Genomic DNA, 115,343 nt, shown 5'->3' on the forward strand with positions numbered 1-115,343 from the left:
CTTTCTGACTGCGGCAAGGCCACATCCAGTTGGCTGAGAGGCTGATGCTGTCCATGCCATCTGCCAATGGAGCCCATACGATATTAGTCAATGACTCTGCTACAGAGAGTACTGAACCTGCCTTAGGATCGGCAAGACCAGCCTGAGGAGCATGACCCATTGCTGTTACGATACCCTTCTCGCCACGATAGTCGAGTGCTACGACACCACAGTCTGAGAGTGGCAACTGAATCTGACCCTGGCACTGCTGACGGGCAATCTTACCTGTTACGGAACGGTCTACCTTGTTGGTCAACCAGTCCTTACAAGCCACAGCCTCCATCTGGAGAACACGCTGCAAGTACTCGTCGAGGTTATCAGCAGAATAAGTTACATCTTCATATTTACGCTCTACGGTCTCATCTACCATCACAGTCTTAGGAGTATGACCGAACATCTGAGCTACATCGAGGTCGAATGGCTTCACGCCGTCAGCCTGCTTGAAGCTGAAGTGAGCATCGCCAGTAGTCTCACCAACCACGTACATTGGAGCACGCTCACGGTCGGCAATCTTTTGAACCTCGCTGATATACTTCTCGTCGATGAGCAAGCCCATGCGCTCCTGGCTCTCGTTTGCGATGATTTCCTTGGCGCTCAAAGTCTTGTCGCCGATAGGCAACTTAGACATGTCGATTTCGCCACCGCACTCTTCTACCAACTCAGAGAGACAGTTCAAGTGACCGGCTGAACCGTGGTCGTGGATGCTGACTACTGGGTTCTCATCGTTCTCAACGAGTGCACGAACCAGGTTATAGGCACGCTTCTGCATCTCAGGGTTGGCACGCTGAACAGCGTTCAACTCGATACCGTTGCTGTAACGGCCTGTATCTACAGAAGAAACAGAACCACCACCAAGACCGATGCGATAGTTATCACCACCTACTACTACAACCTTGTTGCCCTTCTGTGGCTCACCCTTCTTGTAGTCACGCTTCTTGCCGTAGCCTACACCACCAGCAAGCATGATTACCTTATCGTATGCATACTTCTCACCATTCTCCTCGTGCTCGAATGTAAGCACAGAACCGGTGATGAGAGGCTGACCGAACTTGTTACCGAAGTCTGATGCACCGTTGGAAGCCTTGATCAGAATCTGCTCAGGAGTCTGATAGAGCCACTTACGTACTGGCATGATATCTTCCCAGTCGCGCTCAACATCACTCTTGCCGTTGTCATCCTTCAGGCGAGGATAAGCAGTCATGTAGCAGGCTGTACCTGCGATAGGCCATGAACCAACACCACCACCCATACGGTCGCGGATTTCACCACCCGTACCGGTAGCAGCACCATTGAAAGGCTCTACAGTAGTAGGGAAGTTGTGAGTCTCAGCCTTCAGAGAGATAACACTCTCGATATCCTTCACCTGGAAGAAATCGCTGGTAGTCTGATCGGCTGGAGCAAACTGCTCGATAACAGGACCCTGAGAGAAAGCCACGTTGTCCTTGTAAGCAGAGAGAATCTTGTTAGGATTCTCGTTGGTGGTCTTCTTGATCATGTTGAAGAGAGAAGACTCCATCTCCTTACCGTCGATGATAAACTGGCCGCCGAAAATCTTGTGGCGGCAGTGCTCTGAGTTGATCTGTGCGAAACCGAAGATTTCGCTGTCGGTGAGAGGACGTCCGTTCTCTTTCTCCAGCTTGTGGAGATAAGCCATTTCGTCCTCACTGAGGGCAAGACCCTCTTCCTCGTTATACTTCTCGAGGTCGTCGACGTACTTGATAGGTTCTGGCTGGTGGTTCACGGTGAACACATCCTGTCCGATACCGTTGTACATACGCTGGAGCATAGGGTCGTGCTCAGCGTCTTCGCTATCTACAGGGAAGTACTCCTCGATACGCGAAATGCCGTTAAGACTCATGTTCTGAGTAATCTCAACGGCATTCGTACTCCAAGGAGTAATCATTTCACGGCGTGGACCGACATAGAAGCCCTGCAACTGCTGGGCGTCCTCTAAAGTCGCGTCACCATAAAGCCAACAAAGTTCATTGATTTCGTCCTGAGATGGTTTGTGGTCAATCTCGGTCGCAATCACACTCTTAGATGGAGTTCTAAAAAAAAGAATCATACTTGCTTTCTTTTATATTATTAATGTATTTATTTCTTTTCGAGTGCAAAGATAGTGCAATTTCAAGACACTACAAAATAAAACACTGTTTTTTATGTTTTTTTTGTTGAGATTTGAGCTATTCTTACCTTGAGAGGCTACATTTGACGGTTTAGCTATCAGAAAAGTGCTTTCTGTAGCCTTTTTTGGTTAAAAAGGTGATAAATAAAGATTTAGAGGTTAAAAATGTCTAAATGCGTTTGACAAATGTTGTTTATTCGAGTCTTATCTGTAACTTTGCAAGTGAAAGAAGTAAATCAGCTTCTGGATGTCCTAAAATGCAGGTACTTCCGGATAACGGATGAAAGCCGGGAGAACTCTAATATAATAGAAGGTAGAAAGCGACGTTAAGATATACTATAATCAATAATAACAAGAAAATTTAAATTAGTAAGAATATGAAACAGACAAAGTTAATGGTAATGGCAATGATGGCTGTAGCTCTGATGGCTACAAGCTGTGCAAGTAAGAAGGATCTTCAGAATTGCCAGAATGAGAATAAGGAATTGTCAAGCAACTATCAGGCTACCAAGGAAAAACTGGCAGCTACAGAGGCTAGTCTGGCAGCAGCCCAGGAGCAGCTTGCTACTGCAAAGAGCGATTACGCTAAGTTGCAGAGTTCACTTGACAAGAGTTTGAACAATGCAAGCCAGAACAACGTGAGCATTGAGAAACTCGTTGACCAGATCAACGAGAGTAACCAGTATATCCGTCACCTGGTTGAGGTAAAGAGCAAGAGCGATTCGCTCAACATGGTTCTTACCAACAACCTGACCCGCTCTTTGAGCAAGGAAGAGATGAAGGAGGTTGATGTTCAGGTTCTGAAGGGTGTAGTTTACATTTCTCTGGCTGACAATATGCTCTATCAGAGTGGTAGCTATGAGGTGAACAGCCGTGCTCAGGAAACATTGAGCAAGATTGCTAAGATCATCACAGACTATAAGGATTACGATGTGCTCGTAGAGGGTAATACCGATAACGTACCAGTAAGCACGACAAGTGCCAAGATGAAGAATATCCGCAACAACTGGGACCTCTCTGCTCTCCGTGCAGCTTCTGTTGTTCAGTACTTGCAGGATCACTTCGGCGTAAATCCTAAGCGTCTTACAGCTGGTGGCCGTGGTGAGTACAACCCTGTAACAACTAACGATACAGAGGTAGGCAAGCAGCGCAACCGCCGCACTCAGATTATCATCACTCCTAAGCTCGACCAGTTCATGGACTTGATCGACAAGGCTCCAGAGGAGAAGTAAAAAGGCTATTTAAAGGTAAAAAGGTGAAAGGGTAAAAAAGTAAAAAGGTAAATAATTAGAGGCATCAATGAGTTTTCGGGCTCATTGATGCCTTTTTAGGTATAAATATACAGATTTTATGATTTAAGTACGTAAAAAAGTGCTTTTTGTTATCATTTTGCTAGAATTATTCTTAATTTCCTTTCTTTTCCTAATTATTTTTATTAATTTTGCAGGCAAAATATCAAGGGTACACTTGGCTGCCCTGATCATTGTACATTGTAAATTATTAATTATACATTATATTGTGTTATGGAAAAGATTAAGATGACAACTCCATTGGTAGAGATGGACGGTGATGAGATGACAAGAATTCTCTGGAAGATGATTAAGGACGAACTCATTCTTCCTTTCGTTGATTTGAAGTCTGAGTATTATGATCTCGGTCTGCCTTATCGCGACCAAACCAACGACCAGGTAACCATCGACTCTGCTGAGGCGGCTAAGAAATATGGTGTGGCTGTGAAGTGTGCTACTATCACTCCTAATGCACAACGTATGGACGAGTATAAACTCCACAAAATGTGGAAGAGCCCTAATGGAACTATCCGTAGCATCATGGACGGTACCGTATTCCGTGCTCCTATCACCATCCCGAGCATCCACCCTTGTGTAAAGAACTGGGAGAAGCCTATTACCATTGCCCGTCATGCTTACGGCGATGTATACAAGAGCGTGGAACTTCGTGCTGATGAGCCAGGTACAGCCAAACTCGTATTCGAGGGTAAGAGCGGCAAGAAGCAGGAAATTGAAATTCATTCTTTCGATGGTGCTGGCGTTATCCAGGGCATGCACAATACTGATAAGAGTATCCGCAGCTTTGCTCACAGCTGCTTCAAGTTTGCCATTGATACCAAGCAGGATCTCTGGTTTGCTACCAAGGATACTATCTCTAAGACTTATGATGCCCAGTTCCGCAAGATCTTTGAGGAAGTATATGAGAGCGACTATAAAGAGAAGTTTGCAGAACTCGGTATCGAGTATTTCTATACATTGATTGATGATGCAGTGGCTCGTGTTATCCGCAGCAAGGGCGGCTTTATCTGGGCTTGCAAGAACTATGACGGTGATGTGATGAGTGATATGCTCAGTACAGCCTTCGGTTCTCTGGCGATGATGACTTCCGTATTGGTTTCTCCTGACGGCAAGTATGAGTATGAGGCAGCTCATGGTACTGTGACCCGTCACTACTATCGCTACCTGAAGGGTGAAGATACATCTACCAACCCAATGGCTACCATCTTTGCATGGAGCGGTGCGTTGAGAAAGCGTGGCGAACTGGATGGCATCAAGGAACTTCAGAACTTTGGCGACCAGCTGGAGGCTGCATGTTTCGATACATTGAACGATGGTATCGCTACCAAGGATCTCGTAAACCTGATGGAAGGTGTTGAGGCTAAGGCTGTAAACTCTGCCGGCTTTATCGCTGCCATCCGCGAACGTCTGGAAAAGCGATTGGCATAAAAACAATAAGACCTGGGGTGATTCACCTCAGGTCTTATTGTTTTAGTTATTTTTAGTTTAAATCTTGATTCTTTTTCTTGCGTTTACGCAAAGCGTCTGAATAAACCTTAAACAAATCTATGTTCAGCAACTGACAGATATGGTAAAGCATACCCGTATCTATAGTGGCTCTGCCGTATACCTTATATATATTAGTACGATGGCAGCCTAGTTTTTCAGCAAGCCATACTGTGGTCTTGCCTTGCTTGTTTAATTCCTCTTTGATGATTTCACCGATTGAGGGAATTGCATTTACTTTATCTTTCATACTCTTTCAGTTGTGTTATATGCTCACTTATAGTTATATCGGGTGCAAAAATAACATTTCTGTTTCTAACTAGCAAAGAAACATGTAGCGAATTTGGAACACTAAGTTAAAATGTGTAACAAAATCCCCATTTTTTTATGTTTTTTTTCTCTAAAGAACTAAATGTCATGAAATTGTAACTAAATGTAACGCTTATTACGAAAGAAAAATCGTAATTTTGCAGCGGTATTTTAAATAACATGAAATATGGAAGAGAATATGAAAAGAATACTTGTTGTTGATGATGAGCAAGACTTGTGTGAGATTCTGAAATTCAATCTCGAAACAGAAGGATATGAGGTAGAGACTGCCAATTCTGCAGAAGAGGCTTTGGAGATGAACATCGCTTCGTTCGACCTGCTGCTACTGGACGTCATGATGGGAGGAATGAGCGGTTTCCAGCTGGCTAAGCAGTTGAAGGGCAATCCGATGACAGCCAATGTTCCGATTATCTTCCTTACAGCCCGAGATACGGAAAACGATACGGTGACAGGATTCAATATTGGTGCCGATGATTATATCTCGAAACCTTTCTCTATACGAGAGGTGATGGTCAGAGTGCGTGCCGTCTTGCGCCGTACCGCTGAACAGGCTGGCGATGCTGATGAACCGAAGACCATCAACTATCAGGGACTGCAGTTGAATCTGGACAAGAAGACGGTGAGCATTGATGGTGAGGCTATCCCTTTCACCAAGACCGAGTTCGAACTCCTGCGTCTTTTCCTCGAAGAGCGTGGCAAGGTGTTCTCCCGTCAGGAGCTTATCGACCGGGTATGGCCTAAGGATGTGATGGTGCTCGACCGCACGGTGGATGTCAACATCACCCGTATGAGAAAGAAGATTGGTAAGTTTGCCAAGTGCATTGTTACCCGTCTGGGGTTCGGTTATTATTTTGATGCGTAATTAAAATGTTTAAGTTAAATAGTGTAGGTAGAAAGTTGTACTTCAGTGTACTGGCGGTGTTCCTTGTGTTTGCCGTCAGTTTTATCGTGTTCCAGCAGGCACGTGAGAAGCAGTATAAAATAGGTACGCTTACTATCAAGCTGGAAAATTATAATGAACTGCTGGCAGAAGATCTGGCGCTCTCTCCTGGTGAAGGAATTATTCTGCAGGATAGCCTTCACAATAAGGATGTAACTGTGGCTCATGAGAAGTTGCAGGCTTTTGTACGTGAACATGAAAGCAAGGATCTTCGTGTTACGCTGGTGCGCCCGAACGGTAAGGTGATTTATGACAACATGAGTTCCGACTATGATCATTTTGCCAACCATGCCAAGCGTGAGGAAATAGTAGAGGCCTTGAAAAACAGGATAGGCTCAAGCGTGGAGCGACAGTCTAAAACCCTGAAGCATGATTATTTCTATGTGGCTTCTTATTTTCCGGAAAGCAAGCTCATCATCCGTACGGCACTACCTTATAATAATGATTTGGCAAAATCGCTGCAGGCTGACCAGCATTTCATCTGGTTTGCCATTGTAGCCGTCATTCTGCTTACCATCGTGCTCTACCGTTTTACGGACCGTCTGGCTAAGAATGTTTCCAAACTGAGCATTTTTGCTTATAAGGCAGACCATAACGAGAGTCTGGAGGTGGAAGATCTCGCCAAGTTCCCTAACGATGAGTTGGGCGAGATTGCTGAGCGCATCATCAAGATGTATAAGCGCATACAGACCACCCGACGTGAACAGGATGTACTGAAGCGTCAGCTTACCCAGAATATCGCTCACGAATTGAAGACTCCTGTAGCAAGTATTCAGGGTTATCTGGAAACGATACTCGACAATCCGCATATCAACGAAGAGATGAAGTCGCAGTTTCTGCAGCGCTGTTATGCCCAGAGCGAGCGTCTCACCTCTCTGCTCCGCGACATCTCTACCCTGAACCGGTTGGATGACGGTTCGGATATGATAGATTTCGAGGCGGTAGACATTACGCAGATGGTGAGTGAAATAGCCCGTGAGACGGCGCTGGAAAGAGAGTCGCACAAGATGACTTTCGAGAATCTTCTTCCCGACCAGCATATTATTGTGAAGGGTAATCGCAGTCTGCTCTATAGTGTGTTCCGCAATCTTACCGACAATGCCATAGCTTATGCCGGCGAAGGACGTAAGATAACGTTGAGTGCCAAGGAGCAGGGCAACAAGTGGCATTTCATCTTCTGTGATAACGGTCAGGGAGTTCCTGCCGAGCATCTCCCCCGTCTTTTCGAGCGTTTCTATCGGGTAGATAAGGGACGCAGCCGCAAGATGGGTGGCACCGGTTTGGGTCTTGCTATCGTCAAGAATGCTGTTCTCCTACATGGCGGAACCATCCGGGTGAGCAATCAGCTGGAAGGCGGCTTGAAGTTTGAATTTACGCTTAAGAAATAAAAATGTTTTTTGAATAAAATATCTAAGCGGCAAATATAAATAATCAAGTGGCTGATAAAGGTACTTCAATAGTAAATATAGGTAAAGAAAGGCAAGACTTCTGAGAAACTTCTGAATGGGGTTTTACAGAAGCCTTGCCTTTTTTTGTGTTTTAAAACATTTTTGTTTTCTTTTCGTAAACTTTGCTTAAATCTATTGTTTCTGACTTTTTTCTATTAAAAGTGTAGACTATATTTCTAAATGTAGACGAAAATCAAGAAAAACTAACTTTTTTCTATAAAAATATCGATAGAGTTTGCATTAATTCAATATTTTTTCTTATCTTTGCACCCGTAAAGTAATGAGAGATATTTAAAAAGTGTAAGAAGAGAAAAAATAATAATTTAAAGTTATAAGAGTTGTTTAATTTTTAAGAGAGGATTTTATGGAAAAAAGATTGCTTTTCTTGTTAGTCAACCTCTTCCTTTTATGTGGGGGGGGGCATTGGCTCAAACGAAAGTAACAGGTACCGTAGTTTCTCAGGAAGATGGTGAACCTGTCATCGGTGCATCTGTCGTAGTCGCCGGAGCGGCACGTACAGGTACCGTCACCGATATTGACGGTCACTTCTCTTTGGAGGTACCTGCTGGTAAGAAACTTGTAGTTAGCTACATCGGTATGCAGAGCCAGACCTTGACTCCAGCCGCCAAGATGACTATCCGCCTGAAGGCAGATAGCAAGAGTTTGGGCGAGGTGGTTGTAACGGGTATGCAGAAGATGGATAAGCGTTTGTTTACTGGTGCTACTACAAAAATTTCTGGCGACAAGACAAAGTTGGATGGTGTCGCAGACATCAGTCGTGCCTTGGAAGGTAAAGCGGCCGGTGTGTCTGTGCAGAACGTCTCAGGTACTTTCGGTACAGCTCCAAAGATTCGTGTGCGTGGTGCTACTTCAATTTATGGTAGCTCAAAACCTCTTTGGGTGGTAGATGGTGTTATCATGGAGGACGTAACTGAGGTTGATGCTGATGATTTGTCTTCTGGTAACGCTGAGACCCTTATATCTTCAGCCATAGCAGGTCTGAATGCTGATGATATTGAAAGTTTCCAGATTTTGAAGGATGGTTCTGCTCCCTCTATTTATGGTGCACGTGCCATGGCTGGTGTCATCGTTGTTACAACCAAGAAAGGTAAAGCAGGTACAAACCGTATCAACTATACTGGTGAATTCACCATGCGTTTGAAGCCAAGCTACCGCAATTTCAATATCATGAATTCTCAGGATCAGATGGGTGTATATCGTGAGATGTACAACGATGGTTATTTCTCTTTTGAAAAGAGTTATCGTGCTTCTAACAGTGGTGTCTTTGGCAAGATGTATCACCTGATGAATACATATGATTCGAAGACGGGAACTTTTGGATTGCCTAATACTGAGGAGGCGATGAATAGCTATCTCCAGAAGGCTGAGTACCAAAATACCGACTGGTTTGACTTACTCTTCAGTAATAGTATCTCCCAGAATCATTCCGTCAGCATGTCTACTGGTACCGATAAGGCTCAGTATTATACATCTTTCAGTGTGATGAACGATCCAGGATGGTCTAAGCAGAGCAAGGTACAGCGTTATACAGCCAATGTAAATGCTCTTTACAATATTTCGAAGAAATTGTCTTTCAATGCCATAGCTAATGCTTCCTATCGTAAGCAGCGCGCTCCTGGTACTACTTCACAGTCTGTAAATAATGTGACAGGTGAGGTGTCTCGTGATTTTGATATCAACCCATATTCTTATGCGTTGAACACTTCTCGTACCATGGATCCTAATGAACTCTATGTGCGTAACTATGCTCCGTTCAATATTTTCCGTGAATTGGAAAACAACTATTTGAGTTTGGATGTGGTTGACATGAAATTCCAGGGCGAATTGAAATATAAGCCAATCTCTAAAGTAGAACTCGCAGTATTGGGCGCTTACAAGTATTCTACAACGACCAATGCCGCTACCATTACAGACCAGAGTAATCAGGCTTGGGCCTATCGTGCGATGGATGATGCTACGATGCGCGATGCAAACCCATGGCTGTATACCGATCCAGACAAGGCAAACTCTTTGCCATTCTCTGTATTGGAAAAGGGTGGTTTTTATCGTGAGACCAAATATAAGATGAATAGCTGGGACTTCCGTGCCACAGCTAGCTATAATGATGTATACAACAAAGACCATATCGTGAACTTATTCGGTGGTCTGGAAATCAATTCACTCGACCGTAGCCGTTCTTATTTTAATGGCGTTGGCATGCAGTATGATATGGGTTATCTCCCTGCTTTCAACTATAACTTCTTCAAGCAGTTGGAGGAGGAGAATGGTCAATATTATAGTTTGGATAATTCATATCAGCGTGAGGCTTCTTTCTTTGGTACTGCCACCTATTCTTATAAGGGTCGCTACACAATTAATGGTACCATTCGTTATGAGGGTTCCAATAAGTTGGGTAAGAGTCGCTCAGCTCGTTGGTTGCCTACTTGGAACGTGTCTGGAGCATGGAATGCTCATGAGGAGAGTTGGTTTACTAAGTTAAATCCTGTTCTTTCTCATCTTACATTAAAAGCATCATATTCATTGACAGCTGATCGAGGTCCTGCTTCCGTTTCTAACTCGTTGGTAGTGATACAGAGTTACAACCCTTGGCGTCCGTTTGCCGGTGACAAGGAGACTGGACTTGAGATTTATCGCTTGGGTAATGATGATTTGACCTATGAAAAGAAGCATGAGTTGAACCTCGGTTTGGATATGGGCTTTTTGAATAACCGCATTAATGTGACTTTCGATTGGTATCGCCGCAACAATTATGATTTGATTGGTCCTAAGCGTACCATGGGTATTGGTGGTGAGATCTATAAATATGCCAATGTGGCAAGTATGCGTTCACATGGTGAGGAGTTGACTATTTCCACTCGCAACATTGAGACCAAGGATTTTAAATGGAGTACCGACTTCATTTTCTCTCACTCAAAGAATACTGTAACCGACTTGGATTCACGTGCTAACATCATGCAGATGATTACAGGTACCGGTTTCACAATGAATGGCTATCCTGTTCGCTCTTTGTTCTCTATTGATTTCAAGGGATTGAACAAAAAAGGTCTGCCTATCGTTGTGAATCAGAATGGCGAGGAGACAAGCTATGGTGGCGATCTCTACTTCCAGTCAACTACAACAGATTACTTGAAGTATGAAGGTCCAACAGACCCAACCATTAACGGCAGTTTCGGAAACACCTTCTCTTATAAGGGTTTTAAACTGAATGTGTTCATTACATACGCTGCAGGAAATAAAGTACGTCTTGATCCAGCTTTCAGTTCTTCATACTCAGACATGACTGCCATGCCAAAGGAATTTATAAATCGTTGGACTCAAGCCGGTGATGAAGCTTATACGGATGTGCCAGTCATAGCAGACCAGCGCATGAAGCAGAATGACAATTATATTGGTTATCTTTATAATGCATATAACTATTCTACGGCTCGCGTAGCTAAGGGTGATTTCATTCGCATGAAGGAGATTTCTTTGGCTTATGATTTCCCAGGCAAGTGGATTCAGGCCCTTCGCTTGAACAGCGTAAATTTGAAACTTCAGGCTACTAACTTGTTCTTGATTTATTCAGACAAGAAGTTGCACGGACAGGATCCTGAGTTTTTTAACACTGGTGGTGTGGCAACCCCAATGCCACGTCAGTTTACATTGACATTAAGAGTAGGACTTTAAAGAAAGAGAGATAATTATGAAAAAGAATAAATTATATATAGCATCGGTGGCTTTTGCGGCATTGTCATTGGTCACATCATGCGACAGCTTCCTGGACAAGTTGCCAGATGATCGTGCCGAGGTAAATACCGAGGAAAAGGTGACCTCTCTGCTTGTGTCTGCTTACCCAACTGCAAGCAGCAATCTGATATTGGAATGGAGCTCAGATAATTATGCAGACAATGGAAAGCAGTATAGTACCAATCAGGATATAGAGCAGGTTTATCGTTTTCAGCCAATTACAGCTCAAACCAATGATTCCCCAAAGAGTTTGTGGAATGGTTATTATTCTGCAATTGCAGCAGCCAATCAGGCTTTGGCTTCCATCGATGAGATGGGTAATCCAGCATCGCTAAAGGCGCAGAGAGCTGAGGCTTTGCTCTGTCGTGCCTATAGCATGTATCGTCTTGCTACAACTTTCTGTATGACTTATAATCCAGATAATGCAGAGAAGTGCATGGGACTTCCTTATCCAACAAAGCCTGAGACAACTGTAAACCCTGATTATAAGCGTGGTACACTGAAGCAACTTTATGAGCAGATTGATGCAGATATTGAGGCGGCCTTGCCTGATGTGAGCGATGATATCTATACCCAGCCTAAGTATCATTTCAATCAGAAGGCTGCGTATGCTTTTGCTGCTCGTTTCAACCTGTACTATATGAACTATGACAAAGTGATAAAATATGCTGACAAGGTGCTTGGAGCAAATCCAGCCTCTTTGTTGCGCAACTATGTGCCTTTTATGTCTTTGTCTAATTCAGAGGATATGGAGAATCGGTATATTTCTTCATCAGAGAATGCCAATCTCTTGTTGATGACGGCATTTAGTCGAATTGGTAGAAATATCAGTGGTAATGAAGCGCGTTTTTGTCACAATCAAAATGTAGGTCAGTATGAAACGATTTGGGCTAAGATGCCATGGGGAAGTGGATCCAGAAACAATACTCTCTACCAGTCAAACTTGTTGTTTGGCAATTCCCGTATTCTTATCTTCCCAAAGATGTTTGAACATTTTGAATTTGCTGATAAGGTGGCTCAAACTGGATATCTTCATATTGTAGATGCTGTGTTCACTACTGATGAAACCCTTCTTTGTCGTGCTGAGGCTTATGCCATGAAGAAGGAGTATGATAATGCGGTGAAAGATATCAATACTTGGATTGTGTCGCATACTATGACTGCGAATGGTACGGCAAAACGCCCAACAATGACAGTTGAAAGTATCAAGACTTTTATCGAAAGCTTGCCGTATGCACCTGTTACACCAAAATCCAATTTGGAGCATAGCATTCGTAAGACATTCCATCCACAGGGATTCACGGTTGAGGCTGGTACCCAAGAGGATATTTTGCAATTCATCTTACAGATGCGTCGACTGGAGACCCTGTATCAAGGTCTTCGTTTCCTTGACATCAAGCGCTATGGCATTGAGTTCAGCCATGATGTTGACGAAGAGTCTCCTATTGTATTCAAGGCTGGTGACTTGCGAGGAGCGATTCAATTGCCAGATGATGTAATTGAGGCAGGATTACCTGCAAATCCAAGAGAAGAGTCTAACAAATAAAAAATGAGTAAACTATGAAATATATAAAATTATTCATACTGATAGCGTCAGTCTCTCTGTTTGCTGCCTGCTCAGACGATAGTCTTGATTCTAAGAGTATTTTCGATACGCAGAATAAGGAAGAGCAGAATGACTTTGACAAGTGGCTCAAAACCAACTATGTGGATACCTATAATATCCGCTTTAACTATCGATATAGTGACAAGGAGACGAACAACAATTATAATCTTGCACCTGCCGATTTTAATAAGTCTAAGGCATTGGCTATTATGGTCAAGCATATTTGGCTGGATGCTTATAAGGAAGTGATGGGCGATCAGTTTATGAAGACCTATTCTCCTCGTGTGATGCAGTTGGTTGGCTCAGCAGCTTATGATTCTCAGTCTTCTATTGTGATGGGTACTGCTGAGGGTGGCTTGAAAGTAACTTTGTATAATGTAAATATTATCGATGTTGATAATCCAGTCATAGATTCAGAAAATCCTTTCGTTGACAAGAAAAAAGGTACATACGATCTGAATTACTGGTTCTTCCATACAATGAATCATGAGTTCTGTCATATTCTGACTCAGAAAAAGAATTATTCTACTGAGTTCCAGACAGTTTCTGCCGGCAAGTATCAGACTTCAGGTTGGGTGAATGTAGAGGATAAAGAAGCTCCATCCATGGGATTTGTATCCGGTTATGCCAGCGGTGAGTATAATGAGGACTTTGCTGAGATTTTTGCCCAATATGTAACCCATTCAGAAGCAGCATGGCAAAAAATACTGCGTGCAGGTATTGTATACGAAACAGATGAAAATGGCGATTATGTGCTTGATGCAAACGGCAATCCTATAGTGAAGGATGCAAGTGGCTATAAAGCTATTATTCAGAAATTTAACATTCTCAAGGAATATTTTGCCAACACTTGGGGCATGGATATTACCAAGCTTCGTGAAGTTATCTTGCGTCGTACGGCAGAAGTAAAGGCAATGGATTTAAAAACATTAAAGTAAGACGGATATGAAAAAAATATATAACATATTATTTACGCTGATTGCGGTCTTGGCTTTCACATCTTGTTCTAACGACATAGATGAAGTGTTCGACAAACCTTCTGCGGAGCGAGTGAATGATGCAATAGCAGAGTATAAGACGGTTCTTACTTCTGCAGAGAATGGATGGCTGATGAAATATTATCCTAAGGCTAATACCAAGTATGGTGGATATAATCTGTTGTTGAAGTTTGGAACAGATGGAAATGTTACTGCCATGAGCGATGCTTTGGGTGCAGACACGAAAGCCACATCACATTATAAATTGGAGCAGAGTGCTAGTATCGTTCTGTCTTTTGATGAGTACAATAAGGTGATTCATTTCTTCTCCGATCCAGCTAACCCTGATGGTATTGGTGATAATGGTAAGGGTATGGAAGGTGACTTGGAGTTCCGGGTGCTTACCGCCACTGCTGATTCTGTAGTCATGCTTGGCAAGAAGCGTGGTACAAAAATAGTGATGACTCCTATGGCGAAGGATGCCGATTGGACTGAGACCATTAATCAGATAGATGATTTGGAGAAGGAGATGCAGTTTCCTAAATATACTTGCGAGGTAAATGATGTCAAGTATGTAGCTACATCAAGCTATCGTACCATTACTTTCACTAGTTCTAATGCCGAGGAAGGCTCTACAACGGAACCTTATATTGTTACAGACAAGGGCATTGAATTTTATGAGCCAATAACTCTTAATGGCGTTACTATCAAAGGCTTCAACTATAAAGGGGGCGATAACTATGAGTTTGAATCCACAGATGCCGCTGTAAAGATGTTGGGCGTTGTTCCTCCTATCAGTGAGCAGGTTATCAGTGGAGACTGGTTCTTCTCTGTAGCTAATATGGGTAGCTATACTCAGGCGTATTGGAATGCTGGTAACGAGGAGGTTTCTAAGCATTATTCTCCTTGCCATTTTGCTGCTTTTACCACTTCTGCGTTTGATGGCTATGCAGGACATTGGGGAATCTTTTTCAATGTGGCAGGCTATGCTTCGTTCATAGACATTACTCCTACTATCGTTGACGATGATCATATCTCATTTGCTTGTCCTGGCAAGTTTGGTGCGAATGGTCAGTATTTCTATAGTTGGGGTCAGAGGTATATGATTTATGCACTGACTGGTGATGAGGGAACTCATGCTGCCAACGTGGCCAAGACTTATAAAGTTGAGTTGATAAAGGGTACAACGAAACAGCCTTCTTCTATAAAGTTGACTGATGAGAGTAATCCAAATAACTGGTTTGTCTTGACAACTAGTATGCCAGAATCTCTTTTTTAGAGTTCATCCATCATGAAATAAAACTATATACATAATGTTTTATAGAGTTCTTTGTGAAAAGAATACATAAAATCTCTCGTCAGGGGGCGTGCTCATTTAAGCACGCCCCTTATTTATTGTTGCAGTATAAACTGTATTCCGGAATATTTTAATTTCAATATAAAAGACCAAAACTCCATAGTGGTAATATGTCACCGTTAGCATATTCTATATCGTCACGCACAATATAAGCGTTTTCTACATCCTTCACCTGCTTATGACTCTTTTTGGCACCCCCAATCTCAAATGTATACTTTCCTATTGTAAAATCGGAAATCTTAGATGATGTAACATCCTGATTGACTCTGGTTTGGTTGTAGAAGAATGTCTCTCTCACATTACCAATATTAGAATTATTGCCTGAAAGTGCATATATGATATTCGGATTATCGAGATAAACTTTCTCTGTCTTTCCCAATCCTCTCATTCCGCCTGTTTCGTCACGTAACTGACCAATCATTCCCGCTTTTTCCATGTATAGTAGATAGGTAGGAATATCATTGCGGCTCACTTTAATTTCGTTTGCCAATCCTGTAGCTTCTGGCTTATAGGGCACATTACCTGCTATGATAGATAACATGCGGCGGAGTTTTTTGCCTGTTGCTGGCGACATGTTGGCATATTGTGGAATATCTACTTCCATCGTAAGACGTATTACCTGCTGTAGTCTTTGCTGGAAGAAGCCTTCCTTGGAAAATGGATAGTATCCTTCTTTCAGATATTTATTGAAGAGCGGAATAGGGTGGAGCACCTCTTTTATTTCAATATTTCCCCTCAGAATATCATCTAATGACATGACAGGTGTCTTGATACCTTCGAACATTTCCAGATATTCCCTAAAAGACATACCCTGCATCTCATATAATACGACTCTTCTGCTCAAATCTGCCTCTCCATCTAAAATATCAAGCATAGAAGATCCTGTGAAGAAAATTTTGAGTTCAGGGTGGGAGTCGTAGATTTGCTTCAATTCCCTCGACCATGAATCATATTTATGTACTTCATCTATATAAAGCGTTTCACCTCCTTCACGTACAAATTGGTCGGCTGTATCAATTAGTGTGTGGGTTGTGAAATAGCTATGATCTGCTGATATATAGAGACTTTTTGCCTGAGTATCAGCATCCATTTCTTTAAGATGTTGAAGAATCAAAGTTGATTTCCCTACTCCTCTAGGTCCCATGAGTCCAACGAACCTCGCTTGCCAAGGAAGCTTGTCATACATATAGCGCTTAAAGTCCAGACTTACTAGACGCAGCTGTTCTTTCATGTAGTTTACGAGTGTAATATCCATATTTCACCATTTTTATGCATCTTTTAAGATGCTGTTTTTTGTAGTATATGCACCTTGGAAGGTGCACATTTATGCGCAATATGCACCTTCCAAGGTGCAAATATATGTTTTTTCTTTCAAAACTCCAAACTTTTTGCTTATTTATTTTTGCTAAAAGTGTCCTTTACTCTTATTTCTAATAATTGCCAGAGATTTTTATCAGTATGTAGCGATAATAGCCTTGTTATGGAAGAATATTTTGCCGAGGAATAAGTTGGCTGTTAACCGGAAATAGTGTACTGGCGAATGAAGAACAGCTGACTAGCCGTACGCTCGCTAGTTGGCTGTTCTACTGCAACAGTCAGCGTAAATGCCTGTAAAAATGTTGTAAGTAAGGGATAAGAAAATACTCTTCACTCTTCACCTTTCCTTCGGAATCCCCAGTGTTTATGGGCGTTTCGAGGGGTGAAGAGTTCTTGGACACTCTTCACTCACTCTTCACCACTCTTCACCCTGGCTGGTTCGGCGGAGGATGTGTCATAAGTTTATGATTCATCCTCTTCTTGTTGTTGGAAGAGTTAGGATATGTTGTTGGAAGAGTTAGGATATGTTGTTGGAAGAGTTAGAATATGTTGTTGGAAGAGTTAGAATATGTTGTTGGAAGAGCCAGTATCTTCGGTCGCACAACAGCTGTTGTGCGCTTGCATAACAGCTGATATGCGCATGCACAACAGGTGATGTGCATGCGATGGTCAACTGTTATGCGCCAAACTATTATCCAGACTTATGGCGCACCCTCCTCAGGGACGCCTGGAGGTCTTGCATCTCTCCTTAACACCTAGCGGTCTTGCGCTGCAATTTACGCCTGTTGGTCTTTGGAATCGGTGAAGAGTGGTGAAGAGTGGGTGAAGAGTTGCTGCAAACTCTTCACCCCTCGGAATGCCGATAAATACAGGGGTTTCCGAAGGAAAGGTGAAGAGTGAAGAGTAAAAGCGTGTTCGCTTGCAGATAAAAAATGGGGCGCAAGCTGTTTCCTGAAAAGGAATCGCTTGCGCCCCTGATATTATTGCTTATGAGTAAATGAGCACCCTAAGATTAGAACTTGTAGATAGCACCAAATGAAATGTTGCTCGCATCTACGTTAAGTCCGAATGTTGACCAGTTGTCACCATGGTCAGGAGAATAACCTCTGTAACCGAGGAAACCTACCTTTGTGATGAAGTTTACGTGGTCTGAAAGCTTAACAGCCAAACCTGGCTTGATGCCTACCTCGTAAGAATCGCCACCGCCCTTGCTGACGCTGCCGTAACCGATTGTACCCTCAACGAAGAGGTTAACCAACTTGGTTTCTACGGCTGTGTAACGTACGTAAGGAGCTACAATGAATGTTGTTGCTTCTGGTACTGCTCTGAGTTCGCAAACATCGCCCTTCTTGATACCAATCTCGAGACCTGCTTCCCATTTGTTGTTGAACTGGTAACCAATCTCAGGCATCAAGGCGTAAGCTGTCTTGCTGTCACCATCACCGATCTTGTTGCTGGAAATACCAGCTGTACCACCGATGTAAACCTGTGCGCTAGCGCAAACTGAAACGAGAGCCATAGCAAGGCTCAACATAATCTTCTTCATAATCAATCTTTTCTTTTAATTATTACTTTCTTTTATCACTCTAATCAGGTAGCTTTTCAGCCCCTTTATTTATGATAGCAAAGCACATCCCAGACATGCCCTGCACTCTCTAATTCGGCGCAAAGATATAGGAAATAACTTAAAACTCAAAACTATTTATCAGTTTTTCTTGCAAAACAAGCCGTATTGTTGATGTAAATCAAGAAAAGTAGGCATGCAGAATGTATCTAAAGCTATTTCTGCTGCAAAACTACGATTTTTTAGTGAAACCGCCAAATAATATGAGGGAATATTTGGGCAAACCAACTTTTTTCTCTATCTTTGCATGAACAAACAGTTTGAATCTTATTTTATAAATATCATAAATGAATCAATTTACAAAGCTGATAGCAGCCCAGCTCAATCTGAAGGAGCAGGCTGTAGAAAATACTCTGGCGCTGCTCGAAGAGGGCTGCACCATTCCGTTTATCTCGCGATACCGCAAGGAGAAAACCGGTAATATGGACGAGGTAAACATTGAAGCCATCGCACAGGCTAACGAGAAACTCTCTGAGATGGCGAAGAGAAAAGAGACTATCCTCAAAACCATCGAGGAACAGGGAAAACTCTCGGATGAACTGAAAAAACGTATCGAACAGTGCTGGGATGCCACCGAACTGGAAGATATCTATCTTCCTTATAAGCCTAAGCGCCGCACCCGTGCACAGATAGCACGTGAGGCAGGCTTGGAGCCTCTGGCACAACTGCTCCTCTTCCAGCGTGAGCGCAATCCGGAACAGGCTGCCAGGAAGTTTGTGGGCGATAAGGTGAAGGATGTGGAGGCTGCACTTCAGGGAGCCAAGGACATCATCGCCGAAACCGTAAGCGAAAATGAGCAGAGCCGCAATCAGATTCGCGGTGAGTTCAGACGCGGTGCCATCATCACTTCTAAGGTGGTAGCTAAGAAGAAGGATGAGGAAGAGGCGCAGCGCTTCTCCGACTATTTCGATTTCTCAGAACCATTGAAGAAATGTTCTTCGCACCGACTGCTGGCTATGCGTAGAGGCGAGGCGGCAGGATTCTTGCGTGTCAGCATCTCGGCTGATGATGAGCAGTGTCAGGATAAACTGAAGCGCCACTATGTACATGGTTTCGGTGAGTGCCAGACGCTGGTGGGTGAAGCGGTGGATGATGCCTTTAAGCGACTGCTGAAGCCTAGCATTGAAACCGAATTTGCTGCGCTCAGCAAGCAGAAGGCGGATGAGGAGGCTATTGTGGTCTTCGCCGAAAACCTGCGCCAGCTTCTGTTGGCGGCTCCTCTCGGACAGAAACGCGTGATGGCGGTTGACCCGGGTTTTGCCAATGGTTGCAAGACTTGCTGTCTCGATGCGCAGGGCAATCTGATTCATCATGAAATTGTTTATCCTCATCCTCCCCGCAACAGGAAGAGCGAGGCTACGGCTGCCATCCAGCGCATGGTAAAGATGTATCAGGTGGAGGCAATGGCTGTAGGTAACGGTACGGCAAGCCGCGAAACCAGCGACTGGCTGCATAGCATCGATTTCGTTCATCCGGTAGATATCTATGTGGTGAGCGAGGATGGTGCTTCTATCTATTCGGCTTCGAAGATTGCAAGAGATGAGTTCCCGGATGAGGATGTTACCGTGCGTGGTGCTGTGAGCATCGGACGAAGACTGATGGATCCGCTTGCTGAGTTGGTGAAGATTGATCCGAAGAGCATCGGTGTGGGACAGTATCAGCATGATGTGGATCAGACTCAGTTGAAGAAGAGTCTGGATACGGTGGTGATGAGTTGCGTGAACTCGGTGGGTGTCAACCTGAATACCGCATCGCAGCATCTGCTGACTTATGTGAGCGGTTTGGGACCTACGCTTGCCAAGAATATCGTGGAATATCGCCGCGAGAATGGAGCCTTCGCTTCCCGTGCCCAGTTGAAGAAGGTGCCACGTCTGGGTCCTTCGGCCTTTGAGCAGTGTGCCGGCTTCCTCCGCATTCCAGGCGCTAAGAATCCTTTGGATAACAGTGCCGTTCATCCGGAGCGCTATGCGCTGGTAGAGCAGATGGCGAAAGATCAGGGCGTAACGGTGAAGCAGCTGGTAGAAGACAAGGCGCTGCAGAAGAAGATTGATATCAGAAAATATGTGAGTGCCGAGGTGGGTATGCCTACTTTGACCGATATCATGGCTGAGCTTGACAAGCCGGGCTTGGATCCTCGTGGTGAGGTGGAGAAGTTTGAGTTTGATGCCAGCATTAAGGAGATAGAGGATTTGCAGGTGGGCATGGTTGTGCCGGGCATTGTTACCAACATTACCAAGTTTGGTGCCTTTGTAGATATAGGTGTCCACAACGATGGTCTGGTTCATGTATCTCAGATGTCAAACCGTTACATTCAGGATCCTTCTGAGGTGGTAAAACTTCATGAACATGTGATGGTGAGAGTGGCAGAAGTAGATTTGAAGCGCAAGCGCATCGCCTTGTCGATGAAGGGCGTGAAATAAAAAGGAAATTCAGAATGAATCAGAATAATAATGGTGATACTCTCTTGGCAGGGGGCATCACCAGAGATAGTATAGAGTCGGCATATTGCTTTATTCATCAGAAGCTCAGGGTTTTTGAATTTTCCACCAATCCTACGCAGCGTGATGATATAGAGTATGCCATCGCCCAGTATGTAGAGGGCATGAATCCGCAGCTCTATCTTCTTCTTTCGCAAGGCAGAACAGAATTCCTTCTAGACCATGTGAATTTTGAAAAAGATATGCGCGAGGCACAGGAAAAACTGGAAGGGATGATGTAGGTATCTCTCTGCTTGAGGAGAAGGATCTGACAAAAAGGTGTAAAAAGACAGGTAGTTATATTAAAAGAAAATGCTAAATAGTTATATATTAACTACTTAGCATTTTTTTTGTGCGCCTGATAGGACTCGAACCTACACGGCCTGAACCACTAGATCCTAAGTCTAGCGCGTCTACCAATTTCGCCACAAGCGCATTCTTGGGTGCAAAGATACAATAATAATTTGAATAAAAAGAATAAAAATGAAAAAAATGATGGTTTTACTTGCTTTTTACGAGAAATAATGGTAATTTTGCAAACAGATACCATTTTGGCTTTACTTTGCAAAAATGAAGGCAGAATGGTAAGGACAGATAAAAACTATAATAACAGGAATATGAAAAAAGTATGGGTTATGATGCTGGCTACATTGATGGTTTCTTCCACGATGATGGCTGGAAATGTGAAGAAATCAACTACTTATTTCATGGCACAGATTGATGGTTGCGAACCTTTCAAAGTGGGCTTTAATGCCGAACGCGATTCGGTTGTAACCCTGGCTACGGCTTTACCAAAGGGGGTGCATCATGCTAAGGTGATAAGAATATTACCGTTTCGATTTCAGTTTCCAGAAAGGAGATTTAGGTTATGGCACCAGCTGGCATCCTAGTATGTTGCAGCATCGGAAGATGGCAGCAGAATTGCTTCCGTTCCTGAGAAAACTGATGAATTGGAATTAAATGAGACAGTATGTTTCCAAAACAAAATTATATGATAACAATGAATACAAAGAATCTATTATTGTTGGCATCTCTTACATTGGCGATGCCTCTGACAGCACAGACTCCGCAAGAGGATTTCAAGCGGGATATTACGCTTTCGGGTAGTAACTATGTAGCTTATCGTGGTCCGCAGAAGCAGTTGACTGCGGCGCCTAAGGGTTATAAGCCATTCTATCTGAGCCATTATGGTCGGCATGGTTCCCGCTATATGATTGGCAAGCAGGCTTATGATGTGCCTTATTTCTCTCTGCTCAAAGCGAAGCAGGAGGGAAAACTGACAGCTAAGGGCGAGGAAACGCTGGCTAAGGTGAAGATGATTCGTGAGGAGGCGAAGGGGCGCGATGGCGAACTGACTCCGCTCGGAGCTCTCCAGCATCAGGGTATTACCAGAAGAATGATGGAGCGATTCCCTGAGATTTTTGCCGGTAATACGAATATTGAGGCTCGAAGTACTTTGGTAATCCGATGCATCCTCTCTATGGAGAACGGTTTGCAGCAGATGCTTCGCATGAATCCGAAACTTCATATCTTTCATGATGCCAGCGAGCATGATATGTATTATATGAACCAGGGCGACAGATACCTGGATAGCTTGAAGAACAGCGTGGGTATCAAGGTGGCACAGCAGGAATTTGCACAGAAGCACGTTAGCTATAGCCGTGTGATGCAGGAACTGTTCAACGACCCTGCCTGGGTGAAGCAGAATATCAACCAGAGTGACCTGAACAGAAGACTCTATGAGATGGCAAGCTCAATCCAAGGCACGGAACTGAGAGGCAAGGTTTCGCTCTATGACCTCTTTACGGAGGAGGAACTGTATCAGAACTGGCTGAATGCCAACATCTGGTGGCAGATGGCTTATGGCAACTCGCCTTATACGGGCAATGTGCAGCCATTCTCCCAGCGCAATCTCTTGAGGAATATCATCCAGAAGGCAGATAGTTGCATCGCTCTTCCGCATCCGGGAGCTACATTGAGATATGGACACGATACGATGGTTACTCCGCTTACCTGTTTGCTGGATTTGAATGGATATGGCGAAGAGATTAAGGATCCGGAGAAGATTGCTTCTCAATGGTGGGATTATAAGATTACTCCGATGGCTACGAACCTGCAGTTTGTTTTTTATAGAAACAAGGCGAATGATGTGCTGGTGAAGGTGCTTTTGAATGAAGATGAGGCTACTTTGCCTATCAAGAGCGATGTGGCACCTTATTACCATTGGAATGACTTTAAGGAATACTGCCTGAAAAAGCTGGCGGGGTATAAAAGGTAAAAATTAAGGCTACTGACTGCTGGGGGACAGGCGATGGAATCGCCTGGAACGGGGGCAGGAGGGGGACTGGCTTCTTTTTTGCTGAACGCGAAAAGCTGAAACGCGAAACGCAAATGGCTAGATAATAAAAAAAGGGGCTTAAGCTTTTTGGACTTAAGCTCCTTTTTTATGATGGGCGCTTTCCTTGCGCTTTCTTTTGTACTTTCTTTGCGCTTTTTATTGCTTCGATAACCAGTCTTTATCCTTCTGGTCTTCTTCGAAATCTTTTTCAGAGAAGAGATTGGTCTGACCAGTCAGTTCGTCAATCACCTGTTGCTCGCTTTTGCCAGCATCCGGATCTAGGTTTTCACCTTCGTTCTCTGAGTCAGAACCATCCTGTTCCTCATCATTATCCTCAGAAGGAGGTTCTGGGAATCGGGTTGGTTCCAGTTCTTCTATGCTGTCAATCTTGAATGTCGTGAGGCGCTTACCCTTTGCCTTGAAACTCTTCTGCGCAATGAACTGCTCGGCATCGATTTCTTCGGCAGGACGGATGGCATCCACACCGCCATAAGTAACCTTGATGCGTGGATAAACCGTATCGGTAAGCAAGATGAGCTTGCAGTTAGGGTTCTCTCCCATGAAATTCTGATGGCGCTTGGTGGCATCCATCGTGAATCGCTTGATGTATGGATATCCCTGATTGTCGGCATCGTAAAGGATAGCCGTCCAGATCTTGTGCTCATCCCATTTCTCTAAGCGGATGATGTTGTCCTCGTAGTGGTTGTTGACATCGAAATTGGTGATGTAGAATTCACCATTGTCGAGTACAACCAAGATTGAATCATCATCATTGAATTCGCCCAGGAAGCGGCCGTTCTCATCGTAGTTGATGCGGTTTACGTCTGGGTCGAACCAAACCTTTCTGCCTCCTAACGTGCTGTGGCCGTGACTCTTCAGACCGATACGGCGAATAGGGCGCTTGGTCAGGAGATTACCTTTGGCAGCACGTCCCTTGATCAGAATGTCTGAGAAATCCTTCTCCAGGAAGATGCTCTGGCGCTTCTTCGTCAGGTCGGGCTCCATCGTACACTTGATGATTTCTGCCTCTCCATTCGGATTGGCGGTGAAGTAGATGACGCGGCTGCCAGGTGTACCCTGGGTGATGTCATACAACTTGTCGCGGGTCATGGCGGTTACATTGAATCGCTTAATGAAGTAATCGCCTTGCTTGCCGTCGCGGTAAACACAGTTATAGATGGTGCGCTTGTCGTTCTTCTTGAATACCTGTACATGGAGGATATTCTTGCCAACGAATATTTTGTCGGCTACCCTGGTGACTTTAAACTTACCATCCTTATAAAAGATGATGATGTCATCGAGGTCGGAGCAGTTGCATACGAATTCATCCTTCTTCAAACCTGTACCAACGAAGCCTTCCTGACGGTTGATATAGAGTTTCTGGTTAGCCTCTACCACCTTAGTCACCTCAATGGTATCGAAGTTTCTGATTTCTGTTTTGCGAGGATGGTTCTTTCCATACTTGCCCTTGAGATATTCAAACCAGTTGATGGTTACATCGGTCATGTGAGCCAGGTCGTTCTCAATCTCAGCAAGTTCAGCCTTAATCTTCATCAGCAGTTCGTCTGCCTTATCCTTATTATATTTAAGGATTCGCTGCATCTTGATTTCCAGGAGTTTGAGAATGTCCTCACGGGTAATTTCCCGATGGAAGGCATATTCTACCATACCCTTACCGTCTACTTCGGCAGTAAAGAGTTTGTCCTTGAATGGTTCGAGTTTTGAATCGATGAAAGCAACAACCTCATCCTGACTCTTACTCTGCTCAAACTTTCGCTCCTTGTAAATGCGTTCCTCGATGAAAATCCGTTCGAGAGAAGAGAAGAAGAGCTGCTCCTCCAATTCACCCTTTCTGATCATCAGTTCCTTGCGCAGCAATCCCATTGTGCGGTCTACGCTGTGGCGCAATACATCGCTGATAGTGAGGAATACAGGCTTGTTGTCTTCGATGACACAGCAGTTGGGCGAGATGTTGATTTCGCAATCGCTGAAAGCGTAGAGTGCATCCATCGTCTTGTCTGATGAGGTACCCGGAGCAAGATGCACAAGAATCTCAACATTTGCCGAAGTAACATCGTCTACCTTGCGTGCCTTAATCTTACCCTTTTCTACCGCTTTGGTGATAGAATCGATGAGGCTGCCTGTAGTCTTACTGAATGGTATCTCGCTGATAACGAGTGTCTTGTTGTCGAGCTTGTCTATCTTGGCTCTTACCTTCAATGCACCACCTCGCTGTCCATCATTGTATTTACTTACATCGATGGCACCGCCTGTAGGGAAGTCGGGATAGAGTTGGAATGGCTCGCCCTTGAGATAGTGGACGGCAGCATCGCAAATCTCATTGAAATTATGTGGCAAAACCTTACTGCTCAATCCCACGGCAATACCCTCGGCACCTTGTGCCAGGAGCAGCGGGAATTTGGCAGGGAGCGTGATAGGCTCCTTGTTTCTGCCATCATAAGAGAGTTGCCAGTCGGTAGTTTTAGGATTGAAAACCACGTCGAGAGCAAACTTAGAGAGGCGTGCCTCGATATATCGGGGAGCAGCGGCACGGTCGCCCGTAAGAATGTTTCCCCAGTTACCCTGCGTATCGATGAGCAGGTCTTTCTGTCCCATCTGTACCAAAGCATCTCCGATAGACGCATCACCGTGAGGGTGAAACTGCATGGTATGTCCCACGATATTGGCAACCTTGTTGTATCTTCCGTCGTCCATGCGCTTCATAGAGTGGAGGATGCGTCGCTGTACCGGTTTTAAACCATCCTCAATATGAGGAACGGCACGCTCGAGGATCACATACGATGCATAGTCGAGGAACCAGTTCTGATACATTCCGCTGAGGTGATGTACAGCAGAAGCATCGAATCGGTTCACCGGCTTATAATCGGAATGTTCTTCGGTCGAAATCTCCTCGTTGGCATCTTCTGCAGCATCCTGTTCAGATTCTGCAGAAGAATTTTCCAAATTTGGCGATTTTTCCTCTTCAAGACCGTTTTTATCTTTAATTTCGTCGCTCATATATAGCTTTTAATACTTATTTTATTAATTTATGGCAAAAATACAACAATTTTTCGAGAAAAAAGAGTATCTTTGCCGAAAATTTGAAAAAAATAAGATTTAATCATGGCACAGGAAGATGTTTTTAAGAAAATTGTAAGCCATTGCAAGGAATATGGCTTCGTGTTCCCAAGTAGTGAAATTTATGATGGCTTGGCTGCCGTTTATGACTATGGTCAGAATGGTGTTGAGCTCAAAAACAATATTAAGCAGTACTGGTGGCAGAGTATGGTCTTGTTGCACGAGAACATTGTTGGTCTCGATGCTGCTATCTTCATGCACCCTACTGTATGGAAGGCATCTGGACACGTAGATGCTTTCAATGACCCATTGATTGATAACCGCGATTCAAAGAAGCGTTATCGTGCCGATGTGCTCATCGAGGATCACATGGCTAAGTATGAGGAGAAGATTGCCAAGGAGATTGCCAAGGCTAAGAAGCGTTTCGGCGATAGCTTTGATGAGGCTCAGTTCCGTGCAACTAATCCTCGCGTTCTGGAGAACCAGAAGAAGTTTGATGACCTCCATGCCCGCTATACTGAGGCTATGCAGGGTCCTAACCTGGAGATGCTGAAGCAGATTATCGAGGATGAGGGTATTGTTTGCCCTATCAGCGGTACCAAGAACTGGACTGATGTTCGTCAGTTCAACTTGATGTTCTCTACCCAGATGGGTGCTGCCAGCGATGCTACAAGCAAGGTATATCTCCGTCCTGAGACAGCTCAGGGTATCTTCGTAGATTACCTGAGTGTTCAGAAGACCGGCCGTATGAAGTTGCCATTTGGTATCTGCCAGATTGGTAAGGCTTTCCGTAACGAGGTTGTCGCCCGCCAGTTTGTATTCCGTATGCGTGAGTTCGAGCAGATGGAGATGCAGTTCTTCTGCCAGCCTGGTACTGAGATGAAGTGGTTTGAATATTGGAAGAAGGTTCGTCTGGCTTGGCACGAGGCTCTCGGTATGGGTAATGAGAACTATCGTTACCACGATCACGAGAAGCTGGCTCACTATGCCAATGCTGCTACCGACATCGAGTTCAAAATGCCATTCGGCTTCAAGGAGGTAGAGGGTATCCACAGCCGTACCAATTTCGACCTTTCTCAGCACGAGAAGTACAGCGGCCGTTCTATCAAGTACTTCGATCCAGAGAAGAACGAGAGCTATGTACCTTACGATGTAGAGACATCTATCGGTGTAGACCGTATGTTCCTCAGCGTAATGTGCCACTCTTACTGCGAGGAGAAGCTGGAGAATGGCGAGACACGTGTCGTTTTGCGTTTGCCAGAGGCATTGGCACCAGTGAAGTGTGCTGTGTTCCCATTGGATAAGAAGTATGGTTTGCCAGAGTTGGCTCACGAAATCGTTGACGAGCTGAAGTTCCACTTCAATACTCACTATGGCGATCCTAAGGATTCTATCGGTAAGCGTTATCGCCGTCAGGATGCTATCGGTACTCCATTCTGTATCACCGTAGACCACAATACTCCAAACGATCATAAGGTAACTCTGCGTTATCGTGATACCATGGAGCAGGAGCGCGTAGCTATCTCAGATCTTCGCAGCATCATTGAGGAGCGCGTAAGCATCACTAGCGTATTGAAGAAGCTTGGCAAGGAAATCAAGAACTTCTAATTAATCAAATACATTTAGATGAATCTTAAGAGTTTGAAATATTTCTTCTTCCTCATGATGGCAGTGATCACACTGTCATCATGTAGCGAAGATGATGCCACCACCGACGAGTATGCCAACTGGCAGGAGCGTAACGACAAGGCGTTCGCTGACACGCTGGCGTATGCCAAGAAACAGATTGCCGCTGGCAGTACCGAGTGGAAGGTGATACCCAACTATAGCCTTGCCAACCAGAAGCCAATCAATGGCAGCCAGGTGGTGCTCAAGTACAAGGACACCGACTATATCGTAGTGCATGTGCTCAACAAGGGCAATGGCAACGGGTCGCCCCTCTATACCGACTCCATCCAGGTGAGCTATCGTGGCAGGTTGATACCTACCGATTCTTATGCCACAGGTTATGTCTTTGACCAATCGTTCACCGGAACGTATGACGAGACGACGGCATTGCCTATAAAGGCAAAGACCGATAAGGCCTCAAGTCAAAGCTCTGGCGGGTGGATAGATGGTTTTACCACAGCGTTGATGGCGATGCACCCTGGCGACCATTGGCAGGTGTTCATGCCAGCCGACTTGGCTTATGGCTCCTCGGGGAATGGTAGTGTTCCTGCCTATTCAATGCTCCGTTTTGAGATGGTGCTCAAGAGTTATAAGAGAGCTTCTGGCAAGAAGTGGATTACTGAATAATAAGAATAAAGATTTAGAGAAAAGTATGTGCATATGTTTGAAATGATATATGCACATATTTTTTTGTATGAGCGATATACGAGAAATTAATTTATGCTTTATAGCAAGAAGACAGATTATTTGATGGAGTCGATTCGCCTGGGTAGGGAGATGGATCGGCGCGAGAAACTCAATCTTATTGTAGGGTTGAGTATACCTTCTATGTTGGCTCAGATTTCTACGGTGATGATGTTCTTCATCGATGCTTCGATGGTGGGTCATCTGGGAGCAGAGGCTTCTGCCAGTATCGGATTGATTGAGTCAACTACCTGGCTTATTGGTAGTTTACTCAGTGCAGCGGCTACTGGCTTTTCTGTACAGGTGGCTCATTTCATCGGAGCTAATGATTTTGCAAATGCCCGTCAGGTGTTTCGTCATGCGATGATTTGCGGTGTGGCGTTCAGCGTTTTTGTTTCTCTTCTCTGTGTCGGCATTCATGGTTATCTGCCTTATTGGCTGGGTGGAGGTGCTGATATAGCCACCAATTCCTCTCGCTATTTTCTGATATATGGCCTGGTACTGCCATTCGTTTTCCTTTATCATATATCCGAAATGATGCTGAAATCTGCGGGCAATATGCATACGCCTAGTGTGATGGCAGTATTGATTTGCATCTGCGATGTAATATTCAATTACCTGTTTATCTATATCCTGAAGTTGGGTGTTGTGGGGGCTGCCTTAGGAACGGCGATGGCTTATGTCTGCATCTCTCTGCCTAATCTTTATCTTGCAGGTTTCAAGAATAAGATACTGAATCTCCGTCAGGACCATATCCGTTTCCGTTGGGTCAGGTCGTATGTTCATAATGCCTGTAAAATCAGCATTCCGATAGCCATACAGAACATATTGATGAGTGGGGCGCAGATAGTGAGTACCATGATTGTGGCACCTCTTGGCAATATAGCCATTGCTTCCCATTCTTTTGCTATTACGGCAGAGAGTCTTTGCTATATGCCGGGTTATGGAATTGGTGATGCGGCTACTACTCTGGTGGGACAGACGCATGGAGCAGGGCGAGTAGGGTTGTGCAAGAATTTTGCCTATATGACAGTAGGACTGGGAATGGCTGTGATGGCTGTGATGGGAGTGGTGATGTATGTCTTTGCTCCTGAGATGATTGGCGTTCTTTCTCCGGTAGAAAGCATCCGTGAGATGGGTACCGTCTGTTTGCGCATCGAGGCTTTTGCTGAACCATTCTTTGCAGCTAGCATCGTAACCTATTGTGTTTGTGTAGGAGCGGGCGATACCAGGAAACCGGCGATGATCAATCTCGGTACCATGTGGCTGGTGCGCCTCACTCTGGCTTATGCGCTTTCCAAGAGCTATGGCTTGGAAGGAGTATGGATAGCAATGGCTACAGAACTCACATTCAGGGGAATCCTCTTCCTTATCCGCCTCTTCAGAGGTTCATGGATGAAGAGTTTTCATGTAGGTTAGGATTGGTTTTCTGCCTCCAATGTTAGTTTTAGGTTAAGATTTGCATACATCGCGAAGATATTTTCTAAAATGTTTGCAAATCTTTTTTATTTTTCTTAATTTTGCATCGCAGACAGTAACCATGTTACTGGTTTTGTCGTTATATATAGGTGAACTTGTTAAGAAGCATGATATATATATATATAAAAGGTATATAGAAAGAATGATATAGAAAACAATAAATATATAAATAATTAAAATCAGATGAAACTAAGAAAGATTTTTGCAGCAGTTTTGCTGTTCCTTTCTGCAGGTACAGCGATGGCACAGCAGATGCCAGCTATTCCGGTAGACAAGAATGTGAAGATAGGTCGTCTTGATAATGGATTGACTTACTACATTCGTCACAACAGTTATCCTGAGCATGTAGCCAGTTTCTACATCGCTCAGAAAGTGGGTTCTATCAATGAGAATGATGATCAGCGCGGTTTGGCTCACCTCTTGGAGCACCTTGCCTTCAATGGTACCGACCATTTCAAGGGCAACTCTCTGCAGGACTATCTGCAGAGCATCGGTGTACAGTATGGCCGTAATCTCAACGCCTATACAGCAGTAGAGAAGACTGTTTATTACTTCACAGATGTTCCTACTACCCGTACTACAGCCGTAGACTCCTGTATGCTTATCCTCAAGGATTGGAGCAACGGTATCTCTCTTACCAAGGAAGCCATCAATGACGAGCGCGATGTGGTACACAATGAGTACCGTATGCGTATCGTAGGTCAGCAGCGCATGATAGAGCGTTCACTTCCTAAGCTCTATCAGGGCGAAAAGTATGGCTACCGTTTCCCTATCGGTTTGATGAGCGTTATCGATGGTTGTAAGCCAGAAACTCTCCGTGCTTACTACCGTAAATGGTATCGTCCAGACAATCAGGCTATTATCATTGTGGGTGATGTAGATGTAAATCATATCGAAGCTAAGATTAAGGAACTCTTCTCAGGTATCAAGGTACCTAAGAATGCCGCTAAGATAGAGAAGGTAGAAGTATCTGATAATGATTCAGCCATCTATGTTATCGACAAGGATAAGGAGCAGCAGGTTGATCTCTTCCAGATTTATATGAAGCACAATGCTGTGCCTGATTCTCTGAAGAGCAACATGAGCTATCTCCTGAAGGGATACATGGATAACGTGATTTCTTCTATGATTGCTGCCCGTTTTGCAGAGAAGGCATTGGAGCCAGACTGTCCATATCTCCAGGCAAATGCCGGTGATGGTTCATACCTGATTTCAAGCACTAAGGATGCTTTCACCCTTACCGGTGTTGCTAAGCCAGGAAAGATTAAGGAGGCTTATGCTGCTGTTCTCCGCGAGGCACAGCGTATGCATGAGTTCGGTTTCACTGCTACTGAGTATCAGCGTGCCAAGGATGAATTCATGAGCCAGGTTGACAAGGCGCTTGCCAACAAGGATAAGATGAAAAACGAGCAGTTTACCACCCAGTATGTGGATAACTTCACTTCTAACGAGCCTATTCCGTCAGTAGAAGAGGAGAGTCAGATCTGGAAGATGGTAGTTCCAAACTTGCCTCTTGAGGTTATCAACAGCTATGCCAAGCAGTTGGTTTGCCAGAGCGATACTAACCTTGTATCATTGGTTATGATGCGCGAGCAGGCTGGTGCCGTTTATCCTACAGAGCAGGAACTTGCTGCCATTGTAAAGCAGGTACGTGCTGAGAAGCTCGAGGCTTATGTGGATAATGTTAAGCAGGAACCTCTCATAGCTCAGGCTCCTAAGGCTGGTAAGATTAAGAAGACTGTTGAGAACAAAAAGTTGGGCTTCAAGGAGTTGACTCTTTCTAATGGCGCTAAGGTGGTATTGAAGAAGACCGATTTCAAGGACAATGAGATTGCTTTCGCAGCTTCAGCCAATGTGGGTTATTCTACTTTCGGCAAGGAAGACTTCCTGAATGCTGCATTCGCAGCAGATGTGCTCGATGCTAGTGGTCTTGGCGATTTCTCAAGCAATGAGCTTGATAAGGCTTTGGCTGGTAAGCAGGCTGGCGTTTCGTTCAGCTTGAGTCCTTTTAATCATGGTTTGAAGGGTAATTCTACTCCTAAGGACATCGAAACCCTGATGCAGCTCATCTATCTCAAGATGACCGCAGTAAGCAAGGACCAGAAAAGCTTCGACAATATGAAGAGTATGATGGCTACTGTTCTTGCCAACAAGAGCAACAACCCAAGCCTCGTATATCAGGATTCTGTTCAGAGCACCCTCTATTTGGGTAGCAAACTTGCCCGTGTGCCAGAGGCAAGCGATATAAAGAATATCAACTACGACCGTATCCTGGAGATTGGTAAGCAGTTCTACGGCAATGCCAAGGACTTCACCTTCTATTTCGTAGGTAACTATGATGAGAAGACTCTCCTCCCACTCATCGAGCAGTATATCGCCAGTCTGCCAAACAATGGCTTCAAGCTTAAAAACAAGCAGATTCCTTATGCTAAGGGTAAGGTAAGCAATGTCTTTACCAAAGCAATGGAGAATCCACAGAACCAGGCAACAGAGATCTGGTATACCAAGGCTCCATTCACCTTGAAGAATTATGTTCTTGCTGATGTTTCTGCCCGTTTGCTGGAGATGAAGTATTTGCGTACTATCCGTGAGGAACTCAGCGCTGCTTATCATGCAGGAGCAAACTATGGTTTGCTTCGCGATTATGATAACAAGGCTGCCATCTCTATTTCAGCCGTGGCTCAATTGAACCCAGAGAAGTCGGATATCGCTATTCCTTACTTCTTCAAGGGTATGGACGAGACTGTAGCCCAGCCAAATGCAGAAGACCTTCAGAAGGTAAAGGAGATTCTCCTGAAGCAGGCTGCTGTTAGCGAAAAAACCAATGGTTATTGGCTTGGTGCGTTGAGCACATACGAGCGTATGGGTGTTGATACTCATAGCGATTACAAGGAGATGGTGAAGAATCTGAAGGCATCTGAGATTTCAGACTTCCTGAAGAATGTCATCCTGAAGAGTGGTAATCACTTCGAGATTATCATGAAGGCAGTGAAGAACGAGAAGTAAATCTCGGACTTGATATAATAAACGAAAAAATCCCGTTGTACAAGCCAGATGGCTGACAACAGGATTTTTACGTTTTTTTTCTTTTCCCAAAATTTTTGAAACTCATCATTTAAGAGTCGTTTCGAAAAATCTCTCTTTAAAAAGAAAGGATGCGTCCTTATATTGTATAAGAGCATCATCTTTCCTCCTTTACGTCATGTTTCTGAAGAGTATTAACCTCTTCTCTTTGCCTTAGAGGCAAGAGCCTCGCGGCGATCCTGAAGAATCTGTTGGCATCTATCGATAGCCTGATTCTGATTTTCTGAATTTACCTTAATTAAATCATTCATAACCTATTGATATTTGTTAACCGCTTGCAAAGATAGGGGTTTCTACCTATTTCTAGGTATAAAATGCATGAAAATGCGTGTTTTGTTCGTTATTTTTTGATGTATGTCAAAAAAAAGTGCAAACGTTTGAACAGTTTCCCCTCCTTTAGGCCGATAATTATCATTTCCTGAACGATTTTTTCATAATCTTTTAAACGAATTGTCATAGTATTCGTCTATAATAACGTAGAAAGAGCAGAAATGATGAGTTTTTAGGGAGATTCATACCGCGAAATAGGGATTTTTCTTATCGTATTCCCGATTTTTTTGCGAACTTTGCACCCAAAAGAACAATAGGAAGTATTGGGTATATATAAATAAGAGTGATAAAAATAAATATATAGAAAGCAATGAAAAAGGTATTTCTTTTGGCTGCCCTCGTGCTCGCATGCACAGCTGGCAGCAACGCAAGCGCTATGAACGAGGCAGCGCTCAATGCCTCAATGTCTGAAATGATGCCGGTTAAGAAAACGGCTAAGAAGACTACAAAGAAGACTACGACCAAGAAGACTTCTACAAAGAAAACAACTTCTGCTGCATCTAACACAACAGCTACAACTGCTGCAACAACCAGCAATGCCGCTACTTCTACCAGTACAACCAGCAATGCAGGCTCAGCCGTTGCAGGTATCTTGGGTGCTGTATTGGGCGGAAACTCTAACAGCAGCAGTTCTGCAGGTAGCAGCATTATCAATGGCATTCTGAATAATGTAATCGGTTCAGGTACCTTCCGCAAGCAGGATCTCTGTGCCCATACCTGGAAGTACAGCAAGCCGGGATGCGCCTTTACCTCTGAGAATCTCCTGGCAAAGGCTGGCGGTGAGATTGCTGCCAACAAGGTAGAGGAGAAGTTGGGTGAGTATTACAGCAAGTTTGGCTTCAGCGACTCAAATACCTATTTCACCTTCAAAACTGATGGAACTTTCGCTGCCAAGATAGATGGCAAGTCATGGCAGGGCAATTATACTTTTGATGAGAAGACTCATGCCATTCAGATGAAGGGCTTGCTCTTGAGTATGTCGGGCTATGCTACGAAGACTACCAACGGCATCAGCCTGCTCTTCGACCAGACAAAGTTGCTCAACCTCATCAAGACCATCGGTTCCTTCAAGGGTAATTCTACGCTCAGCGCTATCGGTACTATCGCCAATAATTACGATGGTATGCGTGTAGGTTTCGAGATGACTAAGTAATTTGAAGGAAATCCATAACTGAGCCTTCTGTTGAAGTGGGCTCAGTCAATAGAAATCGCCCTGTAAGAAGTAAAGCATCTTTCAAGCTATGCTTTGCTCTTTACAGGGCGATTTTTCTTGTTTATTTCACGTTCAGTTTCAATGTCTTTACATCCTTGCTGTTGGTTCCTATCATAATCTGGAAGTCGCCTGGTTCTATCACGTGCTTCAGATCTGCGTTGTAGAACTTGAGCATATCTGGGGTGATATCAAAGCTTACCTCCTTGCTTTCACCTACTGCCAGATGGATGCGCTGGAAACCTTTCAGTTCCTTTACAGGGCGGGAGATGCTGGCTACCATGTCACGGATGTAGAGCTGCACAATCTCGTCGGCATCGCGGGAGCCATTGTTCTTAACGGTGACGCTAGCTGTAATCTTCTTGCCATCCTGCCATTCGGTAGCCTCCTCATTGCTGATGCCGGCCTCCTGGCTGCTCAGGCGGAAGTTGCTGTATGAAAAGTAGGTGTAGCTCAAACCGTAACCGAAAGGATAGAGCGGACCATTGCTTACATCCAGACAGTTGCTGGCAAACTTGGCAAACTTCTCATTATCGTCTGCTACAGGGCGTCCGGTGTTCTGATGGTTGTAGTAGAGAGGCTCCTGACCGGTAGTCTTAGGCATCGAAGTGGTGAGCTTGCCCGATGGCGATTTGTCGCCAAAGATGACATCGCAGAGTGCATCGCCCATCTCTGAGCCTCCAAACCATACATTCATGATGGCTGATACATGGGCTTTCTCCCAAGTAAGGACCGTAGGACGGCCCGCAAAGTTGAGGAGCACTACAGGCTTGCCCGTCTTCAGAAGTTCGGCAAGCAGTTCGCGCTGTACGTCCGGCATCTCCAGGTTGGTACGGCTACCGCATTCGCCGCTCATCTCGGCACTTTCGCCCATAGCACATACTATCACGTCGGCCTCTTTAGCAATCTTCAGCGCTTCAGCCTTCATTTCAGCCTCGTTGCCCCAGTTGATCGGTTTACCGGATTCGCCGTTTTGCTGCAGTTCCTGATTGCGCCAGATATTGCTTCCCTGGGCATATAATAAGGTGGCTTTTCCGGCAAGAGCATGCTCCATCGCTTCCTTGATGGTGGTATATTTAGATGGTACCTGAGCAACACTCCATGTACCGGCTATGTTGTTTCGGGTGTCGGCAAGCGGACCTATCAGGGCTATCTTTCCTTCCTTCTTCAGTGGCAGAATATTGCCTTCGTTCTTCAGGAGCACGAAGGTCTCTGCTGCTACATCGCGGGCTGCCTGACGGTTCTCTGCGGTATAAATCTCGCTCTTGCTGCGCTTGGTGTTGCAGTAGCGGTAAGGGTCGCTGAACAGGCCCAGTTTATATTTCGCTTCCAGAATGCGGCGGCAGGCGATGTTCACATCCTCCTCGCTCACCTTTCCTTCTGCTATGCTCTTTGCCAGATGCTTTACGAAGGCGTTGGAACACATATCCATGTCGGTACCCGCCTTCAGTGCCTGTTCTGAAGCCTCCTGGATGTCTTTTGCCGTTCCGTGCTGCAGAATCTCGGCGATAGAAGCGTAATCGGTAACCACGAAACCGTTGAATCCCCACTGCTTTCTCAAGACATCGGTCATCATCCATTTGTTGGCTGTAGCAGGTATGTAGTCGATGAGATTGAATGAAGACATCACGCTGCCTACGCCAGCCTTCACCACAGCCTCGTAAGGTGGCAGATACTGGTTCATCATGCGTACGCGGCTCATATCTACCGTGTTATATTCCTTTCCGCTCTCAACGCCTCCGTACAGGGCAAAATGTTTCAGACAGGCCATGATGCGGTTGGCTCTCAGAATCTCTTCTGTGCGCATATCCACGCCCTGGTAGCCCTGAGTCATCGCTGCTCCCATCACGCCGCTCAGATAAGGATCCTCGCCATTTCCTTCGCTGATTCGTCCCCAGCGGGCATCGAGTGCGATGTCTACCATAGGAGAGAATGTCCAGTTGATGCCGTCGGCACTTGCTTCCTTGGCCGATACTTCGCCTACCTTCTTCATCGCCTCGGTATCCCATGAGCAGGAAAGGGCGAGAGGGATAGGGAACATCGTTTCGTAACCATGAATCACGTCCATACCTACGAGCAGCGGGATGCCCAGACGGCTGTTCTTGATGGCGATTTCCTGCAGGGCCTTGATCTTGTCGAGGCCTTTGATGTTGAAAACTCCGCCCATGTTGCCCTGGGCGATATCGCTGCCTACCTGAGTATCGAGTGCGCCTCCGGTGGTGATGTCGCCAGCTACCATCAGGTTCAGCTGGCCAATCTTTTCCTGTAGCGTCATCTTAGCCATCAGTTGGTCGATATACTCCTTCATGGGTAGAATCTTGCCTTTCTTGGTTGTGGCAGTTACTTTTTTCTTAGGGGCTGCGGTATGGGCGAAAGCAGGTGCTGCCATAGAACCAGCCAAAAGAAATGTGAGTGATAAAAGTGCTGTTCTCATTGTTTATTATGTTAATTGTTATTTTTGATGCTTATCTTCTATTAAGACCTTGCAAAGATAATAAAAAAGATGATACGATGCGCGATACGAATGTTAAAATGTGGATGAAATTTTCTTTTTCAGGAAGAGATGTATCTGATAATGAGATGGATAAGAAAAATGCCGGAAACATAAAAAGTGGATGCGGTATAGGCGAAAAATGCGAAGAAATCTACATTTCTTCTATATCAGATTTTGTCGTTTCCGATTTTTTTATTACTTTTGCACATGAAACCTCATGAAAATAAATCAATCTTAAACGGAATCAAGTTGATGTATCGCGTAAATGAATTATGGGGAAAGGCATTCTTCTTCCTGCTCTTTGTCTTGATGCCTCTTTCTCTTGCAGCAAAAACAACAGATAATATTGAGCAGCTTTTTCAGAGTCTGGACAACGCTATTGCCCATTCGGCTGATTATGTGAAGGTACGTGAAGTCCGAATTCGCGATTGGGAGCAGAAACTGAAGACCGCCAGGCGCCTAAGCAGTAAGTATGATGCCTGCTTTGCGCTCTTTGAGGAATACCGCTCCTACAAGAACGACATGGCGCAGAAATACATCAACCAGTGTATGGAACTTGCCTTCAGAATGGGCGATAAAAAGAAGGTGGGAAATGCCAAGGCGCTGCTTGCTTTCCAGGAATCTACCACGGGCGATTATGCCGAATCGTACGACCTGCTGAAGTCTGTCAATATCGCTGATCTTGATGCTGAGGGCAAACGCAACTACCTCTGGGCTTGCCAGCATCTGTATGGCGAGATGGCATATTATTCCAACGTTCCCTCTTTGAAGAAATATTATACCGGCAAGCGTAATGACTATCAGGCTGCAATAGACAGCACTTTCAGTCATGATGATGACCTTTATCTGCAGATGCAGGAGGTGAGGGCACGCGATGCAGGCAATATGAAGGAGGCTTTGCGATTGAGCGATAAGCGGCTGGGGATGACGAAACCGGGCACCCATCAGTATGCCATCGTACAGTTTTATCGCGGCTTGACCTACAATCAGTTTGGTGATAAAGAACAGTTCCTCCGCTGCCTCTTGCGTTCTGCTATCTGCGATGTCCAGTTGGCTGTGATGGACCAGGGGTCTCTCTGGGAAGTTGCCAATCTTCTCAACGCCGACCCGGGCGAGCAGAAGCGCTCTCATGAGTATATCAAGTTTGCCTGGCAGTCGGCTACCATTTTCAATACACCTAGCCGCAGCCGCCAGATCATGCCTGTGCTCACGCAGATTGAGGAGGGCTATCAGAAAGAACTTTCAGCGAGCAACCAGCATCTGCGGCTCATGGTAGCGTTTTCTGTCCTGCTTCTCTTTGTGGTTATGCTCTTGCTCTACTATGTCAACAAGCAGCGCAAGCGCATTGCTGCGGCCCATCATAAGCTGAAGGAAACCAACCATGCCTTGCAGTTGGCAAATGAGCGTCTTAACGAGATGAACCAGTCGCTCAACGAGATGAACCATTCTCTCAACGAGAGTAACAAGATGAAGGAAGTATATATTGGTCGATTCCTGCGCCTTTGTGCCATCTATGTCGACAAGATAGAGACCATGCGCAAGCGAGTAGTGAAACAGGTGAAGGCAAGAGAACTCAACAAGTTGCTGGAGCAGATGCAGGCTGGCGAGGCCTACATGGGCGAGCTGTATGAGTATTTCGATTCCGCCTTCCTGAAGCTCTTCCCTGACTTTGTTGAGGAGTTCAATGCTCTCTTGAAGCCTGAAGAGCGTATCTTGCTCGAAGATGACAGCCGTCTTTCTACCACCCTCCGTATCTTTGCCCTTATCCGTCTGGGCATCGAGGACAGTTCTAAGATTGCCGAGTTCCTTCACTATTCTGTGAACACTATCTATAATTATCGCGCCAAAATCAAGAATAGTGCCATCTGTGACAGGGAAGAGTTCGAGCAGCGTGTGAAGCAGATTGGCATGAAATAAGCCTTTGTTTGTGTATCCCTGTTTCTGCGAACTTGTGACGGATGAGGAACGAGAGAAATCGCATAAAAGTTTGGTGCTGTAATACACAGCACCAAGTGGGTTAACTACCGATAACCAAGATATTGATATTTCATATATCCCAGTTTTTTGCGAGTTTGTCGATTTCTTCCGTCCGCTCAATTTTCAGTATCTGATTATTCTTTTTAAAAGAGCTCGAAGGCTTTCTTGAGCTTCAGGTTATCGGCTGCATTACCAACAAGAGCCTCAAACTTTCCGGCTTCAGCCTTCCAGGATGAAGATGCCTCATCGTAGAAACTGAGGGCCTCTTTGCTGATGGTGATGCTGATATCCTTGCTCTCACCTGGCTGGAGATAAACCTTCTGGAATCCCTTCAGCTCCTTCTGAGGGCGGTCTACCGATGCCTTGACATCGTGGATGTAGAGCTGAACCGTCTCGGCTCCGGCACGCTTACCTGTATTCTTTACGTTTACGGTAAAGGTGATTGTGCCGTCCTGCTTCATCTGTATCTTGTCGCTGCGCAGATTAGAGATGGCAAACTGGGTGTAGCTCAAGCCGTGACCGAATGCAAAGGTAGGCTTGATACGCTCCTTATCGGTCCAGCGGTAACCTACATAGATGCCTTCCTTATATTCCTCATCAATGATGTTGCCCTTCGTGCTGGCTCCACCTTCCTGACGCCAGGTTCCCGGATAGGTATTGAGTGCATGAGCACCTGTTTCCTTCAGCGAGTTGACCCATGTAAACGGCAATTTGCCGCTAGGGTTTGCATCGCCTGTAAGGATGCTTGCAAGGGCTTCGCCGCTCTCCGAACCGATGAACCAGCCCTGTACGATGCCGGCTACCTTAGCCTTCCAAGGCATAGCTACCGCATTGCCCGAGATGTTGACATAAACGAAGTTTCTGTTTGCCTTAGCCAAAGCCTCGATCAGCTTATCCTGATGGTATGGCAATTCGTAATGCTTGCGGTCGTGACCCTCGCAGTCCTGGAAGTCGCTCTTGTTCAGACCACCAAACATGATGACATAGTCGGCAGTCTTGGCTTTCTCTACGGCTTCGGCTATCAGTTCAGCCTCGCTGCGCTTGTCTTCCAGGTTCTGGCCGGTTGTAACGCCATTGTAGTTGCCCGTTACATCGCCCACATATCCGCGGGCATAATCTACCTCGATGCCGTCCTTCCCCAAGCGTGTCTTCAGACCATCGAGAGGCGAAATCTCGCGCTGTACCTTGAGCGAAGAAGAGCCTCCGCCTACGGTCATCATCTTGATGGCATTCTCGCCTACTACCAGTATGCGCTTAGCCTTCTGGGTGTTGATAGGGAGCACATTGTTCCTGTTCTGGAGCAATACGATGCCTTCCTCAGCAATCTGTCTGGCTGCTGCATAATGGCTCTCTGAGCAGAGGAAACCATGAGGGCGGTTCGGATTCATCGTGGTGCGATAGAAGAGGCGCAATACGCGGCGCACCTTATCGTCCAGCTCCTTCTGGGTGAACTTGCCTTCCTGTATGGCCTTCATGTAAGGCATGGAGAGATAATAGTTGTCGTAGGCATTGGTAGCGCCCATCGTAAGACCGTCTGTCCAGGTGCCGAACTCCATATCCAGCCCGTTCTTTACAGACTGCTCCAGGTCGTGGGCACCGCCCCAGTCGCTCACCACGACACCATCATACTTCCAGTCGCCCTTCAGAATCTTGTTCAGGGTCCACTGGTTGTGGCAGTTGTGCTCATTCTTATATAGGTTGTAGGCTCCCATGATGCCCCATGTCTTGCCCTTCTCAACAGCCGCCTTGAAAGCAGGGAGATAGATTTCGTGGAGGGCACGGTCGCTGACGATTACGTTGACCTGATGGCGGTATTCCTCGTCGTTGTTCAGGCAATAGTGCTTTACGCAGGCTGATACGCCCTTAGACTGCAATCCCTGGATATACGGCACAACCATGATGCTTGCCAGGAACGGATCTTCGCCCATATACTCGAAGTTACGACCGTTGAGAGGCGTGCGATAGATATTGACGCCAGGGCCCAGAATCATGTCCTTGCCGCGATACAGGGCTTCTTCGCCCAATGCTTCGCCATAGATGCGGCTCATCTGCGGATTCCATGATGCGGCAAGACAGGTGAGGGCAGGGAAGGCTACACAGGAGTCGTTGGTCTGACCAGCCTGTTCCCACTCATCCCACAATACGTCAGGACGCACTCCGTGAGGTCCGTCATCCGTCCAGAAGTCAGGGAATCCCAAGCGTGGTACACCGGCTGATGAAAACTTGCTCTGAGCATGGATGATGCGTATCTTCTCTGCCAGCGTCATGCGGGAGATGGCATCATCGATGCGCTGCTCTACCGGCTTGGTCTGGTCGAGATAGACTGGCAATCGTCTGGTAGTCTGCTGTGCCTGAGATGGAGCGATGGCTGCAACCGACAGGACACATGATAAAATGAACTGTTTCATAAGTAATATTTATTATGGTTTGTTTATTTCTTGCAGTTGTTTGTTTTGCACACCGCCTCTCACGTTTTTTTTGTGCGTTTAGGCGTATATGCTCATTCATCTGCAAAATTACTAAATAAATAATGAAAAAATGATGTGTGATAAGTGAAAAGTGGATGAACGTAAAAATAGAACTTTTGTAAACCGCTGATAGTTAGGAAAATAAATGTGTTGTGGTGCGAATGAAAAGTGGCAGAGTGTGAACACTGAAATATGCTGATGTAACTTTTTAAGGATGTTTCAGCCTCATTTTCTTTATTTTAATCCATCCACTTTCATGCAGTTGTTAAAAACTGCTAAGTATCTGAAAATTAATAATATAGATTATTTTAGAAAAGTTTCTGTTCCACTTATCTGTTGAAGGCGCTAGGAATTATCAAAAAATCATATTATATTTGCAAACGAAAACACGGCTTAACGCATTTTAGGAAATGCACAGCCGCACAGTCTTAAACATTATTATAATAGAGTGAACTAACAAACAGATATTTTTCTAAACTAATAATCGAATATGAAAACAAAAAGTCTATTGCTGGCGACTGCATTATTGATGTCGACGTCAGCGCTCGCACAGAAAAACACCTTCAAGGGTGTCGTGTTGGATGACCTGGGTGAACCCGTTATCGGAGCCACCGTACAGGTTAAAGGCGTCAAGGGTGCCGGTGCAATTACCGACCTTGATGGTAACTTTGTCATCGATGCAGATGCTAACCAGACCTTGGTTATCACCTACATTGGCTACAAGGATGCAGAGATTCGTCCTTCAGCCAACATGAAGATTACTCTGAAACAAGACGACAAGGCTTTGGACGAAGTGGTTGTTGTTGGTTACGGTGTTCAGAAGAAGAGCGTGGTAACTGCAGCTATCGCTAAAGTGAGCACCGAAGATTTGGCTGGCAAGAGCCCAGTGCGTGTTGATAACGCACTGAAGGGTCTGGCTGCCGGTGTCAACGTAACCTCTTCTTCAGGTCAGCCTGGTGCATCTCCTAAGGTTCGTATTCGTGGTACAGGTACTATCAGCAATTCAGATCCTCTCTACATCGTAGACGGCATGCCTATCGAGGGTGGTCTCGACTATCTCAACCCTAGTGATATCGAGAGTATCGAGGTGTTGAAGGATGCTGCTTCGGGTGCTATCTATGGTGCCCGTGCTGCCAACGGTGTAATTCTCGTAACCACCAAGAAGGGTAAGATAGGAAAGGCACAGATCAACTATAACTTCTCTTACGGTTGGCAAAGCGCATGGAAGAAGCGTGATGTGACAAGCGCCACTGACTACGCCATCCTTCAGAACGAGCGTGCAGTGAATGGTGGTCAGGCTCCTATCTTTGCTGATCCATACAAACTGACTGACTCTAATGGCAATCCTATCAATGGATTTGGTACTGATTGGCAGGACTTGGTATTCAACGACAATGCCCCTGTACAGAACCATGAGGTAAGCATCAGTGGTGCATCCGATAAGATCAACTACTACCTCTCCATGGGCTACTACAAGCAGGAAGGTATCGTAGGTGGTAACTACGGACAGAGCAACTATGAGCGTCTCTCTATGCGTAGCAACAACATTTATAATGTATTGGATGCCAGCAAGGATCGCAACTTCCTCAACAAGCTCGATGTAACCGTCAACATGGCTTACACCCGTGTAAAGAGTACAGGTATCGATGCTAATAGTAATGGCTCAGTATTGGGTAGTGCCCTCTATCTTGCTCCAATATTGGCTCCTACGGTAACCAATAGCAATGTGGCGAAGAAGTATTATAATACCTACGAGGATCCTAATACATACGATGCAGATGGTAATATTACAGGTACTCGTGATACTTACGAGCTTCTTCGTGATGCCAATGGCAACTATTATACCATCCCAGGTATGGGAGGTACCTATCAGGAGATGAACAACCCTCTTGCCATGATGGCGCGCCCAGCAGCTAAGAACTGGTCACATAAGTTTGTGCCTAAGTTCTCTATCGACCTCCAGCTCTGGGATAACTTGAAGTATCATTTCACTTATAGTGCAGACCTCAGCTTCTGGGGTTCAGATAGCTACACCGCATCCAAGTATTACCTCTCTGGTAACGTCAAGGCTGAGCATACCCAGGCTTACAAGAGTTCTGACAAGGGTATCAACTGGCAGGTGGAGAATACTTTGACATACGATAAGACTATTGGCAAGCATAGTTTTGCTGTTGTCTTAGGTCAGAGTGCAATGAAGAATAAGAGTGATTATCTGAACGGCAGCCGTTGGAATCTTGTGAATGTAAACAAGCCTTCTATCGACTATGCTACTGGTAAATATAGCCAGACCATCGTGAAGGATGCTAAAGGTAACATCATCTCTGTAGGTGCTCCAACCATTGAACATGATGTATCAGGTGGCAATAATGTAGTGCATGCTATATCTTCTCTCTTCGGTCGATTGAGCTATAACTATGATGAGAAGTACATGCTTCAGGCTACAATCCGCCGAGATGGTTCAAGCCGTTTCGGACCATCTCATAAATATGGTACCTTCCCATCTGCCTCTATCGGATGGAATATTATGAACGAGAAATTCATGGAAAGTACTCGCGATTGGTTGAGCAACTTGAAGTTCCGTGCCAGCTGGGGTAAGAATGGTAATGATAACATCGGTGACTTCCGTTATACCGTATTGACCGCTATGGGCAACAACGTGCTCTTCGGAAAGAATGCAGTCAAGTTTAATGGTTCTAAGGCGAATGCCACAGCCAATGAAGACTTGAAGTGGGAGGAGAGTGAGCAGACTGATATCGGTTTCGACTTCGGTTTCTTCGGCAGTGCGCTGACATTCTCAGCTGACTATTATGTAAAGAAGACCAACGGTATGTTGATTACTATGCCTATCCCAAGCTACGTAGGTGAGACCAAGCCAATCGGTAACGTGGGTGACATGAAGAACTCAGGTCTTGAGTTTGAGCTCGGCTATAAGTGGCACATCTCTGATGCTCGCTTCAATGCCAAGGCTAATGTTACCTATCTGCACAATGAGTTGACCAACCTCGGTAATGATACAGGTTACATCGACCTCGATGGCTTCCTGGGTATCTCTGGTGGTGGCACTCGTGGATCTAACGGTCAGCCTTTCCCATACTTCTATGGTTATAAGACAGCTGGTGTGTTCCAGAATATGGCAGAGGTTAATGCTTATACCAATACAGATGGAAATTTGATTATGCCAGATGCCAAGCCAGGTGATGTACGCTTTGTTGATGTCAATGGTGATGGTAAAATCGATCCAGATGACCGCACCAACATCGGTAATGGTACACCTTCATGGACCTTCGGTTTCAACTTCAATGCTGAGTGGAAGGGTTTCGATCTCAACCTCTTCTTGCAGGGTGTAACAGGTAATAAGGTATTTGATGCTACCTATCGTACAGATGTGTTCTCTGGCAACTTCCCTACTTGGATGCTCGGCAGATGGACTGGTGAGGGTACCTCCAATAAGTATCCTATCCTGAAGAATGGCGATGCTACCAATTGGCAGGTTTCTGACCTCTATCTTTGCGATGGCTCTTACTTGAGATTGAAGAACATCTCTTTGGGTTACACCTTGCCAAAGCAGCTTACACAGAAGTTGTCTATCAGTCACTTGCGTTTCTACGTGATGGCAGAGAACCTGATTACCTGGACCAAGTATTGGGGCTTCGACCCTGAAATCTCATCAGGTGGAACTTCTCTCGGTGTAGACTATGGTGTATATCCACAGGCTCGCACCTACACCATCGGCGTAAACCTTTCATTCTAAAATAAGAACCTTTAAAATAAAGACTATTATGAAGACAATAAAATATATAGCTTTAGGAGTGTTGGCAACCAGTATGACACTGGCAAACACATCTTGCAGCGACAGCTTCCTAGAGGTGGAGAACCCATCAGGTGAAAACCTCGAAGAATATTATACCACAGATGCCCATATCAATGAGGCTCTGAATGCGGCTTACGATCCTATCCACTGGCCAGACTGGGGATTGGGACAGTATAATGCTCTCAATATCGATGCCGAGATAATGGGCGATAACTTCTGGGTAGGCGGTTCTAACAAAACCGATCAACAGCACTGGCACATGCTTGCCAACTATGAGGCAAATGCCAGCAATACCCTTAGCTCACTTTGGACAGTGGACTACTCAGGCATCAAGCGTTGTAATGACCTCTTGAAATATTTGGGCTGGGCAGAGGCTAATCTCACTGCTGCCAACAGGGCATCTTATGAGATGCAGGGTAGAGCCCTCCGTGTATATTTCTACAATAACTTGTGGCACTACTTCGGCAATATTCCTTTCTATCTGGAGAACTTGTCTGCTCCTTACACAGCCCCACAGCTCAAGGCTGATGAAGTATATGACAAATTGATAGTAGAGCTTGAGGCTGTAATTGACTCCAAGGTCCTGCCAATGCGTTGGGATGATGCCAACTGTGGAAGAATGTCGCAGGCCATGTGCTATATGATGTATGCCGAGATGGTGATGTATCAGAATGACAAGACTCGCTATCCTAAGGCTCTCCAGTATATGCAGGAGCTCATCGCCGACAAGAGTGACTATGATATAGTAGACGATTACGCCTCTATTTGGAAAGAGAGCGGCGAATGGTGCAAGGAGAGCATCTGGGAAGTAAACTATGAGGATGGTAACAACGAGCGTGGTTGGAATTCACCATTGGCTATTGGTGGTACAATATTGCCTACCTTGATTTCTCCAAACTCTTGGCCTGGTGGCGATGGTTGGAACCAAGGCGGTGACGGTTGGGGATTCCTACCTGTTCGTACCGAAACCTATGCTCTGTTTGCTGACAACGACAAGCGCCGTGATGCTACTGTATGGGACTGTCGTGGCGTGAAATATACCAAACGTTATGAGGATACTGGTCTTTGGCTGGCCAAGTATCGTCCGTTCACAGAGAACAATGCTGACGCAGGTTTCGATAATAACCTTAACTATAATAACAATCTCCGTGTATATCGCTTGGCTGAGGCTTACCTCAATGCTGCAGAGCTTTTGTTGGAGACAGGTGGCGATGCTAATCAGGCTAAGGATTATGTGAATAAGATTCGCAACCGTGCAGGAATCGCAGAGCTTGGAGCCGTAACTCTGGATGATGTTATCAATGAGCGCCGCTTGGAGTTTGTAGGTGAGGGTAAGCGTTACTTCGACCTCGTTCGCACAGGCAAGGCTGCTACCGTGTTGGTACCAGACAGCTACGGTTATCGCACCAACTCCTGGACAGAATCCAAGAAGTATATTCCTATCGCACAGGCTGAGCTTGACTCTGATCCTGCTTTGGTACAAAATAATTATTAACGTTAAGAATCCAACAATATGAAAAAGATATTTCGAAATATGGCTTATGCACTGCTCGGTGGACTGATGCTCGGTGCATGTTCAGCAGAAGAATTCTCTGGTGCCAATGGCGAATTGCCTGATATTGTCAATTATGCAGACAAGTTTAATGTTGCTGTTGATCAGGAAACGAATACCGCTAAGTTCTCTTTCGAGGGTGCCAGTGGCGTTACACCGGTTTGGGTAATAGATGGAGCTTATTCTTCAGAATTCAATCTCTCTAAGTACTATCGCAAGAAGGGAACATATAATGTGGAGTGCTTCGTGAAAAACCGTAATGGTATCAGCAAGGAATCTGTTCAGAAGCAGTTTTCTGTCGAAAAGACAAAGATGAATGGTTTCGCAGGTTTCGTAGAGGATAGTGAGTTTAATCTCTTCAAGAGAATTACCTTCCCTGAAAAACCTTCTGCTGGCTATTATGCTCCAGGATGGAGCCAAATTGCTGACCCGGTTTGTAGTTACAGCAAGGGATGCTATACATTGAAGCTCCCTGAGGCAACTACCGAACGTTGGCAAGCTCAGGTTCCTTTCACCAACTTAGGTATCTCTACTTCTGCCGACAAGCACTACGATTTCTCTGTCATCTTGACATCAAACTTGGGTCATGGTGGTGTGAAGGTTAAGCTCTGCCAAACAGACGATGATGATGCTATCTTGATGGATAAAGACATAAAGTTGGAGGCAGGTGAACCAAAATGTCTCTTCGGCTCTGACCTCGACGGTGTGGACATCTCAAACTTGAAGATTGTCTTCGATTTTGGTGGCAACAAAGCTGGCGATGAAATCATGATAGAGAGCCTGGTATTGAAAGATCATGCCAACGATGACGGAACGGAAGTACCAGAGGAAATCAAGGTGCCTTTCGATTACAATACAGCAGGAAATCTTTGGAAGGCTGTGGATGAGGCTCAATCGTTTGTAAATACCAATTGGTTTGGCGATGCAGGTTGGGGAGCTATAGATTGTTCTCCGGTTATCACCCATAAGGGCAGTAAGCATACAATTGTTATCCCAGTTGAAACTCCAGCTGAACAATGGCATGCACAGTGGGCATTAACAGAGGCTCCTATATCTATTAAGATGGGCCAGAAGGTGGATTTCTCTTGCAAGGTTACTACTACAGCTAAGTTGCCTTTAGCAACATTTAAGTTGTGTGACACAGGTAATGATGACAGCTATTTGTTTGCTGATATGTATCAGAACGTTAATGGTGAATATGTGGTTCGTTATGACGATGCGACTATCCAAGGTAGTAAGGCAGGTGATATGGAGAAAGTGAAGCTTGTTATGGACTTCGCTGGCGCGCCTGTTGATGCAGAAATAACTGTCAGCGATATCGTTTTGATTGTGAAATAGGCTTTAGGTTTTATAGGTTTATATAGAATTATACAGGAGCTGCTCCTATAAATAAGTAAGTAGGAGTGGCTCCCTTTCTAAATTTTAAATGACATGAAATTCTTGAAAATATTTTCCTTCCTTCTCTCGCTTATGCTGCTTTCTTGCAGCAGCTCTTCTGACGGCGATGGAGAGGTGACGATATCCTGCTCTCCTACGAGCATCGATGTTCCGGCTAAGGGCGGTACTTATAAAATCATGGTTGTGGCTTCTGAAGGAGGCTGGGAAGCGAGAGCATCCTTCCCTGGAGAAGGTCCTACGGCAAATGTATACCCTTGGTTTAAAGTGAGTGCCAGCGGTAATAACAAAGCTATGGGTATGGTAACTGTAGATGTGGAAGAGAATAAATCGTCTGTAGCTCTTGACGGAAGTGTCGAGATTTCATTAGAGGATAAGAAGGTATCGGTGCCAGTGCATCAGGCTGGAAAACAGGTTACTCCTATTGAAGGGGGCGAAATGGTGATTCCGGAAGGTTACGAACTGGTTTGGAATGATGAGTTTAATGAAGGCTCAGAGTTGAATAGTACCGACTGGCGTCATGAGGTGCAGAAGTCGGGCTGGGTGAATCATGAACTTCAGAATTATGTGAATGGCTCTGCTGATGGCAAACGCGTAACAGAAATTGCAGATAACCGGCTTTACATCAACTGTTTCAAGGGCAGCGACGACAAGATATATTCGGGTCGCGTATATGCTCACGAAACCCAGGGCTGGCTTTACGGTATCTTCGAAGCGCGCATCAAATTGCCTAAGGGTAAGGGCACATGGCCTGCTTTCTGGATGATGCCTTGCAACAATGATTTCGGAGCAAATCCTTGGCCTAAATGTGGCGAGATTGATATTATGGAAGAGGTTGGCGTTAATCCTAACTATACTTCTTCGTCGCTCCATACTGAGAAGTTTAATCACGTGATGGGAACCCAGATTACTAAGGAACGCCAAACTGCGGGTGCTGAAGACGGTTTCCACGTTTATCGCCTGGAGTGGACTCCTGATTATATCAAGACCTACGTGGATGGTAAGGAACTGCTCAATTTCAACAACGACGGTAAAAATGATGTGGGTTCGTGGCCTTTCAATAAACCATTCTATGTTATCCTCAACCTGGCTTGGGGCGGTGACTGGGGCGGCATGAAGGGTGTTGACGAAAGCGCCCTCCCAGTTCAGATGGAAGTGGATTATGTGAGAGTATTCCAGAAAAAATAAGGCTTGATTTTTTTAACTATATAAATAATAAGATCTTAGGAGAAGTAGTATCTGCACTTACTCCTAAGACTTTTTCTTTTGTTCTAATTTCGCTCTTTTTATTGTCTTTTTCTGCTTTTCTTGCTTACAATTTGCTCATTTCGAATAAAAGTTATAATTTTGCAGTTGAATTTCAAAAATCAGGAAAATAGAATGAAACAGAATAATAGTAATTTATTATATCATCTTGTGGCTTTTATCACTGTAGCCATCTGGGGAACCACCTTTGTATCTACCAAGGTACTGATGCTGAACGGGCTTTCACCAGCACAGATCTTTACGCTCCGTTTCAGTATTGCATACATCCTGATGCTGATGGTGAATCATAAGAAGATGTTTGCTGACAGCTGGAAGGATGAGTTTAAGCTGGCTATGCTGGGTATAACCGGCGGTTCGCTCTATTTCCTGAGCGAGAACGAGGCGATGAATTATACCACAACGACCAATACTTCGCTCATCGTATGCTCCTGTCCGCTCTTTGCTACCTTGCTGGTTCGTCTGGTTTATCGCCATTCTTCGCGTATCAACATGATACAGCTGTTGGGCTCTCTGCTTGCTTTTGTAGGTATGATTATCGTGGTGCTGAATGGCAGATTCGTGCTGCATCTGTCGCCTGTAGGCGATGCCTTGGCGTTTACGGCATGTATGTGCTGGGCAGTCTATTCGCTCCTGATGAAATCGGTATCGGGCGATTATGGCGCTGCTTTTATCACCCGCAAGGTATTCTTCTACGGTGTGCTTACCATCTTGCCTTATTATCTTATTATCCCTGGGTGGCCGGCATGGGATGTGTTTATGAAGCCTCAGGTGGTGGGTAATCTCTTGTTCCTGGGCTGTTTGGCCTCCATGATATGTTTCCTTACCTGGAACTGGTGTATCTCTAAGTTGGGTGCCGTGAAAGCTACCAACTGGGTTTATTTCAACCCTATCACCACTATGATTTTCGCCTCTCTGGTATTAGACGAAAAGATTACTCCTTACTTCCTGGCAGGTGCCTGCTGCATTCTGGCAGGTATGTATATCGCGGATAGAAAGACGAAGGCGGAATAAAAAATGACGAAGCATAGCTGTAGTTAGAACTAGCCAATGCTAAGAGCATCATGATGCTCTTTACCATTTTGCTTTTCATTTTTTCCATATTGATTTGTCTTTTTGTGTAATACGAATGAATAGTTGTTATTACTTATATAATATTTATTCAGGTTTTTATTAGGCGTTCCGCCGGATTTACCGTCCGGCGGAGCGTTATGGAGATTTCTTATTCCTCGATGACTGAAACCTGCATAGAAACATCCTCTTTTGGGCGATCGCCACGCAATGTTTCGCAGTTCTGAATCTTTTCTACCACGTCAAGTCCTTCCTCCACTTCACCGAAAACGGTGTATTGGTTATCGAGGAAAGGAGTTCCGCCTACTTCGGTGTAAGCCTTCTGCTGCTCCTCGGTAAACTTAGGATAACCCTGCTCCTTGCAGCGTTTCTTGGTTTCATCCACCAGTTCGTCCTGGAGTTTCATCAGGCCTTCACGGTCGCGGTTGCGGCGGAAGTTCATAATCTCATCATGATGCTCCTTGGCAAGCTGGTTGAAGATGTTCTGCTCCATCTGCATGCCCATCTGCTTCTCCATCTGCTTCAGTTCATTCTGCTTGTAGGTCTTACCCCAAACGATATAAAACTGGCTTCCGCTGCTCTCGCGTTCTGGGTTTACCTCGTCGCCAAGACGGGCTGCGCTCAAGGCACCACGCTTGTGGAAGAGCTGTGGATAAACGAATTCGGCAGGGATGGTATAGTCAGGACCACCTGTGCCCAGCATCTTGCCTTTAGAAGCGCCTTTGCTGTCTGGATCGCCGCCTTGAATCATAAAATCCTTGATGACACGGTGGAAGAGAGTGCCATCGAAATATCCCTCCTTTGCCAACTTCAAGAAGTTGTCACGATGCTGAGGTGTCTCGTCGTAGAGGCGTACCTTGATGTCGCCCTCTGATGTCTTTATCAATACTTTAGCCATAATAATTTATAATCAGTATATTTTATTAATCGGTATATGTCGTAATCAGTATGTTTTTACCTTTTTACTTTTTTACCTTTTTACTTTTCGTAATACTCATTCCACTCCTTCATAGCCTCCTGCCAGTCGGTCTGTTCACCGCTGGCTACGGCTTCCTTCTGTTTCTCTGCCTCATCGCGAGCCTTATCTCGGGCACGTTTTGCCTTCATTGCCTCGATGGTGGCATCGTCGAGAATCTGGATGGCGCCACGCTTGATGGCATCCTGCAGTTCTTCTTCGCCGAAAGCCTTGCCAGGCTCATTGAAGTCAGAGATATTGAATTCATAATCCACGCGAAGGTCGTGGCGTATCATTTTCTGTTGTAAACGGTTGCCTGCGTTCTTGAGGCGCAGCAACTTGCCGATTTCCTTGATTTCTCCTGCTGAGTATTTGTTTCTTCCCATTAATATGATTTGATATTATTATTTTTGCGTGCAAAATTAAGCATAATCCTCGATAAAACCAAGAAAAGTTTCAAGGAATTCACAAAAGAATCCCTTTCTCCCTTTACTTTCTTGCCCTTTTACCTTTTTACTTTTTTACCCTTTTACCTTTAAATCATTTCCATGCCTTCTTCTGGTTCAGTTCTATCAGGCGGTCGAATTCAAAGTCGGCTTTGATTTTATCCAATATTCTCTTTACGATGATATTCATCACGCTTCCTTTGCTGTAGTTGGCTGAGCACATGAAGTTTACCCGTCCCTCCTTGACAAGCTGGCAGGCAGTCTTCTGTTTATCCTCGTTATCATATACAGCAATCGAGTGGCCGCCATGTTCCTTTACCATCTTCATGCAAGGCACATCGGTTTCTCCATCTCCGAAGTATATCATTCGGGGGAAAGGGATAGGTCGCTTCTCGTCGGGGATATACTGGTTCACTCTTCTGTTGTCGCTCACCTGTTTGATACCTTTGTTGATTTTGAAGAGGAATTGCGTTTTGGTAGTATAGTCTACGGCTACGGCTGGCCAATAGGCGATTCCCTCCTTGTTGTAGAGAAAGGAGCAGGCGTAGATGTTCTCAAATTCGTGGGCGATAGGTGTGCCCTCTATCATCTCCTTCAGTCCCGAGGAGTTGATGTAGTGCTTTACGTCCAGTCCGATACTGTTGCCATATTCATTCACGAGCGAAAACCATTGTTTTACGCCGCGGAACAGTTCTACATCCTTGCCGAATTTCTGAAAAGATTCCCGGGTGAGCGAGATATTGTTCTTCTTGGCTTCGTCGAGCATCAGATACATATAGGTCAAAATGCCGTTGGCATCCTTACCCTCTGCAAACTTTCTGTTTTTCTCCCAGAACTCGTCTTTTGTCTTGCCTGTAGCCTGTATGAATCCAAACTCCTGCATGTTACCAGGCGACAGTGTGCCGTCGAAATCATAAACCAGCGCTACCTGTGGTCTCTTCTTTGTCATATCCCGTTCTCCTTTCTTTTATATTTACCCTAAACTATCTATCTATTTCGGGCGATGTTCTTTCTCCCTTAATTTGCAAATATACATAATTTTCAGCGAATTAGCAAACTATTGGGATATAAAAAATCATAATGAAACAAAAAAGGCGTACAAAACTCATTTCTGAGCATTGTACGCCTTTATTATAATATTAATCTGTATTACTTAACCTCTTCGAAGTCAGCGTCTTGTACGTCCTGAGCGCCGTCATTGCCGCCCTGTGCCTGCTGACCGCCCTGAGCCCCCTGAGGACCTGCCTGCTGGCCGCCCTGATACATCTGCTGAGAAGCAGCCTGCATTACGGTGTTCAAGTTGTTGATAGCTGAATCGATAGCTGCAGCATCACCAGCCTTGTGAGCATCCTTCAACTGCTGCAATGCCTGCTCGATACCTGGCTTCTTGTCAGCTGGAATCTTATCACCGTTATCCTTCAGGAAGTTCTCGGTGGTGAAGATCATGCTGTCAGCCTGGTTCATCTTGTCAATCTTCTCGCGCTCAGCCTTATCAGCAGCAGCGTTCTGCTCTGCCTCAGCCTTCATGCGGTTGATCTCGTCCTCGCTCAAGCCAGATGAAGCCTCGATGCGGATGCTCTGCTCCTTACCGGTAGCCTTATCCTTAGCTGATACGTTCAAGATACCGTTGGCATCGATATCGAAGGTAACCTCAATCTGAGGAACACCACGGCGAGCTGGAGCGATACCTGTCAGGTTGAACTGGCCGATACTCTTGTTCTGAGCTGCCATTGGACGCTCACCCTGCAATACGTGGATGGTAACCTCTGTCTGGTTATCAGCTGCTGTAGAGAATACCTCGCTCTTCTTGCAAGGGATAGTTGTATTGGCATCGATGAGCTTAGTCATCACACCACCCATAGTCTCGATACCGAGAGTCAATGGAGTAACGTCGAGCAATACGATGTCACCAACACCTTCTTCCTTGTTCAGGATGGCACCCTGGATAGCTGCACCTACTGCAACAACCTCATCTGGGTTAACACCCTTAGAAGGCTCCTTGCCGAAGTAGTTCTTAACCAAGGTCTGAACGGCTGGGATACGGCTAGAACCACCAACCAGGATAACCTCGTCGATATCTGATGTAGAGAGCTTAGCGTCACGAACGGCATTCTGGCAAGGTACCAAGCAAGCCTGAATCAGGTTGTGAGCCAACTGCTCGAACTGTGCACGGGTCAAAGTCTTAACCAAGTGCTTTGGCATACCGTCAACGGCTGTGATGTATGGCAAGTTGATTTCGGTAGATGTAGAGCTTGACAACTCAATCTTAGCCTTCTCAGCTGCCTCCTTTAAACGCTGCATAGCCATAGGGTCCTTGCGGAGATCTACGCCTTCTTCAGCCTTGAAGCCATCAGCCAACCAGTTGATGATTACCTGGTCGAAGTCATCACCACCCAGGTGAGTATCACCATTGGTAGAAAGTACCTCGAATACGCCGCCACCGAACTCCAGGATAGAGATATCGAATGTACCACCACCCAAGTCGAATACGGCAATCTTCATATCCTTGTTAGCCTTGTCTACACCGTAAGCCAAAGCTGCGGCTGTAGGCTCATTTACGATACGCTGAACGTTCAAACCTGCAATCTGACCAGCCTCCTTTGTAGCCTGACGCTGTGAGTCAGAGAAGTAAGCAGGAACTGTGATGACAGCATCTGTAACCTCCTGTCCGAGATAATCCTCTGCAGTCTTCTTCATCTTCTGGAGAACCATTGCAGAAATCTCCTGTGGAGTATATTTACGACCCTCGATTTCAACACGTGGATAACCACCCTCGTTTACTACTGTGTAAGGCATTGCCTCAGCCTCTTTCTGGCTCTGAGCGTATGTCTCACCCATGAAACGCTTGATAGAATATACTGTGTTCTTAGGGTTTGTGATGGCCTGACGCTTAGCAGGATCACCTACCTTGCGGTCACCATCCTTAACGAAACCTACTACTGATGGAGTAGTACGCTTACCTTCACTGTTAGCGATTACAACTGGTTCGCTACCTTCGAAAACGGCAACACAACTGTTTGTGGTACCCAAGTCAATTCCAATTACTTTTCCCATAATTATATCTTTTTTTATTTTTATCGTTATTAATATGTTATTTATCTCATGAACTGCTAGCTAATGGAAGTCTGCCGAAGATATGCATCTGTCGGGAACCTCTCTATTCAGCGTTCACGCTTTTCGTCATAACAAAGCATGTGCCAAGGGATTGTAAAATTTAAAGTGGCTGACAAGGTGTCAGATAATGCTGACAAAATAAAAGGAATCAAGATATGGGAGGCGATAAAATGTCGCATTCTCCCTATCTTGATTCCTGTAATATGATTGAGAAATCTTTCTTTTCAGATAAAGCTCCTATACATAATAAGGTGTGAAACCTTATCTGGCTTTATTTCTGTTCCTTAGCAGCAAGTGCTTCGCGAACCTTAGCTTCCAGTTCATCGAGAAGTTCTGGGTTATCCTTGAGCAATGCCTTGCAGGCATCGGCACCCTGTCCGAGTTTAGAACCGCCATAGCTATACCAGCTGCCGCTCTTTTCGATGATATCGTTGGCTACAGCCAGACCGAATACCTCGCCGGCCCGGCTGATGCCTTCGCCAAACATGATGTCGAACTCTGCCTTGCGGAAAGGAGGAGCCACCTTGTTCTTTACTACCTTCACGCGAACCAGATTACCTACTACCTCATCGCCGTCCTTGATGGCTGTTGCCTTGCGGATATCCAAACGCACTGATGCATAGAACTTCAATGCATTACCACCGGTGGTTGTCTCTGGGTTACCGAACATTACACCAATCTTTTCGCGCAACTGGTTGATGAAGATGCAGGTAGTGTTGGTCTTGCTGATGGTAGAAGTGAGCTTGCGGAGAGCCTGACTCATCAATCGAGCCTGAAGACCTACCACATTGTCACCCATATCGCCTTCGATTTCCTTCTTAGGAGTCAAGGCGGCAACAGAGTCAACAACTACGATGTCTACAGCAGCAGAACTGATCAGCTGGTCTGCAATCTGCAATGCCTGCTCACCATTATCTGGTTGTGAAATCCACAAGTTATCAACATCAACGCCCAATTTAGCCGCATAGAAACGGTCGAAAGCGTGCTCTGCATCAATGAAAGCAGCGATACCGCCAGCCTTCTGAGCCTCTGCGATGGCATGGATAGCCAATGTTGTCTTACCAGAAGATTCCGGACCGTAAATTTCGATGATACGTCCCTTAGGATAACCGCCTACGCCCAGTGCATTGTCGAGAGCGATACTGCCTGTAGGGATAACTTCGATATTCTCAACGTGCTCATCGCCGAGTTTCATGATAGAGCCCTTACCGAAGTCCTTTTCTATCTTAGCCATGGCTGCCTGAAGAGCTTTCAGCTTGCCTTCATTGGGATTCAATTTTCCCTCTTGCATTTCTTTTGCCATATTCTTATTTTATTTAAAGTTTAGTCGATTTCCAAATCGCCATCAAACACCTCGTGCCATGGCAATCCCTGCTTGTTCAACTGCTCCATGAATGGATCTGGGTCGAACTCCTCTACGTTCCATACGCCTGGCTTCTTCCAGATGCCCTTGAGGAACATCATTGCACCAATCATGGCTGGCACACCGGTGGTGTAGCTTACGCCCTGCATACCGGTTTCGTTGTAAGCCTCCTGGTGCTTGCAGTTGTTATAAACGTAGTAGGTGCGCTCCTTGCCATCCTTCTTACCGCGGATGCGGCAACCGATAGATGTTTCGCCGTCATAGTTCTCGCCGAGATCCTGTGGGTTAGGCAATACGGCTTTGAGGAACTGCAGAGGAACAATCTTCACCTTGGCAGTCTTGCCTGAACCGTCTGCCAAAGGAGCCTCGTATTCGATTTCGTCGATGCGGCTCATGCCGAGGTTCTGGATGCAGTCGAGGTAGGTGAGATACTGTTGACCGAAGGTCATCCAGAAGCGTGCCTCCTTGATGGTGGGGTAGTTCTTCACCAGACTCTCCAACTCCTCGTGGTGCATCAGATAGCTCTCGCGAGGGCCGATGTTAGGGTAGGTGAGAGGCTTGTGGATAGAGAGTGGGTCGGTTTCAATCCATTCGCCATCCTTATACCAGAGTCCCTTCTGGGTAATCTCGCGGATATTGATTTCTGGGTTGAAGTTGGTTGCGAAAGCCTTGTGATGGTTTCCGGCGTTGCAATCCACGATGTCGAGCACCTCAATCTCATCGAAGTGATGCTTGGCTGCATAAGCGGTAAAGATGCCTGATACACCTGGGTCGAAACCGCAGCCGAGGATAGCGCAGAGACCAGCCTGTTCGAACTTATCCTTGTATGCCCACTGCCATGAGTACTCGAAGTGAGCCTCGTCCTTAGGCTCATAGTTAGCGGTATCCATGTAGTTGCAGCCGCAAGCCAGACAGGCATCCATGATAGTGAGATCCTGGTAAGGCAAAGCTAGGTTGATGACAAGCTCAGGCTTGTAGCTATTGAAGAGAGCCTTCAACTGCTCAACGTCGTCGGCATCCACCTCAGCTGTCTGAATATCCATCTTGTAGCCCTTGGCATGGATATCCTTAACCAGCTTATCGCATTTTTCCTTGCGACGGCTAGCAATCATAAACTCGGTGAAAACGTCCTGGTTCTGGACGATCTTGAAGGCAGCCACGGTAGCCACGCCACCTGCGCCAATCATAAGTACTCTACTCATTTTTTATCTTTAATGTTAAGTGTTTAATGTTTACTTTATCTCATTTGCCGAAATCCCCAGGGCATTCATGAGCGAATAACCGAGAATCTCCTGTCTGAAGTTGCCGCCTGGCATGGGCTGCATGGCAAAGAGGGTGATGCGCTTGTCATCGTCATCTACCTTGCGGAGTATCTCGCGGAGTCGGTCGTAAGCATCTCCATCCTCAGAATTTGGGATTACCATCACTCGCTTCACCTCCTTGGCGTTGCATACGGTGCGTGCCACATCTATGAGGAAGTCATCCTTGCCTACCATCTTCTCCTCTGTAGGATAAGAAGAGATGATGAACTCTCCGAGCTTATCATCCTTGAAAGCCTGAGCGTTCAGATCCTTCTCATAGTTGGCAGGGCGGAAGTTCTTCATCGCCATCGACTGCTTGTCGTGGATAAGCACAACCTGTGTCTCGTGCTCGCCCTCTCTCAGACCTCCGTCAAGGGCAATGCAGACTGCCCATTGTGCCATATCGGCTGGTTGGATGCGACGGTTAATCATTCGTTCGAAGTTGACTATCAGGTCGAATGCCACTCGGTCGATATAGTCGGCGTCAGCGATGATTACATTCTCGCTCCATTTTATATTGTTTGTATCTAATGTATTCATTGGTGCAAAAATTAAGCAAACGAGCATGATGAAAGCTTGCTTTCAAATTGTCGAATGCAGATTATTTCTGCAAATTTACGAATAAATTTCGTAATTAAGGCATTTTGGAAATATAAAATAATAAAAAAGATAGTATTTTCATCGTTTCTTCATTTGATGGAATACTATCTTCAGTATTTTATGTGATAATCCGGGCTCTTCTTCTTTCCATTCTCCGGTCTTCTTTCTCGGCAATCCGGGCTCTTCTTCTTTCTGTTCTCCGAAGTCTTTTATGCGATAATCTTCGCCAGATAATGTCCGGCAAGAACGGCGATAAGTCCCAGCGCCAGACTTCCGAAGAGATAGAGCATCATATAGACATAATTCTCTTCCTTCATCAGTCCTGCCCCCTCGTTCATAAAGGTAGAGAAGGTAGTGAATCCTCCGCAGAATCCCGTGGTGAGCAGCAGTTTGGCAGATGGCGACATCCATCCCCCTTCCCGCCAGTTCAATCCCGAGAGGAACCCAATGATGAGGCATCCCGCCACATTCACCGCCATCGTTCCGAACGGAAAGGCAATCACCGTGCAGGATTGTACCAACTTTGAAATCCAATATCTCATGCCGCCCCCGAAGAAGCTGCCAATGCTTACTATCAATATTTCTTTCATCTCCTTATATAATATATGTATAATAATTTGGTGCAAAAGTACGGGTTTTATTTCTACTGACAAAAATATTTTTGGAAAAAAGATAATCCTTTTCTTAATTTTTCCCTCTATTCTTTCTTTTAAGGGATAAATAGAAGCAGGGAATAGTTCTTCTTGCTTATAAAATTATGTTGAACAATTTAAAATAAATAGGAGAAACAAGTTATGAAACGAGTATTCAATCTTTTGGTAGTAGATGAGAGTGGCAGCATGAGTATTATCGAGCGCCAGGCACTGGTGAGCATCAACGAGACCTTGACCACGATTCAGAAAATGCAGAAGACGCATAAGGATATGGAGCAGCGTGTTACGCTCATCACCTTCGACAGCACCCACAAGAATCTGTTCTATGATAATGTGTCTGCTCATCATATTAAGCCTTTGAAATCAAGGGATTACAACCCATGTGGCGGCACCCCTCTTTACGATGCCATCGGCATCGCTAAGATTAACGCCTTGACCACCGAGGATGACAGCGTATTGGTAACCATCATTACAGATGGTGAGGAGAATTGCAGCGAGGAGTATGATCTGAAGATGATCAAGAACCTCATAGAGAAGCTGAAGAAGCAGAACTGGACCTTTACCTTCATCGGTACCGATGATCTTGATGTAGAGAGCATTGCTCATGGTATGGGCATCGACAATCATCTGCAGTTTTCAGAAGATGAGGCTGGCACCAAGGCGATGTTTGCCAGAGAAAACAGAGCCCGATAGCGCTACAACAAGTGCCGTGCGATGGATTGCAAGATGGAAGCAGGCAGTTACTTTGAGGAGAAATAAAGGAAGTCAGTATAAGCAGAGAATAACTTGCAAGCGAGTAAACTAAATTATAATATGAGGGGTGTGTCATAAGGCAATGGCGCACCCTTTTTGTTTTTGCAACAGATGGAATATTGAAAAGGATTAGTGTTTTTCTATCTGCTGTATTATAATTGTTTTTCTTTCAAGAATTGCCATATTGCCATACTGCTCTATAACTGTTTGATTATAAGGATATATTGGTATGACAATAGCTTTTTGAATTGCCATAATCTGCCATATCTTGCCATAAAATCAGCGAAATATAGGTGTTTTAGAGGAATTTTGGGGCAAAAAATAAGAAAGCATTGAACAAAAAGACCTTTTCCCCGGTACAATGCTGGGCGTTTTCAATCGCTTTTTTGCAATTTTGACAGACGACGTAGAAGAAATTACGTCCCGACGTAGCATCTGATACGTCCCGACGTAATAATGGATACGTCCCGACGTACTGTCTGCTACATCCCGACGCAGTTTCCAAGATGTTCTGCCTACTCTCAAGTAAGTTCTTAATCAGGCATGACGTAATTTTAGTCCTCATAATTAGGCTTATTGAAATTCTAGTTCTTATTGGGATTCATTTACATGTAATATCGACTTTATAGCCCGCCAGCATCGCAGACACTTTTATTGGGACCACAATTTCTGATAAGCAGTATCAAAATGATTAACTGTCTGGAGAAGGTTGTAGATAGGGTTGATTTAGCAGAATGAGTTGGTTCTACTGGATGACGGAGTCGGCTCGATGGGGTGATGGAGTCAACTCTATAGGTTGATGCAAGCGCCTTCGTGAGTTGAAAGACATTACTCCTCGGGTTCCAGAAGATACCTTCTCAGCAGTTGTCACTAGGCTCAGCATGTTTGCCGAGCCTAGTCGGCAGGTCTGCTGACTGCAGTCAGCAGCTTTGCTGAGCCTAGTGGCAACACTTTATTCTAGCCGATATTTCTCTCATATCATCCGGAAGATAAGAGAATGCCTTCTCTTTCATTTCTTGCGGAATACCGAATCGGGCTTCGGCGATGGAGCCGACGATGGCTCCGATGGTATCGCTATCGCCGCCATGAGATATGGCTAGGCGGATGGCATCCTCGAAGGATGAGGCTTGCGAGAGGAGATAGAAAGATAATGGCACGGCATCCATGCAGGTTTCATCGAACTTGCCTTTCGGATAATCTCGGGTATCGAAATCCTCGTAATAGCTGCGGGCGATATCCTTGAAGGCTTTCATTGCCTTATCATCAGATTCTTTAGAATTCTTATCTTTACACTCCTTAGATTCTTCTGAGAATCTGCTCTTGCGGAAATGCCAGATGGCATGAGCTACGGCTTTGGCTCCCTTGATTCCTTCGGGATGGTTATGAGTAGGAAGAGCCGTTTTCTCTGCCTCTTCCAAAACCTGCGACAGGTCATCGAATAGCCAAGCCACCGGTGATACTCGCATTGCCGAACCATTGCCAAAACTATTATATGGCTGCGGATCAAGAGAACGAATCCACCCCGCGAATCTTCCGCCATACGCTCCTTTCGGGGAAGGATAGCGGCGGCACCAATCCAGCAGGCTTTCCTGATAGCTTCGTCCGTTCAATATCGCATCGGCTATCGCTACCGTACAGATGGTATCATCGGTGAAGTCGCATCCTTCGCCGAACATCTCGAAATCATAATCAAACGTATTGTTGAACTCATATTTTGAGCCAGCAATATCTCCTATTATTGCTCCTAACATAAGCTACTAATTCTCTATAACTTTATTTTATCACCTCCCAGAAACTCTCCGGCAGGCTGATGTTCTTCATCTCCTTTGCCTTCTCGAACAATGGGGCGATGTCTTCGGCTTCGAAGCCGGCGATGCCGCAACCTATTGGGGTTACCAGGAAATGCTTCTCGGGATGTCGCTTGGCATAGGCGATGAATCTATCCACGTATGGACGGATGGTTTCTACGCCGCCCTGCATCGTAGGGATGGCATAACTCTGGCCTTGCAAGCCTACACCCTTGCCCATGACGGCACCGAAATGCAGGCGGGCAATGCGGGCTGCTCCACCACCATGCATGCCAGCCAGATTGCTGCCAAACACAAAAATCTCGTTCTCCTTCAATGAATCAATCCAGCTAGGAGTGATTCTTCCCTTCTTCATATCTTCCATATTCTTCTTATTATTATTAAATATGTTATTGCTATTATCAGTCGCTTCCTCGCAGCGCATGCATTCGGACATCATTTCTTCTCATGGGCATATCTTCTCTACAGTTTCCTGCTTGTTCTCCCAAGCCAGAATCAGACCGATGACGCCAGCATAGCTCTTTCTGCCGCCTTCTACATGGTTGCCTCTCAGATAGAGTTCGAAGAAGAAATCCTGGGCAGCATCCAGTGCCTTGCATCTTTTGCCCTGCCAGTATTGGCGGTCGCTTTTCAGCAGCCTGATTATCTCAGGACGGATATGTTTCAGGTATTTCTCACCTTCCTTTTCGCCGAGAATGTCGAATACATTATATAATACATGGGGCAGAATGTGGTAATATCCGCTGAATTTCACCGCCTTATCCTGTGATGCCGTACAGACGAGATAACTGTAGAAATTTGCCTCTCCTTCGTTAGCAATGCCCAGAAAATGAGCAAACTCATGGGCATAGGTAGCAGGATAATCGTGTGCAAGAATATCGCCGTTCAGCGTAAATTCGCAGAAGAATGGTCCCATGCTGCCGGTTACACCCGACATCGAACTGAGGGGCGTAAACACCATCGTCTTGGCATGCGGATGCTGGTTGAAAGGCGGATTGATGCCCTCCCGATAGCCTATCTTGTTATATTCTTTCAGAACCGCATCCCGCACCCGATTCTTCAGTTTATCATCCACAATATAATTGATTTTTTCACTCTTCCCTCTCCGTTCTTCACTCAAAAGGTTGAGGCTGTCGGCATACTGGTAGGCAAATTTCCGGAACTTCTCTTCCGAAACCTCAGCAGGCTGCATGCCTACTCTATAATAGATAACGGGTTGCGAATAGTTCAGTCCCCAAGCTGCATAAAACCATACATATACCCACAGCAGATATTCAATTACCCTCCCGAAGACCACCTTTTTCTTCGGATAGCCGCCGCTCTTGGCAGCAAGAAAGATAAACCGACGGGCGAGTTTCTTCCGTAATCCCATCTCGTAGATAGGATAGAGGACGACCCAGGCGATGCTGAGAGCTATGAAAATATCGCCCACGGCAAAAGGAAAGATGCCTGAGATGGGTGAAAGAAGGGTGCCGATAACGGGATAAACACGGTAGGTGAAGATGACTCCCCAGAGAGGAATCATCTTGGTAAGGGTGACGAGGATGAGCAACAGCAGCAGTACCCAGTGGCGCCACTTCATTCTGTCGAGTCGTAAAGTATGTAATATCTTCATCTTGTTTCTTGTTTTTTATCTTGCATGGCTCTTGAACAGAGCTGTTTTTTTTGCACTTTTTGCCCCTGATGTGCAGAGATGGTGCAAAAATACAAAAGTTTTCTGAAATATTGACATCAGAAATCTGTTTTTTTAGTAATTTTGCCATATTAAAAGTTGAACTTAATAAATAGAGGAGGAGTTATCATGAAACAGACACTGGAATCATTCGAGGCTATGAACCTTGAATATGAGAACCTCTATAATGAGGACGATGAACGTAGAGAATATAATTCTGTCTGGTACAGCTAGTTACAATGTATTATAAAAAGGCTGTAACAGGTGAATTAAATTAGTGTTACATATAAAAAAGATCGTTAGGATAATAAAAGGCTATGCCATAGTTGCTAAAGAAATGATGTAACATAGGCATAGTCTTTTTTTATGTCCTTTCTTTGCTGGCTGTTCTTTCCTGCATTTCTATTTTTCGAAGTGCTGGTAATCTTTGCTGTGTTTCCAGTCACCTCCCCATCTGAATCCTTTTGCCTTGAAAAGCCGGTAGCAGAGGTCGCCTTTCTTTATCATATAAGCGTGGTTCTTGCTGCGGTCCAGATAGGGGCGGGCGGTGGCAGGTTCCACCACTTCCTTGCCGTTCTTCAGTCGTTTGTGGTAAGGATTGTAGAGGGTGTTGATGTCTACGGCTAGTCCCCTTCCGTGCTTCGATACCGTATGGGTATGTGAGATGAAGCGGAAGTTGAAGCTGGAGGAGTTGTTGGCTCTCATCGCCCTTTCGTCGTCGGCATCCCAGTAGTCAATGAGTCTCATCCGCTCTATCGGATATTTCGCCTCGTAGAGCTTTTTCAGAATATCGAGCACATCTGTGGCTATCGCCCTGTTCACCACCATTTCTCCTACGATGTTTCTGCCGTCCTTGTCTACGTGCAGGCATCTTATGTATCTCAGTTCGCTTCTTGCCACGGTACAGTTCTTCTTGTATGTCTTGCCCTGCATCAGGCGGAAGATATCATCAGGAATAGTGGAGATGGAGAAGAAATGCTTCTCGCCCAGTTTCCTGATGGTTTGAGAACTGACGGTTTCTCCAGGCTGCTGTGCCTTGGATGGGAGGCAGAAAAGTCCGGAAATAAACAGGCATATCATCAATATATTTTTTGCTTTCATCACGTTTCTCCTTATTTTGCTACGGGTATATAATGCGAATCCTTGATTTCACCAATCACGATGATGCTGTGCAGACTTCCTATGCAGTCGATGTTTCCCAGCGTGTTGAGCATAAAGTCCTGATAGGCTTTCATATCCCGGGCATATACCTTGATCTGGAAGTCATAATCGCCGGTGGTGTTGTAGCACTCCGTTATCTGGTCGATGGTCTGCACGGTATCCATGAATTGCTGAATCAAATCGTGGGTGTGCTGCTTGAGCCGGATATTGCAGAGCACGATTACGTTGTGTCCCATCTTGTGATGGTCTACGATGGCTCCATATCGCTGGATGTATCCCTCGCGTTCCAGCCGCTTCTGTCGCTCGAAGGTGGGAGAAGGGGAGAGGTGTACTCTTGCAGCAAGCTCCTTGACGGTGAGTCGGGAATTCTGCTGCAGTAACTTCAGTATTCTGATGTCTGTTTCATCAAGTTTTTCTTCTGTTGTCATTGTTTCTTTATTTCTGTTTTTATTGATTCTTACAGAATAATATTCTGCTGATTTGCTTAATTCGCTGCAAAGATAGTATATTTTTCTGAATTACGGAGAATATTTGGCAAATAAAATTCTTCTTCTTACCTTTGCACCCGCAATTCCGGATGCAAAGAGCCGTTTGTCAATAAGATAATGGCAAATTAAGAGTCATTCATCATTTAAAAATATAGGAGATAAAATAATGAGCAACGTAAGAAATATACATTTTGAGGCAGTGGGCAGCTATTTGCGCCCTGCAGAGTTGAAGGAAGCGAGAGCTAAGTTTGCTGATGGACAGATTTCAGCCACCGACCTTCGCACCGTAGAAGACCGTCTGATTACAGAGGTCGTCAAGCAGCAGAAGGCGCATCACCTGCCTTATATCACCGATGGTGAGTTCCGCCGCAGCTATTGGCATCTCGATTTTATGTGGGGATTCAATGGCGTGGAGCATATCGAACTGGAGCATGGTTACCAGTTTCATGGCGAGGAGACAACCAAGGGTTCTATCCAACTGACTGGCAAGATTACCGGCGAGAATCATCCTTTTATCAGGGATTTCCTCTTTGTAAAGCAGTTTGAGGAGAAGGATGCCGAGGGTGAGTATATCTTCGAGGCAAAGCAGACGGTTCCGGCACCTGCACAGTTTCTTGCCGAACTGTTCCGTGGCAAGAATGCCGAGAATACCCGCAAGTTCTATCCTAACACTACCCAGCTGATTGAGGATATTGCTCAGGCTTATCGCACCTTCTTCCAGGAGATTTATGCAGCCGGTTGCCGTACCGTCCAGCAGGATGACTGCACCTGGGGAATGATTGTGGATAGCGATTACTGGAAGGCTAAGGTGGGTACAGGATTTACCCTTGAGCAGGAAGCCCTGCAATATCTGAAGGTGAACAACCTTGCCATCGAGGGCAAACCGGATGGGTTGACCATCAACACCCACGTATGCCGTGGCAATTATCATTCCTGCTATGCCACCAAGGGTGCCTACGATGCCGTGGCTCCTTATCTCTTTGCTCATGAGGAGGTAGATACCTTCTATCTGGAGTATGATGACGAGCGTTCGGGTGGTTTTGAGCCGTTGAAGTATGTGGCTGATGGCAAGAAGGTGGTTCTGGGTCTGGTAACCTCCAAATCTCCGGTGTTGGAAGATAAGGCTACGGTTATCGACCGCATCCACGAAGCAGCCAGGTATATTCCTCTCAATCGCTTAAGCCTCAGCCCTCAATGCGGTTTCGCCTCTTGCGAGATTGGCAATAAACTGACCGATGCTGAGCAGTGGGCAAAGATAGATCTGGTGAGAGAGATTTCTGAAGAAGTTTGGGGATAATGATATATTCAAGGAGAAGATGTACCGTCTGTCATGGCTGCACATCTTCTCTTTTTTTATTTACTTTTTATCAAAAATGTTTGGTGTTTTCATGAATTACTAGTAACTTTGCACCCCGAAAATTAAATACATCATTCATTAAGATTATCAGAGAAGATGGAATATATGTCTCAGGAAGGCTACGATGAGCTCGTGGCCGAACTTCAACACATGGTTAACGTAGAGTTGCCAGCCGTTCGCGATGCGATAGCTGAGGCCCGCGATAAGGGCGACCTCAGTGAAAATTTCGAGTATCATGCTGCCAAGCGTGAGCAGGGCAAGCTGTTGAGCCGCATCAGCTTCAAGCAGAAGGTCTTGGAGAATGCCCGTGTCATCGACAAGTCTCGATTGAAGAGCGATACCGTTGGCTTGTTGAGCAAGATTAAGATTACCAATCTCGCCAACAAGTGCAGCATGAATTATACCATAGTAAATCCTCACGAGGCAGATCTCCATAGTGGCAAGATTTCCATCAAGTCGCCTATCGCCAAGGCCCTTCTGGGTAAGAAGGCTGGTGAAGAGGTAATGGTAAAGGTGCCAGCCGGCTTGCTCAAATTTCGCCTGGATAGCGTGGAGTTATAATGTATTCTTTAAAAGGAAAACTCCCGATAATTTGAAGTTGTTCAAATTATCGGGAGTTTCTCTTTTTATTCTAATATTTTTCTAGAATCTTATTCAGTAAGAAGGTGGCATTCTGGTTTCTTGCCACACCCTTCTGTATCTTATAAGTATAGGTAACATCTGTGCCTAAATCTATCTCGAAACAATAATTGTGGAATTTTCCTGATGCATCATTCTCCATCTTGGAGAGCTCCAGATCGTGGGTAGCGATGATGCCGCTCACCGGCTGCTTGGCAATGGCTTCGAGGAACTTTCTCGAACCATTCAGCTTATCCAATGAATTCGTTCCCTTCAGAATCTCATCCAGAATAATCAGCGTTCGGAGTGGCTCCTTATTGCCTTCTCCACTTTCCTTGCAGAATTTTCCCTCTGCACTTTCCCTGCAGAACTTCAGTAGCTCCTCCAGTCTTATCAGCTCAGCATTAAAGTAAGAGATGCCATGCGTCAAATCATCGGTGGTTCTCATACTCGAGAACAATCTGAAACGGGAAATCTTCAGCTGATCCGCAAATACCGGCATACCCGCCATTGCCAGGATATAGTTCACGCCCAGCGAACGAAGGAAGGTACTCTTTCCCGCCATGTTGGCTCCGGTGATGATATAATAGTTGTCGTCCTTGATGGTGAAATCATTCTTCACCGCCTTGGCACCCAGGAAAGGATGATAGAGATTCTTTCCCTCGAACACGATTTCCGGACTTTCGATTCCTGCATTTTCAGAAACATCGCTTTCTGAAACAGCGCTTTCAGCATCTGTTTCCTGCTTTCCCGAAACAAATTCCGCCTCTTCCGCCTCCGGATGATTATATCTGAAATTCGCCATCGAAACCATTGCATCCATCTCACTGATGATATGCATCCATTCCTCCATCTTCATCATATAGGTATTCTTCCATTTCAGGAAACTGCGAACCAGGAAGAAATCGCTCAGCATGAAGGCATCGGTGAAGAAAAGACCCAGGAAGTTGCCTCTTCTGTCATACCCCTTCAATATCTTTTCCAGTTGGGCAAAGGAAGGCAGGGCATCTGCCAGGGAATTCTGCATCTCCTTGCCTGATTCGCTATAGAAATTGCGCCTGTTGATAAGCTGAAGTATCTGAGCATAGGCGATGAGCTGATGGCGAAGCTTGCCGCCATTGCTATCTATCTTGTCAAGTGTCTGCTTGCAGACGAAGAACACCACCATGTATTGAACCAACACCCACCACAGGGCGAAATTCACCGAAACCATATCGCATATCGATAAAATCACGGAACCGATGACTCCGATAATCAGCATCCATCCGATAACGAGCGAAACCGGAGCCCCAAACCATGCCGGCACCTCCATCTTCGAAACCTTCAGCATCGCATCCACCACAGCAGCAGAATCAATCTTCTTCATCTTGCCATTCACCATTTTGCCATCCGCAGTTTGGCTTCTGTTCTTTTCGCCAAGTGCCAGGAATTCCATTCGCCAGTTTTCGCCTTCTCCAGCCAGTTCCTTCTGCAAATCCCTTCTTCTTTTGATATCCTCCAGGCTCAGAGGCGTTTCCCGGGTAAGATTCCTGGCGAGTGCCTCCGAACCGCCCGATGTGATGGTTCGGCAGATGCGGTTGAACAGCGAACTCTTGCCGAAGACATCGAGGTCGAAGGAATAAGGATGCTGCGGATTCTGATAGCAATCGCCCGTCTCGAAAGGCGAGAAATCCCCCTCCAAAGCCTTGATTTCGTCCTGATAAACTTTGAGCAAAGCCGAAAGATGCTCTATCTTCTCCTTGTTCTTATCGTCAAGTCTTCTGATACCCAGATAGGCAATCAGGCACAGCGCCGCCCCCATCAGATAGTTCTGTGTTTCTCCATCCAATGCGAAATAGCAGACCAGGAAGGCGAGGATGCCGCCAAAAGCCAGCAGCTCGCCAGTTATAAATCCCGTATTCTTACGCTTCAGGGCAGCCACCTCAGAAGCGTATCGGCTTACATATTGTTGATAATTCTCCTTGATATTCATTCTTTTTCTTTATTTTTCTTTTTTGATGTGCAAAATTAGGGATAAAATCTAGATTTTCAAAATAAATTCTCTCATTTTAAGTCTTTTATACTTATATTCGTGATAGGAATCTGGCTTTTATGAACCCTTGGCAGTAAAAAGTGCTATGAAAATTTGGAGGTTACACAAAAACATCGTATTTTTGCATTAAAATAGTTTGAATAATGAGCAAGTATAATTTTAATATAGACAATTATCATGCAATAGGGCATGCTGATATCGAAATAGAGGGTATCACAGTTATCGTGGGTAGCAATGGCTGTGGAAAAAGCACTATGTCCCGTTGGTTGTATTATATCGTCAATACATTGTCAGTGTTAGACAGCTTCTTTTTCTCTGATTTCAGAGATGTGATTATCAAATCATTAGAGAAATATTCTAATGCGCTGGATGATATCTCAAATTATCTGGATGATGATAAAAAACGATTTTTTGACCATACCTTATCATTAATGACAATGGTAACATTGAGTAATGGTGGTGTGGAGAAGCTCGATTTTTATTATAAAAGATCGATTGGTTCACTTGATGACATGCTGGTTAACTTTCTTCAGAAAGAGCAGAATCCTCAGCAGGTGCGTCGAGTGCTTAATCTTTTTGGGATTACTGAACAAAATCATGTTCATGAGAATATAGAACGAAATTCCATTCAGTTGTTTTCTGAATATCTTCAGAAATATGAACACAACAAAAAAAATCGTCCCATCAGTTACTTGAAAGAGAAAATCGCTTCTGTATATCGGGAAAAGGATGGCTTTCCTGCCAGCATAAGCTTTAAGGAAGATGAAGTGGAATTGCTTGTTGATAGACTTGGAAAGATATATAGTTTAAATAATGCCATATATATAGGAACACCAGCAGCTATTTCTCTTCGTCAATCAGATAGGGTTCTGATGACTTCCTTGGCACATAAAGTGGTTCACGTAAATGAAAAAGGAAGTGAGATTACCGGCAAACAGGAATTACTTCATTCTATTAATAAAATGATAGATGGTTCTATTGTAGAAAAGGAAAATTTCGATGCTGTTGATTTAGTTTATCACAGCAACAATGGTAAGGATATTAGAATTGAAGATATAGCATCGGGATTCAAACCGCTGGTTTATATGCTTCGTCTGATAGAAAACGGGTGGCTGACAGAAAACACTTTGTTGGAGATTGATGAGCCTGAAACAAATCTTCATCCACAATGGGTGGTTGAGTTGGCGCATCTTCTTGTTCGCATCAACAAAACATTTGGAACCAAGATACTCATCACGAGTCACAATCCCGATATGGTATCGGCTATCAGGTATATCTCTGAAAAAGAAGGCTTGTTGAATACTACTCGCTTTTATCTGGCAGAGCAAAGTGAAGGTACAGATTCGTTCTACTATAAGAATTTGGGTTGTGACATCGAACCTGTATTTGAATCATTCAATAAATCTTTTGATACTCTTCAGAAATACGTAGAGAACTATGGCGAAATTTAAGATTGGCAATTATCAGGGAATCAAGATTGATTGTTGGACAGCAAAAGATTTAGTCGGCTTGCATCATTTGATGAAGCAGGAGGGATGCCCAAATTCAGAAAATCTTTTCTCTGACACAGATAAGGCAATAGAACTTGATGATGTTCAGAGACGAATTTCTCAAAAACATCATGCTGATAAGAAATCTTCTGCAGATATGCTATTGCATGTGAATGATAAGAGATTACTTTTGGCCGATGCAAAATTCCGACTAAGCAATACCAGGAATTTGGATTCAAAGGAGATAGCAAAAAAGGTTAGTGAATCAAAGGCAATGGTTACTTCTAACTATTCTTTTGATAACAGTTTCTATGTTTTGCTGACAAAGAAAGCTACAACTCCTTCCAATTTAAATAGGCTTAGAAGAAATGTAGGAAATAATCCAAATTATCAATTTATGGATGCCGTTGAATTTCATAAACTGTTCGAGGATTAGTGTTTGAACTCCGTTCCTGATGTCTTGAAAACTCAGAAACGGAGTTTTTTATAACTTTTTCTGTCTTTTTTTCTAGTATTATGAATTTTTCTCCATCCATTTATTATAGGAAATGTTCTCCTCTTTCCACTTATCCTTTGCTGCCACCTGATTCTTTGGATATCCGATGATAAGGGTGTTGAGCGGAATCATCGTCTTGGGCAGATGCAGCAGTTGCTGCATTCCCTCGTATCGTTCTTTCAGAGGATAGAGGGCTGTCCACACACAGCCAAGACCCAAGCCGTGAGCCATCAGCAGGATGTTCTCCGTGGCTGCCGAACAGTCTTGAATCCAGAACTCCTGCTCTGTGCCTTCCAGCGTCTTGTCCAGGCATCCGCAAACCACAATGGCAAGCGGTGCCTGCTTCACCATGCTGGCATAAGGGCTGAACTGTGGTATCTGGTCGAGAATCTCCCGGTCGTTGATAACCACAAAATGCCAAGGCTGCTTGTTGCATGCCGATGGAGCCGCCATGCCGGCACGCAGCATCATCTCCACCTTCTCCGGCTCTACAGGCATGTCTGTATAGCTTCTTACCGATGTACGGCTCATGATATTTTCAAAAATCTGATTCTTTTCCATCATAGCTTTTATTCATCTTTTATTCTATCTTGATTGCTAAAATTGCAATGCGCTGCAAATATACGAAACTTTTTGGAGAAATTTGCAGTGCATTACAAATTTCTTGTGCTTCTAGGTAAAATTTGCAGTGCATTGCAAATTTCTTTCTATCGCCCGATACATCCTATAATATGCGTATATATAAACCGATGTTGTGGTTATCATACTGATGAGATTCATGCTGGTGATGGCTGCCTGCTGGGTGTTACCTGCCAGATAAAACACTGCAACAGGGAGTATATTTGAGCATATCAGCCATACCATGAAAACTAGGATAAGGGCTATGCCCAGTTTGCGTATGTTACCTCTGTGCTTGCTGCACAGATGACAGCCGGCTACCAGGGAGGCGATGACGGAAATCAGGCCCATCGTGCTTTCTGTCCAGGTGAGTATGGAAGCCATTGGGGTAATCTGTCCGTTCTGCATCATCGTTACGAGATGAAGATTGAAGCATAGACCCAGAATGAATGAGAGCACATAGTAAAGCACCATCACCTCGCTGCAGCGTCGTAGTAATTTTACGTCTGCCGGTAGCGTACAGCGGAATATTCCCCATAAAGCTATAGGGGCGAGCTGCAAGACCAGTTGCTTGATGGTAACCAGGATGGGACTTATTGGAATCAGGATGGGACTTGTTCTGAAGGATAAGCCCGCTTGTCCGCAAACAGAAAATGCCAGCGAAAACAATGCGAAAAAGCAATATGCATACATGGCATATTGTGCAATGCGGTTTATATCTATAGAATAACTTTTTCTTTCCATAATTCTACGTTTGATGATTTTATAAACAGCTTATCTTGCATAAAGCCATTGCAAAGATACGAAGTTTTTGAGAAATTCTAGCAAAATAGGTGGAAAATGTTTGGCTATTATGATATATACTTGTTAAAAGAATGGCGGAGAGACCGATAAAAACTCTTAAAAATCATAACGTATCTTCTTTAATACCAGTATTTGTTGCTATCTTTGTACGGTATATACTAATAACGCTACGTGGATAAATACTAATAGCGCTACATGGGTATATACTAATAGGAATATAAGTTTAATCATGAGTAATATGAAGAAGATTTTCTTAGGATTGGCAGCAGCACTGATGTTGACAGCCTGCAATGAGAACAGACAGCCGGAGGCAATGACCAGCGTTGACTCTGCAAGTGTGGTAACCGATTTGATGATGAGTCGCAGAAGCATCCGTGCTTACAAGGATTCCGTCATCAGCCGCGATACCCTGAACGAGATTCTGAAATGCGGCATCCATGCGCCAAATGGTCAGAACCTGCAGTCGTATGAAATCAGAGTGATTGATTCTCCTGCACTTATCGATTCGATAACCCAAGCCGTGGTAAAGGATAATCCTAAGATAGCAGAGCGCAAGGGCTTCAAGAACATCTTCGTGAATGCTCCATGCGTGGTTTGCATCGCCTACGATACTACTTATGATATGGCGCAGATTGATTGCGGCTTACTTGGTGAGAATATCATTCTTGCAGCATGGTCAAAGGGCATCGGTTCCTGCTGCCTGGGCAGTTCAGCCCGTTGGATATTGGATTCGCCGTCAGCCAAGCCTTACCTCGACCGCATGGCATTCTCTAAGAATTATAAGCTGCTCTACTGCATCGCCCTGGGTTATCCTGACGAATCGCCGGAGGCAAAGCCAAGGCGTCAGGATATGATCAAGTTCATGGATTAAGACAAATGAAGGTTGATGTCCTGTTTCAGGACATCAACGTTTGAAGATAGATATGTATATTTTTGAAACATGTAGGCAAAATATGAAACATCTTCTTCAAGTTCTTTTTTATACAACTTTAAGTTAAAAAAAAGTTGCTTGTTTGAGAAACTTTGGCAATTTCCTTCGATTTCTGGTCGATAACCACTCCTTTAATCTGTTGCGCCCACGTTGGCATGCTAGCCGCCGAGAGCAATCCTAATACAATAATTCCCCTTTTAGCATTCATAACCTATATCGTTTGATTTCGGTTGCAAAGGTACGGTGGTTATATTACACTGGGGGTGCGATGAGGTTGAAAAGCATTGACGAAGCTGCGACAAAGATGTTACTTTGGCAAATCAGCTCCATTTTTTCGGAAGAAAGCATTGGCAGCTATCTGTTTCGGATATTTGTGCTGTATTCTAAATCTCCGATCAGTCTGCGATAACCATACAGAGTCTGAGCACATTTTCTTCGAAGTGCTCCTTGTCGATGGCATTGTTCTTGAGCAGGGAACGGTAGTTGTATACGGTTTGTGGCGAATAAGACAGGATGCCGGCTATCTTGGAACTTTCGGTAATGCCTAATCTTAACAGGGCGCACACACGGAGGATAGGGGGCATTTCCCCATTCTCTTTCAGCTGGATGTGTGCCGATTCTGTAAGCTGCTTGTTCAGCTCGGTTATAAAAGTTGGGTACAGAGACAGGAATGCCTTGTCGAATTCCGTCAGAAACTCCTTGTTCTCCTTCTCTGTATTGGTTGAGGAAGAAAGGAGGCTCAGCAGCTCCTTACTCTGGTTGGCCTTGATCTTTCTTACTGCCAATGTTCGTAGCTTTTGGTTCCTCTCTATATTTTTATAGCTCAGGTCAATATATACCTTTACCAATCTCTCGCGTTTCTGATTGGTATTCTTTAATTCGGCGTTGATGAGATGCAATTGTTCATTTAGAATTTCCATTTTTGCCGACGTGGCTGTGATTTCATCTTTCTTTTGTTTCAGAAGCCTGTTCTTCTTGCGGATGAACAGACTGCTAATACCTACTCCAAGTAGGAGCAGGATAATGACCAACAGGGCGATGTTGAGCAATCTGTTAGTTGTTTTGATGTCATCTGTATAGGCATTGGTAATCATCTGCAATTTGGATGAAATCTCAATGCGGCGCAACCGGTTGTTGTATGCATAAGCATCTTCCAGGGATAGGTTGATGTATTCCTGGGCTTTGTTCAGACTTCTGGTCTTATGTTTGTAAATGAAGAGTGCGATGTCTTGCAGGGCTACATTTTCTTTTGTGGCAGAAGTGACGTCTGAGATGGCTGCAACCAGCAGGTAATGCTCCATTAGCTTTAGGTTGTTGGCTTTCTTATAGACCTCAGAAAGCGCAAAGGCGGTCATGGCATGGAGACGGCTGTCCGGCTTTTCCATACTCAGTGCTTTTTTGTAGTATTGGATGGTCTTGTTATTGTTGGAATGATTGCTGTAATAGTAAAACTCTCCCAGCAGGTAGTAATAGAATGCATCTTTCTTTGGCGATAGTTCTAATGTTTTCTTCAGGTATTCCACTTTCTGCTGGTCGTAAATCTTGCTGAATTCATTGTTTTCACAATAGGTTGACCAGTTGTTGTATAGTCCGTAAAGTGTATAATAGTATTGAAACTGATAGTCAAGCGGATCTTCTTCCTTGGGTTCTATCTTCTGCATGATGTTTTTTGCTTCAGCATAGAATCCACGTGTGATAAGCAGGCTGGTTTGGCTAAGTTGGAATCTTTTATGATATAAGATGTTGTTGCTCTTTTGGGCAAGAACAAGGCCTTTTTTTACATAAGTCATCGCCGAATCATACTCGTAGGCTTTGTATCCATTGGCGAGTTGCTCGTAAAGCTTGAGCTTGTCCTCGTTGCTGGTTACATACTTGGCACCCTGCTTGATGTCGTTCAGACTTTTCTCTTTTACTTCTACATAATGCGCACGTTTTTCCAGGGCAGCATCCAGCTGTTTGTAGAGCTGGCTGTTGTCTGCTTTTGCGCATAGTGGTAGTAGTATCAGTAGTACGATAGTTATAAAATGTCTCATGTTTCTTATGTTTTAAAGATTCTGCTGCAAAAGTAATAAAAAACTTTCAGAATCTCGCATCTACTAACGTGTTTTTTTTGAAAATATTTAATTTGCTGATATTCAGCCTGATAAATCGGATAGTAGATAATGGTAATCTACCAAAAACCTACTAATCGCAACAACCTATTGAATTTTGACGTACTTTTGCGGCATCAAACAATTTTAATCGTTATAAACCTATAGATTATGGATAAAAACAACCTTTCAAAGAAAGTAGGTCTGCTGTTAGCAGGATGCTTTATTACTTTTAATGCTCTTGGTCAGACAACCATTAAGGGTCAGGTGGTAGATGCCACAGGTGAACCTGTCATTGGTGCCAGCATTCTGGTGAAAGATACCAAGAATGGTGCAGTGTCCGACTTGGATGGTAACTACAAGCTTGACAATGTTAAGGATGGTTCCGTCCTGGTATTCTCTTATCTGGGCTACCGTACCCAGGAAATTCCTGTAAAGGGAAATCATGTTATCAATGTTTCGCTGAAAGAAAACGACGAGGTGCTCGATGAGGTGGTTGTCGTTGGTTATGCTGTGGGCAGCAAGCGCACGGTGTCGGGTGCTGTCGACCGCATCAAGAAAGAAGATATGAACAAGGGTGTGGTAACCAGTCCTGCCGAGGCCTTGAAGGGTAAGGTTGCGGGTGTTATCATTTCTCAGGCTGGCGGCGACCCTACCAGTTCGCCAAGTATCCGTGTTCGTGGAACCTCTTCTCTTTCAGGTGGTAACGACCCGTTGGTTATCATCGATGGCGTCTTTGCTGATATGACGATGTTCAATTCTCTGGCTCCTGGTGATATTGAGAGTCTCACCATCCTGAAGGATGCTTCTGAGACTGCCCAGTATGGTTCACGTGGTGCTTCCGGTGTCATAGTTGTTACCACAGCCAAGGGCAAGTTGGGCTATTCCAGCCTGAGCTACAATGGCCAGTTTGGTGTCAATACAGTCTATAAGAATCTGGATCTGATGTCGGCTTCAGAATATCGTGAGACAGCCAAGTCTTTGGGCCTGACCTATACCGATATGGGTGGCGATACCAATTTCCTCGAGGAGATTGAGCGCAATGTGGGCCTCACACAGAATCATAACATCTCTTTCTCTTCTGGTACAGACACTTCCAGTCTTCGTGCTTCTCTGGGATTCGTTCTCCGTCAGGGTGCCTTGAAGAATTCTGATATGAAGAATTTTACAGCAAAGCTGGATGGAACCCAGTATCTCTTCGACAAACATCTGAAGCTGGAACTGGGCATATTCGGTTCTCAGCGCAATAGCAATATCCAGTATGATATGCACAAGATGTTCTATTCTGCTACAGCCTATAACCCTACTTATCCTAATGTAAGAAACGACAAGGGCGAATGGGATGAGGATCTGCTTGCCAATGAAGTCTGGAATCCACTGGGATTGCTCGATATTGATGACTTCTACAAGGATGCCTCTGTCAATGTTCATGGCAAGGCAACGGTCAATATCATCGACGGTCTCACTGTAAGTGCCTTTGGTTCATACAATTATTGGAACCGTGACAATAAGTTCTATATTCCTAACAATATCCAGATGGGTAAGCTGAACGGTAACGGATGGGCTTATATTGCCAATACCAACCGCAAGGACTATATGGGTAACATCATGGTGAATTTCTCCAAGGATTTCGGCAAGCATCACATTGATGCCTTGGCTCTGATGGAGGGACAGAAGTATACCTACGACTGGAACTCACAGGAGGCACATGGATTTGATACCAACTACTTCAAGTTCAATAACATGAAGGCTGCTGCCAATGTGAGCTGGGGTAATCTGCAGTCTAACTACACCGAATATACCCTGAGCTCTTATATGGCTCGTGTCAACTATATGCTGGCAGACAAATACATCGCTACCGTCAATGTTCGTACCGATGGTTCTTCTAAGTTGGGTAATGGTCAGAAGTGGGGCTGGTTCCCTTCTGCTTCCTTGGCATGGGTAATCAGCAATGAGCCTTGGATGAAGAAAATCAAGCAGATAGACAATTTCAAGATTCGTGCAGGATATGGTGTGACCGGTAATCAGGATGCCATCGATCCTTATACTTCTCTCGCCCTGATGGAGCCTAATGGTGTAACTACCGTCAACGGCGCAACAAGTACTACTTTTGCGGTTACCTCCAACAGCAACCCTGATCTGAAGTGGGAGGTAAAGAAGACATTTGATGCCGGTTTCGACCTGTCGATGTTCAAGCAGCGTCTCAATGTAACCTTCGACTGGTACACTTCTGAAACATCAGATATGCTTTATACCTATACCGTGCCGGTACCTCCTTTCACTTACGACCGTCTGTTGGCCAATATGGGTACCATGACTAATATGGGATTTGAACTGGCTGTTCGAGGTGACATCATCAAGACAAAGGACTTCACCTTCAATTCCGGTCTGAATTTCTCTTATCAGAAGAACAAGCTGAAGAAGTTGAGCGGTACCTACAAGGGACAGCCTATGACAACGAGCGAGCATATCTCTGTTGCCACCGTAGGTGCGGCTGGTCTGGTACATAATAATGGCGTAACCTATCTCATTGAGGGACAGCCTGTAGGTGTGTTCTATCTGCCTCACTGCACAGGTATTGATGAGAATGGACAGTATATCATCGAAGACCTTGATGATAATGGTACCATTGATACGGGTGACAGTGGCGACCGCAAGGTTTGCGGACAGGCAATTCCTAAGTACTTCCTCGGCTGGGATATGAGCTTCAAGTACAAGAACTGGGATCTGACTATGCAGTTTAACGGTGCTTTCGGTCATAAGATTTACAATGCTACATCCATGACCTTGAACAATATGAGTAATTTCCCAACCTATAATATCCTGAGCGGTGCACAGCATCTCAATAACGGCAAGGGAATCCATGATGTTCAGATTTCTGATTACTGGCTGGAAAAGGGTGACTATATGAACTTCGAGTACGCTTCTCTGGGATATACCTTCACCAATGATATGCTCAAGTGGAAGTTCATCAACAACATTCACCTTGCATTGTCTGTCAACAATATCTGTACCCTCACAGGTTACAAGGGCTTGACTCCAATGATCAACTCTGCAACCATCAGTGGTGGCAATCTGGGTGTTGACGACAAGAACATCTATCCTCTGAGCCGTACTTATACTTTGTCGCTCTCAGTGAATTTCTAAATGTTTTCACATAGAATAGATAACAAGTTCTAATTAAGAATTACATTATTAATATATAAAGGATTACAGTTATGAAACAATATATTATAGGCTCAATGCTTCTTTCATCGATATTACTGGCTAGTTGCTCACTGGATGAGACTCCACGAAGCAAGTTTTCTGAGGAGGAGGCTTTCAGTACCCCTAAGCTGGTATATGTAAACACAGTGGCTAACGTATATTCTTCCATCGGAAATGGATTGTATGGAAGCGATGGTGGCTCGGTACACACCTTCCAGGAGTTCTCTTCTGATGCCAGTATGATTCCTGGTCGTCAGGGTGACTGGGTAGATGGTGGAACCTGGCAGAATATCTTCCTCCATAACTTTGAGTCGTCTGTAAGCAAGTATAACGATGTGTGGAACAACCTGTATCGTGTCATCGGTCTTGCCAATTCTTCTATCGACCGACTCAACAAGTACCTGGGTGAACATCCGGAGTATGCTGAATATGTATATGAATTGAGAGCCCTTCGTGCTGTCTATTATTACTATGTGATGGATCTCTTCGGACAGGTGCCATTGGTTGTTTCTTCTCAGGTGAGTGCTAACGAGGTGAATCAGTCCAACCGCTCTGATGTCTTCAAGTTTGTCACTTCTGAGTTGGCAGAATGTATTCCTCATCTTTCAGACAGTAAGAGCCAGAACGAGGGTGAATATTATGGCCGTATCACCAAGGCTGTGGCATATATGTGTATGGCTAAGTGTGCCATCAATGCACCGGTCTATACCATCGATGATACTACTCCAACTAGCTACAGTGCCTTTGTTGGAACAGACAAGAGCGGCAAGGCTACTGCCAGCGAGGAGCAGGGAAAGACGGTTTCGGAAATGGGCAAAAATATAAACATCACTTTGGATGGTGAAACTCGCAATGCGTGGGAAACAGTAGTCTATTGTGCTGATCAGATTGCAAGCTTGGGTTACCGCCTGCAGCCTAGCTATGCCGACAACTTCATCGTAGCCAACCAGAATTCCGTGGAGAATATCTGGACCCGCCCGAATGATTGCGTCAACTATAAGATAGAGGATTACAACATCGTCCGCACCCTGCATTACAACCATGGCGGTGCCATCGGTTACCAGGGCTGGAATGGAGCCTGCTCTTCCAAGCAGCAGATGCTGGTATATGGCTATGGAACGGCTAACCCTGACCCTCGTCTGAAACTCAACTTCTATACTGACAAGGATTATATGGAGGAGACAGGAAAGCCTGTAGAGGACGGTGCTACAGATAAGCCGCTGGAGTATATGCCATTGGCTGTAAAGGTGGATTTCACTGCTGCCGATGACCCTCATGCCATGAAGTGTTCCGGTGCCAGAATGAAGAAGTATGAGTTTGACAAGTCCACTACCCAGCAGTATAGCTTCAACAACGACCTGGTGATCTGGCGTTATGCCGATGCCTTGCTCCTGAAGGCTGAGGCTGAGTATCGTATGGGTAACAAGGCTGAGGCTCTCACAATTGTCAATGAGGTTCGTGGCCGTGTTGCTGCTACACCTCGTACAGAACTTACGCTCAATGACATTCTGAATGAACGTATGCTGGAACTGGCTTGGGAGGGAGTACGCCGCCAAGACCAGATCAGATTCTGTACCTTTACAGAGCCTACTGCTGACCGCTTCAAGGGTGTGACCCACAATGCTTCTGCAGGTGATTACAATGATGATACGCAGGGCTATACCATGGTTTATCCTATCCCTTATGCCGTGCTCAACTTGAACAAGAAACTCGGCCAGAATCCTGGTTATACTAAGTAGTCAATCATAAACTAAAAATGAAGAATAATATGAAAAAACTCTTTTTGCTCGCAAGCCTTCTGATGGCTTTTGGCATCTCAGCAGATGCAGGAGACATCACTTCTCCTAACGGACAAATCAAGGTGAACTTCACCTTGGATGGCACTGTGCCTACCTATAGTGTGACCTATCAGGGTAAGACAATTATCAAGCCTAGCCGTCTGGGTTATCAGCTCGCCAAGGGCGGTAAGGATGGCAAGGATCTGCTTTCTGATTTTAGTGTCATCAATGAGAAAACTTCCACTTTCGATGAGACCTGGACTCCTGTTTGGGGAGAGAACAAGTCTATCCGCAATCATTATAATGATATGCTGGTAGAGTTGAAGCAGAATTCTACAGACAGTTATATGAACGTCCGCTTCCGTGTTTATGACGATGGAGTAGGATTGCGCTATGAGTTTCCTCAGAAAGGCAGTCTCAACTACTTTACCATCAAGGAAGAGCGTACAGAATTTGCCATGACGGGCGATCATACCGCCTGGTGGATTCCGGGTGATTACGATACCCAGGAGTATGAATACACCAAGACCCGTCTGTCTGGCATCCGTCCAGCCCTGCATGCTGCTGTCAGCAGCAATCTCTCACAGACTGTCTTTTCAGATACCGGTGTACAGACCTCACTCCAGTTGAAGACAGATGATGGTATCTACATCAACCTGCATGAGGCTGCCCTGGTAGATTATCCAGCCATGCATCTGAACCTGGATGACAAGACCATGACTTTTACCTCTTGGCTTACCCCTGATGCACAGGGTATGAAGGGATATATGCAGACTCCGTTCAAGAGCCCTTGGCGTACGATGGTCATTACAGATGATGCCCGTAAGGTGTTGTCTTCCAACCTGATTCTCAATCTCAATGAGCCTTGCAAGATCAAGGATACCTCCTGGATTCATCCTGTAAAGTATGTAGGTGTATGGTGGGAGATGATTTCCGGTAAGGGTGAGTGGGCTTATACCCATGATTATCCTACCGTGAAGTTGGATGGAACCGACTATGTACATGCCAAGCCATCGGGCAAGCATTCTGCCAACAATGCCAATGTGCGCCGTTACATCGACTTCGCTGCAGCCCATGGTTTCGATGCAGTCCTGGTAGAAGGATGGAACATCGGTTGGGAAGACTGGAGTGGCTATATGAAGGAAAAGGTATTCGATTTCCTGACTCCATATCCTGATTTCAACATCAAGGCGCTCAATGAGTATGCGCATTCCAAGGGTGTGAAGCTCATCATGCATCATGAGACCTCTTCTTCTGTAATGAACTACGAGAAGTATATGGACAGAGCTTATCAGTTGATGAAGGATTATGGCTACGATGCAGTGAAGAGCGGTTATGTGGGCAACATCATTCCTCGTGGCGAGCATCACTACAGTCAGTTGGAAATCAATCACTATCAGCATGCCGTAACCCGTGCTGCCGATTATCACATCATGGTAAATGCCCATGAGGCTGTGCGTCCTACCGGTCTCTGCCGCACTTATCCTAACCTGATTGGCAACGAGAGTGCTCGCGGTACTGAATATCAGGCTTTCGGAGGTACCAAACCGGGACATACCGCCATCTTGCCTTTTACCCGTCTGCAGGGTGGTCCGATGGATTATACACCGGGTATCTTTGAAATGGATTGCGCCAATGGTTCTCATTGCAACTCTACCATCTGCGGTCAGTTGGCACTTTATGTAACGATGTACAGTCCATTGCAGATGGCTGCCGATTTCCCAGAGAATTACGAGAAGCACATGGATGCCTTCCAGTTTATCAAGGATGTGGCCGTAGATTGGGACAAGTCTATCTATCTGGAGGCTGAACCAATGGAGTATATCACCGCTGCCCGCAAGGCAAAGGGTTCTGATAACTGGTTTGTCGGTGGCGTTACGGGCATGAAGGCTCATCAGTCTACCGTAAAGCTCGATTTCCTTGACAAGGGAAAGAAGTATGTAGCTACCATCTATCAGGATGCAAAGAATGCCAACTACAAGACCAATCCGCAGGCTTATGTCATCACCAAGAAGACTGTAACCAGCAAGTCTGTCTTGAAGTTGAACTCCGTTGCAGGTGGCGGATTTGCAATTAGCATTCTTGCACAATAAAATGCAGAATTTTGAGTTATTATGAAAGAAAGTTTTCTTGAATTAATAATGATGCTCATGAAAAGAATGAATAAAATGTTGTTGGTTGCTGCCTTGGCGGCAACCACACTTTCTGCTCAGGCAGAACAGAAGAAGGGACCGGCTTGGTTGAGTGATGCACTTTTCTATCAGATTTATCCATCTTCCTATATGGATACTGATGGAAATGGTATTGGCGATTTGCCGGGTATCACTTCCAAGTTGGATTACATCAAGTCGCTGGGTGTGAACGCCCTTTGGCTCAATCCGATCTTTGAGTCGGGATGGTTTGATGGTGGCTATGATGTCATCGATTTCTACAAGGTGGATCCTCGATTCGGTACCAATACCGATTTGGTTACATTGGTCAATGAGGCCCATAAGCGTGGCATGAAGGTTTGTCTCGACCTGGTGGCAGGACATTCCAGCACCAAGTGTGCCTGGTTTAAGGAGTCTTCCGAGAAAGATCCTAACCAGCGTTACAGCGACTATTATATCTGGATGAACGATATTCCTGAGAGCGAGAAGAAAGAAATAGAAGCCCGTCATCAGGAGGCAAGTCCGGAGTCTAGTACCCGAGGCAGATATGTGGAGGCGAATGCTCCTCGTGCCAAGTATTATGAGAAGAATTTCTTCGAGTGCCAGCCAGCCTTGAACTATGGCTTTGCTCATCCAGACCCAAATCATCCTTGGGAGCAGAGCGTAGATGCGCCTGGACCACAGGCTGTTCGCAGGGAGATACGTAACATCATGGCTTTCTGGTTTGATAAGGGTGTGGATGGATTCCGTGTTGATATGGCGTCATCGCTCATCAAGAACGACCCTGACAAGAAGGAGGTTTCCAAACTCTGGAATGAGATGCGTGCATGGAAGGACAAGTACTATCCTGAGACTGTCCTGATTTCAGAATGGGCTAATCCGCAGCAAGCCATTCCTGCCGGTTTCAACATCGATTTCTACATCCATTTCGGTCTTAAGGGCTATGCCTCTCTGTTCTTCGACCGCAAGACTCCATGGGGAAAGTGGGAGCAGAGCTATCAGAACTGCTATTTCGACAAGCAGGGCAAGGGTTCGCTTAAGGAATTTAGCGAGAACTATACCAAGGCATATAATGCCACCAAGAATCTCGGCTACATCGCTGTACCATCTGCCAACCACGATTACCAGCGTCCTAACATCGGTACCCGCAACACGCCAGACCAGCTGAAGGTGGCGATGACCTTCTTCCTCACCATGCCTGGTATTCCATTTATCTATTATGGTGATGAGATTGGTATGAAGTATCAGATGAATCTCCCTAACAAGGAGGGTAGCAATGAGCGCTCTGGTACCCGCACTCCGATGCAGTGGACCAAGGGCAAGAATGCCGGCTTCTCAACGAGTGCGCCTGATAAACTCTACTTCCCTGTAGATACGGAAAACGGAAAGTTGACCGTTGAGGCTCAGCAGGGAGATCAGAATTCTCTGTTGTCATATACCCGTAAGCTGGCCGCTTTGCGTCATTCAGCCAAGGCTCTTGACAATGAGGGAGATTGGAAGCTCCTGAACCAGAAGGGTCAGGAATATCCGATGGTATATGAGCGCACTTTGGGTGATGAGAAGTATGTTGTTGTCGTGAATCCTGGTGCCAAGGCAGCCTCTCTCAACATCACCTCTGTAGGTGGCAAGGCAGTTTCTGTTCTTTCTACAGGCAAGGTTGTATATAAATCAGGCAAGAAGACCGATGCCATCAAGGCTTCAGGCATTAGTGCCGCCGTATTCAAGGTGGCTAAGTAACCTGTGAACATGATTATTGCTAGCTTTATTAAATATCAGAATCCGCATGGCTCTCTGGGCTGTGCGGATTTTTTATACCGATTTTTCTTTTTAATAACTAAAGATATTTAAATATTTAACCCGATATTTGGCGATAAATAAAGAAATAACTATATTTGCAGCATGATTACGGAATATGGTATAGAGGCAAAGTCTAATTCTGAGATTATATCAGAATTGGGGGGACGATTCAAGCAATATCGTCTGTTCAGCAATCTCACTCAGAAAGAGGTGGCTGTAAAGGCTGGTGTGAGCATTTTCACCATTAGCCAGTTTGAAAAAGGCGAAGCTAAGAACATAGGCTTTGGCACTATTCTTTCTCTGTTGAGGAGCATCGGATTCCTGGAGGAAGCAGAGAAACTCTTGCCGCCGCTGCCAATGTTGCCTAGCCAAGTGAAGAAAATGAATGAAAAGAAGGAAAGGGTAAGACATGAAAGATAATGTTGTGCAGGTGAATTTGTGGGATAAGAATGTGGGCTTGTTGTCTTGGAATGACAAGCGGGGCTGCTCTGTTTTCCAATTCGACAAGGATTTTATGCAATATGGATGGAATATTGCACCATTGGTAGCGCCGTTGGATTCTGTTTATGTTCAAAGAACTTTCCCTATGTCTGGAAACAGAGAAAAACTTTATGCAGGTTTGCCTGAGTTCATAGCAGATTCTCTGCCTGACAATTGGGGAAATGTGGTCTTCCAGAAATGGATGGAAGCCAATCATCTGCAATCCAAAATGGTAAATGCAGTGGATAGACTGTCTTTTATCGGTAAGAGAGCAATGGGAGCCTTGGAGTTTCAACCTGCTCATATCCAGGAGGATGCATCTGTAAATATCGAATTGGCTTCACTTTATGAACTTGCGAATAAATTATTCCTGGATAGGCAGGATGTGAACATTGATATGAGCAACAGTCTTATTATGGAAGATTTGTACAAGGTGGGAACTTCCGCTGGTGGTCAGCGTCCTAAGGCGATTATCGGCATGGATGAAACTACAGGTATTATTCGTTCAGGTCAAGCCGATTTGCCAACCAACTTTAAGCACTATATATTGAAGTTTGATACAAGCAGAAAAAATGAACTTCCTTTTACCAGGGTAGAGATGGCTTATTATCTGATGGCCAAGGATGCCGGTATCAATATGATGCCTTCTCGTTTGGTAGAGATTGAAGGAACCCAGAATTTTCTGACCCAACGCTTTGATAGAGTGGAGGGTAGAAAAATATATACTCAGACTTTAGCTGCCATGAGTTCCTTGGCTGATACTTACGAAGATTTGTTTGTGGTGGGTAGAAAACTGAATTTGTCTGCTGAAGAGCAGAGCCAGCAATATAGGAGAATGGTGTTTAATGTTCTTGCAGAGAATGTAGATGACCATACCAAGAACTTCTCATTTGTGATGTACCCCAATGGAGAATGGCATATATCGCCAGCTTACGACATCGTGTTTTCCGCCGATCCTGATTCGCATTTCTATCGTAACCATGAACTTACGGTTCTTGGCAAGCGAAAGAATATAACGAAGCAGGATTTGATGCTTTTTGCACAAAGACAGGATATCAGAAATGCTTCTAATATCATAGAAGAAGTGGAAGACGTGGTGATGAACTTCAAGTCTTATGCCGAAAAAGTGGAAATCGATGAGCACTGGATACGCAAAATAGAACGGGTTTTGGAAGAAAACCGTTGTTAAGTAAACGATTTCATACAATTATAATAAGGAATCGTGTGGTTATTGCTTTTCTTTTTGTATCTTTGCAGCCGTTTGGTTAACATACGTACCAAATCATATCTAAAGGAAAAAATATCTAATAATAAATAAAAAGTAATGACTACACTTACAATTTCTATTATTGTCGTTTTCGTGCTCGGCTATGCACTCATAGCTACCGAAAGCTTGACAAAGGTTAACAAGGCTGCGATAGCCCTGTTGATGTTGGTAGGTTGTTGGACCCTCTATATGATGGATCCAATGCAGTATCTCCAGTTGATGCACCCTGATTATACAGGCGGCGCTGCTGGAATGGTGGAGAAGGTGACCGGAATCATCCAGGAACATCTGGGCGATACTGCCACAACACTCTTCTTCCTGATGGGTGCAATGACCATCGTGGAAATCGTTGACCAGAACGGCGGATTCAACTGGGTTCGCAAGGTGATGAAGACCAAGTCGAAGCGTACGCTCCTCTGGCGTATCGCTATCCTTACCTTCTTCCTCTCTGCCATCCTCGACAATCTGACCACCAGTATCGTGATGATTATGATTCTCCGAAAGCTCGTCACCGACCATAAGGATCGCATGGTTTATGCATCTCTCGTCATCATCGCAGCCAACTCGGGTGGTGCCTTCTCACCAATCGGCGACGTTACCACCATCATGCTCTGGAACAAGGGACTGATTACTGCTGCCGGCGTTATCGCCGAAATTTTCATCCCGTCTGTGGTTTCCATGGTGATTCCTGCCCTCATCCTTCAGACCATGTTGAAGGGCGAACTCGTGATGCCTGAGGTTTCTGCCCAGCAGAATGCATCGGTCAGCGATTTCACCGAAGGTCAGCGCAAGGCAGTGTTCTGGTTGGGAGTAGGTGGTTTGATCTTCGTTCCTATCTTCAAGAGTATCACCCACTTGCCTCCATTCGTAGGAATCCTTCTGGTATTGGGCGTTCTCTGGACTGCTACCGAAGTTTTCTATCGCGGTTTGCATCGTGGAGCTGATGCTGAGGGCACTCAGAAGCGAGTAACCAAGTTGCTTTCTCGTGTTGATATGAGTACCATTCTCTTCTTCCTCGGTATCCTGATGGCAGTATCCTGCCTGGCTGAGATTGGCGTGTTGACTGCTTTGGGTCAGGGCTTGAACGTCGTATTCGATGGCAACCACTACCTCGTAACTGGTATCATCGGTGTGCTTTCAAGTATTGTTGATAATGTGCCTCTGGTAGCCGGATGTATGGGAATGTATCCTGTGGCTGCCGCTGGTGATATGGCTGTGGATGGTGTCTTCTGGCAGTTGCTGGCCTACTGTGCCGGTGTCGGTGGTTCAATGCTGATTATCGGTAGTGCCGCTGGTGTGGTAGTAATGGGCTTGGAGAAGATAACCTTCGGCTGGTATATGAAGCATATCTCCTGGATTGCTTTCGTAGGTTACATCGCAGGTATCATCAGCTACTGGTTCATCCGCACCTTCCTTTATGCTATCTAATGGATAATACTTTTCTCTTACGTGAAAAAGTTTTTTTTTGAGAAAAAAGTCTCAAAGTCTCATTTTCTATTGAAAATATCGACTTAAAGACTTGATAGATAATAAGATAAAAGAAATGAGACTTCTCGGTTCTGATGCCGGGAAGTCTCATTCATGTATCATAGAAGTATCATTATTTCACTTTTTCTTTACAAGATACTTCATTCCATCTGCAAATCTCTTATGTTTTAACTCACTCATATTCGCCAGTTTTCTGCCGAATCCCATCAAACTGTTCACCTTGAGCGATGAACCTATCTGCTTTTTCAGATAGTCGAAAATCTCGGCGGCAGTCAGATATTCACCCTCTTTCTCATTCTCAACCAAATCAAAATAGAGCTGGAAATACTGGTCTATCGGCTCAGCCACCTCAAACTGGCAGTTGTTCTTCATGATCAACTTCACCTGTTCCGCATCAAAATAACTCTTCTCGCCATTGTGCAAAGCAGTCAGCGCCTGGGCGAAAAGTTGCTGATAGTTCGGACGCACACTCACATCGATCGGTCCCGTCAGTTCCACGCCTATGAATCTTCGGTTGCCGGATGGATCGGTGAGAATATCCTTCATGTTGCTCGTGGCGATGAACGAGGCGAGACGAGGAAATTCCATGACATGACTGCCATACGGAGGCTTGTATTTCAGCGTAGGCAACTGGATGAGATTCTTCAGAAATCCCTGCTGCACCTGTGGAGAAATCTGGTTGAACTCATCGAGATTGATGACCATAAATTGCGCCATCGCCTGATAAACCTGACGCTTTTCAGATAAAACCAGATTGTCGCTATATCCCCATTGCAGCTCCGGTGGTAACAGCCGGCGACAGAAAGTACTCTTGTTGTAACCCTGCTTGGAAATCAGAAGCGGAGCCACCGAGTTGCCATACTGGCGATGGGTAAAGCCGCGCCACTGGTCAACCATGCCCAGAAACCAGGTGTAGAACCAGTCTGCCCAGTAAGGATTGTTGGTAGGAACCGTACGAGCCAAGGCACGTATATGGTCCTTCCCGTCCCATTTGTCGTAGCATTGGAAGAGATATTCATCTATCGGATTATAATTCTTGATATAATCAGACTCCAGAAAATTCCTGACATCTTTGATGCTCACTCGGATATCAGCGAGCTGCACCTCCAGCGTCATGCGCTTCTGCACTCTCGGATCCACAGGTTGGAAACCATACCAACCCTTCTCCTTCGGCATGTATTCCACGAATTTCATCACCGTGTTGTATCTGAAGTTATATTTACTTTTCAGCAGCTGCATCATGCTCATGATATTCTCGCGAACGCTGTTCTTGTCAACTTTCTTTTCTTCTTCCGAAGTACCGGAAACAGGAATCATCTGCTGATTATCTTCCGTGTTGAAAGCCTGGTTCTGAGGGTGCATGTTGCTGTCAATTTTCATCGCTACCGCCTTACTGTTGAAATAAGGTTTCGCATCGAGCGTCATCATAAAACTGTTGTGCATCGAAGGCTCAAAAGACAGGTTTGCGCCCGCTTCTATAGAAGGTTTCGGTCCGTCTGTGAGCACCGAAGCCTTGGCAATCGCCTGATATACAGGCAGAATCTGCTGGTAAGCGATGCGGTACAGTCGTTCGGCATCCGCCTCCTCAGCAGGCAGCAAATCATCTTCATTGCAGAATTTCACCAATACGATAACCGACTTACCATCAGCACCTTCCAGCGCAGCAAAGGTAGAAGGCAGCATGGCAACCGAGCGCTTCACGCCCTCCACGCCGTCTGCATCCGTAATGTTTCCGAATTTCAGCATTAGGATACCATTGCAAGTCTTCATCTTCAGGTTGTTGTTTTCGTCTTTGGCGAATTCAGCAGCGGGGTAGATGTGTATCCATGTTGGCATATCCTTGTAATACTCGTAGTTGTTTTCCATATAGGGCACGTATTCTCGGAAATGGGTAACAGTAAGTCTGCTGTCATCTTTTGCGATACGTTGCAGCAACTTCTCCATCGTCTTGGTGCTGACGAGGAGCTGCTTCTTGTTGTTTGTATGAACTATAGTTATCTTCATTGAATATGTTTATTAAGATGTTTGTTTGTTAACTATTAACCATAAACTGTCAACTATAAACTATAAAATCTTATCAGCGTTGCCCAAAGTTTGGTTGATAAATTGGGCACTCGTTTCCCGTTGTACGGGCAATGGCTGCCCATCGCTTGTTCTCTAGTAGCCCGTCACGTGTTCACCGGTAGCCCGTCACGTGTTCTCTGTGGGACCGCTTAAATGGTATGGCTGGAACATCTGGAGGGCAGAGAAAAAGATTAGCTTTTAGTGAAATCAATCTCTTCTGAGAAATGGTCGAATTCAACATCTTTATATCCGTATTTGGCGAAGAGCTGTTTGATATATGCCTGTTGTTCCGGCAGGAGTTTCAGTTGTCCCAGTTTGTAACGGTAGTATTGTCCTTTGCTGCCGAGGTAGTCTCTCATTTCGGCGCGCAGTGCAGGAGCGTCTTTCACTTTCATTTCGGCAAAGAGTTTGTCGAATCCCCATGCCATTTTCACGACACGCAGCGGAGCGAAGTACTTGCAATTCCCGTTTTTCAGGGCATTTGGGAAAATGGCATCCCCTCTATCAGTCTTCTCGTTTTTGTAGAGACCGGATAGATAGTGGATACATTTGTTTTTCATCGGACATGGTTCGGTGAAACAGTAGGTGATGTTGCTAGGTACGTTTCCGTACTCAAAAGCCTTTTTCAGTAATTCCTTTTCATCCATGTTTCTTAAGTATTAAGAATAAAACATTCTGTTTTACTAAACGCAAAAACATCCTGTTTATTGCCTTGCAAATGCTATTATTATCACTTCATAAAGCATTTTTTTCGATGCTAAGCAGCAAAATCATGATACTTCTCGCTAATTTATGATACTTCGATGATACTTCTCCCTCCATTTTCAGAGAAGTCTCATTCTTGATAAAGTTCTGTTTATTAGAGATATAGGCTTTATCTTATGCCCAAAAATGAGACTTTGATACTTTTTTTTCGAGAAAAAGATTTATACGTGCGTGTTAGCCTGTTTCGTAACAACTCTGCACCTCTATAGAAAATAATTATTCTGCTCATGAGGGATTGGGGAGTTGCAAGATTGCTTTTGCCTTTCCATTAGACTTTTGGGGAATCATGGAGAAGAGGGTTACGAGTATTGTTGCTTTGGAAGATTTTCCTTGTTTTTCAAATAGTAGTAGAAAGATTTGGTTGATTTTGCGAGTAAAACAAAAGTTTTGAATAAATAATTTGGTAAATACACTTAAAAAGTGTACCTTTGCCTTGTTAAAACAAAAAGCTATCCTATATGGAAATAAAAACAGAAAGCAACCAGATATATTCTCCGATAAGAGATAAATGGCTTGTGCTAAAGCCTGAGGAGGAAGTTCGCCAAAGATATGTTTGTCGTTTGGTGGATAGCTACGGCTATGGCATCAAACAAATGGGAGAAGAAGTAAAGGTGACAAACTCTCAACGCGGGCAAGGTGCTGCTCGTGCAGATATTGTTATCTGGCGAAATGAGGAGGATAAACGAAAAGGGAAGAATGCACTTATCGTAGTGGAGTGTAAGGCGGAAAATGTTACTATTCGCCAAGCTGACTATTTTCAAGGATATAATTATGCAGCTTGGGCTGGTGCTAAGTTTTTTGTCACAACCAACTTGAAGGAAACTCGTATTTTTAAGGTGGTAGAGGATGCTATGCCTAAAAAGTTGGAGGAAATTGCTGATATTCCTTCTGCCGATATGGTGAACGATGACAAGAAAATCAAGGCTATGCTGCTGCAGACAAAAGCGTTTACTCGTGATGAGTTCTCTCGATTGCTTTTTAAGTGCCATAACATCATTCGTAATAATGATAAACTATCACCTGAAGCAGCTTTTGATGAGATAAGCAAGATTCTGTTCATCAAAATTAGATACGAACGTACGAATTCTGGAACTCAAATTTTCTCAAAGGAAGAATTTTTGAAACAAAAGAAGATGTATGATGCCGTAAAGTCTAAAGAGTCACCTGATTATTATCAGTTTTTGTTTAATAAGACAAAGGAGGATTTTGCCAAAGACCATCTTTTTGATGAAAATGAAACTATTAAAATACGAGAGAATAGCTTTGAACAAATCGTGAAGGAATTACAAGTGTATAACTTGTCAACTACTTCTGATGATGTGAAAGGTATTGCCTTTGAGCAATTCTTGGGAAGAACGTTTCGTGGAGAATTAGGACAATTTTTCACGCCTCGTACTATTGTTGATTTTATGGTATCTGTGCTAGACCCACAAGAAGGTGAGTATGTTTGTGATCCTTGTTGTGGAAGTGGTGGATTCTTGATTCGTGCTTTCGAATATGTTCGTGAACATATAGAGAATGAAGTGGAAGTAAGAAAAGAGGATGTAAAAAAGTCTTTGTTTACAGACGATTATTCAAAGCTACCAAAGAAAGAACAAGAGAAAAATGACCAAAAGGTAATAGATGCTTTCAGCAAGATGAACTATGAGTTGGACATCAATAATCCAATGGGGCGTTTGCGCTCCCTTTCTTTCGATTGTATCTATGGAACGGATGCCAATCCTCGTATGGCTCGAACTGCCAAGATGAATATGATTATGCACGGAGATGGTCATGGTGGGGTTCATCATCATGATGGTCTCTTGAATGTCAATGGCATTTGGGAAGGCCGCTTTGATGTTATCCTTACTAATCCTCCTTTTGGGGCAAGAATAGACAAGGAATTAAAGATTACAGAAGCCGATAGGTTTACTGATATAGAGAAAATCAAGGCTTATGAAAAAAGGTATGGTAAGGAAAATTATGACAATGCGTTAAAGCAAGTCAATGATCATATAAATCAACCTATACTTGACCTGTTTCAAATAGGAAAGTTTAATGGTCTTACCGAAGTCTTGTTTATAGAGCGTTGTTTGAATCTCCTAAAGCCTGGTGGCAGAATGGGTATTGTGCTCCCAGAAGGTGTATTGAACAATACAAACCTTCAAAAGGTGCGCGATTTTGTAGAGAGCAAGGCAAAGATATTGTTGATTGTGTCTATTCCGCAAGATGTGTTTATGGCAGCAGGTGCTACAGTAAAGCCTAGTTTGTTGTTCTTCAAGAAATTCACCGAAGATGAGGCTGAGGAATACAATCGTATCTGTATTCAAGTATCGCATGAGGTGGAAGCTAAGTACGATGAAGAAATGACGGATATAGATGTGAAGTTGGCAAAACGTGGCAAGGAGGCTTTGACAAAAGATGAAAAGAAAAGCCTTCGGTCTCGTAAGAAAGAGTTGACGGTTTTGATAGAGAACGAAATTAAAACTTTAGTGAAAGAAAGATTTGACTATGTGATTCCTATAGCAGAGGTTCAGAAAGCTGGTATCAGTACTACTGGAGCTAAGATTGAAAACGAATTGGAACCGCTTGAAAAGGAGTTTACGGAATATCGAAAGGAAAACAAACTTTGGGAGAAGCATGTAAGAGCCACGAAATACAATGTTTCTGATGACGGAACCATGCTGCGTACAAGATTTATTGATGGTGTCGCTTGCGAACCAGAACCATTCTATAGATATTAAAGAGAAATGAGTGTAAATACTTTTAAATATATCCATTTTGCCCACTATAAGGACATTCCGAATTGGAGTGTCCAATATGTGGTTGAGGAGAAATTGGGCTTTACCAAGAAGTACTCAATGGCTAAGATTGGCTCGTTCTTGAAAAAAAGTAAGGATCAGATTGAAATCCAAGATGACGCAGAATACAAGCAAGTTACTGTTAAGATAAACAATGGTGGCGTGATAGCAAGAAATGATGGTCAGTTAAAGAGAGGCTCTGAAATTGGAACCAAGCGACAGACCGTAGTTCATGCAGGTCAATTTATTGTCTCCAAAATTGATGCTCGTAATGGTGCGTTTGGTGTAATTCCAGATGATTTGGAAGGGGCGATAGTTACAAACGATTTCCCTGTGTTTGATGTAGATTCTTCTAAGATTCTTCCTCAATTTATGGTGCTGATTTCTACAACTCCTCAGTTTGTAGAGTTTGCCCGTAAATGTAGTAGTGGTACGACTAATCGTAAGCGCATAGATATTGATGCTTTTCTGCAACAAGTGATTCCTTTACCTTCGTTGGAAGAGCAAGAGGATATTTTAGTTGGCTATAATCAAGCAATTGGAAAAATAGAATATAATGAAAGACAAATATTAAGTTTTTCAGAAGAAGGAAGAAAATTGTTTGATAAACTTTTAAAAATGAAAAAGTATGGGAAATGCAAAGGTGATACTTCCTTGCGTTTTATAGCCTATAGTAGTACTGCTCAGCGTTGGGATTCTTTTGCTGTGAATCAAAGCATAGAAAGTGATTTCCCTATTCGAAATTTAGAAACTTGCATAAAAAATATAGCTACAGGAACAACACCATCAACAAATAAGCAGGAATATTTTAAAGGGAATATAAAATTTTATACTCCTGCGGATATAGGAGTTGATAAATATTTGGGTAAATCTTGTCGAAGTATATCAGATTTGGCGGTTAGAGATAATAAAGCACGCCTTTTTCATAAAAATGATCTGTTGTTTGTTGGAATAGGATCAACAGTAGGAAAAGTGGGAATTGTTGAAGATGAATGTGTTTCTTCAAATCAGCAAATTACAGGTCTTACTGTAGATGAAAGCCAATTAAAAGTTGAGTATTTGTACTATTATTTAAAATTTAATAAAGACTTAGCAATTGCCGATAGTTCAAAAACGACATTGCCTATTGTAAATCAAGAAAAAATAAAGCAGATTCCAATTGTAGTACCTCCATTGGTGTTGCAGGAAGATATTGTAGAAAAAATGAGTGAGGTGGATGAAAATATAGATGCTTTAAAGAAGCAGATTGCAAAATTGAAAAGTACTTCTTTAAGTGAGTTTGAACAAACAATATTTGAATGATTATGAGATTAAAGAAATTATATATAGAGCATTACAAGAATATTCATGGTGAATATTCTTTTGAGGGGAATCAAGGCTATATAGCATTGATAGGTTTAAATGGTTCTGGTAAGAGTAACTTGCTGGAGGCCATAAGCTTGGTACTTGATACCATGTTTGGGCTTCAAGTCAAGACTCCTATAGGTAATTTCTGGATAGAGTATGAGATGGATGGAGAAACTTGCTTTTATGGTAATATCGACCAAGCAGGAAATGTTATAGAATTAGATTCGCAGCCTAAGATGCCTTCTATGCTTATCTCATGTTATAGTGGAGAAGATGACCGTTTGTGGAATTTCTGCTATAAGGATTACTATGTTCGTTTCTTTAATGCTGCCATTGGTGGAGGTGAATATAAGCCACAGAGCCTTTATGTAAACAAGTATTGTTGGAAGATAGCTTTTATCTCTTTACTCTTTAGTGAGAATGAAGAGGTAAAATCCTTTGTTAAGAATATCTTAAAAGTAGATGCTCAACAAGTGACCGTACAATTCACTCGTCGTGAGGAAAATAAGGCTAATAGCCATGATGCTTCTAATTGGTACGCTCGTATAGAAGAGAAATTTGGAAAGGAAAGAATTCCTATGGAGGTGTTGAAGTATGAGGACTTGATATGTAATTCATATTCCAACTTAACATCAGATGCCCAGGTATTTTATTACCTTTATTTCCTTTGTATGCCTGAGCGAAATCTTAATTCTGGTATGCGAGCTGATAAGTTGATTGAAAATATAGCCATACAGGTAAATGGCTATAATTTCGAAGACTTGAGCGAAGGTGAGAAGAAACTCATCCTCATCGAATGCATTACAAAAGTGTTGGGCGATAAAGATGCCCTTGTCTTATTTGATGAACCTGATGCGCATACTCATATAGCAATGAAGAAAGAACTCCTTAGAGTTATTTCAGAATTTGAAGGTCAAACGATAATGACAACTCATTCGCCAATGTTTTTGAATAAACGTTGGGATGGATACCATATAGAAAATATTTATTATATGCATGATGGTATAGTTGAAACAGCAGATGGGCTAAAACATCTAAGCGATTTGACTGATGGAGCAATAGATTACTTTGAAGGTTCTTTCATTTTGAGTTCGAAGAATATTCTTGTGGTAGAGGGCAAGTATGATGATAAGTATTTGAAGAAGGCAATCTCTGTTTTTGTAGAGCAAGACGTTAAATACGAAAAGTTAAATGAGATAACTATTATGTCTTCTAATAGTGCAAGTGCTGCTGTTGAAATCTATAACCAGATACTTTCGCCCTGTTTGAATAGAATTGATAAGATTGTATTTCTCTTTGACTATGATAATGGTGGATGGAATGATGGATGGAAGAAAATAAAGCCGTTGTCTGATAGAAACGATAAGATTGTTCCTATGTTCTATCAAGATAGCTATCTTCCTGTTGCAAACTATCCAACAAGTGAAGCTGATGTAATCAAGGCTAATGGAGGCAATAAAATCAAGGATGTTAATTCTTATATGGTGGAAGATTTGTTTTCTGAAGATTCTTATGCCTCGAAGATAGCTCCTGTGATAAAAGCACGTACGCATAAAGATTTTAGAAATCTTACAATGGGAAAGAAAGGTACGGCTGGTGCTATAAAAGATCATATAGAAAAAGAATACAATAACTTTAAGAAAGAGTGGTTTGAAGGCTTTAAGCCTGTGCTTGATAAATTGTTGGAAGTTTTTTTCGAACGTAAAAAGTAAAGTTATGGACTCGATAAGAATATTTGGATATAAGTCTTTTAAAAAGTTATCAGTTCAACTGCATCCTATCAATCTCTTGATTGGTGCCAATGGAGCTGGTAAGAGTAACTTTTTGTCTCTTTTCGAGATGTTAGGAAACATCTATGAGAAGAGATTAGTGGCGTATGTCGCTCAAGTTGGTGGAGTAGATAAATTACTCTATCAAGGCAGAAAAGTTACCGATCGTATAGCTGTAAACTTGCTAATAGCTAAGAGTGAATATGACTTGATGTTATTGGAATCTGATGGTAAACTCATTGTAGAAAGAGAAGTTGTTGGTTGTTATGATGATGTTTGTCCTTTAGATTTAGTGAAGAAAAATGTTATAACGGAGTTTCAGAGCGAATCGAGTTTAAAAGACCATAAAGAGGAAGATTTATCTAACTATATCTCCCAAATCCGCAAGTTTCACTTCCACGATACTGGTCGCCGTTCTCCATTTACGGCTGATAGCCATATTGTGAACGATGCTTATCGTATGTATGAGCATGGTGAAAATCTGGCGGCTATCCTCTATCGTATTCAGCGAGAGAAGCCTGTGGCTTATCGTCGCATCATCCGTGTCATTCAGAGTGTGGCTCCCTATTTCTTGGACTTCTATTTCCAACCAACCGAAGCCGATATGGTGCGCTTGCAATGGCAGGATAAGTATAGTTCTATGATTTACGGACCGACCGACTTGTCGGATGGAACCATTCGCTTTATTGCCTTGACTGTGCTCTTTATGCAGCCATGGTTACCACGAGTTATCATCATTGATGAGCCGGAGCTTGGTTTGCATCCTGTGGCTATCGAAAAACTTTCGGGTTTGATTAAGATGGCGGCACAAAAGGGCACGCAAGTTATTGTTGCTACTCAGAGTGCTGAACTAATCAGTAACTTTGAACCAGAGGATGTCTTGACTGTTAATCAGAACGAAGATGGTACAACCATCAATCGGCTGAATAGCGAAGAGTTAGGACATTGGCTTGAGGATTATACACTTGGTGATTTGTGGAAACAAAATATCATGAAAGGAGGTCAGCCACGATGAAACGACTAATCATAGTGTGTGAGGGTCCTACGGAACAAGAGTTTTGTACAGAAGTGCTTGGAGTGGAGTTTGCTAAGCATGATATTTATGTGGAAGCTCCTGTCATCAAGCACTCGCATGGTGGTATAGTTCCTTGGACCACCATCAAAAAGCAAATATTGAATCATCTTCAAGAAGGTGATGTCTATGTCAGTATGTTAGTGGATTACTATGGTATCAAAGACCAGTTCGGGTTTCCTGGATGGGAAGAATCTAAGGAGATAGTGGATAAGACGGAGCGTATTCATTTCTTGATAGACAGAATGGCGAAGGATATTCCTGAGCAATATCGCTTCCGCTTCATACCATATATACAACTTCATGAGTTTGAGGGGTTGCTGTTTAGTGATGTGAGTGCATTCTTGAATAGTTTTGAGGAGAGTGAGTTTGATTATGCAGAGTTGCAGGCTACGGCAGAGGCTTTCCAATCGCCAGAGCTTATCAACAATAGTCCTGAGACAGCTCCGTCCAAACGATTGATAGCTGCTATTCCTGATTATAATAAGGTAGTTGTTGGCATTTGTGTTGCTATGGACATTGGCTTAGAGAAGATTCGTGAGAAATGCCCTTTGTTCAATGAATGGATAGAGCGATTGATGAAGTGATCAGAGTTTAACTATTCGATAAATACATAATATAGCTCTGATATGTACAATACTGTAATCAACCATATAACAAGTGATAAGCAATGACCGGAAAGATTGGAAGAAAAAAGGTATTGAAGTTTCGCGACTTCCCAACACGCCTACATGGCGAGGTATTCTTTGTAGAGAATGGGTATGATGAAAAGTTGAACCTTTCCATCATCAACCATCTCGTGGATATCAACAACTTGTTTGTCAGCAAGTCTATTCATTTTAATTATTTCCCATTTCTGGGTCCTCATATCAGGAAGACAGCTCTCTACAGCTATCCTGCGATGAATAAAGAGGATTTGAACATCTCTGTTCCTTCCGATTTGCTGTTGTCGCAATTGGTAGAAGAAAAGAATAAGGAGAAATTACATCCTAGCATCTTACAGCTAGACCATGAGGAGGATGGCATATATTATGTCAATTCCTATTCTTTGTCTATAGAGGAAGATGAGGATTTTATGCCATTGATGCAGGCTGCGTATGATAAGTTGCCGGATTGCAAAGTGATGTTCAGCTCTGTCGATGATTTTCCATACAGTATATTTGATCCTAAACCGATTCCGGCAGATGAAACATTCAGCTATGATATCAGGCAGAAGATGAAGGAGGTGTACCGACAGGTACAGGACTTACGCCTTGGCGGAGTAAGCGATTGGGTGCTGAAGCAGTATCTCTTTCCACCCAAGAATCTGAGTAGAATGGTCATCACGGAGAATTACGATATCATACTGCCCGACTATCATGATATGACTATTAAGATGGAGCCATTGGTAAAGGCGGTGTATATTCTCTTTTTGCGTCATGAGGAGGGAATCCTTTTCAAATGTCTGTCGGATTATAGGGAAGAGCTATATGATATCTATGTGGATATTCGCAAGAAATCGAACAACAACGGGGCACATCTTTCGGAAGAGAAGATTCGCCAGAGCATCGAAGCCCTGACGAATCCATTGTCTAATTCTATCAATGAGAAATGTGCCCGTATCCGCCAAGCCTTCACTCTCCAGTTTGATGAAAGTCTAGCCGGGAGTTATTTCATTGATGGCAATCGTGGCGAACCCAAGAAGATACCATTGGATAGAAAGCTTGTGGAGTGGAAGTGAATTTTCTTAGGTATTCTTCCTGTATAACAAATAAACTCCTATGGCAACCCAAACGCTCGGTCCGAGGTTTGGGTTGCCACGCATAATGATACAGATAAAGCCAATTACTCCAATCAGAATACATACCCATCCCCAAATCTTCAACTTAGTTCTTCTTTTCAAGCTCATTTGGCGTTTTCTTCTTAGGGCATAATACGACAATGAGACCAATCACCACATTGATGAGTGAGATACCAAAAGCCCATCCGAAACCAATCTTTCTGTTTCTTCCCAGGCAACCAACGCCGAATGCTAACGCAACGGCAATCACGAAAAAAAAGAGTCTTTCCATATTCCTATTATTTTTATTGTTATTTTGGCTGCAAAAATAATAAATGGTGGCAAATGCTACAAATGTTTAGGCTCCACAAGGCTTGTGGAGGTAAGATTTTTCTCCATAAGGAACCTTTTATGCAAGAAAAGCGCTAACTTTGTACCTTCAAAAAGTATTAATTTAAAAAGTTATAGATATGATGTTTCCTTTTATATCGGTATTGATTGGAATTAGCTTGGTGTACTACATCCGTCAGGGAAAGGCAGAGAAAGAGATTGTTACTCTCAGGTTCTTGAAGACATGGATAAAGAAGTACCGGATGGTACAAAATAGCACACTATATTAAATTAGGTAAAAAAATGCTAAAGGTTTGGTTGTATCGCAAGTCTTTTGTACCTTTGAGGGCAAAACAATTAACAGAGAAAGTCAATGCAATATTCTTTGATATCAGAATATGTTAGAGCCATACAAGATGCAAATAGTAATCTTGATAAGTTGGCTCATTTGGAACCAGTGCTAGATGATCATGGTGAACCATATCGTAGTAGTGGTGCCTTTGCTGTTGTGTTCAAAATGAAAGATGAACAGACAGGGAAATGCTATGCCTTAAAGTGCTTTACTGAAGAGCAAGAAGGTAGAGTTGAGGCTTATCGTAATATAGCCGATGCGAAGCATAGTTTGGGGTTACTTTTTTATTAATTCGGTGAAATGTACAATTATGAAGACTTATATAATAAATGAGTTTAGACGTTTAAAGTCTATAGCCAATAAAAAGGATTTTGTTTCTTTTGTGCAAAATTCTGAATGGATGGTTTTTAATGAAGACAAGGATGAAATAGAAAAATTTATCTTTGTTGATAAAGACAATGTATTGATATCCTTTAACGGGAAGTCGCAATATGCAAAGTGGCAATTTTTTCCTGTTAATTTTTCTCTTATATTGGATACTAAAAGAGAAAAAATCTTGTTTAATATTCTTTTTTTCAATACAGATATAATTGTGTTAAATATAGATAGCACAAATTGTTTTTGTTTTTTGATTAATACGAAATCTAATAGTTTACAAGATGTTTCGTATGAAAAGATACAATGGTATCTTGTAAAAAAATGCAATATAGATATATTGTCAGAATTACAACGTGAGAAATATAAGCTGGAGATAAAAATTAGAAAAGAAAGACAAATAAAACGTGATAAGCGAGAGTGTAAACTAAACTGTGTCAAGCTACAATAAAAGTAGTTTAACACAGTTTTTATATTATGGACAACTTAGAAATTGATTACAAGAAAGCAGCTCAGCAGTTGCGTAGTGGTGAAGCCTTATTTGGCAAGGACGGAGCATTAGCTCCATTGTTAGAGCGTATTCTCAACTCAGCTCTCGAAGGTGAGATGGACGCTCATTTAAGTGAAGAGGAACGCTCTTCCGGCAACCGTCGTAATGGTAAGATGAGTAAGAAGGTTCAAACAAAATATGGTGAGGTCACTATAGAGACTCCTCGTGACCGAGACGGAACTTTCCAACCTGAGACCGTAAAGAAGCGTGAGACTATTCTTGCCAATGGCATGGCAGACCAGATTATTGAGATGTACGCCATGGGCACCAGCACACGTGACATCAGCAGCTACTTTGAGCGTGAGTTCAACACAACTCTATCAGCCGATACAATCAGCTCTATAACAGACCGTGTATTACCCGAAATCACCGCCTGGAAGTCTCGCATGCTCGATCCTGTATATGCCATTTGCTGGCTTGATGCTATCCATTATAAGGTAAAGGATGAGAATGGCAGAGCTGTCACACGAGCCATTTACAACATTCTTGGTATCAACAAGGAAGGCCAAAAAGAACTGTTAGGTATGTATGTGTCTAAGAGTGAAGGAGCTAACTTCTGGCTAGAAGTTCTTACGGATCTTCAGAACCGTGGTGTTCGAGACATCTTGATTTGTTGTATTGATGGTCTCAAAGGCTTCCCGGATGCCATCCAAAGCGTATTTCCTGAGAGTTCTGTGCAGCTCTGTATTGTCCATCAGATACGCAATTCTATCAAGTATGTTGGCAGTAAGCATCAAAAGGAGTTTATCAAGGATTTAAGAACAGTATATGGTGCAGTAAACAAAGACTCCGCTGCTGCTAATTTAGACCTGTTAGAGTCTAAGTGGGGAGAGATGTACCCAATTGTCATCAAGTCATGGCGTGACAATTGGGAACGTCTGACAGAGTATTTCCAATATACTCCAACCATCCGTAAACTCATTTATACGACCAATACGGTTGAGGGGTATCACAGACAGGTAAGAAAGGTCACAAAGACTAAAGGGGTCTTTCCTACGGATAATTCTTTGGAGAAGCTTGTGTACTTAGCTTACCGCAACATCCGTAAGAAATGGACTATGCCACTGGCAAATTGGGGACAAATTTCTCAACAAATGGCAATAAAATTTGGAGATAGATTTAAAATTATGTAACTTTGCAGCCGAAAAGGCTTCCCTGCTGGGGGCATGCCCCCAGCAGGGAGTGGGAATGAAAGTTAAGAACAAGCCTTGACACAGTTTAAATTACACCCCCTGATAAGCTCATACAAAAGCGTAATGATAAGTATTTGTTTATAGGTTTTATTGCTTTTGTCGCAATCCTATTTTTGCTTTTTATTGGGAATGTAATATACAATTATATAGAATATTGGAAAAAGCATCCAAGATTATATACAACAGAAATCAAAAATCGAAAAGCGGTTGATTTAGGGTTAAGTGTACAATGGGCTTCTTGTAATGTTGGTGCAAACAATCCTGAAGAATCAGGTAATTATTATGGGTGGGGAGAACCTACTGGACAAGACGTTTTTGATGGGAAAGAACTTGTAGGAGATTTAAATAGTCGATTTCCATCACGTGATGCGGAAACATGTCCACCACTTTATATCACAAATACAAAGTACGATATAGCAAAAGTTAATTGGGGCGGAAAATGGCGTATGCCTACAAAAAAAGAATGTAGAGAACTTATTACAAAATGTAAGATTTATCTCACAGAATTAAATGGTAAAAAGGTGGCGAAAATAATAGGACCAAATAATAATTATATAATTCTTCCATCAGCAGGGTTTGTTGATGGAACTTCAGGAAATTGGATTTTGAAAGATAATGAATATTCAATATATTTATATACAGGTCAATTGTATTTTAATAACTGTTATCAATTTAATGACGATAATCCTGCTGCATATTTATTTATTGGTGAAACATACAATGACAATATGGATTTTGTTAGAAAAAGTAAAATAGATTGTATTGAAAGATATAGAATGCTTCAAGTTAGAGCTGTATGCGATAAATAATGAAATTCTATGAATCTTTAATTTCTAGTAAATATACTTGCCTAATATATTAAGCAAGAGTAACATTTTAGTAAATGGTTATGAAGACATATTTGTTTGAGACATTAAATCGCTATAAAAGGTTCTCGGAGAGCCTTGATGCGAAAGCTGTGCTTTCCAACAAAGCATGGATAGTTTTTAATGATGAAGGTGAAAAGCAAGTGTATATCTTTCAAGAGAATGGAACCGTATTGATAACAACGAACGGCATAGGTTCTGTTAAGACTTGGAAATATATACTTGCAAACAAGTCGATTCTTATCAAAGGTGACGGAAATAGTTTTGTGATGCTTCGTACCGCATTTGTTGACGAAAATATCCTAGCCTTCCAGTTGGATGGTACGGATAGATACGCTTTCATGATAGATGAAAACAACAAAGCGTTGTTTGCTCCAAAAACTTTGGAAGAACTAAATACATATTTAGTGGATAAACTAGATAAGGAAAAGCAGAAGCAGATTGAACAACAGAATAAAGACAATGAGCTTGCTGAAAAAGCTAAACAAGAAGCAAATCGCGAAAGGGCAGAGAAAATAAAGGCCGAGATACAAATAAAATACCAAGATCCCAAAAAGACAAAGGCTATATTCTTTGGTGTTTTAGGCTTTCTTCTTTATGTTCTAGCAGCAGATGCTTGTTTGGGATTAAGAGATTGGCTTGGAAGCGTACTCACTTTAATATTTGCTATTGCATCTACTTGTTTTTGCATATATTATTCTAACCAAGGTGAACATGCTTTTGAACAAAAGATAAAGGAATATAAGGATGACAATCCTGATGATCCTTGTGTTGCATATTTATAATAGGGTATGAACTTGAGGCACTAAAGATGCTGCATCACTAGAGTTCGGATAAAATCTCGGAAGAGGTACCAGGTTTGTAATGGATACGTTAAAATTGATAAATGATGAAAAAATATATAATAAAAACAAGAATTAGGAATATCCGTTATGAAATGATAGATTACGAATATTCGTATAGTGTAGGTGAATTAGAACCCTTTTATCAGGGACTTGCTATCTTTAGAGGTCGTAATCTGTTTGAAAAGAATTATGACTACTATATAGTTAATGAAAATTTTGAAGATCATTTTTATAAGGTTTTTGTTGCAGAAAAAGATACAAATATATTTATTCAGAGAGATAAAAATATGTATTTCATTGTTTCTGCAATGGAAAAATGCAATTATAGAACATTTCCTGGTAAAGACAGAGAGACAGAATGGGATTTGCGTCCAATAATTCTTGCTGTTTTAGATCCTGGTGGAAATCTCCTGTCAAAAGATGATATGCAAGTCTATATAAAGTCGAATGTAATTATTCCTTATTCTTCTAATAAATAGAATTAAGGTTCATGGACTAACTGAAGTTGCAGATGGGAAAGATGCGAGTGCTGTAAAAGGTGTAAAGGCTAAGTGGTCTTACTCTGCATACAAATAATCTTAAAAAACTAGTTTGACTAATTTTGTTAGCTGAGATTTATGTAACTTTGCATCTGGATAAACCAGAATAGTTTTGGAGTCCATTAAAACAAAAAAAATAATTATGAATAAATTTATGAATTATAAAAAGTGGACGAGGCATAAGAAAAAACTGCGCCATAGAAGAAAGCAAACTTTAAAATGTATTGTTCCTTTTCGGATTATACCAGATACCAATATTTGGTATAAACTTGGTACGGATGAATGTTTGTTTATGCATGTGAAAGACTATCTTTTCCCAACCTATGTAAATTTATGGGAATTGACTAATACGGGTAGTTTGGTTAGTAAGTTCTCTGTGGTAAGGCGAGCAATTCAAAAGATGTTGCAGTGTAAAGATCTGTTACTTTTTGTAGAGCCTTTGAAATATCTAATAGAATTGTCAAATAAGAATTGTAGTCTTGGTAGAAGGGAATATGTGAAGCAGTTGTTTCTTATGGCTCAAAAAGTATCTGATGGTGCGGCTATCAAAGAGGAACTGCAATCTGAATTTGAACTTTATATAAATAAAGCAAAAGAAGAAATGCAGAATGTAGAAATTAAGGTTAATGAGATGGCTGTTGAATGTGAAATGAAAATTAAAAATAATCAAAAACATAGAAAATTATTAACTTTACCTATGGTGTATCAACTCGTGAATTCTTGGGCTGATACAGCAACCAATGGACGGTATAAGTTGAAAAAATATATATTATCTAATAACGAGTTGTTTTTTAAGGTGTTGGATTATTATTTTAAATGTTTAGAGGTTGGTCAGTATAAATGGCAACGTAATGACCTTTTCGATTTGTTCAATATGGCATATGTCAGAAAAGGAGATAAATATTGGACTCATGAAAAGAAATGGCTTAAACTGATAAAGGAAGCTGGTTGTGAGCAATATTTGTATATAGACGAAGATAGAAAAAAAGGAGAATAAAGAAGAAAGAGCTATGCAATATCCGTTAATTTCAGAATATGTTAGAGCCATACAAGATGCTAGTAACAATCTTGATGAGTTGGCTCATTTGGTACCAGTGCTAGATGATCATGGTGAACCATATCGTAGCAGTGGCGCCTTTGCTGTCGTGTTCAAAATGAAAGATGAACAGACAGGGAAATGCTATGCCTTAAAGTGTTTTACTGAAGAACAAGAAGGTAGAGCTGAGGCTTATCGCCAGATTGCAGATGAGTTGGAGTTCGTAGATTCTTCTTATATTACTTCTGTAAAGTACTTAGACAAAGAAATCTTCGTAGATAGCAGTTGTGAGGAAGACGAATTTCCTGTTCTTCTGATGGATTGGATTGATGGTGAAACAATGGAGAATTACATTGCAGAAAACTATCAAGACAATTATGCCATGGCTATGCTTTGCTATCGCTTTTGCAAAATGGCTGCATGGCTACGTTCTCAGCCATTTGCTCATGGTGATATTAAGCCAGACAATATCATGGTTCGTCCTGATGGAAATCTGACTTTGGTAGATTATGATGGTATGTTTGTTCCTGCCATGAAGGGACAGAAGTCTCCAACATTTGGTACAAAGGACTTTTCTCATCCTTTGAGAACCGTCGATGATTTTGATGAAAGTATTGATGACTTTGCTTTGGCAAGCATCGCTTTATCCTTGAAAGCTATTTCATTGGAATCTTCTTTGCTTGATGAATATGGTGCTACAGATAGATTACTTTTCTCTGCTGAGGATTATCGTGACTTAAGTAAGAGTAAAATCATGTCTACTTTACAAGGCTTTATGTACGATGAAGATATAATGCACCTTCTTTCTATTTTTTTTATGGTATGTACAAAAAGAAAATTACCGAAGAGCGTTAATAGATATTTTAGGTTGCTTAATCGGTTAACTGAGAAAATGTTATCAGAGGTTACTGATGATGTTTGGAAAAACTCAATTGTTGATGAATATGGAGTAAGATATAGTAACGATGGGACTTTATTATTGTCAGGGTCTGATCTGTTGGTTGATAATTATTCAATTCGTCAAGGTACCAAGATGATATGTTTAAGTGCGTTTGACTTTAACCAAAAAATTAAATTTTTGAATATTCCTGATAGTGTTGAGTATATTGCGGATTCTGCATTTTCAGCTTGTATGAATTTGGTAGGTGTGTCTTGCCCAAAGTCTTTATCATATATTGGTGTCGGGGCCTTCGATAGTTGTGACTCTTTGCGATTAATATCTAATATAAATGAAAATGTAATAATTCGTGAAGGAGCTTTTCACGGATGTAAAAATATGGATATTTTTACTAAGCAAAGATTTGAAAAATCTTTTGGCAAGGAGGTGTTCGAATGATTATAGTAGAATCTAAACGAAGGAAGTGAGAGAATATCTTAAAGAAATATTCCGATGCAATTATTGCAGATGTGACGAGTCATGCGGAAGAAGATGACTTAATAAAGTTGAGTGCGTTCTATCCTCATGATGGTATACTAGGTCCTTTCCATTATAGTTTTCAAACAACTATCTTAGAACACTGTTTTACGAAATTGGCATGTCTCGGTAATCCGCCAAGATTGGTAAGCTGCAAAGACCCGTTGGAAGAAGAAGGCTTTAGAAATGGTGAAATTGTGTTAGATGGTTCGTCTGTAGTTTTTGCTGCCAGCGATGCTTTATCTCATTGTATTTTAATGATGTATGAGTTAGCTCATTATAAGGAATTTAGCGAAGAACTTGCAGAGGAATATCTAAAGCAGTCTGGTAATTCTCAATTACTAAAGACGGCAGAAACATTGAGGTCTAATTTCAAGAACGACGTTATTGATAAATTAATTCAAGCATCTGATAATCAATTAACTTTTGAGGAATATCTCAAAGGATTATATCACCAAGGAGTGATTGATATGGATGACTTTACGATTTGTTGGTTGTATGAATAGAAAAAATATGAAAAATGAAACTATAAAAGAACGATTCCTCGGCACAATCTTTGGGCAAGCTGTAGGAGATGCCTTGGGACTGAGCACGGAGTTTATGTCCAAGCAAGAGGTGGATCGTTTTTATCCTAATGGGATAGAGGACTATTCACAAATCGTGCAGGATGATCATCGTCGTCGTTGGCAAAGAGGCGATTGGACTGATGATACCGACATGATGCTATGCATCTTAGATTCCTTTGTGGCTTGTCAAAAGGTAGATATTTTTGATATTGCCAGAAGGTTTAAGGAATGGATGATGAACGGAGGCATGGGAATTGGCCGGCATACTTATAATGTAATGGCTCTTGGCGACTATACTTCGAATCCACAGAAGGCCGCAGAGATTATCTGGAAAATGGGAAAGAAAAAAGCAGCAGCTAATGGAGCCGTCATGAGAACTTCGGTGGTAGGGCTTCTGAAGGAAAATATGACTAGTAATGCTGAGAATATCTGTAAGTTAACTCATTATGATCCTCGCTGTGTGGGCTCTTGCGTTATCATTTCTTCTATCATACATACTCTTGTCTTTGAAGACAGGATATTGGATTATGAAGATGTGATTGGCATTGCCAAACAATATGATGAACGAATCGTTCCATTTATTGACTTGGCATATCATGAAGGTCTGGATTCTTTGTGTCTGGATGAAGAAAAGAGTATGGGATATACGCTCAGAACTTTAGGGGCTGTCCTATGGGCTTATTGGCATGCAACCTCGTATAAAGAGGGTATTCTGAAGATTGTTTTATCAGGAGGAGATGCGGATACAAATGCAGCTGTAGCTGGTGCTATTTTGGGCGCTAAATTTGGAATATGCCATATTCCTGAAGAATGGAGGAATGGTCTTCTCCATGCTTCTATGCTCCATAACAAGGTGCAGAATTTATATGCAATGCTCCGATGAGAATTTCATCTCTGCTGTTCATAAAATATAATAGCGCTGTATCGGTGTTCGGTACAGCGCCATCAAAAAGTTCGTTTGTTGATTTAGTTTCTATAGTTGTACTCATTTCAATAACTCTAGAATAAATCAGCCAATACTATGGAGATGATTCCTGATGCAACAGCACTTAAAATCCATAGTAAGAGAGAGTGTAAACTAAACTGTGTCAAGCTACAATAAAAGTAGTTTAACACAGTTTTTATATTATGGACAACTTAGAAATTGATTACAAGAAAGCAGCTCAGCAGTTGCGTAGTGGTGAAGCCTTATTTGGCAAGGACGGAGCATTAGCTCCATTGTTAGAGCGTATTCTCAACTCAGCTCTCGAAGGTGAGATGGACGCTCATTTAAGTGACGAGGAACGCTCTTCCGGCAATCGTCGTAATGGTAAGATGAGTAAGAAGGTTCAAACAAAATATGGTGAGGTCACTATAGAGACTCCTCGTGACCGAGACGGAACTTTCCAACCTGAGACCGTAAAGAAGCGTGAGACTATTCTTGCCAATGGCATGGCAGACCAGATTATTGAGATGTACGCCATGGGCACCAGCACACGTGACATCAGCAGCTACTTTGAGCGTGAGTTCAACACAACTCTATCAGCCGATACTATCAGCTCTATAACAGACCGTGTATTACCCGAAATCACCGCCTGGAAGTCTCGCATGCTCGATCCTGTATATGCCATTTGCTGGCTTGATGCTATCCATTATAAGGTAAAGGATGAGAATGGCAGAGCTGTCACACGAGCCATTTACAACATTCTTGGCATCAACAAGGAAGGCCAAAAAGAACTGTTAGGTATGTATGTGTCTAAGAGTGAAGGAGCTAACTTCTGGCTAGAAGTTCTTACGGATCTTCAGAACCGTGGTGTTCGAGACATCTTGATTTGTTGTATTGATGGTCTCAAAGGCTTCCCGGATGCCATCCAAAGCGTATTTCCTGAGAGTTCTGTGCAGCTCTGTATTGTCCATCAGATACGCAATTCTATCAAGTATGTTGGCAGTAAGCATCAAAAGGAGTTTATCAAGGATTTAAGAACAGTATATGGTGCAGTAAACAAAGACTCCGCTGCTGCTAATTTAGACCTGTTAGAGTCTAAGTGGGGAGAGATGTACCCAATTGTCATCAAGTCATGGCGTGACAATTGGGAACGTCTGACAGAATATTTCCAATATACTCCAGCCATCCGTAAACTCATTTATACGACCAATACGGTTGAGGGGTATCACAGACAGGTAAGAAAGGTCACAAAGACTAAAGGGGTCTTTCCTACGGATAATTCTTTGGAGAAGCTTGTGTACTTAGCTTATCGCAACATCCGTAAGAAATGGACTATGTCACTGGCAAATTGGGGACAAATTTCTCAACAATTGGCAATAAAATTTGGAGATAGATTTAAAATTATGTAACTTTGCAGCCGAAAAGGCTTCCCTGCTGGGGGCATGCCCCCAGCAGGGAGTGGGAATGAAAGTTAAGAACAAGCCTTGACACAGTTTAAATTACACCCCCTAGTAAGACTTGTAAAGCACGTCTTACTGTAAAATGTACACGAGCCCAGTGAACATCGGGAGCTGTTGTATCCATGAGAAGTTCCAATTCACTATATTTATTGTAGGCCTGCTGATAGATATCTAACGCTTCGCTAGTATTGATACTTTCTTTGAAACTAAACGTTTGAAAAACAAATAGACAGATCCTCTATTAACCATATTTTTGAGAGAGAATGCTGGAGTTAGTTTTTTGCCAATACGAGCCTCGACAAGTGCATCTAGCTCTTCCGCACTCATCTGCAATATCTCATCGTAAGTTTTTCCTAACTTCCGACTTAATGTTTCTCGTGTCTGTTCATTCAGTATATGCATAAAACTCATTCTTACATTAATTAATACAAAGGTAATCATTTTTCAGTTATCTTCCAAGTATTTTTTACGAATTTAACACAAAAATTTATCAATGGGTAATAATAACGCAGAATCCTGTTGGTATTACTGCCAGCAGGATTCTACGCTTTTCTTATATGTCGATTGCAAAATGAACTCAATTGAACTTAATAGAACTTTCTTGTGAATTCTTATTCAGCATTTGCCTGCTGCTCTGTCTCTGTAGACTCCTGCTGCTGAGTTGTCTCCTCTTGAGTATTCTCCTGTGGAGTCTCCTGAACAGTAGCTGGCTGCTCTGCTTGGGTGTTCTCTTCTGTTACTACAGGAGTATCTGTAGTAGTTTCGGCTGGTGTCTCCTGCTGGATAGAATCCTCAGTGGTAGCCTGTGGCTGGATAGGAGTACCTGTTGTCAATGTATCTGAAGGTGCTTCTGGAGCTACGGTATCAACTGGTGCTACCTCTGCGTTACTTACCATTCTGCTTGATGCAAAAACGTTGCTTACTGAAACCATTACCATAGCTGCGATAGCTGCAAACTACCCAAATATAACAAGTTTAAGTATTAATGTATTTATTTTAGGTACAAAGATACGATTTTTTAGGCTCAATCATCCTAAAAGTATAAGATTTAAGAAAGTTTTAGGATGAATCGTCCTAAAACTTTTTATCTATCCCCATATTTAGGTATTTCTGCGAAACCATCATTTTTAGGTATTGCAGATGATGGAAAAAGGATGTATCTTTGCACCCGAAAATAAATGTAACTAAAAGTAAGATAGACAAATGAAAACAACAATCGTAATTTATGGCTCTTCTACTGGCTCATGCCAGTCGATTGCCGAAACCATCGCCTCTAAGTTGGGCGTGGAAGCTGTAGATGTAGCTAACATCGATGACGCTACTATCGCAAGTCATGAGAATCTTCTTCTTGGTACTTCTACATGGGGTGCCGGTGAGATGCAGGATGACTGGTATGATGGCGTGAAGACATTGAAGAGTGCCGGCTTGGCTGGCAAGACTGTGGCCCTGTTTGGTTGTGGCGACAGCGAGTCTTACCCTGATACATTCTGTGGCGGCATGAAGGAACTCTATGATGCTGTCGTTGAGGCTGGTGCTACCGTATTGCCTGGTGTTTCTACAGACGGATACACCTATGATGACAGTGAGGCAATTGATGGTGACAAGTTCCTGGGACTCGCACTCGACGAGGTGAACGAGGACGACAAGACAGAGGAGCGTATCGATGCCTGGCTCGAGGACATCAAGCCAGCGTTATAATTTTACAAAAATATTTTTCAAGAATTGGAGAATGATGGAATTCTCTGATTCTTGGTTTAAAAACAGATAAATTCGGATAGTATGCAGCAGGAAATCGCAACACCAGTAGATTTGAAGGTTCTGATGAATCATATATATGAATATAAGAAGGGCGTGCGCCGCCTGGTGCTCTACACCTTCAACAAGAAATATGAGTCTTTTGCCATAACTAGATTAGAGCGTCAGAACATTGATTATATCATCCAGCCGGTTGGCAACGACCGTCTGAATCTCTTCTTTGGTAAGAAAGAATGTCTGGATGCTATCCGCATGATAATCACCAAACCGTTGTGCCAGCTTACGCCTGAGGAGGATTTCATCTTGGGTGCCATGCTGGGATATGACATCTGTGCCCAATGCGAACGCTATTGTGAGCGGAAGAAGAAGGTTTGCTAAGCTTTTCTTTCATCATCGTAATGTTTTATGTTTATAAGTAGAAAGAGCGTGATTGCCGTAATGGTGATTACGCTCTTTCTGCATATTTCGGAATAATTCCTCTTTTTGAGGGCTGAAATGAAAGAAAAAGTCCTGAAAACACTACTTATTTATTAGTACAGACTATATTAATGCGTTTAACCTGATACTTAATTCTAAGTATAAAAAATGTGAAAATCGCAATTTCTCGGTATTGTACAATTTCTAAATAAGCCTTACCTTTGCAGCCCGAAAAAAGGAATAGATATGAAAAAAGGATTAGGAAAAATTAGAAAGATTAAAAAGAAACACATCTTCCTGGCCTTATTGGCTGTGATTGTTCTGGGAGGTTTGGCGAAGGCTTACTCTGCCTGGGTGGGTACTACCCGCATCGCTTTCCTCAACTATCAGGCTATTGCGCTGGGACAGATTTCGCATGCCAACGACAATGCGATGATTAAACTGAGTGAGATCACAACCGATGATTTCGATCATCTGGATGATTACGATATGATTATCGTGAATGGTATGGGACTCCGAATTGACGAGAACCAGCGCAAGCAGTTGGAAGAGGTTTCCTACAAGGTGCCAACACTGACTCATGCTGCTACCAACCCAGCCAACAATATCGTATCGGTAGATAACTTCGATGCTGATTATCTGATGCAGTATATCGAGAACGGCAGCAAGAAGAATTATCACAGTATGCTCGCTTACATCCGTAAGTTTATCGACGGAAAGAAGTTCATGGCTCCAGAACCGGAACGTGTGGATGAGCGACCAAACTATCTCCTGACTCATTTTGACCCGAAAGATGAGAAGGGTGATGAACTGGGTTTCAACAGCATCCGTGAGTACAATGCCTTCCTGGCGAAGAACGGATTATATAAAGAAGGTGCTCCTGCCATCTTGCTCACCGGTTTTATGGGTGCGGCTCCTGATATGGAAAAAGCTTTCGAAAAGAAGGGATTCATGGTGTATCGCATCAACCAGCTGCAGAGCTTTATTGCCGGTCATCATGCCGACAGTATCCAGGCGAATGCCGTAGTGAATATGGCGCACGGCAGACTGGGCGATTACTTCGTTGAGTTCCTGAAGCAGAAGAATATTCCATTGTTCTCACCTCTTAATATCAACCGTTTGACCACCGATTGGGAGAACGACAAGCAGGGAATGAACGGTGGCTTCATGTCGCAGAGCATCGTGACTCCGGAGATTGATGGTGCCATCCGTCCATACGTGGTTTTCGGTCAGCGCATCAACAAGGAGGGCTTGCAGGAGGTTTACGGCATCCCTGACAGAATGGAGAGTTTCGTGGAGAGCGTGCAGGGCTATGTGAATCTGAAGAACAAGAAGAACAGCAACAAGCGCATCGCCATCTTCTACTTCAAGGGTCCCGGTCAGAATGCACTCACCGCTTCGGGAATGGAAGTGGTTCCATCGCTCTACAATCTCCTGGTTCGCTTGAAGAATGAGGGATACAATGTAGGCAAGTTGCCAGCCAATCCTCAGGAACTGGCAAAGATGATCCAGGCTCAGGGTGCCGTCTTCGGAACCTATGCCGAGGGTGCTTATACCCAGTTCCTGAAGTCTGGACATCCTGCCCTGGTTACCGCCCAGCAGTTTGCCGGATGGACCCAGAAGGCTTTGTCTAAGAAGATGATCAAGGAGATGAATCAGCTCTATGGTTCCTTCTCTGGCAAATATATGGCTACCGATGACGGTAAGCTGGCGGTGGCAAGACTGCAGTTCGGTAATGTGGCTCTGCTTCCACAGGTGATGGCAGGCGTGGGAGGCGACTCCTTCAAGATTGTGCATGGCACCGACCAGGCACCTCCTTACACCTATGTTGCCTCTTATCTCTGGGCACGTTATGGTTTCAGTGCCGATGCACTCATCCATTTCGGAACCCACGGTTCGCTGGAATATACTCCGAGAAAGCAGGTGGCACTCGACAGCAACGACTGGAGTGACCGATTGATTGGTGTGGTTCCACATCTTTATATATATACCATCGGCAATGTGGGCGAGGCGATGATTGCCAAGCGCCGTACCTACGCTCAGACCCAGAGCTATCTCACCCCTCCTTTCAAGGAGAGCGAGTTGCGACAGACCTACAAGCAGTTGAGTGATGCCATTCAGTCATACGAGAAGAAGGCATCTACCGAACAGTCGCTCAAGGTGAAGGCGCTGACCGTGAAGATGGGAATCGCCCGAGAACTGGGACTCGATGCCAAGCAGATGAACAAGCCTTATTCTGCAGATGAAATCGCGAGAGTAGAGAACTTTGCGGAAGAGTTGGCAAACGAGAAGATTACCGGCAAACTCTATACTCTGGGTGTGCCATACGATAACGATGATATCCGCACCAGTGTCTATGCGATGGCTACGGACCCTATTGCCTACGGAATGCTGGCAGTAGATAAGTTGAAAGGTCGTGCTCAGGAGGGTGTGGAGAAGCACAAGCAGCTTTTCGACCGTCTCTATCTGAGCAAGGCACGCAATACCGTGACCCAGCTTCTGGGTTCAGCCTCGGTTTCTGATGAATACATCTGCCGTTATGTAGGAATCACTCCTGCCGAACTCCAGATGGCTCGCAAGGTTGAAGCGATGCAGGCTGCTCCAGATCCTATCCAGATGATGATGCAGATGGCAGACCAGATGGGTGGAGCGAAGGAGGCGAAGCCGAAGAAGGTAGATCACCGTACGGTAAGCGAGCTCCGTGCAGCCAAGGTTTCTCATAAGAAGAAGGTTCCGCAGATGAGTCGTGAGGCTTTTGAGAAGATGGAGCAGACCGGTCACTTCCCTGACAAGATGATGGAAGCCATCAAGAAGGGACAGAAATGGTATCAGGAGGATTTGAAGAAGGCGAAGATGGCGAAAGCCGGCAAGGCGTCTCAAAAATCTTCTAAAGATAAGGGTATGATGATGTCGAAAGCACCTAAATATACCCGTCAGCAGATTCAGCTGGCTCAGGCGATTACTACCGTAGAGCATGCCTTGCAGAATGTGGGCAAGTATTCGGAGGCGCTCCGTCAGAGTCCGCTCAACGAGATGTCTTCTCTGATGAATGCCCTGAATGGCGGCTTTACCGCTCCATCTCCAGGTGGTGATCTGATTGTGAATCCGAACACCCTGCCTACCGGTAGGAATCTCTTCTCCATCAATGTGGAGAATACACCATCGGAGGATGCCTGGGAGAAGGCGAAGGAACTTTGCGACAATACCATCAAGATGTATTGTGAGCGACATAAGGGTGAATATCCTCGTAAGGTGAGCTACACACTCTGGAGCAGCGAGTTTATCGAAACAGAGGGTGCTACCATCGCTCAGATTCTCTATATGCTCGGTGTAGAACCGGTAAGAGATGCCTTCGGTCGTGTTACCGATCTGCGTCTCATCCCATCCAAGCAGTTGGGCCGTCCTCGCATCGATGTCGTGGTTCAGACTTCCGGTCAGCTCCGCGACCTGGCAGCATCCCGTCTCTTCCTCATCAACAAGGCGATAGAGATGGCGGCAAATGCCAAGGGTGACAAGTACGACAACCTGGTGAAAGCCGGTGTTACCGAATCGGAACGAGTGCTCGT

General features: G+C 43.8%; 87 protein-coding genes, 1 tRNA gene and 1 pseudogene (2 of these 89 cut by a window edge). 58 read left to right on the top strand and 31 right to left on the bottom strand.

Annotation, left to right across the window (positions count from 1 at the left end; genetic code table 11):
- A protein-coding gene (gene purL / locus RCO84_RS15790) for a phosphoribosylformylglycinamidine synthase (protein ID WP_317585645.1) crosses the window boundary here: on the bottom strand, window positions 1-2,104 show its 5' portion. It extends 1,628 nt beyond the left edge of the window; 2,104 of the gene's 3,732 nt are visible here — the first part of the coding sequence; its start codon is at window positions 2,102-2,104; its stop codon lies beyond the left edge, outside the window.
- 437 nt (window positions 2,105-2,541) lie between these two features.
- On the opposite strand from purL, the gene RCO84_RS15795 reads away from it, so the two are divergent.
- Together RCO84_RS15795 and RCO84_RS15800 are read left to right on the top strand one after the other, a co-directional pair.
- Complete coding sequence (locus tag RCO84_RS15795) at window positions 2,542-3,396, top strand: OmpA/MotB family protein (protein WP_144151194.1); 855 nt, start codon at window positions 2,542-2,544, stop codon at window positions 3,394-3,396.
- A 291-nt stretch (window positions 3,397-3,687) separates the two neighbouring features.
- Window positions 3,688-4,899, top strand: a complete 1,212-nt coding sequence (locus RCO84_RS15800) for an NADP-dependent isocitrate dehydrogenase (protein WP_117693399.1) — start codon at window positions 3,688-3,690, stop codon at window positions 4,897-4,899.
- Between the two features lie 52 nt (window positions 4,900-4,951).
- On the opposite strand, the gene RCO84_RS15805 is transcribed toward RCO84_RS15800, so the two are convergent.
- Window positions 4,952-5,206: a helix-turn-helix domain-containing protein gene (locus tag RCO84_RS15805; RefSeq protein ID WP_264901419.1), complete on the bottom strand. Its 255-nt coding sequence runs from the start codon at window positions 5,204-5,206 to the stop codon at window positions 4,952-4,954.
- Window positions 5,207-5,452: 246 nt separating this feature from the next.
- On the opposite strand from RCO84_RS15805, the gene RCO84_RS15810 reads away from it, so the two are divergent.
- From RCO84_RS15810 to RCO84_RS15835, 6 genes are all read left to right on the top strand, one after another.
- Window positions 5,453-6,148 carry a response regulator gene (locus tag RCO84_RS15810; protein WP_144151198.1) on the top strand — a complete coding sequence of 232 codons (696 nt, stop codon included), beginning with the start codon at window positions 5,453-5,455 and terminating at the stop codon, window positions 6,146-6,148.
- A gap of 5 nt (window positions 6,149-6,153) precedes the next feature.
- The gene (locus RCO84_RS15815) at window positions 6,154-7,614 is read left to right on the top strand and encodes a sensor histidine kinase (protein WP_317585646.1); all 1,461 of its coding nucleotides are present in this window, start codon (window positions 6,154-6,156) and stop codon (window positions 7,612-7,614) included.
- A gap of 468 nt (window positions 7,615-8,082) precedes the next feature.
- Window positions 8,083-11,361, top strand: a complete 3,279-nt coding sequence (locus tag RCO84_RS15820; RefSeq protein WP_373690166.1) for a SusC/RagA family TonB-linked outer membrane protein — start codon at window positions 8,083-8,085, stop codon at window positions 11,359-11,361.
- A 16-nt stretch (window positions 11,362-11,377) separates the two neighbouring features.
- The gene (locus RCO84_RS15825; protein ID WP_317585647.1) at window positions 11,378-12,967 is read left to right on the top strand and encodes a RagB/SusD family nutrient uptake outer membrane protein; all 1,590 of its coding nucleotides are present in this window, start codon (window positions 11,378-11,380) and stop codon (window positions 12,965-12,967) included.
- 14 nt (window positions 12,968-12,981) lie between these two features.
- Window positions 12,982-13,965: a zinc-binding metallopeptidase gene (locus RCO84_RS15830; RefSeq protein ID WP_287819987.1), complete on the top strand. Its 984-nt coding sequence runs from the start codon at window positions 12,982-12,984 to the stop codon at window positions 13,963-13,965.
- 7 nt (window positions 13,966-13,972) lie between these two features.
- Complete coding sequence (locus tag RCO84_RS15835) at window positions 13,973-15,283, top strand: DUF4302 domain-containing protein (protein WP_317585648.1); 1,311 nt, start codon at window positions 13,973-13,975, stop codon at window positions 15,281-15,283.
- Between the two features lie 154 nt (window positions 15,284-15,437).
- On the opposite strand, the gene RCO84_RS15840 is transcribed toward RCO84_RS15835, so the two are convergent.
- The gene (locus RCO84_RS15840) at window positions 15,438-16,616 is read right to left on the bottom strand and encodes an ATP-binding protein (RefSeq protein WP_287837993.1); all 1,179 of its coding nucleotides are present in this window, start codon (window positions 16,614-16,616) and stop codon (window positions 15,438-15,440) included.
- Window positions 16,617-17,690: 1,074 nt separating this feature from the next.
- On the bottom strand, window positions 17,691-18,224 hold the full coding sequence (locus RCO84_RS15845) for an outer membrane beta-barrel protein (RefSeq protein ID WP_317585649.1): 534 nt from the start codon (window positions 18,222-18,224) through the stop codon (window positions 17,691-17,693).
- 365 nt (window positions 18,225-18,589) lie between these two features.
- Between RCO84_RS15845 and RCO84_RS15850 the strand changes: the two genes are divergently transcribed.
- Window positions 18,590-20,722 carry a Tex family protein gene (locus RCO84_RS15850; protein ID WP_117693382.1) on the top strand — a complete coding sequence of 711 codons (2,133 nt, stop codon included), beginning with the start codon at window positions 18,590-18,592 and terminating at the stop codon, window positions 20,720-20,722.
- 14 nt (window positions 20,723-20,736) lie between these two features.
- On the top strand, window positions 20,737-21,021 hold the full coding sequence (locus tag RCO84_RS15855; protein ID WP_288576180.1) for a hypothetical protein: 285 nt from the start codon (window positions 20,737-20,739) through the stop codon (window positions 21,019-21,021).
- Between the two features lie 111 nt (window positions 21,022-21,132).
- Here the strand turns inward: RCO84_RS15855 and RCO84_RS15860 are convergent.
- Window positions 21,133-21,214: transfer RNA gene (locus RCO84_RS15860), tRNA-Leu, on the bottom strand.
- Between the two features lie 29 nt (window positions 21,215-21,243).
- Between RCO84_RS15860 and RCO84_RS15865 the strand changes: the two genes are divergently transcribed.
- Both RCO84_RS15865 and RCO84_RS15870 read left to right on the top strand, forming a co-directional pair.
- Window positions 21,244-21,669, top strand: coding sequence for a hypothetical protein (locus RCO84_RS15865; protein WP_317585650.1), 426 nt, complete (start codon window positions 21,244-21,246; stop codon window positions 21,667-21,669).
- Between the two features lie 110 nt (window positions 21,670-21,779).
- Window positions 21,780-23,057, top strand: coding sequence for a histidine-type phosphatase (locus RCO84_RS15870; protein ID WP_317585651.1), 1,278 nt, complete (start codon window positions 21,780-21,782; stop codon window positions 23,055-23,057).
- A 216-nt stretch (window positions 23,058-23,273) separates the two neighbouring features.
- Here RCO84_RS15870 and RCO84_RS15875 read toward each other — a convergent pair whose 3' ends face one another.
- Window positions 23,274-26,135, bottom strand: coding sequence for a DNA gyrase/topoisomerase IV subunit A (locus RCO84_RS15875; RefSeq protein WP_317585652.1), 2,862 nt, complete (start codon window positions 26,133-26,135; stop codon window positions 23,274-23,276).
- 105 nt (window positions 26,136-26,240) lie between these two features.
- Here RCO84_RS15875 and RCO84_RS15880 point away from each other — a divergent pair, with 105 nt between their 5' ends.
- The 5 genes from RCO84_RS15880 (at window position 26,241) to RCO84_RS15900 (ending at window position 34,593) form a co-directional block, all read left to right on the top strand.
- A complete protein-coding gene (locus tag RCO84_RS15880; protein ID WP_317585653.1) occupies window positions 26,241-27,803 on the top strand; it encodes a glycine--tRNA ligase in 1,563 nt (520 codons plus the stop codon).
- A gap of 18 nt (window positions 27,804-27,821) precedes the next feature.
- Entirely contained in the window at window positions 27,822-28,490 is a 669-nt protein-coding gene (locus RCO84_RS15885; RefSeq protein ID WP_287861042.1) for an FKBP-type peptidyl-prolyl cis-trans isomerase, read from the top strand.
- A gap of 93 nt (window positions 28,491-28,583) precedes the next feature.
- Window positions 28,584-29,966 (top strand): MATE family efflux transporter, encoded by a 1,383-nt coding sequence (locus tag RCO84_RS15890; RefSeq protein ID WP_317585654.1) that lies wholly within the window; start codon window positions 28,584-28,586, stop codon window positions 29,964-29,966.
- A gap of 243 nt (window positions 29,967-30,209) precedes the next feature.
- A complete protein-coding gene (locus tag RCO84_RS15895; protein ID WP_317585655.1) occupies window positions 30,210-33,032 on the top strand; it encodes a M16 family metallopeptidase in 2,823 nt (940 codons plus the stop codon).
- Between the two features lie 718 nt (window positions 33,033-33,750).
- Entirely contained in the window at window positions 33,751-34,593 is an 843-nt protein-coding gene (locus RCO84_RS15900; RefSeq protein ID WP_317585656.1) for a DUF4923 family protein, read from the top strand.
- A gap of 121 nt (window positions 34,594-34,714) precedes the next feature.
- On the opposite strand, the gene bglX is transcribed toward RCO84_RS15900, so the two are convergent.
- Window positions 34,715-37,084: a beta-glucosidase BglX gene (gene bglX / locus RCO84_RS15905; protein WP_317585657.1), complete on the bottom strand. Its 2,370-nt coding sequence runs from the start codon at window positions 37,082-37,084 to the stop codon at window positions 34,715-34,717.
- Between the two features lie 8 nt (window positions 37,085-37,092).
- Here bglX and RCO84_RS15910 point away from each other — a divergent pair, with 8 nt between their 5' ends.
- Window positions 37,093-37,365: a hypothetical protein gene (locus tag RCO84_RS15910; RefSeq protein ID WP_144151247.1), complete on the top strand. Its 273-nt coding sequence runs from the start codon at window positions 37,093-37,095 to the stop codon at window positions 37,363-37,365.
- Window positions 37,352-39,061, top strand: coding sequence for a DUF6377 domain-containing protein (locus RCO84_RS15915; RefSeq protein WP_317585658.1), 1,710 nt, complete (start codon window positions 37,352-37,354; stop codon window positions 39,059-39,061). The genes RCO84_RS15910 and RCO84_RS15915 overlap by 14 nt, the downstream gene beginning before the upstream one ends.
- A 203-nt stretch (window positions 39,062-39,264) precedes the next feature.
- Here the strand turns inward: RCO84_RS15915 and RCO84_RS15920 are convergent, their stop codons facing one another.
- Window positions 39,265-41,529 (bottom strand): glycoside hydrolase family 3 C-terminal domain-containing protein, encoded by a 2,265-nt coding sequence (locus tag RCO84_RS15920; protein WP_317585660.1) that lies wholly within the window; start codon window positions 41,527-41,529, stop codon window positions 39,265-39,267.
- Between the two features lie 550 nt (window positions 41,530-42,079).
- On the opposite strand from RCO84_RS15920, the gene RCO84_RS15925 reads away from it, so the two are divergent.
- The 5 genes from RCO84_RS15925 to RCO84_RS15945 all read left to right on the top strand — a co-directional run bounded on the left by RCO84_RS15925 (window position 42,080) and on the right by RCO84_RS15945 (window position 50,624).
- Window positions 42,080-45,340, top strand: a complete 3,261-nt coding sequence (locus RCO84_RS15925; RefSeq protein ID WP_317585661.1) for a SusC/RagA family TonB-linked outer membrane protein — start codon at window positions 42,080-42,082, stop codon at window positions 45,338-45,340.
- 28 nt (window positions 45,341-45,368) lie between these two features.
- Entirely contained in the window at window positions 45,369-46,895 is a 1,527-nt protein-coding gene (locus tag RCO84_RS15930) for a RagB/SusD family nutrient uptake outer membrane protein (protein ID WP_144151255.1), read from the top strand.
- 18 nt (window positions 46,896-46,913) lie between these two features.
- Window positions 46,914-48,290: a hypothetical protein gene (locus RCO84_RS15935; RefSeq protein ID WP_144151257.1), complete on the top strand. Its 1,377-nt coding sequence runs from the start codon at window positions 46,914-46,916 to the stop codon at window positions 48,288-48,290.
- 93 nt (window positions 48,291-48,383) lie between these two features.
- Window positions 48,384-49,535 carry a family 16 glycosylhydrolase gene (locus RCO84_RS15940; RefSeq protein ID WP_144151258.1) on the top strand — a complete coding sequence of 384 codons (1,152 nt, stop codon included), beginning with the start codon at window positions 48,384-48,386 and terminating at the stop codon, window positions 49,533-49,535.
- A gap of 192 nt (window positions 49,536-49,727) precedes the next feature.
- Window positions 49,728-50,624, top strand: coding sequence for a DMT family transporter (locus RCO84_RS15945; protein WP_317585663.1), 897 nt, complete (start codon window positions 49,728-49,730; stop codon window positions 50,622-50,624).
- Window positions 50,625-50,832: 208 nt separating this feature from the next.
- Here RCO84_RS15945 and RCO84_RS15950 read toward each other — a convergent pair whose 3' ends face one another.
- From RCO84_RS15950 to crcB, 8 genes are all read right to left on the bottom strand, one after another.
- Complete coding sequence (locus RCO84_RS15950) at window positions 50,833-51,579, bottom strand: peptidylprolyl isomerase (protein WP_373690167.1); 747 nt, start codon at window positions 51,577-51,579, stop codon at window positions 50,833-50,835.
- Window positions 51,580-51,659: 80 nt separating this feature from the next.
- Window positions 51,660-52,022 carry a hypothetical protein gene (locus tag RCO84_RS15955; protein WP_144151262.1) on the bottom strand — a complete coding sequence of 121 codons (363 nt, stop codon included), beginning with the start codon at window positions 52,020-52,022 and terminating at the stop codon, window positions 51,660-51,662.
- A gap of 154 nt (window positions 52,023-52,176) precedes the next feature.
- Window positions 52,177-53,031, bottom strand: coding sequence for an HAD family hydrolase (locus RCO84_RS15960; protein WP_118154840.1), 855 nt, complete (start codon window positions 53,029-53,031; stop codon window positions 52,177-52,179).
- Window positions 53,032-53,231: 200 nt separating this feature from the next.
- Window positions 53,232-55,136, bottom strand: a complete 1,905-nt coding sequence (gene dnaK, locus RCO84_RS15965) for a molecular chaperone DnaK (protein WP_117586402.1) — start codon at window positions 55,134-55,136, stop codon at window positions 53,232-53,234.
- Window positions 55,137-55,467: 331 nt separating this feature from the next.
- Entirely contained in the window at window positions 55,468-56,499 is a 1,032-nt protein-coding gene (recA, locus tag RCO84_RS15970; protein WP_022120294.1) for a recombinase RecA, read from the bottom strand.
- 20 nt (window positions 56,500-56,519) lie between these two features.
- Window positions 56,520-57,761, bottom strand: coding sequence for a saccharopine dehydrogenase family protein (locus RCO84_RS15975; RefSeq protein ID WP_006848470.1), 1,242 nt, complete (start codon window positions 57,759-57,761; stop codon window positions 56,520-56,522).
- 30 nt (window positions 57,762-57,791) lie between these two features.
- On the bottom strand, window positions 57,792-58,400 hold the full coding sequence (locus RCO84_RS15980) for a DUF6621 family protein (protein WP_119229780.1): 609 nt from the start codon (window positions 58,398-58,400) through the stop codon (window positions 57,792-57,794).
- Between the two features lie 269 nt (window positions 58,401-58,669).
- Entirely contained in the window at window positions 58,670-59,050 is a 381-nt protein-coding gene (crcB, locus tag RCO84_RS15985) for a fluoride efflux transporter CrcB (RefSeq protein WP_317585666.1), read from the bottom strand.
- Window positions 59,051-59,254: 204 nt separating this feature from the next.
- On the opposite strand from crcB, the gene RCO84_RS15990 reads away from it, so the two are divergent.
- Complete coding sequence (locus RCO84_RS15990) at window positions 59,255-59,806, top strand: vWA domain-containing protein (protein WP_317585668.1); 552 nt, start codon at window positions 59,255-59,257, stop codon at window positions 59,804-59,806.
- Between the two features lie 189 nt (window positions 59,807-59,995).
- Here the strand turns inward: RCO84_RS15990 and RCO84_RS15995 are convergent, their stop codons facing one another.
- The 6 genes from RCO84_RS15995 to RCO84_RS16020 all read right to left on the bottom strand — a co-directional run bounded on the left by RCO84_RS15995 (window position 59,996) and on the right by RCO84_RS16020 (window position 64,935).
- Window positions 59,996-60,121 carry a hypothetical protein gene (locus RCO84_RS15995; RefSeq protein WP_317585669.1) on the bottom strand — a complete coding sequence of 42 codons (126 nt, stop codon included), beginning with the start codon at window positions 60,119-60,121 and terminating at the stop codon, window positions 59,996-59,998.
- A 683-nt stretch (window positions 60,122-60,804) separates the two neighbouring features.
- Window positions 60,805-61,617: an ADP-ribosylglycohydrolase family protein gene (locus RCO84_RS16000; protein WP_317585671.1), complete on the bottom strand. Its 813-nt coding sequence runs from the start codon at window positions 61,615-61,617 to the stop codon at window positions 60,805-60,807.
- A 22-nt stretch (window positions 61,618-61,639) separates the two neighbouring features.
- Entirely contained in the window at window positions 61,640-62,038 is a 399-nt protein-coding gene (locus RCO84_RS16005; protein WP_317585673.1) for an A1S_2505 family phage non-structural protein, read from the bottom strand.
- A gap of 81 nt (window positions 62,039-62,119) precedes the next feature.
- Window positions 62,120-63,289, bottom strand: coding sequence for a DUF3810 domain-containing protein (locus RCO84_RS16010; protein ID WP_317585675.1), 1,170 nt, complete (start codon window positions 63,287-63,289; stop codon window positions 62,120-62,122).
- A 459-nt stretch (window positions 63,290-63,748) separates the two neighbouring features.
- Window positions 63,749-64,447, bottom strand: coding sequence for a M15 family metallopeptidase (locus RCO84_RS16015; RefSeq protein ID WP_287577541.1), 699 nt, complete (start codon window positions 64,445-64,447; stop codon window positions 63,749-63,751).
- A gap of 11 nt (window positions 64,448-64,458) precedes the next feature.
- Window positions 64,459-64,935 carry an Lrp/AsnC family transcriptional regulator gene (locus RCO84_RS16020; protein ID WP_118190291.1) on the bottom strand — a complete coding sequence of 159 codons (477 nt, stop codon included), beginning with the start codon at window positions 64,933-64,935 and terminating at the stop codon, window positions 64,459-64,461.
- Between the two features lie 226 nt (window positions 64,936-65,161).
- On the opposite strand from RCO84_RS16020, the gene RCO84_RS16025 reads away from it, so the two are divergent.
- Together RCO84_RS16025 and greA are read left to right on the top strand one after the other, a co-directional pair.
- Window positions 65,162-66,292: a 5-methyltetrahydropteroyltriglutamate--homocysteine S-methyltransferase gene (locus RCO84_RS16025; RefSeq protein WP_317585681.1), complete on the top strand. Its 1,131-nt coding sequence runs from the start codon at window positions 65,162-65,164 to the stop codon at window positions 66,290-66,292.
- Between the two features lie 156 nt (window positions 66,293-66,448).
- Window positions 66,449-66,913 carry a transcription elongation factor GreA gene (greA, locus tag RCO84_RS16030; protein ID WP_006848453.1) on the top strand — a complete coding sequence of 155 codons (465 nt, stop codon included), beginning with the start codon at window positions 66,449-66,451 and terminating at the stop codon, window positions 66,911-66,913.
- A gap of 70 nt (window positions 66,914-66,983) precedes the next feature.
- Here greA and RCO84_RS16035 read toward each other — a convergent pair whose 3' ends face one another.
- A complete protein-coding gene (locus tag RCO84_RS16035) occupies window positions 66,984-68,942 on the bottom strand; it encodes a MutS-related protein (protein ID WP_317585682.1) in 1,959 nt (652 codons plus the stop codon).
- 203 nt (window positions 68,943-69,145) lie between these two features.
- On the opposite strand from RCO84_RS16035, the gene RCO84_RS16040 reads away from it, so the two are divergent.
- Together RCO84_RS16040 and RCO84_RS16045 are read left to right on the top strand one after the other, a co-directional pair.
- The gene (locus tag RCO84_RS16040; protein WP_317585684.1) at window positions 69,146-70,453 is read left to right on the top strand and encodes an AAA family ATPase; all 1,308 of its coding nucleotides are present in this window, start codon (window positions 69,146-69,148) and stop codon (window positions 70,451-70,453) included.
- Entirely contained in the window at window positions 70,440-70,928 is a 489-nt protein-coding gene (locus tag RCO84_RS16045; RefSeq protein ID WP_117586386.1) for a hypothetical protein, read from the top strand. Before RCO84_RS16040 ends, RCO84_RS16045 begins: the two co-directional genes overlap by 14 nt.
- A gap of 78 nt (window positions 70,929-71,006) precedes the next feature.
- Here the strand turns inward: RCO84_RS16045 and RCO84_RS16050 are convergent, their stop codons facing one another.
- The gene (locus RCO84_RS16050) at window positions 71,007-71,552 is read right to left on the bottom strand and encodes a nitroreductase family protein (RefSeq protein ID WP_317585686.1); all 546 of its coding nucleotides are present in this window, start codon (window positions 71,550-71,552) and stop codon (window positions 71,007-71,009) included.
- Window positions 71,553-71,660: 108 nt separating this feature from the next.
- Window positions 71,661-72,350: a hypothetical protein gene (locus RCO84_RS16055; RefSeq protein ID WP_317585688.1), complete on the bottom strand. Its 690-nt coding sequence runs from the start codon at window positions 72,348-72,350 to the stop codon at window positions 71,661-71,663.
- A 298-nt stretch (window positions 72,351-72,648) separates the two neighbouring features.
- Here RCO84_RS16055 and RCO84_RS16060 point away from each other — a divergent pair, with 298 nt between their 5' ends.
- A complete protein-coding gene (locus tag RCO84_RS16060; RefSeq protein WP_264905526.1) occupies window positions 72,649-73,281 on the top strand; it encodes a nitroreductase family protein in 633 nt (210 codons plus the stop codon).
- Between the two features lie 455 nt (window positions 73,282-73,736).
- On the opposite strand, the gene RCO84_RS16065 is transcribed toward RCO84_RS16060, so the two are convergent.
- A complete protein-coding gene (locus tag RCO84_RS16065) occupies window positions 73,737-75,374 on the bottom strand; it encodes a DUF6377 domain-containing protein (RefSeq protein WP_317585690.1) in 1,638 nt (545 codons plus the stop codon).
- Window positions 75,375-75,602: 228 nt separating this feature from the next.
- On the opposite strand from RCO84_RS16065, the gene RCO84_RS16070 reads away from it, so the two are divergent.
- From RCO84_RS16070 to nhaD, 7 genes are all read left to right on the top strand, one after another.
- Complete coding sequence (locus RCO84_RS16070) at window positions 75,603-78,578, top strand: SusC/RagA family TonB-linked outer membrane protein (protein WP_317585691.1); 2,976 nt, start codon at window positions 75,603-75,605, stop codon at window positions 78,576-78,578.
- A 71-nt stretch (window positions 78,579-78,649) separates the two neighbouring features.
- Window positions 78,650-80,377 carry a RagB/SusD family nutrient uptake outer membrane protein gene (locus tag RCO84_RS16075; protein WP_317585692.1) on the top strand — a complete coding sequence of 576 codons (1,728 nt, stop codon included), beginning with the start codon at window positions 78,650-78,652 and terminating at the stop codon, window positions 80,375-80,377.
- A 29-nt stretch (window positions 80,378-80,406) separates the two neighbouring features.
- Window positions 80,407-82,509, top strand: coding sequence for a glycoside hydrolase family 97 protein (locus RCO84_RS16080; RefSeq protein WP_317585694.1), 2,103 nt, complete (start codon window positions 80,407-80,409; stop codon window positions 82,507-82,509).
- Window positions 82,510-82,575: 66 nt separating this feature from the next.
- Window positions 82,576-84,303 (top strand): alpha-amylase family glycosyl hydrolase, encoded by a 1,728-nt coding sequence (locus RCO84_RS16085; RefSeq protein WP_317585696.1) that lies wholly within the window; start codon window positions 82,576-82,578, stop codon window positions 84,301-84,303.
- A gap of 162 nt (window positions 84,304-84,465) precedes the next feature.
- Window positions 84,466-84,783 (top strand): helix-turn-helix domain-containing protein, encoded by a 318-nt coding sequence (locus RCO84_RS16090; RefSeq protein ID WP_144152966.1) that lies wholly within the window; start codon window positions 84,466-84,468, stop codon window positions 84,781-84,783.
- On the top strand, window positions 84,773-86,032 hold the full coding sequence (locus RCO84_RS16095; protein WP_317585698.1) for a type II toxin-antitoxin system HipA family toxin: 1,260 nt from the start codon (window positions 84,773-84,775) through the stop codon (window positions 86,030-86,032). Before RCO84_RS16090 ends, RCO84_RS16095 begins: the two co-directional genes overlap by 11 nt.
- A gap of 135 nt (window positions 86,033-86,167) precedes the next feature.
- A complete protein-coding gene (nhaD, locus tag RCO84_RS16100; protein ID WP_317585699.1) occupies window positions 86,168-87,538 on the top strand; it encodes a sodium:proton antiporter NhaD in 1,371 nt (456 codons plus the stop codon).
- 177 nt (window positions 87,539-87,715) lie between these two features.
- On the opposite strand, the gene RCO84_RS16105 is transcribed toward nhaD, so the two are convergent.
- Window positions 87,716-89,602 carry a VapE domain-containing protein gene (locus tag RCO84_RS16105; protein ID WP_317585701.1) on the bottom strand — a complete coding sequence of 629 codons (1,887 nt, stop codon included), beginning with the start codon at window positions 89,600-89,602 and terminating at the stop codon, window positions 87,716-87,718.
- Between the two features lie 251 nt (window positions 89,603-89,853).
- The gene (locus RCO84_RS16110) at window positions 89,854-90,309 is read right to left on the bottom strand and encodes a DUF6078 family protein (protein WP_234563878.1); all 456 of its coding nucleotides are present in this window, start codon (window positions 90,307-90,309) and stop codon (window positions 89,854-89,856) included.
- 576 nt (window positions 90,310-90,885) lie between these two features.
- Between RCO84_RS16110 and RCO84_RS16115 the strand changes: the two genes are divergently transcribed.
- The 6 genes from RCO84_RS16115 to RCO84_RS16140 all read left to right on the top strand — a co-directional run bounded on the left by RCO84_RS16115 (window position 90,886) and on the right by RCO84_RS16140 (window position 99,115).
- A complete protein-coding gene (locus tag RCO84_RS16115; RefSeq protein ID WP_317585703.1) occupies window positions 90,886-93,150 on the top strand; it encodes an N-6 DNA methylase in 2,265 nt (754 codons plus the stop codon).
- A gap of 6 nt (window positions 93,151-93,156) precedes the next feature.
- Window positions 93,157-94,509, top strand: coding sequence for a restriction endonuclease subunit S (locus tag RCO84_RS16120; protein ID WP_317585704.1), 1,353 nt, complete (start codon window positions 93,157-93,159; stop codon window positions 94,507-94,509).
- A gap of 2 nt (window positions 94,510-94,511) precedes the next feature.
- Window positions 94,512-96,266 carry an ATP-dependent nuclease gene (locus RCO84_RS16125; protein ID WP_317585706.1) on the top strand — a complete coding sequence of 585 codons (1,755 nt, stop codon included), beginning with the start codon at window positions 94,512-94,514 and terminating at the stop codon, window positions 96,264-96,266.
- Between the two features lie 4 nt (window positions 96,267-96,270).
- Window positions 96,271-97,338: an AAA family ATPase gene (locus RCO84_RS16130; RefSeq protein WP_317585708.1), complete on the top strand. Its 1,068-nt coding sequence runs from the start codon at window positions 96,271-96,273 to the stop codon at window positions 97,336-97,338.
- On the top strand, window positions 97,335-97,982 hold the full coding sequence (locus RCO84_RS16135; protein WP_287790431.1) for a DUF4276 family protein: 648 nt from the start codon (window positions 97,335-97,337) through the stop codon (window positions 97,980-97,982). The genes RCO84_RS16130 and RCO84_RS16135 overlap by 4 nt, the downstream gene beginning before the upstream one ends.
- Window positions 97,983-98,065: 83 nt before the next feature.
- Window positions 98,066-99,115 carry a hypothetical protein gene (locus RCO84_RS16140; RefSeq protein WP_317585712.1) on the top strand — a complete coding sequence of 350 codons (1,050 nt, stop codon included), beginning with the start codon at window positions 98,066-98,068 and terminating at the stop codon, window positions 99,113-99,115.
- Between the two features lie 145 nt (window positions 99,116-99,260).
- Here RCO84_RS16140 and RCO84_RS16145 read toward each other — a convergent pair whose 3' ends face one another.
- Window positions 99,261-99,446 (bottom strand): hypothetical protein, encoded by a 186-nt coding sequence (locus tag RCO84_RS16145; protein WP_317585713.1) that lies wholly within the window; start codon window positions 99,444-99,446, stop codon window positions 99,261-99,263.
- Window positions 99,447-99,857: 411 nt separating this feature from the next.
- Between RCO84_RS16145 and RCO84_RS16150 the strand changes: the two genes are divergently transcribed.
- From RCO84_RS16150 to RCO84_RS16200, 12 genes and pseudogenes are all read left to right on the top strand, one after another.
- A complete protein-coding gene (locus tag RCO84_RS16150) occupies window positions 99,858-100,127 on the top strand; it encodes a hypothetical protein (protein WP_317585714.1) in 270 nt (89 codons plus the stop codon).
- Between the two features lie 19 nt (window positions 100,128-100,146).
- Window positions 100,147-100,662: a hypothetical protein gene (locus RCO84_RS16155; RefSeq protein WP_317585715.1), complete on the top strand. Its 516-nt coding sequence runs from the start codon at window positions 100,147-100,149 to the stop codon at window positions 100,660-100,662.
- A 26-nt stretch (window positions 100,663-100,688) separates the two neighbouring features.
- On the top strand, window positions 100,689-101,894 hold the full coding sequence (locus RCO84_RS16160) for an IS256 family transposase (RefSeq protein ID WP_317584557.1): 1,206 nt from the start codon (window positions 100,689-100,691) through the stop codon (window positions 101,892-101,894).
- A 134-nt stretch (window positions 101,895-102,028) separates the two neighbouring features.
- Window positions 102,029-102,763, top strand: coding sequence for a hypothetical protein (locus RCO84_RS16165; protein ID WP_317585716.1), 735 nt, complete (start codon window positions 102,029-102,031; stop codon window positions 102,761-102,763).
- An 80-nt stretch (window positions 102,764-102,843) separates the two neighbouring features.
- Window positions 102,844-103,605: a hypothetical protein gene (locus tag RCO84_RS16170; protein WP_317585717.1), complete on the top strand. Its 762-nt coding sequence runs from the start codon at window positions 102,844-102,846 to the stop codon at window positions 103,603-103,605.
- A 101-nt stretch (window positions 103,606-103,706) separates the two neighbouring features.
- Window positions 103,707-104,144, top strand: coding sequence for a hypothetical protein (locus RCO84_RS16175; protein ID WP_264905324.1), 438 nt, complete (start codon window positions 103,707-103,709; stop codon window positions 104,142-104,144).
- A 202-nt stretch (window positions 104,145-104,346) separates the two neighbouring features.
- Window positions 104,347-105,201, top strand: a complete 855-nt coding sequence (locus RCO84_RS16180) for a hypothetical protein (protein ID WP_317585719.1) — start codon at window positions 104,347-104,349, stop codon at window positions 105,199-105,201.
- Between the two features lie 13 nt (window positions 105,202-105,214).
- Window positions 105,215-106,576 (top strand): leucine-rich repeat protein, encoded by a 1,362-nt coding sequence (locus tag RCO84_RS16185; RefSeq protein ID WP_317585721.1) that lies wholly within the window; start codon window positions 105,215-105,217, stop codon window positions 106,574-106,576.
- A 35-nt stretch (window positions 106,577-106,611) separates the two neighbouring features.
- A pseudogene (locus RCO84_RS16985) lies at window positions 106,612-106,743 on the top strand (DUF6939 family protein); the annotation flags it as partial.
- Between the two features lie 75 nt (window positions 106,744-106,818).
- Window positions 106,819-107,160, top strand: a complete 342-nt coding sequence (locus RCO84_RS16190; RefSeq protein ID WP_264905319.1) for a hypothetical protein — start codon at window positions 106,819-106,821, stop codon at window positions 107,158-107,160.
- 7 nt (window positions 107,161-107,167) lie between these two features.
- Window positions 107,168-108,103: an ADP-ribosylglycohydrolase family protein gene (locus RCO84_RS16195; protein ID WP_317585722.1), complete on the top strand. Its 936-nt coding sequence runs from the start codon at window positions 107,168-107,170 to the stop codon at window positions 108,101-108,103.
- A 245-nt stretch (window positions 108,104-108,348) separates the two neighbouring features.
- Entirely contained in the window at window positions 108,349-109,554 is a 1,206-nt protein-coding gene (locus RCO84_RS16200) for an IS256 family transposase (RefSeq protein ID WP_287854567.1), read from the top strand.
- 222 nt (window positions 109,555-109,776) lie between these two features.
- On the opposite strand, the gene RCO84_RS16205 is transcribed toward RCO84_RS16200, so the two are convergent.
- Complete coding sequence (locus tag RCO84_RS16205; protein ID WP_144155776.1) at window positions 109,777-110,046, bottom strand: hypothetical protein; 270 nt, start codon at window positions 110,044-110,046, stop codon at window positions 109,777-109,779.
- Between the two features lie 170 nt (window positions 110,047-110,216).
- Window positions 110,217-110,501, bottom strand: coding sequence for a hypothetical protein (locus RCO84_RS16210; protein WP_144155778.1), 285 nt, complete (start codon window positions 110,499-110,501; stop codon window positions 110,217-110,219).
- 307 nt (window positions 110,502-110,808) lie between these two features.
- Here RCO84_RS16210 and fldA point away from each other — a divergent pair, with 307 nt between their 5' ends.
- The 3 genes from fldA to RCO84_RS16225 all read left to right on the top strand — a co-directional run.
- On the top strand, window positions 110,809-111,303 hold the full coding sequence (gene fldA / locus RCO84_RS16215) for a flavodoxin FldA (RefSeq protein WP_118064929.1): 495 nt from the start codon (window positions 110,809-110,811) through the stop codon (window positions 111,301-111,303).
- An 81-nt stretch (window positions 111,304-111,384) separates the two neighbouring features.
- Window positions 111,385-111,738 (top strand): DUF2023 family protein, encoded by a 354-nt coding sequence (locus tag RCO84_RS16220; RefSeq protein ID WP_022120342.1) that lies wholly within the window; start codon window positions 111,385-111,387, stop codon window positions 111,736-111,738.
- Window positions 111,739-112,053: 315 nt separating this feature from the next.
- Window positions 112,054-115,343, top strand: partial view of a cobaltochelatase subunit CobN gene (locus RCO84_RS16225; protein WP_445081700.1) — the 5' portion only. It continues 1,063 nt past the right edge of the window; the window shows 3,290 of its 4,353 coding nt (coding positions 1-3,290); the start codon lies at window positions 112,054-112,056; its stop codon lies beyond the right edge, outside the window.

Source organism: Segatella copri (assembly GCF_949820605.1).
Lineage (GTDB): Bacteria > Bacteroidota > Bacteroidia > Bacteroidales > Bacteroidaceae > Prevotella.

What these genes read in the sequence shown, in the direction of transcription:
- RCO84_RS15795 (WP_144151194.1), top strand. Translation starts at nt 2,542, where the DNA reads ATGAAACAGACAAAGTTAATGGTAATGGCAATGATGGCTGTAGCTCTG.
- RCO84_RS15800 (WP_117693399.1), top strand. Translation starts at nt 3,688, where the DNA reads ATGGAAAAGATTAAGATGACAACTCCATTGGTAGAGATGGACGGTGAT.
- RCO84_RS15805 (WP_264901419.1), bottom strand. Translation starts at nt 5,206, where the DNA reads ATGAAAGATAAAGTAAATGCAATTCCCTCAATCGGTGAAATCATCAAA.
- RCO84_RS15810 (WP_144151198.1), top strand. Translation starts at nt 5,453, where the DNA reads ATGGAAGAGAATATGAAAAGAATACTTGTTGTTGATGATGAGCAAGAC.
- RCO84_RS15815 (WP_317585646.1), top strand. Translation starts at nt 6,154, where the DNA reads ATGTTTAAGTTAAATAGTGTAGGTAGAAAGTTGTACTTCAGTGTACTG.
- RCO84_RS15820 (WP_373690166.1), top strand. Translation starts at nt 8,083, where the DNA reads ATGTGGGGGGGGGCATTGGCTCAAACGAAAGTAACAGGTACCGTAGTT.
- RCO84_RS15825 (WP_317585647.1), top strand. Translation starts at nt 11,378, where the DNA reads ATGAAAAAGAATAAATTATATATAGCATCGGTGGCTTTTGCGGCATTG.
- RCO84_RS15830 (WP_287819987.1), top strand. Translation starts at nt 12,982, where the DNA reads ATGAAATATATAAAATTATTCATACTGATAGCGTCAGTCTCTCTGTTT.
- RCO84_RS15835 (WP_317585648.1), top strand. Translation starts at nt 13,973, where the DNA reads ATGAAAAAAATATATAACATATTATTTACGCTGATTGCGGTCTTGGCT.
- RCO84_RS15840 (WP_287837993.1), bottom strand. Translation starts at nt 16,616, where the DNA reads ATGGATATTACACTCGTAAACTACATGAAAGAACAGCTGCGTCTAGTA.
- RCO84_RS15845 (WP_317585649.1), bottom strand. Translation starts at nt 18,224, where the DNA reads ATGAAGAAGATTATGTTGAGCCTTGCTATGGCTCTCGTTTCAGTTTGC.
- RCO84_RS15850 (WP_117693382.1), top strand. Translation starts at nt 18,590, where the DNA reads ATGAATCAATTTACAAAGCTGATAGCAGCCCAGCTCAATCTGAAGGAG.
- RCO84_RS15855 (WP_288576180.1), top strand. Translation starts at nt 20,737, where the DNA reads ATGAATCAGAATAATAATGGTGATACTCTCTTGGCAGGGGGCATCACC.
- RCO84_RS15870 (WP_317585651.1), top strand. Translation starts at nt 21,780, where the DNA reads ATGAATACAAAGAATCTATTATTGTTGGCATCTCTTACATTGGCGATG.
- RCO84_RS15875 (WP_317585652.1), bottom strand. Translation starts at nt 26,135, where the DNA reads ATGAGCGACGAAATTAAAGATAAAAACGGTCTTGAAGAGGAAAAATCG.
- RCO84_RS15880 (WP_317585653.1), top strand. Translation starts at nt 26,241, where the DNA reads ATGGCACAGGAAGATGTTTTTAAGAAAATTGTAAGCCATTGCAAGGAA.
- RCO84_RS15885 (WP_287861042.1), top strand. Translation starts at nt 27,822, where the DNA reads ATGAATCTTAAGAGTTTGAAATATTTCTTCTTCCTCATGATGGCAGTG.
- RCO84_RS15890 (WP_317585654.1), top strand. Translation starts at nt 28,584, where the DNA reads ATGCTTTATAGCAAGAAGACAGATTATTTGATGGAGTCGATTCGCCTG.
- RCO84_RS15895 (WP_317585655.1), top strand. Translation starts at nt 30,210, where the DNA reads ATGAAACTAAGAAAGATTTTTGCAGCAGTTTTGCTGTTCCTTTCTGCA.
- RCO84_RS15900 (WP_317585656.1), top strand. Translation starts at nt 33,751, where the DNA reads ATGAAAAAGGTATTTCTTTTGGCTGCCCTCGTGCTCGCATGCACAGCT.
- bglX (WP_317585657.1), bottom strand. Translation starts at nt 37,084, where the DNA reads ATGAGAACAGCACTTTTATCACTCACATTTCTTTTGGCTGGTTCTATG.
- RCO84_RS15910 (WP_144151247.1), top strand. Translation starts at nt 37,093, where the DNA reads ATGTTAATTGTTATTTTTGATGCTTATCTTCTATTAAGACCTTGCAAA.
- RCO84_RS15915 (WP_317585658.1), top strand. Translation starts at nt 37,352, where the DNA reads ATGAAACCTCATGAAAATAAATCAATCTTAAACGGAATCAAGTTGATG.
- RCO84_RS15920 (WP_317585660.1), bottom strand. Translation starts at nt 41,529, where the DNA reads ATGAAACAGTTCATTTTATCATGTGTCCTGTCGGTTGCAGCCATCGCT.
- RCO84_RS15925 (WP_317585661.1), top strand. Translation starts at nt 42,080, where the DNA reads ATGAAAACAAAAAGTCTATTGCTGGCGACTGCATTATTGATGTCGACG.
- RCO84_RS15930 (WP_144151255.1), top strand. Translation starts at nt 45,369, where the DNA reads ATGAAGACAATAAAATATATAGCTTTAGGAGTGTTGGCAACCAGTATG.
- RCO84_RS15935 (WP_144151257.1), top strand. Translation starts at nt 46,914, where the DNA reads ATGAAAAAGATATTTCGAAATATGGCTTATGCACTGCTCGGTGGACTG.
- RCO84_RS15940 (WP_144151258.1), top strand. Translation starts at nt 48,384, where the DNA reads ATGAAATTCTTGAAAATATTTTCCTTCCTTCTCTCGCTTATGCTGCTT.
- RCO84_RS15945 (WP_317585663.1), top strand. Translation starts at nt 49,728, where the DNA reads ATGAAACAGAATAATAGTAATTTATTATATCATCTTGTGGCTTTTATC.
- RCO84_RS15950 (WP_373690167.1), bottom strand. Translation starts at nt 51,579, where the DNA reads ATGGCTAAAGTATTGATAAAGACATCAGAGGGCGACATCAAGGTACGC.
- RCO84_RS15955 (WP_144151262.1), bottom strand. Translation starts at nt 52,022, where the DNA reads ATGGGAAGAAACAAATACTCAGCAGGAGAAATCAAGGAAATCGGCAAG.
- RCO84_RS15960 (WP_118154840.1), bottom strand. Translation starts at nt 53,031, where the DNA reads ATGACAAAGAAGAGACCACAGGTAGCGCTGGTTTATGATTTCGACGGC.
- dnaK (WP_117586402.1), bottom strand. Translation starts at nt 55,136, where the DNA reads ATGGGAAAAGTAATTGGAATTGACTTGGGTACCACAAACAGTTGTGTT.
- recA (WP_022120294.1), bottom strand. Translation starts at nt 56,499, where the DNA reads ATGGCAAAAGAAATGCAAGAGGGAAAATTGAATCCCAATGAAGGCAAG.
- RCO84_RS15975 (WP_006848470.1), bottom strand. Translation starts at nt 57,761, where the DNA reads ATGAGTAGAGTACTTATGATTGGCGCAGGTGGCGTGGCTACCGTGGCT.
- RCO84_RS15980 (WP_119229780.1), bottom strand. Translation starts at nt 58,400, where the DNA reads ATGAATACATTAGATACAAACAATATAAAATGGAGCGAGAATGTAATC.
- crcB (WP_317585666.1), bottom strand. Translation starts at nt 59,050, where the DNA reads ATGAAAGAAATATTGATAGTAAGCATTGGCAGCTTCTTCGGGGGCGGC.
- RCO84_RS15990 (WP_317585668.1), top strand. Translation starts at nt 59,255, where the DNA reads ATGAAACGAGTATTCAATCTTTTGGTAGTAGATGAGAGTGGCAGCATG.
- RCO84_RS15995 (WP_317585669.1), bottom strand. Translation starts at nt 60,121, where the DNA reads ATGGCAATTCAAAAAGCTATTGTCATACCAATATATCCTTATAATCAA.
- RCO84_RS16000 (WP_317585671.1), bottom strand. Translation starts at nt 61,617, where the DNA reads ATGTTAGGAGCAATAATAGGAGATATTGCTGGCTCAAAATATGAGTTC.
- RCO84_RS16005 (WP_317585673.1), bottom strand. Translation starts at nt 62,038, where the DNA reads ATGGAAGATATGAAGAAGGGAAGAATCACTCCTAGCTGGATTGATTCA.
- RCO84_RS16010 (WP_317585675.1), bottom strand. Translation starts at nt 63,289, where the DNA reads ATGAAGATATTACATACTTTACGACTCGACAGAATGAAGTGGCGCCAC.
- RCO84_RS16015 (WP_287577541.1), bottom strand. Translation starts at nt 64,447, where the DNA reads ATGAAAGCAAAAAATATATTGATGATATGCCTGTTTATTTCCGGACTT.
- RCO84_RS16020 (WP_118190291.1), bottom strand. Translation starts at nt 64,935, where the DNA reads ATGACAACAGAAGAAAAACTTGATGAAACAGACATCAGAATACTGAAG.
- RCO84_RS16025 (WP_317585681.1), top strand. Translation starts at nt 65,162, where the DNA reads ATGAGCAACGTAAGAAATATACATTTTGAGGCAGTGGGCAGCTATTTG.
- greA (WP_006848453.1), top strand. Translation starts at nt 66,449, where the DNA reads ATGGAATATATGTCTCAGGAAGGCTACGATGAGCTCGTGGCCGAACTT.
- RCO84_RS16035 (WP_317585682.1), bottom strand. Translation starts at nt 68,942, where the DNA reads ATGAATATCAAGGAGAATTATCAACAATATGTAAGCCGATACGCTTCT.
- RCO84_RS16040 (WP_317585684.1), top strand. Translation starts at nt 69,146, where the DNA reads ATGAGCAAGTATAATTTTAATATAGACAATTATCATGCAATAGGGCAT.
- RCO84_RS16045 (WP_117586386.1), top strand. Translation starts at nt 70,440, where the DNA reads ATGGCGAAATTTAAGATTGGCAATTATCAGGGAATCAAGATTGATTGT.
- RCO84_RS16050 (WP_317585686.1), bottom strand. Translation starts at nt 71,552, where the DNA reads ATGATGGAAAAGAATCAGATTTTTGAAAATATCATGAGCCGTACATCG.
- RCO84_RS16055 (WP_317585688.1), bottom strand. Translation starts at nt 72,350, where the DNA reads ATGGAAAGAAAAAGTTATTCTATAGATATAAACCGCATTGCACAATAT.
- RCO84_RS16060 (WP_264905526.1), top strand. Translation starts at nt 72,649, where the DNA reads ATGAAGAAGATTTTCTTAGGATTGGCAGCAGCACTGATGTTGACAGCC.
- RCO84_RS16065 (WP_317585690.1), bottom strand. Translation starts at nt 75,374, where the DNA reads ATGAGACATTTTATAACTATCGTACTACTGATACTACTACCACTATGC.
- RCO84_RS16070 (WP_317585691.1), top strand. Translation starts at nt 75,603, where the DNA reads ATGGATAAAAACAACCTTTCAAAGAAAGTAGGTCTGCTGTTAGCAGGA.
- RCO84_RS16075 (WP_317585692.1), top strand. Translation starts at nt 78,650, where the DNA reads ATGAAACAATATATTATAGGCTCAATGCTTCTTTCATCGATATTACTG.
- RCO84_RS16080 (WP_317585694.1), top strand. Translation starts at nt 80,407, where the DNA reads ATGAAAAAACTCTTTTTGCTCGCAAGCCTTCTGATGGCTTTTGGCATC.
- RCO84_RS16085 (WP_317585696.1), top strand. Translation starts at nt 82,576, where the DNA reads ATGAATAAAATGTTGTTGGTTGCTGCCTTGGCGGCAACCACACTTTCT.
- RCO84_RS16090 (WP_144152966.1), top strand. Translation starts at nt 84,466, where the DNA reads ATGATTACGGAATATGGTATAGAGGCAAAGTCTAATTCTGAGATTATA.
- RCO84_RS16095 (WP_317585698.1), top strand. Translation starts at nt 84,773, where the DNA reads ATGAAAGATAATGTTGTGCAGGTGAATTTGTGGGATAAGAATGTGGGC.
- nhaD (WP_317585699.1), top strand. Translation starts at nt 86,168, where the DNA reads ATGACTACACTTACAATTTCTATTATTGTCGTTTTCGTGCTCGGCTAT.
- RCO84_RS16105 (WP_317585701.1), bottom strand. Translation starts at nt 89,602, where the DNA reads ATGAAGATAACTATAGTTCATACAAACAACAAGAAGCAGCTCCTCGTC.
- RCO84_RS16110 (WP_234563878.1), bottom strand. Translation starts at nt 90,309, where the DNA reads ATGGATGAAAAGGAATTACTGAAAAAGGCTTTTGAGTACGGAAACGTA.
- RCO84_RS16115 (WP_317585703.1), top strand. Translation starts at nt 90,886, where the DNA reads ATGGAAATAAAAACAGAAAGCAACCAGATATATTCTCCGATAAGAGAT.
- RCO84_RS16120 (WP_317585704.1), top strand. Translation starts at nt 93,157, where the DNA reads ATGAGTGTAAATACTTTTAAATATATCCATTTTGCCCACTATAAGGAC.
- RCO84_RS16125 (WP_317585706.1), top strand. Translation starts at nt 94,512, where the DNA reads ATGAGATTAAAGAAATTATATATAGAGCATTACAAGAATATTCATGGT.
- RCO84_RS16130 (WP_317585708.1), top strand. Translation starts at nt 96,271, where the DNA reads ATGGACTCGATAAGAATATTTGGATATAAGTCTTTTAAAAAGTTATCA.
- RCO84_RS16135 (WP_287790431.1), top strand. Translation starts at nt 97,335, where the DNA reads ATGAAACGACTAATCATAGTGTGTGAGGGTCCTACGGAACAAGAGTTT.
- RCO84_RS16140 (WP_317585712.1), top strand. Translation starts at nt 98,066, where the DNA reads ATGACCGGAAAGATTGGAAGAAAAAAGGTATTGAAGTTTCGCGACTTC.
- RCO84_RS16145 (WP_317585713.1), bottom strand. Translation starts at nt 99,446, where the DNA reads ATGGAAAGACTCTTTTTTTTCGTGATTGCCGTTGCGTTAGCATTCGGC.
- RCO84_RS16150 (WP_317585714.1), top strand. Translation starts at nt 99,858, where the DNA reads ATGCAATATTCTTTGATATCAGAATATGTTAGAGCCATACAAGATGCA.
- RCO84_RS16155 (WP_317585715.1), top strand. Translation starts at nt 100,147, where the DNA reads ATGAAGACTTATATAATAAATGAGTTTAGACGTTTAAAGTCTATAGCC.
- RCO84_RS16160 (WP_317584557.1), top strand. Translation starts at nt 100,689, where the DNA reads ATGGACAACTTAGAAATTGATTACAAGAAAGCAGCTCAGCAGTTGCGT.
- RCO84_RS16170 (WP_317585717.1), top strand. Translation starts at nt 102,844, where the DNA reads ATGAAGACATATTTGTTTGAGACATTAAATCGCTATAAAAGGTTCTCG.
- RCO84_RS16175 (WP_264905324.1), top strand. Translation starts at nt 103,707, where the DNA reads ATGATGAAAAAATATATAATAAAAACAAGAATTAGGAATATCCGTTAT.
- RCO84_RS16180 (WP_317585719.1), top strand. Translation starts at nt 104,347, where the DNA reads ATGAATAAATTTATGAATTATAAAAAGTGGACGAGGCATAAGAAAAAA.
- RCO84_RS16185 (WP_317585721.1), top strand. Translation starts at nt 105,215, where the DNA reads ATGCAATATCCGTTAATTTCAGAATATGTTAGAGCCATACAAGATGCT.
- RCO84_RS16195 (WP_317585722.1), top strand. Translation starts at nt 107,168, where the DNA reads ATGAAAAATGAAACTATAAAAGAACGATTCCTCGGCACAATCTTTGGG.
- RCO84_RS16200 (WP_287854567.1), top strand. Translation starts at nt 108,349, where the DNA reads ATGGACAACTTAGAAATTGATTACAAGAAAGCAGCTCAGCAGTTGCGT.
- RCO84_RS16205 (WP_144155776.1), bottom strand. Translation starts at nt 110,046, where the DNA reads ATGATTACCTTTGTATTAATTAATGTAAGAATGAGTTTTATGCATATA.
- RCO84_RS16210 (WP_144155778.1), bottom strand. Translation starts at nt 110,501, where the DNA reads ATGGTAAGTAACGCAGAGGTAGCACCAGTTGATACCGTAGCTCCAGAA.
- fldA (WP_118064929.1), top strand. Translation starts at nt 110,809, where the DNA reads ATGAAAACAACAATCGTAATTTATGGCTCTTCTACTGGCTCATGCCAG.
- RCO84_RS16220 (WP_022120342.1), top strand. Translation starts at nt 111,385, where the DNA reads ATGCAGCAGGAAATCGCAACACCAGTAGATTTGAAGGTTCTGATGAAT.